Genomic DNA, 112,417 nt, shown 5'->3' on the forward strand with positions numbered 1-112,417 from the left:
GCCGTCCTTGAACTGGACGGTGCCGGTGGCGCCCGCGGGGGCGACGGTCGCGGTGAGGTCGACGGCGGTGCCGGTCTTGGCGGTGGCCGGGACGTTCAGCGTGGTGGTGGTGTCGACGATGACCGGGCCGGGGTTGGTGACGGTGATCGTGGCCAGGGGGCCTGCGCCGGCGTTGAGGGCACTCTTGTTGTCGCTGGGGATGCAGCGGGTGGGTGCCCACTGGGTGCCGCCGAAGAAGCTCGCCTTCGGCAGGAAGGTGTAGTAGTTCATGTCGTTGCCGTAGCTGGTGGCACCTCCCGCGGTGCGCACCTTGGGCGTGATCACGCCGGGCGCCCCCGCGGTCACCGTCACGTCGACAGCGGGCAGGCGGAACCAGCTGTCGCCGCCGGTGGCGTTGCCGTTGAGGTCCTTCTTCAGCTTGGGGGCTCGAATGCCGCCCTCGCTGTTGGTGCTGCTCGACGGGCCGTTCGCGATGGTCTGGTTGTTGCCGGACAGACGAATGAAGTTTCCGGCGGGGTCGGCGTTGCCCGAGTCGTTCACCCGGAGCACGCTCGGCGCGACGTTGTCGATGTTGATCCCGGTGCCCACCACGGCGGCGCTGACGAAGGTGGCGTTGGCGGGGATTGCGTAGTCGACCTTCAGACGCGAGACGTTGGTGGTGGTGGCGCCGGAGTCGCTGTCGGGGTACGAAGCGGCACCGGGCTGGATGCGGTAGGTGAACGTCTCGCCGGCTGCCACGGAGGTGGGTGCGTCGACCGTCATCGAGGTGTCGGCCATCTTGTCGACCGTGATCACTGCCTTGGCCTGGCACGAGTTCTTGAACGAAGTGGTGGTGGGCGCTGCGTTGGCCGGGCTACCGACCAGCATCATTCCGGCAACGACCGCCACGCTGGTGACCGGTACGGCAACACGCCGCACTTGGGATCTCGACATGGAAACTCCTTGCGCTCGGTCCGGGGATGGCCGTGCCGAACATCGGGGGTGGGTGAAATTCACCACACTGTGTCATCCAAAGTGAGAACTCGTTGCAGTTATCAAAAAAGGGCCGTCAAGTTACTGAACGGTAAACGCAATAGAGTAAAACGCCAGGTGGAAGCCTCAACTCTCACTTGAGGGTCAACTTTGGGGGGTTCAATCGTGACCATCTTGTGTCCTGGCATGCAGTTTTGGTCCCCTACTGAAACGTGTTCATCGGAGCGTGGGCGGACTGGATTCCTGGGTCGGGGTAGGGGGATCGGCCGATTCCGACAATTGCGCGGGGAGTATCGGAAGCGTGCGGTGCGGGCGGGGTCGACAAGGCCGCGAGGAAGCCGACGCGCGTGGGCCGCGGCGGAGGGGCGGCAACCTTCCCGCGCCTTGCCCACGACCCGGCCGGCGCGATGCGGATGTCGGTGGTCGTCGTTAGCGTCGGGACATGCGAATCAAGATGTGTGGAATCCATGTCGTCGACCCGGCCGCGGCGTTCGAGTTCTACCGCGACGTCCTGGGCTTCGAGGAGTTGATGGCGGTCCCGGAGTACAACCTGTACATCGTGCGGTCGCCGCAGGATCCCGACGGCGTGGGTCTGCTGCTCGAGCCCAGCGACAACCCGGTCGCCGAGGCGTACCGCAGGGGCGTCTACGAGCAGGGCCTGCCGATCATCGTGTTCGGCGCCCCGGACGTGCGGGCGGAGTACGAGCGCCTGTCCGCGCTGGGGGTGCGGTTCACCGGCGAGCCGACCGCGGACCAGTCCGGCACCTCGGCGGTCTTCGACGACACCTGCGGAAACCTGATCCAGATTCACCAGGACGAGTGACCGGCGCCGTCCGGCACGGCCGGCGGCACTGAACGGTCCGGGAGCGCGCGAAAGAGTCCCGGAAACAGCGAAGGCGCCATCCGAATGAATCGGATGGCGCCTTCGAGCACTGTCGGGGTGGCGGGATTTGAACCCACGACCTCTTCGTCCCGAACGAAGCGCGCTACCAAGCTGCGCCACACCCCGTGCCCTGCTCACTGCCGTTGTTTTGGCAGCCAGCGAAGTCTAGCGCACGACTGCCGAAGAACGCGAAACGCCTGTTCGGACGCCCTGTTTTGGCCCTCTGGAGGGGGATGCGACCAATGTCAGCAGGGTCGCTTCCGGGCGGCAGCAGAACCGCGCCGGGGCGTACGGGGAGGTGCCCACGCCGGCGGAGACGTGCAGGCGCGTGTGGGCACCCCACTTCGACGGACCCTTGACCCGGGACCGGTCCAGCTGGCAGTTGGTCACCAGCGCGCCGTAGAACGGCAGGCACAGCTGGCCGCCGTGGGTGTGGCCGGCGAGCACCAGGTCGTAGCCGTCGTCGGCGAACCGGTCCAGCACCCGGGGCTCGGGCGAGTGGGTGATGCCGAGCCGCAGGTTCGCCATCGGGTTCGGCCGGCCGGCGATGGTGTCGTAGCGGTCCCGCTTGAGGTGCGGGTCGTCGACGCCCGCCGTCGCGATGCGGATGCCGGCCACCTCGAGCTCGCGGCGGGTGTGTGTCACGTCCAGCCAGCCGCGCTCGGTGAACGCCGCCCGCAGGTCCTGCCACGGCAGCGGCTCGCCGTGCGTCCGCTTGTGCTCCTTGTTGAAGTACTTGAGCGGGTTCTTCGGCTTCGGTGCGAAGTAGTCGTTGCTGCCGAAGACGAACAGGCCCGGCCGGGCCAGCAGGCTGCCGAGCGACTGCACGACCGCGGGCACCGCCCGCTGGTGCGAGAGGTTGTCGCCGGTGTTCACCACCAGGTCGGGGTCGAGACGGTCCAGTTCGCGCAGCCAGTTCTGCTTGAGCTTCTGCCCGGGCATCATGTGCAGGTCGCTGATGTGCAGCACCCGCAGCGAGGGGGACCCGGGCTCGAGCACCGGCATGGTCGCCTCACGCAGGGTGAAGGCGTTCCGTTCGATCAGCGAGGCGTACCCGACGCCGAGCGCCGCGGCTCCGACCACACCGGCCGCGGTTCCGCGGAGGACGTTGCGAGGGTTGTCAAACACCACTCAAGGATACGCAGCGGGCGCAATCGACATGCGCCTCACCGCCCGAGGCGCGTAGCGTTCGGCACCATGTCCGATTCCACAGCCAGCCTGAAGAGCACCCTGCGCGCCGACCTGACGACCTCGATGAAGGCCAAGGACACGCTGCGCACCCAGACCCTGCGAATGCTGCTCGCCGCTATCCAGACCGAGGAGGTCGCGGGCAAGGAGGCACGCGAACTCACCGACGACGAGGTGCTGAAGGTACTGGCCAAGGAGTCGAAGAAGCGCGGCGAGTCCGCCGAGATCTACACCGAGAACGGTCGCGGCGAACTGGCCGCGAAGGAGCACGCCGAGGCGCGGATCATCGACGAGTACCTGCCCACCCCGCTGACCGACGCCGAGCTGGCGGACGTCGCGGACACCGCGATCGCCCAGGTCGCGGAGGAGTTGGGGGAGCGTCCCGGTATGCGTCAGATGGGTCAGGTGATGAAGGTCGCCACCGCCATCGCCGCGGGCAAGGCGGACGGCTCCCGGATCTCCAAGGCGGTCAAGGACCGCCTGTAGTCCGCCCCCGAACGCCGCCGCCCGGGTGCGGGCGGGAGTCGAGTGCTCCCGCCCGCACCCGGGCGGCTTCATGTCAGCGGCGCGGTGTCAGCGCGGCACCGGCAGGGTGATCGGGGGCAGGCCGGGCAGCTGGATCGTCGCCTGTCCGTCCGGGGCGCCGGGGCCGCCGGGAGCGCCCGGTGCCGGTGTGGGCGCCGTCTTCTTGGCGGTCCCGTCGCTCACGTAGAGCGTGATCGACGAGCCCGGGACCGCGAGCCCCGCCGGTGACGTGCTCAGCGTGGTGCCGCGCGCGCTCTCCCCGGACATGGACACGGCGTTCACCGTGAACCCGGCGGCCTGCAGGGCGCCGGTCGCCTGCGCCTGGCTCATCCCCACCACCTCGGGAACCTGCGCGTTCTGCGATCCACGCTGGTACTTCGGGTCCAGGGGCGGAAGCGACGTGGGCCCGAAGTCGTTCACGATCGGTTTCATCGCCAGGAACCAGGCCCGGGCGGGTTCGGTGCCGCCGTAGACGTTGCCCTCACTGCACTGGCGCAACGGCGAGGTGCAGATCTCGCGGGGCGTCGGCGAGTCCGCGTAGACGTACACGCTGGCCGCGAGGTTGTTGGTGAAGCCGAGGAACGCCGAGGACATGTGCGACTCGGTGGTACCGGTCTTGCCGGCCATCGGCAGCGTCCAGCCGACGGAACCGGCCGCGCCGGCGGAGGTGCCACCGGGCTTGTCGTCGTGACTCATTGCGTTCGCCAGGGTGTCCGCCAGGCCCGGGGCAACGACCTGCTCACAGGCCTGCTGGGTGACGGACACCGGCTTGCCGGTGCGGTCGACGATCGAGTCGATCGGCGTCGGCGGGCACCACTTCCCGTGCGAGGCCAGGGTCGCCGCGACATTGGACAGCTCCAGCGGGTTCACCCAGGTCGGGCCGAGGGTGAACGAGCCGAGGTTCTGCTGCTTCTGCATGTCGGCGAGGGACTGACCGTCGCCCTGCCCGGAGGTGCCGGGCTGCGCGTAGGACCGCAGGCCGAGGCGGACCGCCATGTCCACGGTCGGGGTGACGCCGGCGGCCTCGATCAGCTTGACGAAGGCGGTGTTCGGCGACTGGGCAAGCGCGTCGGTCACCGACAGCGCGGGCGGGTACTTGCCCGCGTTCTCCACGCAGTAGGTGGCCGGCGGGCAGCCCTTGGCGCCGCCGTATCCCATGCCCTTGACGTCGACCCGGCCGGGGACCTGCAGGACCGCGTCGGTGCCGAGACCCTTCTCCATCGCCGCGGCCGTGGTGAAGATCTTGAAGATCGAGCCGGCGCCGGTGCCGACGAGCGAGTACGGCTGCGGCTGGACGGTCTCGTTGATCTCGCCGTTGAGGCCGTAGTTGCGGCTGCTGCTCATCGCCAGCACCCGGTGCTGGTCCTGGCCGGGCGCGATCACGTTCATCACCTGCGCGACGCCCTCGACGGTCGGGCTGGCGGTCGCGGTCAGCGCGCTGTGCGCGGAGTTCTGCACCTTCGGGTCGAGGGTGGTCTTGATCAGGTAGCCGCCCTTCTCGACCTGCTCGCGGCTGATCCCGGCATTCGCCAGGTACTGCAGTGCGTAGTCGCAGAAGAAGCCGCGGTCGCCGGCGGCGATGCACCCGCGGGGCAGCGTCTGCGGCTCCGGCAGCACTCCGAGGGGCTCGTCCTTGGCGGCCCGGATCTCGGCGGCGCGGTCCGGGATGTTCGCGATCATGGTGTCGAGCACGGTGTTGCGGCGCTCGAGCACGCCGTCCGGGTTGGTGTACGGGTTCAGTGCGGAGCTGGACTGCACCATCCCGGCCAGCATCGCGGACTGCGTCAGGTTGAGGTCCTTCGCGTCGACCCCGAAGTAGGTGCGGGCCGCGTCCTGGATGCCGAACGACGCGTTGCCGAACGGCACCAGGTTCAGGTAGCGGGTGAGGATCTCGTCCTTGGTGAGCTTCTTGTCCAGCGTCAGCGCCATCCGGATCTCCCGGATCTTGCGCGCCGGGGTGGTCTCGATGGCGGCCCGGCGCTCGGCGTCGGTCTTCGCCACGACCAGCAGTTGGTAGTTCTTCACGTACTGCTGGTCGATGGTGGACGCGCCCTGCTGAACCTGCCCGCTGGTGGTGTTGGTGAGGAAGGCGCGCACCGTGCCCTGCCAGTCCACCCCCTGGTGGTCGGCGAACCGCCGGTCCTCGACCGACACGATCGCCAGCTTCATGTCGTTGGAGATCTTGTCGCTGGGCACCTCGAATCGGCGCTGCTCGTAGAGCCAGGCGATGGGGTTGCCGTCGACGTCGACCATGGTCGACACCGCCGGCACATCGCCTTCGATGAGTTCTGCGGACACGTTGTCGACGGCGTCCGCGGCCCGGTTCGACGCGATTCCGAACCCGCCGGCCAACGGGAACATCACGCCCGCCAGGAGCGCCCCGGCAAGGGCAGAGCATCCGGCGAGTTTCGCGACTGTCTTTGCGATTGGCACCCCGACAGAGTACGTGGCCGCGCGTGCCCGAGCCCCGAGCGCGGGTCGTGCCACCTCACGTGATGGCTGGCAAGTGTCCTGGATGCACGTCCGTACCAAAAAAGTGGGCCCAGCACCTTGCGCAAACCGTTGTACATTGCCTAAATTGGGAGGCGGTGTGATTCAGATAACACTAGATCAGGAATGTGGTGAGACTCGCTCATGATAGGGCGCGCCCACCGCATCCCAAGAGCGTCAGCGAGGGCGACGCTCGTATTGCAGGAGGGGCAGAAGATGACCGTGATCACCTCGGGAAACCGGCTGGATGTCGAAGAGGCAGAGGCTCGTATTGCGTGGGTTACGCAGGCGCGATGCCGAGCGGTCGATCCCGATCAGCTGTTCGTTCGCGGTGCCGCGCAGCGCAAGGCCGCCACGATCTGCCGACACTGCCCGGTCCTGATGCAGTGCGGCGCGGACGCCTTGGACAACCGTGTCGAGTTCGGCGTGTGGGGCGGAATGACCGAGCGCCAGCGCCGTGCGCTGCTCAAGCAGCACCTCGAGGTCGAGTCCTGGGCGGACTTCTTCGAGGCGCAGCGGCACCAGGCCCCTGTCATCTGAACGGACTAATTCTCTCGCCGCTGGCCGGGACCCCGTCAAATGGGCCCGGCCAGTGTGCTGTCCGGGTCGGCCGCGTGGAGCGCCGCGGCCGGGTCACCCGCCGTGAAGCCGAAAATCCGCAAAGTCGAATCCCGGTACTACGGCGCAGCTGACGAGCACCGCTTCGTTCCCGGCCGGGCGCGCCCGTTGCCAGTGTCGCGCCGGCATCACGAACTGGGGCGACTGTCCGGCGAGGACGTCGGCGCCGAGGACGTGTCGGTTCGGCGGGCCCGGCTCCGTCCCGTCGCCGCCCAGGTCGAGGTGCAGTGCCCCGCCGCGGTGCCAGAACCAGATCTCGTCGCTGCGCACGGAGTGCCACGCCGACTGCTCGCCGGGCATCAGCAGGAACAGGATGGCGGTGCCCGCGGAGCGGGAGTGCGGGTAGTCGGGCGGCAGGGCCCCGGCCGGGACGGTGACGTCGCTGCGCCAGGTCTCCCGGTACCAGCCGCCCTCCGGGTGTGGGGCCAGCTCCAATGCGTGTGCCCAGTCGGGCAGTGTCGCCATGGCAGTCAGCATGGCACCGCCACCGCCTTCCTGTCCGGAGGTCGGCGGCCGTCCGCGGATTCGGGGGAGTGCGACCACCCGGGCGTATGCTTGCCGATAGGCAAGTAAACCGGAGGAGGTCGCATGCCCAGGACGCTCACCGACGACGAGGTCACCAGACTCAAGGTCGCCCTGGCCCGGATCTCGCGGCTCGTCGACCGGCAGGTCTCCGGGGGTGGGCTGACCCGGACCCAGCTCTCCGTGCTCGGCACCGTGAGCAGGCTCGGCCCCCTCGGGGTCGGCGAGCTGGCGGCGACCGAGGGCCTCAACCCCACGATGCTCTCCCGCGTGATCGGCAAGCTCGAGGCGGACGGGCTGCTGGCCCGCTCACCGGATCCCGCCGACCGCCGCGCCGTGCTGGTGCAGGTCACCCCGGCCGGCGAGGAGCTGCACGAGGGGCTGCGCCGCGACAGGACCCGGCTGTTCGCCTCCGGTCTCGCCGCGCTGCCGGAGGATCAGGCCGACCGACTGCTGCTGGCATTGCCCGCGATCGAGGCGCTGGCCACGCAGATGCGGGCGCCCGCCGAGGCGGCGTCGGCGAGCGACCGCGACCGGGTGACCGCGCGGTGACCGCCCTCGCCGACATCCGGCGGGACACCTTCGCCTCACTGTCCAACCCCAACTTCCGGCTCTACTTCGGCGGCCAGGCGGTCTCGATGGTCGGCACCTGGATGCAGGCCGTCGCGCAGGCGTGGCTGGTGCTGCAGCTGACCGGTTCCGGCACCGCACTGGGGTTCGTGGTGGCCCTGCAGACGCTGCCCGTCCTGCTGTTCGGGCCGTACGGCGGCGTCGTCGCGGACCGGCTGGACAAGCGCCGGCTGATGATCGGGCTGCAGGCCATGATGGGGGCGCTGGCCCTGGTCCTGGGCCTGTTGACGGTCACCCACACGGTCACCCTCTGGCAGGTGTACCTGCTCGCGTTCCTACTCGGCATGAACAACTGCTTCGAGAATCCCGCCCGGCAGGCGTTCGTGCTCGAGATGGTCGGCCCCGCGGACCTGCGCAACGCCGTCAGCCTCAACTCGGTGCTGGTCAACGCGGCCCGTGCGGTCGGACCGGCGGTCGCCGGGATCGTGATCGCCGCCGGCGGACTCGGGATCTGCTTCCTGCTCAACGCCCTGAGCTTCGTCGCCGTCGTGGTCTCCCTGGTCCGTCTCGACGTCGCCGCGCTCTGTCCGTCCCCGCCGGTGCGGCGCAGTCCCGGGCAGCTGCGCGAGGGCCTCGGCTACGTCGGCCGCACACCGGAGCTGCTGATCCCGCTGCTGATGATGGCGCTGGTCGGTGCCCTCGCCTACGAGTTCCAGGTGGTCCTGCCGGTGCTGGCGCGGGAGACCTTCGGCGGTGGTGCCGAGGTGTACGGCTTCATGACCGCGGCGATGGGCGCCGGCGCGGTGGTCGGCGGGCTCTACGTCGCGGCCCGCGGACGGACCGGGGTGCGGGCGTTGTCGACGTCGGCGGCGGTGTTCGGGGTGCTGATCGCGGCCGCCGCCTTCGCCCCCACGCTCTGGCTCGAACTGGCCGCGTTGGCGTTCGTCGGGGCCGCCAGCGTCGGCTTCATGGCGACCGGCAACAGCACCCTGCAGCTCGGGGCGGACCCGAGCATGCGAGGTCGGGTGATGGCGCTGTGGTCCGTCGCGTTCCTCGGCTCGACCCCGATCGGCGGGCCGATCGCCGGCTTCGTCGCCGAGGAGTTCGGCGGCCGGGCCGCGCTCGCGATGGGCGCGGCGTCCTGCCTGGTCGCGGCGGGGCTCGCGTTGCTGGTCGCGCGCCGGCGGTCGGCGGCCGCGCCGGAACCCGTCCCCGGCGCGGCCTGAGCTCGCGCCCGACCTGCCGTCAGACCTGGCCGGTGAGCTGGTCGGCGACGGCCCGCAGGGCCTCGAGGTCGGACACCTCGAAGGGCAGCGACGGCACGCCGACCACCGGGACGCGCGGGTGCGCCTTGGAGAAACGGCCCAGCATCCGCAGCTCGCGCTGCGCGGTCCGGGCCCGCTCCGCGTGGATTCGCAGCACCGCGGCCGCCAGCGGGTGCTCCCCGTTCTCCTTCAGCTGGTCCGCCGCCGCCACCGCGTGATCGGCGGACAGCGAGCTGAGCGTCGGGTGTGTGCGGTTGAGCACCAGTCCGGCCAGCGGCATGCCGTCGGAGGTCAGCCGCTCGACGAAGAACGACGCCTCCCGCAGCGCATCCGGCTCCGGCGCGGCGACCACCATGAAGTGGGTGCCGTCCGCCCGCAGCAGCTCGTAGGTCCGGGCGGCCCGCTCCCGGAACCCGCCGAACATGGACTCGAAGGACTGCACGAACGCGGACGCGTCGGCCAGCATCTGGCTGCCGACGACGGTGTTCACGGCCTTGAGCGCCAGGCCCATCGCGCCGGTCACCAGGCGTCCGATGCCACGACCTGGGGCGGAGAGCATCCGGATCATCCGGCCGTCCAGGAAGGCGCCGAGCCGCTGCGGGGCGTCGAGGAAGTCCAGCGCGTTGCGCGACGGCGGGGTGTCGACCACCACCAGGTCCCACTCGTCGCTGGCGGCGAGCTGCCCCAGCTTCTCCATCGCCATGTACTCCTGCGTGCCGGAGAACGAGGTGGCCACGGTCTGGTAGAAGGGGTTCGCCAGGATCTGCTGGGCCTTCTCCGGTGTCGAGTGCTCGAGCACCATGTCGTCGAAGGTGCGCCGCATGTTCAGCATCATCGCGTGCAGCTCGCCGGTCGCGCCCGGCCCCAGCTGCACCGGCTGCGGGGTGTTGCCGAGGTCCTCGACGCCGAGCGCCTGCGCCAGCCTGCGAGCCGGGTCGATGGTCAGCACCACCACACGTCGGCCCTGCTCGGCGGCCCGTAGCGCCATCGACGCGGCGGTGGTGGTCTTGCCCACGCCGCCGGACCCGCAGCACACCACGATCCGGGAATTCGGGTCGGCGAGGATGCCGCCGACGTCGAGCGGGGCCGTCACCGGACGCCCTGTTCGGCCAGCTGCTCGGCGAGTTCGTACAGCCCGCCGAGGTCGACGCCGTCGGTCAGCGCGGTCAGGTGCAGGCGGGCGACGTCCAGCGCGTCGAGGCTCTCGGCGCTGTCGTCCTGCGCGCGCAGCGTCGACGCGTTCTCGATGGTCTCGGTGAGCAGGCCGGCGAAGTCGTCGTCGGAGAGCGTGATGCCCGCCGCGGCGAGACCGGCCCGGACCGCGTCGGCGTCGATGACGCCCGCGGCCGCGTCGGCCATCTCCTTGGTGGGCAGGTACGCGGTCGCGCTGCGGTTGACGATCACGGCGCCGATCCGCAGGTCCGCGGCCTCGAGTTCCACGACGGCGTCCGCGGTCTCCTGCACCGGGAGGGCCTCGAGCAGCGTCACCAGGTGCACCATCGTCTCGTCGGAGTGCAGCAGGCGCACCACCCCTTCCGACTGGGAGTGCACCGGCCCGCCCTTGGCCAGGTCCGCCATCGCCTTCGTCACGTCGAGGAAGCTACCGATCCGGCCGGTCGGCGGCGAGTCCACCACCACCTCGTCGTACACCCGGACGCCGGACTTGTCGGTGCGGATCACGCACTCCTTGATCTTTCCGGTGATCAGGACGTCGCGCAGGCCCGGCGCCAGCGTGGTCGCGAACTCGACGGCGCCGATCCGGCGCATCGCGCGGCCGGCGAAGCCCAGGTTGTAGAACATGTCGAGGTACTCGAGGAACGCGGTCTCGATGTCGAGTGCCAGCGCGAACACCTCGCCGCCGCCGTCGGCCGTGGCGATCTTGGTCTCCGCCGGGGGCAGCGGCGGCATGTCGAACTGCTGCGCAATGCCCTGCCGTCCTTCGACCTCGACGAGCAGTACTCGCCGCCCGCCCGCGGCCAATGCCAGAGCCAAAGCCGAAGCGACGGTTGACTTTCCGGTGCCGCCCTTGCCTGAGACAAAGTGGAGGCGGGCCTTGTCCGCCTTGGCCGGCCATTCGAATGCGGGTGTGCTCGCGGGTGCTGCCACACCCGGAGCCTATAAGTCGCGGCGCCGCGTCGTGCCGGGGCCGGTCGTCCGCGTCGGAAATCTGCGTCGGTGGACTTCGACGGCGGGGCACTAGGCTCTCCGGCATGAGTGAATTGACCACCTGGGAGTACGCGACCGTTCCGCTGCTGACCCACGCGACCAAGCAGATCCTCGACCAGTGGGGAGCCGACGGCTGGGAACTGGTGTCGGTGCTGCCCGGCCCCACCGGTGAACAGCACGTGGCGTACCTGAAGCGCCCGAAGGGCTGACCGCGATGGGACAGTGGAAGGCGCGTCTGGCCGAGCTGGGCCTCGAGCTGCCCGCCGTGGCGGCCCCCGTCGCGGCGTACGTCCCGGCGGTGCGGACCGGCGACCTCGTCTACACCTCGGGGCAGCTCCCGTTCGTGGACGGCGCACTGCCGTTGACCGGAAAGGTCGGCGGCCCCGTCGACGCGGACGAGGCGAAGGCCGCGGCCCGGACCTGCGCGCTCAACGCGCTGGCCGCGATCGACGCGCTGGTCGGACTGGACTCCGTCGTGCGGGTGGTCAAGCTCGTCGGGTTCGTCGCGTCGGTGGAGGGCTTCACCGGCCAGCCGGGCGTCATCAACGGCGCCTCCGAGCTGATGGGTGAGGTGTTCGGCGACGCGGGCGTGCACGCCCGGTCCGCGGTCGGGGTGGCCGAGCTTCCGCTCGCCGCGCCCGTCGAGGTCGAGGTCATCGTCGAGGTTCGCTGAACCGGCCGGGATCGTCCGAACACGCTGCGCGGCTGCGCCGCCCGTAAGGGGTGGCGCAGCCGCGGTTTGTAAGGTGAGCCCATGACCCCCGCACATCCGGCGTACGCGCAGCTCCGACAGGTCACCGACATCGCCGCGGTGATGTTGGAGGACAACCCCGGGATGATGACGCTCGACGGGACCAACACGTGGATCCTGCGGGCCCCGGGCCGCGAGGAATGCGTCGTGGTCGACCCCGGCGAGGCCGACGAGGAACACCTGCTCCGGGTGGCGTCGGTCGGCCCGGTGGCCCTGACACTGATCACCCACCGGCACGGGGACCACACCGGCGGCATCGACCGGTTCGTCGAGCTGACCGGCTCCCCGGTCCGGTCCGTGGACCCGAAGTTCCGCCGTCGCACCGACGCCGGCCTGCCCGACGGCGAACTCATCGAGGAGGTCGGGCTCGCGATCCGGGTGCTGCGTACGCCCGGGCACACGCTCGACTCGACGTCGTTCGTGATCGAGGGGGAGGGCTCGGTGCTCACCGGCGACACCATCCTCGGCCGCGGCACCACAGTCCTCGACTCGACGGACGGCGACCTCGGCGACTACCTGGCCTCACTGCGGTCGCTGATCGACCTCGGCACCGGCCGCACGGTGCTCCCGGGTCACGGCCCGGACCTGCCCGACCTGCAGACGGTCGCCCAGCAGTACCTCGACCATCGCGAGGACCGGCTCGACCAGGTCCGCGCCGCCCTGGAGGCGCTCGGCGCGGACGCGAGCGTGCGCAGCGTCGTCGAGCACGTGTACACCGACGTCGACGAGAAGCTGTGGCCGGTGGCCGAGCAGTCCGTCCGGGTGCAGCTGGACTATCTCCGCCGCTGACGTTGCGTTTCCGGTCCCGGTGCGCGAGCGTGGAACTCGGTGTTCCCGCGAACCGAGGAGCTCGTCGATGACCGACTACGGACGTCCGCTGCAGTTCGGCATGTTTCCCACCCCGGAGTCGGGTCGGGCGGACGAGGTCCTCGACCTGGTCGAGATGGCCGACGAGGAGGGACTGGACCTCGTCGGGATCCAGGACCACCCGTACCAGAAGGACTTCCTCGACACCTGGTCGCTGATGGCGTTCGTGCTGGCCCGGACCAGCAGCATCCGGGTGTTCCCCGACGTGGCCTGCCTGCCCCTGCGGCCCCCGGCGGTGATGGCGAAGGCGGCGGCGAGCCTGGACGTGCTGTCCGGCGGACGGTTCGAGCTCGCGCTCGGCGCCGGCGCCTTCTGGTCGGCCATCACCGCGATGGACGGGCCGGAGCGCACACCGGGGGAGGCGGCGGGGGCGTTGTCGGAGGCCGTCGACGTGATCCGGCTGATGTGGTCCGGGGAGCGGTCGGTGCGCTACGACGGCACCCACCACCGGTTGTCCGGGGTGCACCCGGGGCCGCGGCCCGCCCACGACATCGGGATCTGGCTGGGGGTGGGCGGTCCACGGATGCTCGGTGTGCTCGGCCGCAAGGCCGACGGCTGGGCGCCGTCGAACAGCTACTTCCCGCCGCCGAAGCTGCCCGACATGCACACGCGGATCGACGAGTCCGCGACGGCCGCCGGCCGCGACCCCGCCGACATCCAGCGCATCTACAACGTCTTCGGCGCCATCACCGACGGTCCCGGCGGCGGCTTCCTGGGCGGCCCGGTCGGGCAGTGGGTCGAGGAGCTGACCGGACTGGTCGTCGAGACGGGCATGGACACCTTCGTCTTCGGCGCCGAGGGGGACGACCCGCACCAGCACCGCCGGTGGGCGGTCGAGGTGGTGCCCGCGGTGCGGGAGGCGGTCGCGCGGCACCGGGCCTGAGGCCGCGACGGGCAGGGAACGACGAAGCCGCCCGCCCCCGAGGGGGACGGACGGCTCGGTCAGATCTGCGGTGGCGTCAGCGCGCGCGGCGGGCCAGACGCTCCGAGTCGGAGATCAGCACGCTCTTGCCCTCGAGACGCAGCCAGCCACGGTGCGCGAAGTCGGCGAGCGCCTTGTTCACGGTCTCGCGGGAGGCGCCCACGAGCTGGGCGATCTCTTCCTGGGTGAGGTCGTGCGTCACCCGCAGCGAGCCGGCTTCCTGGGTGCCGAAACGCTGGGCGAGCTGCAGCAGCGCCTTCGCGACCCGGCCGGGGACGTCGGTGAAGATGAGGTCCGCGAGGTTGTTGTTGGTGCGGCGCAGGCGGCGGGCCAACACGCGCAGCAGCTGCTCGGCGATCTCGGGTCGCTGGTCGATCCAGGACTTGAGGGCGTCGCGGTCCATCTGCACGGCGCGGACCTCGGTGACGGTGGTGGCCGTCGAGGTGCGGGGACCGGGGTCGAAGATGGACAGCTCGCCGAACATGTCGGACGGGCCCATGATGGTCAGCAGGTTCTCGCGACCGTCGGGGGAGCGGCGACCGAGCTTGATCTTGCCGGACACGATGATGTAGAGCCGGTCGCCGGGCTCGCCCTCGTTGAAGATCACGTGCCCACGGGGGAAGTCGACCGGCTGGAGCTGCTTGACCAGTGCGGCCACTGCCGACGGCTCGACTCCCTGGAAGATTCCGGCTCTGGCCAGGACCTCGTCCACGTGCGCTCCTTCATAGGGATCTTGATTCTGACGTCCGGGTGCCCGTCGTGAGGCTCCCGGCCGTGCTTCGGCACTTTGGCTGTGCCGACGGTTTTGTAGCTTGTCCAAGTAAGTCTAGCTGTCCGCGCTCGAACATTAGTGACCGGCGACACCCCGCGCACGTCGAATGGTCACGGATCGTCGGGCAGCGGTCAGCTGGCGCGCTGTGTGGACAGCGGCGGCTCGTCCTCCGCGTCGACGCCGCCGCGCTTGCGGCGACGGTGGAAGCGGGCCAGTGCCCGGGGCAGGCCCTCTTCGGCGAGAGTCGCCACCTCGGCATGACTTGCCTGGTCCAGGAACTCCTGGACCTCCTGCTCGCGCACCGTCAGCCGGCGTAGGCGGCATTCCACCCGCTCCATCGCCAGCGCAAACAGCATGAGCAGCACTGGGAAGAGCACCACAGCGAGACCTTGCATACCGGGAAGTAAACACGGCGAATGTCTCAGAAGCGAAACGATCGGTGAGGCCTTCTCCTACGCGTCCGTAGAGTTGTCCGGGTGTCCTCAACTGTTTCGCAGACCCCGGTTCCGCGTCGGGTCGCGTCCACCGGAAGTCGCCGTCGCGACGAGACCCAGCTCGGTCTCGTGCGCCGCGCCCGACGGATGAACCGACGGCTGGCCGAGGCGTTCCCGCACGTCTACTGCGAGCTGGACTTCGCCACGCCGCTGGAGCTGTCGGTCGCGACGATTCTGTCCGCGCAGTGCACTGACGTGCGGGTTAACCAGGTGACGCCCGCGTTGTTCGCGCGGTACCGCACCGCCGCGGACTACGCCGGGGCGGAGCGCGCGGAGCTCGAGGAATACATTCGCAGCACCGGCTTCTACCGGAACAAGACCAACTCGATCATCGGCCTCGGGCAGGCGTTGGTGGAACGTTTCGACGGTGAGGTGCCGCGCACGATGAAGGAGTTGGTGACGCTGCCGGGCTTCGGCCGCAAGACCGCCAACGTGGTCCTCGGGAACGCCTTCGATGTGCCCGGTATCACCGTGGACACCCACTTCGGCCGGCTCGTGCGGCGCTGGGAATGGACGCAGGAGGACGACCCGGTCAAGGTCGAGCACGCGGTCGGGGAACTGATCCCCCGCAAGGAGTGGACCCTGCTCTCGCACCGGGTGATCTTCCACGGGCGCCGGGTGTGCCACGCCAAGAAGCCGGCCTGCGGGGTGTGCGTGCTGGCGAAGGACTGCCCGTCGTTCGGCGTCGGCCCGACCGACCCCGAGGTGGCCGCGGCCCTGGTGAAGGGCCCCGAGACCGAACACCTGCTCGACCTGGCGGGTCGGTGAGCTGAGCGTGCACGTGTCCAATGCCGGCCGCTGGAGCCTGGCTGCCCTCGTCGTCGTCGCCGCGCTGGTCGTTGCGATCTGGCCGCGGGGCGGGCCGGACGAGTCCCTCCCGCGGGGTTACGCCGACTACGTCGGCGGTGGGGCAACCCCGTCGCTGCAGGAACGTGCCCCCGGCGACACCGACGCCGCGTTGGCCGGTCCCCGGGCGCGAGCCGCGATCGACCCGTGTCCGACGCCGGTCCCGGGCGCGGTCGCGTCGGGCCCGCTGGCCGGCATCGGCCTCGAGTGCCTCGCCGACGGCACCCGGATCGACGTCGGCGCGGCGCTGGCCGGCCGCCCCGCGCTGGTGAACCTGTGGGCCTACTGGTGCGGCCCGTGCGCCAAGGAACTGCCCGCGCTCGACGAGTACGCCCGTCGTGCGGGGGAGCAGGTCGCGGTGCTCACCGTCCACCAGGACCCCAAGGAGGGCAACGCGCTGACAGCGCTGGCCGACTACGGCGTGCACCTGCCGGGAGTGCAGGACGGCACCGGCCGGGTCGCCGCCGCGCTCGGCGCGCCCAACGTACTGCCCGTGACCGTGCTGGTCCGGGCCGACGGCACGGTGGCTGCGGTGCTGCCGCAGCCGTTCGACAACGCGGACCAGATCGCCGACGTGGTCCGAGAGAAGCTGGGTGTGACGACGTGACACTGACCGACCACCAACCGCCCGAGTGGCTGCGCCGGGTCGCCACCCTGCCGCCGTCGGACGGCAACGCCGTCAATCCGGTGCTGTTGCGCCGGACCCCCGCCGGGGTGTCGGCCCGCGACGCCGCCGTGCTGGTCCTCTTCGGCGGTTCCGCCGAGGCCGACCCGATCGCCGTCGGCGGCCTGCCCGAGGACGCCGACGTGCTGCTCACCCAGCGGGCGTCGACCCTGCGCCAGCACGGCGGACAGATCGCCTTCCCCGGCGGCGCCGCCGACCCCGGGGACAACGGACCGGTCGGCACCGCGCTGCGTGAGGCGCAGGAGGAGACCGGCCTGGAGCCGGACGGGGTGCGCACCATCGCGGTGCTGCCCGGGATCTTCGTGCCGCCGTCGGGTTTCGACGTGACCCCGGTGGTCGGGTACTGGGACCGGCCGTCGCCGGTGCGGGCGGTCGACCAGGGCGAGACCGAGCGGGTGGCGCGGGTGCCGATGCGTTCGCTGCTCGATCCGGACAACCGATTCGTCGTCAAGCACCGGCTCGGCTACCAGGGTCCGGCGTTCCTGGTCGACGACATGCTGGTGTGGGGTTTCACCGCCGGCGTCCTCGCCGGCCTTATCGCGGTCTCCGGCTGGGAGATCGACTGGGATCGCGGCGACGTCCGCGACCTCGAGGTGGCATTGGCTGAGGTCGAGGCAGGAGTGGTCGAGGTGCACGAGCGGTGACCGGATCCGCCTGGATAGACATCGCGATTCTCGCGGTCGCGGTGCTGGCCGCCAGTTCCGGCTGGCGGCAGGGCGCGGTGGCGTCCGCGCTGGCGTTCCTGGGAGTGGTCCTCGGCGCGGTCGCCGGCATCCTCATCGCACCGCACCTGCTGGTGCACGTCGACGCAGGCCGGACGCGGGTGCTGGTCGGCGTGCTGCTGATCGTCGGGATGGTGATCGTCGGCGAGGTGGCGGGCATGGTGCTCGGCCGCGCCGCCCGCGGCGTGATGCACAGCCCGGTCACCCGGTCGGTGGACAGCGTCGTCGGCGCCGGACTGCAGTGCGCGGCCGTCCTGGTCGCGGCCTGGCTGCTGGCCATCCCGCTGACGGCGTCGTCGCAGCCCGAGGTCGCGACCGCGGTACGCGGGTCCAAGGTGCTCACGCAGGTCGACGACGTCGCGCCCAACTGGATGCGGCGTCTGCCCAGCGAGTTCTCGGCGCTGCTCGACACCTCCGGCCTGCCCGACGTGATCGGCCCGTTCGGGCGCACCCCGATCGCGGTGGTGGACCCGCCGGACCCGAGCATCGCGGCGAGCCCTGTCGCGGCCCGGCTCGAGCCCAGCGTGTTGCGGATACGCGGCGTGGCGCCGAGCTGCCAGCGGGCCCTGGAGGGGTCCGGTTTCGTGGTCGCACCCGAACGGGTGATGACCAACGCGCACGTGGTCGCCGGGACGTCGCAGGTGGTGGTGGACACCTTTGACGGACCGCTCGACGCCCACGTGGTGCTCTTCGATCCGGAGGTGGACATCGCGGTGCTCGCGGTGCCCGGCCTGGACGCACCGGTGATCCCGTTCGCCCCGGAGCCTGCGCGGTCCGGGGACAGCGCGATCGTGCTGGGCTATCCCGGCGGCGGTCCGTACACCGCCAGCGCGGCCCGGGTCCGCGAGACCCTGGACCTGTCGGGACCCGACATCTACCGCACGTCCGACGTCACCCGCGAGGTCTACACGGTGCGCGGGTCGATCCGGCAGGGCAACTCCGGCGGCCCGCTCGTCGACGAGCAGGGCCGGGTGCTGGGCGTCGTGTTCGGTGCGGCGGTCGACAACAGCGACACCGGGTTCGTGCTCACCGAGGCGGAGGTGTCGCGGCAGCTCGCGCAGGCGTCCGGCGCGTCCGCCACGGTCGGCACCGGGAACTGCATCCTCTAGTTCGCGAGGTCGCACCTGGACCCCTCCACCTGCAGTCCCCAATGTCACATTGGATATCCCAGAGATACCTAATGTGACATTGGGGACGGAGGTGGGGGACTGGTGGGGTCGGTCAGCGGGTGAGGAACTCCGCCAGCTCGGCGGTCACTTCGGCGGGGCGCTCCCGGTGCGCGTAGTGACCGGCGCCGGCGACGGTGTGCAGGCGCCGACCCGGCGCCCACCGGTTGTCGTGACGCAGGGCGGCGGCGAGCACGTACGGGTCGTCCTGCCCATGGATCTGCAGGACCGGGATGGTCAACGCCTTGTTCATCGCCTTCATGAACCGGCGGCCGTCGGGACGCCACTGGCTGCGGAACGCCCAGCGCTGGTACTCCAGCGAGCAGTGCGCCGCGCCCGGGATCTGGATCGCCGTCCGGGCCCGGTCGACGACCTCCGTGAATTCGTCCGAGCGCTGCCACTGCTCGCCGGACCGTTCGCGGAGCAGGCGCTCCACCTCGGCGCCGCCGTTGCGGGTCAGTACCCGCTCCGGACGCCACGGCAGCTGGTAGCTCAGGAACGACGGCAGGAGGGCGCCGCGCTGGGCGCGGTCGCGCAGGACCGCCCGCTTGAGGGCGATCGGGTGCGGCGAGCTGACCAGGGCGATCGACCGGACCAGCCGGGGGTGCAGGACGGCGGTCGACCAGCAGACCAGGCCGCCGTCCGCGTGCCCGACCAGCGTCGCGTCGGTGTGGCCGAGGGCCCGGATCAGTCCGGCGACGTCGCCGGCGAGCGTCCAGCCGTCGTAGCCGCGGGGCGGCTTGTCGGTGTCGCCGTAGCCGCGCAGGTCCATCGCTACGGTGCGGTACCCGGCGTCGGCGAGCGCGGTCAGCTGGTGCCGCCACGACCACCAGAAGTCGGCGAAACCGTGCAGCAGCACCACCAGCGGCGCGCTGGGGTCTGCCGGGCCGGCCTCCACGGCATGGAAACGGATGCCGTTCGCGTGCACGTCGAGATGCCGCCACGGACCGTCGATGCGGGCGGTTGACGGGTCTGGGGCGGTCACGGGCGGCGTGGCGGGCTTGATGGCCGTCTAGCCGGTGGTCCGGCGGGCGTACTCGCCGGGTGTGTAGTCGCCGTGCCGGTAGCTGGACTCGGCGGCGCTGGGCAGCACCGACGCGGCTTGCCGCAGCGAGTCGATGGTCTTCGCCGGTGCCCGGAGCTTGCGCACCCGCAGGTATCCGAGTCCGGCCAGCGCCGCCGTCATCAGCAGCATCAGCAGGAAGACGATGAGGAAGGCCAGCCAGCGGACGACCCACACGTCGAGCAGTTCGGCGAGGAAGAAGAAGAAGAAGAACGCGCTGAACACGAGCACCGAGATCGCGAGGATGAAGAACAGCGAGCCCTGCAGGCCCTTCTTCACCTCGCCGGTGACCTCGGCCTTGGCCAACTCGACCTCGGCGCGGACCAGCGTGGAGACCTGTGCGGTGGCGTCCTTGACCAGGTTGCCGATGCTGGCGGTGCCCGGTGCCAGCGAGTCGACGTCGGTGAGCGGGATCGACGAGATCGAGTTCGGGACTCCGTCTCCGGTCAGCCGCTGGGTCCTGTTGCTGCCGTTGCGGTCGCTGATGCTCACGTCTCGCCCCTGTCTCGTCGTCGTTCGTCAGCCGTTGTCGGCCGGTTCGGCCTGGGTGCGGGCGTCGTGGACGCGCCCCCGGCGCAACAGTAGCGCCGACCCGATCAGTGACGCAGCCAAGGACGTCAGCAGCACCGCCGCCTTGGCCTTCTCCTGTTCGGCGCCCTCGAGTGCGAGTTCGGCCACGAGAAGGCTAACGGTGAAGCCGATCGCGCCGAGCACCGACAGGGCGAACATGTCGCGGAAGTCGAGCCCGGCCGGCTTGACGGCGATCCGCAGCCGGACCACGAGCCAGGAGACGCCGAAGATGCCGATGGTCTTGCCCAGCAGCAAGCCGAGGATGATCGCCAATGTCAGCCGGTCGGTGAACATCGTGCCGAGCACCTCTGCGTTCACCGGGACACCCGACGCGAACAGGGCGAACACGGGCACACAGAACCCGGCCGAGTACGGCTGGATGCGGTGTTCGAGTCGGGTGGCGGGGGCCTCGTCCTCGCCCGGGTCCGGTCGCACCCGGGTCAACAGGCCGAGCACCACGCCGGCCAGGGTGGCGTGGATCCCGGCCTCGTGCACGGCGTACCAGACGAACATTGCCAGCGGGACGTACAGCAGCGGCGTGGTGATCCGGCGGTGCTGCGCGAACCAGTACAGGGCCGCGCCGGCGACCGCGGCGAGCAGCCAGAGCATCGCGATGGACGCGGTGAACACGGTCGCGATGATGATGATGGCCAGCAGGTCGTCCACGACGGCGAGGCTGAGCAGGAACACCCGGGCGCCGGCCGGGATCCGGGAGCCGGTCAGGGCCAGCACACCCAGCGCGAACGCGATGTCGGTGGCGACCGGGATCGCCCAGGCCTGTTCGATTCCCGGCTCGCCCCAGCCGACTGCCAGTGCGATCAGCGCGGGGGTGACGACGCCGCCGACCGCCGCGATGATCGGGAGCATCGCCTTCTTGCGGTCGGAGAGTTCGCCGACGACCAGTTCTCGTTTGAGTTCGAGGCCCGCGACGAAGAAGAACACGGCGAGCAGCGCGTCCTGGGCCCATGTGCCGAGGCTGAGGTTGAGGTGCAGTGCGCTCGGCCCGACCTGGAAGTCGCGCAGCGAGAAGTAGGCGTCGGACCAGGCGGAGTTCGCCCAGAGCACGGCGACCGCGGCGGCGATCAGGAGGATGGACCCACCGACCGTCTCGGTCCGTAGGTAGCGGGAAAGTTCGGAACGCACTTGCGTGATCACGTGGCCGGTCTCCTGTGGTGAAGAGGGCGTGCAGGGGCTGTTTGCCGACCAGACTTCCCGGCGCTCCGGCTGGAATCTTAACGCCTTCCTGGCGTGACGGTGGCGACGGCGCGGACCTGAAAGTTCGTTCCGCTAAAGGTTCCGATAATGTATTTCCCACAGTGTGGACGGTCTTGGTCCACGCCTTAGCGGTTTTGTGCAGGAGATTCCGGATGAGTCAGGCCCCCGACGTCGTGATCGACCCGCCAGTGAAGGCGGTCGCGGAGGCCAAGGAGGTGCCGCGCAGCCGCATCGTGGTGGCCAGCACAATCGGCACCTCGATCGAGTTCTACGACTTCTACATCTATGCGACCGCGGCCGTGTCCGTGTTCCCGCATCTGTTCTTCCCCAAGGGCAACGACACCACCGCGCTGCTCGCCTCGCTGGCGACGTTCGGCCTGGCCTTCGTCGCCCGGCCGCTCGGCTCGATCGTCTTCGGACACTTCGGTGACCGTATCGGTCGCAAGGCCACCCTGGTCGGCTCGCTGCTCACCATGGGCGTCGCGACGTTCCTCATCGGCCTGTTGCCCACCTACCACCAGATCGGCATCGTCGCGCCGGCGTTGCTGGCGCTGATGCGGTTCTGCCAAGGCCTCGGGCTCGGCGGGGAGTGGTCGGGCGCCGCGCTGCTCGCCACCGAGACCGCGAAGAAGGGCAAGCGTGCCTGGGCCGCGATGTGGCCGCAGCTGGGCGCACCGATCGGGTTCTTCCTCGCCAACGGGCTGTTCCTGATCATCACGCTGTTCATGGACCACGACACCTCGAATCCCGACCTGGACGGCGCGTTCCTCAGCTGGGGCTGGCGGATCCCGTTCCTGCTCAGCGCCGTCATGGTCATGATCGGTCTCTACGTGCGTCTCAAGCTGGAGGAGACGCCGGTCTTCGCGCGGGCCGTGGCCAACGGGGAGAAGGTCAAGACCCCGCTCGCCGAGGTGTTCAAGACCAGCTGGCGCCAGCTGATCATCGGCACGTTCGTGATGCTCGCGACGTACACGCTCTTCTACATCATGACCACCTGGGTGCTCAGCCACGGCACTGGCAAGACCCCGGCACACGGCGGCACCGGGGTCGGCTTCCAGTACACCGACTTCCTGGTGCTCCAGCTGGTCGCGGTCTTCTTCTTCGCGGGCGCGATCCCGATCTCGGGCTGGCTGGCCGACCGCTACGGCCGGCGCATCACCCTGCTGGTGATCACCGGGCTGATCATGGTCTTCGGCCTCTCCTTCGGGCTGCTGCTCGACCCGGTGGGCATGGGCGAGGGCCGGATGCTGGTCTTCCTCGTCATCGGCATGGTGCTCATGGGTCTGACCTTCGGGCCGATGAGCGCGGTGCTGCCCGAGCTGTTCCCGACCAACGTCCGCTACACCGGGTCGGGCATCGCCTACAACACGGCGAGCATCCTCGGGGCGGCGGTCGCCCCGTTCATCGCCACCTGGCTGGCGACGTCGTACGGTGTCGGCTGGGTCGGCATCTACCTGCTGATCGCGGCGGCGATCACGTTCGTCGCGCTGCTGGTGATGCGCGAGACCAAGGACGCCTCCCTGGACGGCTGATGCCGGGTCAGGCGACGGCCTCGACCGGGTGCGGGTACTGCGCGGCGCGGTGCTGGAACGAGACGATGCTCGGGTTCTGGATCACCCCGTCGCGGATCTCGATGGCCCGGGAGATGGTCGTGTCGGCGTCCCAGGCGTCGGCGCCGGAGATCACCGTCCGCAGGTGCGGCAGCAGGGCCTCGCTGATCTCCCAGGTCGCGGAGTTCCACAGGTGCGACGGGCTGTGGTCGACGGCGTAGTAGTGCACGTTGTCGCCGACGACGAAGCTGGGCTGCGCGAACGTCGTCGGGCGGGCCCAGCTGAAGCCCATGCCCTCGTCGCAGGACACGTCGACGATGACGCTGCCGGGGGCGAACCCGGCGAGGTCGCCCTCGTCCAGGAAGGTCAGCGGCGCGTCGGTGTCCTGCAGGGTGCAGTTGACCACGATGTCGTTGGCGGCGAGGAAGTCCGCCAGCGGCACCGGGCCGCCGTCGGTGACGACGCAGCTGCGGGTCGGGTGGTCCGGGTCGTGCGCGACGTGGACGATCCGCGCCGAGTGGATCGGCGAGCCGACCGCGGCGGCCTTCCGGTTGGTGAGGACCTGCACCTCGTCGACGCCGAGGGCGTTGAGCGCGGTCACGGCGCCGCGGGCGGTGGCGCCGAAGCCGATGACGACCGCCCGCAGTCGACGGCCGTAGTCGCCCGTCGACCCGACGAGCTCGAGGGCGTGCAGCACCGAGCAGTACCCCGCGAGCTCGTTGTTCTTGTGGAAGACGTGCAGGCCGAAACCGCCGTCGGCGGTCCAGTGGTTCATCGCCTCGAAGGCGATCAGCGTCAGCTTCTGGTCGATCGCGAGCTGGGTGATGCCGGCGTCCTGGACGCAGTGCGGCCAGCCCCACAGGGTCTGCCCCTCACGCAGTTCGGCCAGGTCCTCGCGTTGCGGCTTGGGTAACAGCACGACGTCGCAGTCGGCAATCAGCTCGTCGCGGGAGCGGATCCCCGCGACGAGGGGCGCCAACGCGTCGTCGCTGACGCCGAACGGCGTTCCGTAGCCGCGTTCGAGGTAGAGGTGCGCACGCAGGTCGGGATCGATACGCGGGAAGTGCATCGGATGGATGGGCAGCCGTCGCTCGTTCTCCTTGTGGGAGTGCGCGAAGACGCCAAGGTCAATCATATGCAGTTGTCTCCTGAAGGTGTCGATCGCAAGTGGTTGAAAATCAACACTTTTGGTGCGTCAGCGCTTCTTTGCCTTCGCGACGATCTCGACGTCTGGCACGCCGTCGGTCTTCGACCGCTTCTCTGCGCGCTTTTCCTTCAGCGACTTGCCGGATTTTTTCGTCATGGTGTTGCGAGGTGACTTGTCCGACATGGTGGTCCCTTGATTGGGAACCTGAACGGTCCCGGGCCACCGACCCTACGCGTCATTCGGGCTTCCCGTCGCCAAGTGCCCTGGCCCGACGCCCGCCGGACCGTTCAGTCCGGCGGCTCGTGGCTCTGTTCGACGACCCACGCGGCGATCTGCGCGCGCGAGGTGAACCCGAGTTTCGACAGCACGTGCTCGACGTGCCCCTGCGCGGTGCGTTGCGAGATCACCAACTGTTCGGCGATGGCCCGGTTGGTCAGGCCGCGGGCCACCAGGTCGGCGACCTCCTGCTCACGGGGGGTCAGGTCGGCGGCAGGATGGCCCGTCGCCGGCTCGGCGGGCGGCGGCTCGTCGCCGACCGCGAACGCGACGATCTCGTCGAGTGTGAGTCCGGCGCCCTGCCGCAGCGCCGTCTCGAAGGCGCGTTGGCCGAGTGCGCTGCGGGCATGCTGCTCGCACTCGTCGTGGAAGGTCCGCAACCCCGGGATGACCACGCCCGAGTTGCCCCCGGCCTGCCACAGGACCTGCGCGCCGCCGAGCATCACCGCGGCGCGCTGGAACTGGTGCATGTCGGCCGTGATCCAGGCCAGCGTCTCGACGCAGACGGCCGAGCCGAGCGGGTCGTCCACCACGCCGCTCAGTCGTAGTCCCTGCTCGAGCAGGGGTCGCGCCCGGTCCGGATCCTGTTGCCACAGAGCAAGTCCGAGTGTGCACAGCGCGTACGAGCGGTACACCGACTCCTGATGCGGCTCGGTGATCGCGAGGACTTCCTCGGCGGCCGCGGTGGCCCGCGGGGTGTCGCCGAGCAGGGCAGAGGCCATGGAGAGCCCGAGCAGGGTGGACACGTGGCGCAGCCGGTCGTCCTCGCCCCGAACCGTGTCGAGGATCCCGTCGAGGAACCGGACGGCCCGTTCCGGATCACCGGTGTAGATCGCGAGGTGCCCGGTGGCATGCGCGACAAGGGTGTCGGCCTCGGGGTCGCCGAGGGCGGCGGCGGCCTCGCGGGCCTGTTCCACCATCGCCGCCCCGGTGACGATGTCGTCCTGGTTGCCGGCCAGGACCGCGCCCGCGCACAGCGCCTCGACCCGTTCGAGCGTAGGTGCGCCGCCCTGGGCCTCGAGGGTGCGGTCGAGCCAGCGCCGGCCCTCGCCGAGCAGGCCTCGGGAGAGCCAGAACAGGTAGGCGGCGTTGGTGATTCGCAGCCCGGCCTCGGCCTCGCCGGGCTCCGCGATGCAGTACTCGAGCGCGTCCCGGAGATTGGCCTGCTCCCGGGCCAGCCGGGCGATCCACTCCGGCTGGGCCGGACCGATCCACTCGGCCTCCGCCCGGGCGGTCAGTCGGGCGTACCAGTCGCGGTGCCTGCGGCGCAGGTCGGCTTCCTCGCCGGCCTCTGCCAGCCGCTCGAGGCCGTAGTCGCGGAGGGTCTCGAGCAGTCGGTATCGCACCACCCCGTCGGGCTGCTCGCGGATGAGGATCGACTTGTCGACGAGGGACGCGACGAGGTCGAGCAGCTCGTCCGGCGTCAGGTCCCCGGCCGCGACGCCCTCCGCGCCGTCGAGTTCGAAGCCGCGGGCGAACACGGCCAGCCGACGCCACAGCCGACGCTCGGTCTCCGTGCACAGGTCGTGGCTCCAGTCGATGCACATTCGCAGCGTCTGCTGCCTGCTCGGCGCACCGCGACTGCCCGCGTTCAGCAGCCGGTACCGGTCGTTGAGCCGGTCGAGGATCTGGTCCGCCGACAGTGCCCGCAGCCGGGCGGCGGCGAGTTCGAGTGGCAGCGGCAGCCCGTCCAGTTTGTCGCAGATCCGGGCGATCGTCGTATGGTTGTCGGCGGTGAGTTCGAATCCGGACACCGCGGTGGCGGCGCGTTCGACGAACAGCGTCACCGCCTCGTACTGCGCGAGCCCCTGCACGCTGCCGGTCCGGTCCGGGTCCGGGACCGTCATCGGCGGGACGCGCAACGTCGTCTCGCCGCCGATCAGCAGCGGCTCCCGGCTGGTGGCCAGGATGCGCAGCTCGGGGCAGGTGCGCAGCAGCGCCTCCGCGAGCTTCGCGACCGCGTCGACGAGGTGCTCGCAGTTGTCGAGGACGAGAAGGACCCGGTGGTCCCCGACCAAGTCGGTGAGCAGCCGCAGCGGGGAGGGGGCCGACTGCTCCCTCAGCCCGAGGGCCGCGGCGACGGTGTCGGGCACGAGCTCCGGGTCGGTTTGTTCGCCGAGTTCGACCAGCCACACGCCGTCGTCGAACGCGCGCTGAGACTCGGCCGCGACCCGGAGGGAGAGCCGGGTCTTGCCCACTCCGCCCATCCCGGTCAGGGTCACCAGGCGCGAGAGGGCCAGGAGCCGTCTGGCCTCGGTCACCTCGCGGCGCCGGCCGACAAAACTGGTCAGGTCCAAGGGCAGGTTGCCGACCCTGCCCCGCACGGAGGGCGCCATCGATCAGTGCCTCCAGCCTCGCGCTCCCCTGTGGTCACGGTACCCCGCGGCGGGTGCCGAGCGGTGGGAACTTGTCGCCGCACCGGCCGTCGCGGAGGACAGGCCGGGGGCTGCTCGGCCCGTCGCCGGGCGGAGACGAAGGTGCCCTCCGCGCGACTGCGCGAAGGGCACCTGTCGGTGTCGCTGCGGCGGGCTACTTGCCGCGGATGGCTTCGAACACCTTGGGGTCGACCAGGGTGGAGGTGTCGCCGAGGTCGCGGCCCTCGGCCACGTCGCGCAGCAACCGGCGCATGATCTTGCCGGAGCGGGTCTTCGGCAGCTCCGGGACGATCGTGATCTGGCGCGGCTTGGCGATCGGGCTGATGTCGGTGGAGACCTGGGCCTTGAGCTCCGCGATCAGGGTCTCGCCCGTGTTCTCCACGCCCTCGCGCAGGATGACGAAGGCGACGATGCCCTGTCCGGTGGTCTCGTCGGCGGCGCCGACCACCGCGGCCTCGGCCACGCCGTGGTGGTTGACCAGTGCCGACTCCACCTCGGAGGTGGAGATGCGGTGACCGGAGACGTTCATGACGTCGTCGACGCGGCCGAGCACCCAGAGCGCGCCGTCGTCGTCGTACTTGGCGCCGTCGCCGGCGAAGTACCAGCCCTCCTGGGCGTACCGGGACCAGTAGGTGTCCTTGAACCGCTCCATGTCGCCCCAGATGCCGCGCAGCATCGACGGCCACGGCTCGTCCATGACCAGGTAGCCGTTGCCGCCGTTGCCGAGCGGCTTGGCGTCGTCGTCGACGATCTTCGCGGAGATGCCCGGCAGCGGTGCCATCGCGGATCCCGGCTTGGTCGCGGTGATGCCCGGCAGCGGGGAGATCATGATCGCGCCCGTCTCGGTCTGCCACCAGGTGTCGACGATCGGCGCCTTGTTGCCGCCGATCACCTCACGGAACCAGCGCCAGGCCTCCGGGTTGATCGGCTCGCCGACCGAGCCGAGCAGCCGGATCGAGGACAGGTCGTGGGCGTCCGGGATCGCCCGGCCCCACTTCATGAAGGTGCGCACCAGCGTCGGTGCGGTGTAGTAGATGCTGACGCCGTACTTCTCGATGATCTCGAAGTGCCGGTGCTCGGTCGGCGAGTTCGGGGTGCCCTCGTAGACCACCTGGGTGACGCCGTTGCTGAGCGGGCCGTACACGATGTAGGTGTGCCCGGTGACCCAGCCGATGTCGGCGGTGCACCAGTACACGTCGCTCCCGGCCTTGTGGTCGAAGACGTTGTGGTGGGTGTACGAGGCCTGGGTCAGGTAGCCGCCGGAGGTGTGGATGATGCCCTTCGGCTTACCGGTGGTGCCGGAGGTGTAGAGGATGAACAGCGGGTGCTCGGCGTCGAACGGCTGCGCCTCGTGCTCGGGGGAGGCCTGCTCGACCGTCTCGTGCCACCACAGGTCACGGCCCTCGGTCCACGCGACGTCGGTCCCGGTTCGGTTGACCACCAACACGTTCCGCACCGATGCGGCGCCGTCGACGGCCTCGTCGACGGCGGTCTTGAGCGGTGCCGCCTGACCGCGGCGCCACTGGCCGTCGACGGTGACGACGAGCTTGGCCTCGGCGTCGTCGATGCGCGAACGCAGCGCCGAGGCCGAGAATCCGGCGAACACCACCGAGTGCGTCAGGCCGAGCCGGGCGCAGGCCAGCATGGTGACCACGGCCTCCGGGATCATCGGCATGTAGATGGCGACGCGGTCGCCGGCGACCAGGCCCAGTTCGGTGAAAGTGTTTGCGGCGCGGCTCACCTCGGCGAGCAGGTCGTTGTAGGTCAGGTCGCGGCTGTCGCCGGGCTCGCCCTCGAAGTGGATCGCGACGCGGTCGCCGTTGCCGGCGAGGACGTGCCGGTCGACGCAGTTGTAGGCGACGTTGATCTTGCCGTCGACGAACCACTTGGCGACGGGGGCGTCGGACCAGTCGAGGACCTGCGACCACGGCTCGTGCCAGTGCAGTCGGGCGGCCTGGTCGGCCCAGAACCCGAGTCGGTCGGCGTCGGCGGCGGCCTGCAGCTCCGGGCCCGCATTGGCTGCTGCGGCGAACTCCGCGCTCGGCGGGTAGCTCTCGGTCGCCTGCTCGGCCACGTTGGCGTCGGCGGTGCTGCTGGTCATGTCGCCCGTACCCCTTTCGGTGAGTCGTCGGCGCGCATTTGCGCTGCTGTGAGCGTAGTCACATGTGACGGGGAGCGCACCGTTGCACCCGGCTGCAACCCCCGTTGCTGCGGCAACCGGTCGAATTCACACGACCGACGGTTGGCCGACGCGACGAGTGGCCGGCGCGGTGTTGTGATGGATGGATGAGGCAACGGTTGAGCGTGGTCACCCTCGGTGTGGCCGACCCGGCGACGGCGCACTCCTTCTACGTGGACGGGCTCGGCTGGAGCCCCACGCTGTACGTGCCCGGCGAGGTGCTGTTCTTGCAGATCGGGCCCGGCGTCGTGCTGTCGCTGTGGTCGCTGGCCGAGATGGCGCGCGAGGCCGGGCCGACCCTGCCCGCCGCCGGGGAGGCGGGCAGGGCGCCGATCACCCTCGGGCACAACGTGGACAGCCCGGCGGAGGTGGACGAGGTGCTGGCGGCCGCGGACCGGGCCGGTGGGACCGTGCTCGCCGCCGGGGAACGGCGCAGCTGGGGTGGGTACAGCGGGTACTTCGCCGACCCGGACGGGTACCGGTGGGAGGTGGTGCACAACCCCGGGCTGGTGGTGCACGACGACGGCCGGGTGGAGATCGGGCCGGCGCAGTGACCCGGACCCGGCTCCTCGCGCGCGGGACCCTCACTCGCGCGCGGGACCACCGCGGTGGACGGGTAGCGTTGAGCAGCGTGAACGACCCACTGCAGCCACTGGTGGACCTGCCTGGAGTGCTCGAGGCCGCCGATCGGGCGCGCGACGCTCTCGGTGCGGTGCACCGGCACAAGTCCAATCGCCGCGGCTGGCCGACGACGGCCGCCGAGGCCGCCGTCCGCGCCGCCCGCGCGTCCGCGGCCCTGGACGGCGGAAGCACCGAGCTGCCGGGCGCGGGCGAGGCGGGCGATCCCGTCCTCACCGGCGCCCTGCGGGTGGCGCAGGCCCTGGACGGCGACGCGCTGCCGATCATGGTCGGTACCTGGCAGCGTGCCCCGCTGCAGGCGTTGGCCCGGCTGCACCTGCTGGCCGCGGCCGGGCTGGTGCCGGACGAGGCGGACCTCGGCCGACCGCGCACCGCGGCCGGGGTCGGGGAGCGGCTCGACGCGCTCGCCCAGCTGATCACCGGTGGCACCAAGGCGCCGGCGCCCGTGCTCGCCGCGGTGGTGCACGGAGAGCTGTTGTCGCTGAGTCCGTTCGGGACAGCGGACGGAGTCGTGGCCCGCGCGGCGTCCCGGCTGGTGGCGGCATCCAGTGGGTTCGACCCGCACAACCTCGGCGTCCCGGAGGTCAGTTGGCTGCGTCGGCAGCAGGCATACCGCACCGGCGCCGAGGGCTTCGCGTCAGGCACCCCGGAGGGGGTCGGCAGCTGGGTGATCCTGTGCTGCGGCGCCTTCGAGGCGGGCGCCCGCGAGGCGACCTCGATCGCGGAGGCCGCCGCGGGCTGAACGTCGCCCGCCGTCGGGGGGAGTGTTGTCGAGCCCCGTCCGCGCACCCGCGGGTATCCGATTCCGGCTGGGCCGCAACGGCATCGGCCGTCGGCCTCCGTCGGGTGTGCAGGACTGTGTGCGGGGTGGCCCCGCATGTAAAAGCGGGCGGTGCTGTCGACTCTCGTCGACCTCGCCGCCCGCTAGCACGGACTACCGGGTTACCAAGCGTGCTAGGTGGGTTGTGTGTCCGGCCTCGGCGTCGGCTCGACTACCGCAAGTTCGCCTCTGCAACTCGTGCAAGGTTCTCGCTCACGTGTGATCGAGTCTCGCAGGCCCACAACGCTTCTGCCCTTGAGTGGCTTGAGCTCCGCGTGGGTGCCTGGTGTCCGTGCTGGGAATTCCTGACCGGGAGATCGACTCTTCTCTTCCGATTCGACCTTGGCCTGTCATTCATTCCGTAACTCCTTTGTACCCTGTGGCCCGGCCCACTTCAAGGGGCAAACCGACTGGAACGACCCCAGTGTCGGGGGCCTGTCGTCAGCGCCGTCGGTGCAATACCCTGTACGTCAATGCGCCCGCGAGCAGGGCTCCCAGACTCACCGCCGCGGTGGTCGCGACGGCCGTCCCGGACGGCGTCTGGATGCGGGCGCGTAGGGGCACCGGGTTGGAGAAAGTCAGGATGGGCCAACCGTTTCCGGCCGCCTCCTTGCGCAGCGCCCGGTCGGGGTTGACGGCCGTCGGGTGCCCGACCGCGCCGAGCATGGGCAGGTCCGTCGCCGAGTCCGAGTAGGCGTAGCACCGTGCCAGGTCGTAGTTGTTCGCCTCGGCCAGCTCGCGGATGGCCTGCACCTTGCCCTCGCCGTAGCAGTAGAAGTCGAGATCGCCGGTGAACTTGCCGTCCTCGACGGCCATCCTGGTGGCGCTGTAGTGGGTTGCGCCGAGGGCCCGGGCGATCGGCGCCACCACCTCCTCGCCGGACGCGGAGACCACCACCACGTCGTGGCCGCGGAGTTTGTGATCGGCGATCAGGTCCGCCGCCTCCGCGAACACGAGTGGGTCGACGATGTCGTGCAGGGTCTCTGCGACGACGGCGCGCACCTGCTCGACATCCCAGCCGGCGCACATGTTCGTCAGGTGCGCCCGCATCCGTTCCATCTGGTCGTGGTCCGCGCCGGAGAGCATGAACAGGAAGTGTGCGTAGCTGCTCTTGAGGACGGACCGTCGGTTGATCAAACCCTGGTCGAAGAAGGGCTTGCTGAATGCGAACGTGCTCGACTTGGCGATGATGGTCTTGTCCAGATCGAAGAACGCCGCCACTGTTCCGTGCTCGGATTCCCTGCTCGCCGCTGCGGTCACGGGTCCACAATAGGACTTCCGCCGGTTCCGGGCGCGGTCGCGGAGCGGCAACCTGGTCGTCCGTCCAAGTGGGGCGACTTGCCGCCGGTCGAATTTGCGATTATGCGCGGGTCCGGGTGTAGTATCGGGTTCACCTGGACTTGATCTAGGTGTGTTCAGCCCGACCCCCCGGGGCTGAACGCCGAAGACCCCCGCCTCCTCCCCCCCTGGCGGGGGTCTTCCTCTAAATTTGCAGGCCGTCGGTGCGCGTCGCCGACGGCCCTTTCTGTTTCCGAGGCCGGGTCGCTCGGGCTCCGCGGAATCTGAAATCGGTTCGCTCGTACCGGAATTCATCCCCAGGCCCCGATCTGTCCACAATCGGTCGCGGTCGTCTTCCCACGGCGGCGTCGGCCGCGCAGGCTCGACGGCATGGACACCTCCCGACTCCCGGCCGCCCGCCCCGTACTCGCGGTGACGGACGACGCAGAGCTCTCTCTCAGCATCCGACGCGCCGCCGCGGCCGCCGACCGCGAGGTCGGTGAGCACGCCGCACCCGTGCCGCGGCAGCTGTGGGACGGTGCTCCGCAGGTGCTGTTGGACACAGCCTCCGCCGCGGCCTGTGCGGGCGCCGGGCTGCCTCGGCGCCCCCACGTCGTGGTGCTGTGCGCCGGGGAACCCGCGCTGCCGCAGTGGCGGGCCGCGGCGGCTGCCGGTGCGGAGGCGGTGCTGACCCTGCCCGAGGACGAGGCGGAGCTGGTCGCACTCCTGACCCGCAGGTCGGAGCCGGTGGCGCCGGGTGGCGCGGTGATCGCGATGATGGGCGGCCGCGGGGGTGCGGGCGCCTCGGTGCTGGCGGCCGCGACCGCACTGACAGCACCACGTCGACGGCCGGACCGCCGGGCGCTGCTGGTGGACTGCGACAGCCGCGGTGGCGGTCTCGACCTGCTGCTCGGTGTCGAGCAACGCCCGGGGCTCCGGTGGTCGGGGGTGGCCGTCGAGGGTGGCCGGGTGTCGGCCTCGGCCCTGCACGACGCCCTGCCCCGGGCCGGCGACGGGGTGGCGGTGCTCTCCTGCGGGCGGGGCGCGGCGGCCGTGGCGCCGGGACCGGCGGCGCTCGCCGCGGTGATCGAGGCGGGGCGCGGCGCTGGCGAGCTGGTGGTGTGCGACGTGCCGCGCCAGCCGGACGTCACGTCCCACGGGGCCGTCGACCTCGCGGACCTGGTGGTCGTGGTGGTGCCGGCGCAGGTGCGTGCGGCCGCGGCCGCCGAGTCGCTGGCGGCCGCGCTGCGCGATGCGCACCCGAATGTCGGTGTGGTGGTTCGTGGTCCGGCGCCGGGCGGCCTGCGGGGCCGCGACATCGCCGACCTGTTGGGTCTGCCGCTGCTCGCATCGATGCGGCCGGAGCCGGGCCTGGCCACCTCGCTCGACCGCGGCGGCCTTCGGCTGGGGCGACGGTCTCCGTTGGCCGGCGCGGCGTCCGCCGTGCTCGCCGTGCTCGACGCCGCCCCGGTTCGGGCGGCGTCGTGAGCGCGCTCGTGTCGCCGGACCTGCTGGACCGGGTGCGGTCCCGGCTCGCCCGGACGTCGGTGGCGCCGAGTCCCGCGACCGTGGCGGCGGCGATCCGGGCGGAGTCCTCCGGGGTGCTGGGCGACACCGACCTGCTCGACGCGCTCCGGGTGCTGCAGACCGAACTCACCGGTGCCGGCGTCCTCGAACCGCTGCTCGGACAACAGGACATATCAGACGTTCTGGTCACGGCGCCGGACGAGGTGTGGGTGGACCGTGGGGCGGGGCTCGAGCGGTCGACGGTCACCTTTGCCGACGAGGCCGCGGTCCGCCGGCTCGCCCAACGGCTGGCGCTGGCCGCGGGACGCCGGCTCGACGACGCGCAGCCCTGGGTGGACGGGCGGCTGCCGGGGGTGGCGGGCTCGGACTTCGGGGTGCGCCTGCACGCCGTGCTCGCGCCCGTCGCGCAGGCCGGGACCTGTCTGTCCCTCCGGGTCCTGCGACCGGCGACGCAGGGGCTCGACGCGCTCTGCGCGAGCGGCACGGTGCCGCCCGACGCGCGGGAGCTGTTGCGGCGAATTGTCGCGGGACGCCTGGCCTTCCTGGTGGTGGGCGGGACCGGCGCGGGGAAGACGACGCTGCTGGCGGCCTTGCTCGGGTCGGTGCCCGCGCACGAACGAATCCTCTGCGTCGAGGACGCTGCCGAGCTGGCCCCGGCCCACCCGCACGTGGTGCGTCTGGTCGCGCGGGCGCCGAACGTCGAGGGTGTCGGCGAGGTGACGGTGCGACAGCTGGTACGGCAGGCCCTGCGGATGCGGCCGGACCGCATCGTGGTCGGTGAGGTGCGCGGGGCCGAGGTGGTGGACCTGCTCACCGCCCTCAACACCGGTCACGACGGCGGCGCCGGCACCGTGCATGCCAACTCCCCGGAGGAGGTGCCGGCCCGGCTCGAGGCGCTCGCGGCGCTCGGGGGAATGGACCGGGCGGCCCTGCACAGCCAACTCGCCGCCGCCGTCCAGGTGGTGCTGCATGTGCACCGCTCGGCCGACGGCGGGCGGCGTCTCGCCGAGATCGGGGTGCTCGAACGTGGGGAGCGGGGCGAGGTCACGGTGGTGTCCGCCTGGTCGGCGGACCGGTCGGCGGGCCCGGCGCCGGGAGCGGAGCAGCTGGCGCGACTGCTGGCCCGGCGGGGGACGGCATGAGCGCGGCGCTGCTGGCCACCGCTGCCGCGCTGTTGCTGCTGCCGGCCAGGGCTGCCGCGGCCCGGTTGCGGCCACCGGGACCACGGCGACGGATCGTCGGGCGGGCCGGGTCGATCCGGATCGCGGGCCTCGGACTCGTCGCCGCGGCGACGCTGGTCGGGCCCGGCGCGGGGATCGCGGCCGCCATCGCGGCAGGCACCGTCGCCTGGCGCTATCGGGACCGTCGCCGGGCCCGGGAACGCGACGTCGAACTGCGTGCCCTCCTCGCCGGCCTGGATGTCACGGTAGGAGAGCTGCGGGTGGGTGCACACCCGGCGACCGCCTGTCGGGCGGCCGCCGAGGAGACGAAAGGCGCTGCGGCGGAGGCATTCCGATCCGCCTCGGCCACCGCACGGCTCGGCGGCAGCGCGGCGCACGGGCTGCGCGCGTCCGGCAGCGTGATCGAGGCGGACCTCGACCGGATGGCCGCCGCGTGGCGGGTCGCCGACCGTCATGGCATCGCGTTGGCCGAGTTGCTCGAGGCGGTCCGCTCGGACCTGTTGGGGCGCATCAGGTTCCGCGCTCGGGTGGAGTCGGGGCTAGCGGGTGCCCGGGCGACGGCGACGGTGCTGGCCGGGTTGCCGGTCCTGGGCCTGGCGCTTGGGCAGCTGATGGGCGCGGCCCCGGTGCGGGTGCTGCTGTCCGGCGGACTGGGGGCGGTGCTGCTGGTGCTCGGGACCGCGTTCGTGTGTGCGGGCCTGCTGTGGACCGACCGGATCACCGGGCGGGTGCTCGGATGAGCGCCCTGGCCGCGGGGGTGTTCGCGCTCGCGCTGGTCGCGGTGCCCGGCGCGGGCGCCGCGGCGGACCGACTCCGGCCCGCCCGGCAGGTCGGCGGGGACGGCGCCGCCCGGGCGGTCGCCCCGGCGCGCGGCGCCGACCCGATGAGCGGCGCTGCCGGGTACGACCTGCTGGCCGCGTGCCTGCGGTCTGGACTGCCCGTCGGCACAGCCGCGGCGGCGGTGGCGCCCACCAGCCCGGAACCGCTCGGCGGCGCGCTCGACTCGGCGGCGAGCCTGCTGGCGCTGGGCGCCGACCCCGAGGTCGCCTGGGCCAGGGCCGCCGCGGACCCGGACACCGAGGTGCTGGCCCGGATCGCCCGGCGGTCCGCCCGCTCGGGCGCGTCCCTCGCCGCGGCCGTGGCGGAACTCGCGGCCGAGCGGCGGGTGGCCGTCGAGGACCGCGGGGTGGCGGCCGCGGAACGGGCCGGCGTGCTGGTCAGCGGTCCGCTCGGGCTGTGCTTCCTGCCCGCCTTCCTGTGCCTGGGCATCGTTCCCGTGGTCGTCGGACTGGCGTCGCGGGTAGTGGGCGAGGGGCTGTTGTGAAGGCGGGTCGGAAACTCCGTCGCGGAGACGCCGTGACGGTCACGGAGAAGGGGGAAGTCATTGTTGACCAAGGGGATTCGAGAACTTCGCACGCGTCTGTTGCTGGCCGCGGCGGCCGAGGAGGGGATGTCGACCGCGGAGTACGCGATCGGCACGATCGCCGCGGCAGCCTTCGGCGCGGTGCTGTACGCGGTCGTCACCGGCGACTCGATCGTGACGGCGCTGACCGGCATCATCGACAAGGCGCTCAACACCGCGGTCTGAGGTGGGCCGGCGAGAACGGCGCCGGGGGAAGGGGAGAGCGGGGTGCGGTGACGGTGGAGGCGGCCCTGGCGCTCGCCTCGATCACCGTGGTGGTGGTCCTGTGCCTCGGCGCGATCCTGGCGGTGTCGGCACACGTGCGGTGTGTCGACGCCGCGCGGGAGTCCGCACGGCTGGTGGCGCGCGGCGACCGGGACGAGGCCGTCCCGGCGGCGTTACGGATGGCGCCGCGGGGCGCGCGGGTGGAACTGCGCGAGGAGAGCGGGTACGTGACGGCGACGGTCACCACGACCGTCGCGCTGCTGCCCCTGGTGCGCATCTCCGCGGATGCCGTGGCCGCGCTGGAGGAACTGGCCTCGGCGGATACGGATACCGGACCGGGGCGCGAGCCGGGCGGCGGCCGGTGACCGGCGGTCGGCGGTCGGTCGCGTCGGGCGAGCGAGGTGCGGCGACCGTCGTCGCCTGCCTGGCGATGCTGGCACTGGTCTCGGTGGCCGTCCTGGTGGTGAGCCTGGGCTCGGCGGTGTCGGCGCGGCACCGCGCCCAGTCCGCGGCGGACCTCGCCGCACTCGCGACCGCGGCGGCGCTGGGGCGGGGACAGCGGGCGGCCTGCGCGGCGGCGGACGACATCGCGGGCCGCATGCACGCGCGCGTCCGCGAGTGCCGGACCGAGGGCTGGGACGCGGTGGTGACGGTCGCGGTGACGGCGCCGCTGGTTGCCGTGGGACCGGGCGAGGCGGTGGCCGCCGCGCGGGCGGGTCCGATGGACTGACGCGCGGCCTGGGGCGCGCGATCGGGCGGTGCCACTGCCCGCGCGTCGAGCGTCCGACGGGCAACACGGGCCGATCACCGTTACCGCCGGGTACGGGCAATGGCAGGATTCGCAGCGTGACGACCACGGACCGACCCGCGACGCGCCTGCGTTCCTGGCTGCTCGCGGACATCACCGAGGAGCCGGCAGGGCACCAGGGTCCGTTCCGGTCGCCGCCGAAGGAAGAGCACAAGCACCCCTGGTGGAAGGTGATGTGCCTGACCGGAGTCGACTACTTCTCCACCCTCGGTTACCAGCCGGGTATCGCGGCGTTGGCGGCCGGCGTGCTGTCCCCGCTGGCGACGCTGGTCCTGGTGGCGTTGACGTTGCTGGGGGCGCTGCCGGTGTACCGCCGCGTCGCGGCGGAGAGTCCCCGCGGCGCGGGCTCCATCGCGATGCTGGCCCGGTTGCTGCCGCGCTGGGGCGGGAAGATCTTCGTCCTGGTGCTGCTCGGGTTCGCCGCGACCGACTTCATCATCACCATGACCCTGTCCGCGGCCGACGGCGCCGCACACCTGGTGGAGAACCCGTTTGCTCCCGAGGCCCTGCAGGGCCGGAACCTGCTGGTCACGCTCGTGCTGCTGGGCCTGCTCGCGGCCGTGTTCCTCAAGGGCTTCGCCGAGGCGATCGGGATCGCGGTGGCGCTGGTCGGGGTGTACCTGGCGCTGAACCTGGTGGTCATGGTCGCCGGGCTGTGGCACGTGGCGACCGCACCGTCGCTGGTCACGGACTGGACGTCGGCGATGACCACCCAGCACGGCAGCCCGTGGATGATGATCGCGATCTCGCTGCTGGTCTTCCCGAAGCTGGCGTTGGGCCTGTCCGGGTTCGAGACCGGCGTCGCGGTGATGCCGCAGATCAACGGGGATCCCTCCGACACCGACTCGGCGCCGCGCGGCCGCATCCGGGGTGCCCGTCACCTGCTGACCACCTCGGCCCTGATCATGAGTGCCTTCCTCGTCGTCAGCAGTTTCATCACCACGGTGCTGATCCCCGCGAACGAGTTCGAGGCCGGCGGTGCGGCGAACGGTCGTGCCCTTGCCTACCTGGCCCACGAGTACCTCGGCAACGTGTTCGGCACGGTCTACGACGTCAGCACCATCGCGATCCTGTGGTTCGCCGGGGCCTCCGCAATGGCGGGGCTGCTGAACCTCGTCCCCCGGTACCTGCCCCGGTTCGGGATGGCGCCGGACTGGGCCCGGGCGGTGCGGCCCCTGGTGCTGGTGTTCGCGGCCGTCGCATTCGGCATCACCTGGTACTTCGATGCCAGCGTCGACGCGCAGGGTGCCGCCTACGCCACCGGCGTACTGGTGCTGATCACCTCCGCCGCGGTGGCCGTCACCATCTCGGCGCATCGCCGGGGCCAGCGCCGTAAGTCGGTCGGCTTCGGTGTCGTCGCGGCGATCTTCCTCTACACCACCGTGGCGAACGTCTTCGAACGTCCCGAGGGCGTGCAGGTCGCGACGTTGTTCATCCTGGCGATCCTGTTGGTGTCCTTCGCGTCCAGGTTCCAGCGTGCCTTCGAGCTGCGGGCGGAGTCGGTCAGCTACGACGCCACCGCATGGCAATTCGTCGAGGAGGCGGCCCGGGGCACAATCCACATCGTCGCCCACGACGCGCGGGAGCGGGACTCCGCGGAGTACCGGCGCAAGGCCGCGGAACAGCGCAGGGAGAGCCACCTGCCAGAGGACCAGCCGATTCTCTTCCTGGAGGTGAACGTCCGGGACTCCTCGGAGTTCGCCACCAAGCTGCGGGTGCACGGCCGGCAACGGGACGAGCACCGGATCCTGTGGGTCAACAGTGCGGTCATCCCGAACTCGATCGCGGCGATCCTGCTCGACATCCGGGACCGGACGGGTTCGGTTCCGCACGTGTACTTCGAATGGACGGAGGGCGATCCGATCGCCAACCTGTTGCGATTCCTGTTCATCGGGCAGGGGGAGGAGGCGCCGGTGACCCGCGAGGTGCTCCGACGGGCCGAACCCGACCCGTCCCGTCGACCGCACGTCCACGTGGGGTGATGTAAGACCATGCGCGTTGACGGACAAGACATCCCGGTGCACGGCAGCCTGCTGCAGCCGCTGCGCCGGCGAACCAACGACCAGGTACGAGTGGTCGTCGCGGCGGTCTGCGTGATCGCCGTGGTGGTGGTCTCGCTGGTCACCCGCGGCCGGTGGGAGTCGGTCGAGTCGTCGGTCTCCGACCTCATCGGGGTGGCGTCCCCGGACCTGTCCAACCGGTTCTACTCGTTCTACGGTGCGGCGATCGTGGCGCTGCCGTTCGCCATCCTGGTGGGGATCGTGGTGGGTCGACGCTGGAAGCTGCTGGCCGGTTACGCCGCCGCCGCCCTGATCGCGGGGGTGGCGCTGTCCTTCACCGGGGACGGGGTCGCGGCGCCGAAGTGGCACCTGGACCTCAGTGCCCACCTGGACACCTTCCTCTCGCAGTTCCTCGACGACTCGAGGTGGATCGCGATGCTGGCCGCGGTGCTCACCGTGTGCGGGCCGTGGCTGCCGGTGCGGTGGCGCCGGCTGTGGTGGATCCTGCTCCTGGGCTTCGTGCCCATGCACCTCTTCGTCAGCGCCGTCGTCCCGGCCCGGGCGATGCTGGGGCTGACGGTCGGGTGGTTCGTCGGCGCCCTGGTGGTGCTGTTCGTCGGCACCCCGGCGCTCGAGGTCCCGGTGGATGCGGCCGTACGGGTGCTCGGCCGCCGCGGCCTGAAGGTGCGGGAGATGTCCGTGCTCAGCCCGGCAGGGCCCGGGCCGCTGGTGCTCTCGGCGTGGTGCCGCGTCGAGCAGTCCGGCGAGCGCGACGCCGGCGGCCCGGACCTGTTCGGTACCGCCGGCCGCCTCCCGGGCCGGACGGCGGTGGCCACCGACACCCCGGAGCAGGTGGTGGTGGTCGAGCTGTACGGCCAGCACCAGCGCAGCGAGGGCCTGGTCAGGCAGGTGGGACGCTGGCTCACCTTCCGCAGCTCCGAGACGCCGGCACCGTTTGCGTCACTGCGCCGTTCGGTCGAGCACCGGGCCCTGATGGCGACCGCCGCCGGGGCGCTCGGGGTGTCCTCCAGCGCGCCGACAGCGGTGGCGGCGCTGGACCGCGGCTGGATGCTCTACGCCCACACAGAGCCGTACGGGACGGTGGTCGACGGCCACGACCCCGGCGGCCTCGACGTGGTGTGGGAGGGGCTGCACCGGCTGCACAGCAGCCAGATCTCGCACGGCGACCTGCGTCCGGAGAACATCCGGACCGAGGCGGGCGGCGCACTGTTCGACGGCTTCTCGCGGTCCGAGGTCGGGGCGTCCGACTCGGCGATCCTCTCCGACGTCGCGCAACTGCTGCTCGTGACCGTCGGCCTGTTCGGGGTGGGGCCGGCGGTACGGGCGGCCATCGCGTCGGTCGGCGCCCCGAAGGTGATCGCGGCGTCCGGCCGGCTCACCCGCTCGGCGATGCCGAGCCGGATCCGTGGCGCGGTGCCCGACGCGAAGGAGCTGATGGCGGCGACCCGGCTGGAGGTCCGCACGCAGACCAATTCCGGCGAGATCAGGGCCGAACAGGTCACCCGCTTCACCCGCAACCAGCTGATCCAGTTGGTGCTGCTGATCGGCCTCGTCTACGTCGCCTACCCGTTCGTCAGCCAGGTGCCGACCTTCATCACCGAACTGCAGTCGGCGAACTGGTGGTGGGCGCTGCTGGGCCTGGTGGTCTCGGGGCTGACGTATGTCGGGGCGGCCGCGGCGCTGTGGGCGTGCGCCAGCGAGACCGTCAGCTTCCGGCACCTGACGATCATGCAGTTCGCCAACACCTTTGCCGCCACCACCACCCCGGCGGGTGTCGGCGGGCTAGCGCTGAGCGCGCGGTTCCTCCAGCACAACGGCCTCGGCGGGGTGCGGGCGACCGCGGCGGTCGCGTTGCAGCAGACCGTGCAGGTGGTCACCCACCTGGTGCTGCTGGTCGTCTTCAGCATCGCCGCCGGACGCAACGCCGACCTGTCGCACTTCATCCCGAAGGGGACGGTGCTGTACCTGATCGCCGGCCTGCTGCTCGGGGTCGTCGGAACGTTCATGGTGGTGCCGAAGCTGCGCCGCTGGCTCCGCGAGGACCTGCGTCCGCAGGTCGCGGACCTGACGGTCGAACTCCTTGACCTGGCCCGCGACCCATGGCGGTTCCTGCTCATCGTCGCCGGCTGCGCGGGCACCACTCTCGGTGCGGCGCTGGCACTGTGGGCGAGCGTCGAGGCCTTCGGCGGCGGCGCCACGTTCATCACCGTCACCATCGTCACCATGATCGGCGGCACCCTGGCGTCCGCGGCGCCGACCCCGGGCGGCGTCGGCGCCGTCGAGGCCGCGCTGATCGGTGGCCTGGCCGCGTTCGGTGTACCGGCCAGTGTCGCGGTGCCGTCGGTCCTGCTCTACCGCGTGCTCACCTGCTGGCTGCCGGTGTTCGCCGGCTGGCCGATCCTGCACTGGCTGCAGCGCAACGACCTGATCTGACCCGCTGCGGCCGCTCCCCAATGTCACATCGGGTATCCCGGGGACCCCCAATGTGACATTGGGGACCAGCGGGGCGGGTCAGCAGATCGAGTCGAGCACCGCGGACAGCAGCCGGACGGCGCCGTCCTTGTCGAGCGGGTTGTTCCCGTTGCCGCACTTGGGCGACTGCACACACGACGGGCAGCCGGCGGCGCACTCGCACGAGGCGATGGCGTCGCGGGTGGCGCGCAGCCACGGCGTCAGCTCGGCGTGACCGCGGTCGGCGAACCCGGCCCCACCCTGGTGTCCGTCGTAGACGAACACCGTCGGCAGCCCGGTGTCCGCGTGCAGCGCCGTCGAGACCCCGCCGATGTCGCCGCGGTCGCAGGTCGCCACCAGCGGCAGCAGGCCGATGGCGGCGTGCTCGGCGGCGTGCAGCGCCCCCGGGAACCGGTCCGCCGGGATCCCCGCGCGTTCCATCAGTTCCGGTGTCACCGTGTACATCACGGCCCGGGTGTGCAGTCGCTGCGGCGGCATGTCCAACTCCACGGCGTCGAGGACCTCCCCGGACGGCAGCCGGCGCAGGTACCCGACCACCTGGTGGGTCACCTCCACCTCGGTGAGCGCGACCGTGACCGGGCCGTGCTCGCTGCTGTCGAGCACGGCGGTGACCACGATGTCGGTGTTCTCTCGTGCGCTGGTGCTCCATTCGGGGGTCTCGGCGTGCACCAACGCCAACCCGTTCTCGAGGTCGAGGCTGTCCACCACGAACGACTCGCCCTGGTGCAGGTGCACCGCGCCGGGGTGCGCGGTCGCGGGGGCGCGGCCCCCGTCCACGGTGCCCAGCATCCGGCCGGACTGTGCGTCGACGATCGCCACCTGCAGGCCGATTCCACCCCGGATGTCCACGGACGCATGGGGGTTGGAGTCGGCGGTGACGAACCAGCCGTGCGCCCGGCGCCGGATCAGTCCCTGCGCGGCGAGGTCGGTGAGCACCTCCAGCGCACCCAGTTCCGCGACCTCGGCATCGCCGAGGGGCAGCTCCAGCGCGGCGCAGAGCAGCTGCGGGCCGAGGACGTACGGGTTGGACGGGTCGGTGACGGTGGCCTCGACCGGCTTGTCGAGCAGGGCGGCGGGATGGTGCACCAGGTAGGTGTCGAGCGGGTCGTCACGGGCCACCAGCACCACCAGCGAGCCCTGGCCGCGGCGGCCGGACCGTCCGGCCTGCTGCCAGAACGACGCCACCGTGCCGGGGAACCCGGCCACCACCACGGCGTCGAGTCCGGCGATGTCCACCCCGAGTTCGAGCGCGTTGGTGGTGGCCGCGCCGAGCAGGGTGCCGTCGGCCAGCGCCGCCTCGAGTTCGCGGCGGTCCTCGGCCAGGTAGCCGGCCCGGTATGCGGCCACCCGCTCGGCGAGCTCCGGGTCTACCTGCGCCAGCAGCGCTCTGGTGTTCATCGCGGTCAGTTCGGCGCCGCGCCGGGAACGGACGAAGGTGAGGGTGCGGGCCCCCTCGATCATCAGGTCCGCCATGATCCGGGCGGCCTCGGTGCCCGCCGCACGCCGCACCGGCGCGCCGTTCTCGCCGGTCACCTCCGCGAGCAGCGGGGGCTCCCACAGGGCGACGGTCCGCGGCCCGTGCGGCGACCCGTCCGTGACGACCTGCTCGCAGGGGGCGCCGATCAGCCGGGCTGCGGCGGACCCGGGGTCGGCGGTGGTGGCGCTGGCCAGGATGAACACCGGGTCGGCGGCGTAGCGGCGGCAGATACGCCGAAGCCGGCGCAGCACCAGTGCCACGTTGGAGCCGAAAACTCCACGGTAGGAGTGACATTCGTCGACCACCACGTAGCGGAGGTTCCGGAAGAAGTGGGCCCAGCGCTGGTGCGCGCGCAGCATCCCGATGTGCAGCATGTCCGGGTTGGTGAACACCCAGCGGGAGTTGGCGCGCACCCACTGCCGGACCTCGGCGGGGGTGTCCCCGTCGAAGGCGTTGGGGTAGATGTCTGCCAGTGACTCCGCGGCGTCGCACAGTCCGGATGCGGACCGGATCTGGTCCGCACCAAGCGCTTTGGTGGGGGAGAGGTAGAGGGCGGTGGCGCGCGGATCCGCGGCGAGGGCGGTGAGGATCGGCAGCTGGTAGGCCAGCGACTTGCCCGACGCGGTCCCGGTGGCCACGACCACGTGCGAGCCGGCCGCGGCGCGCGACGCGGCGTCGGCCTGGTGGGTCCACGGCAGCTCGATTCCGCTCGCGCGCAGCGCGCCGACCACGTCCGGGTCCGCCCACGACGGCCACTGCGCGTACTGGGAGTCGCGGGCGGGCAGGTCGGCGACGTGGGTCAGCGGGTGCTCCCCGCCGGGGGTGCCGGCGAGCACTCGGTCGAGCAGCGTGCGCCCGAAGTTGCCCGCTGCGGGGACCGGTGAGCTCACTGGGTACTCCGAGTTCGTTCGTCGACGCGGCCACACCTGTACGGACCTGGGGTTTTTTATGCTACTGGTGCGGCGGAAGCGCATTCGCGCGAGGTGGACGGAAACTGTCGGCCGCGTAGTTTGTCCGCCGTTACCAGTTAGTAGTCAAAATCAAGATCATTTCTTTATGTGATTTAGGCTGTCGCACTCGCGAGAAGCGTGGTTGACTGTCGATCGGTCGCAGCTTCTGTGTTCGTGTACGCGCTCGCAGGATCGATGTTGCGAGCGCCGTCTCGATGCTTTTCCTCGGGGGGATATCAGCCTGCGGAAGTCACCGGTACTGCGGTCGGAACCGGCCCGGCAGGCAGTGAGCGCCGTCTGCCGCATCCGGTGTTAGAAAGAGAAGGAATAGCATGGCACAGGGCACTGTGAAGTGGTTCAACGCGGAAAAGGGCTTCGGCTTCATCGCCCCCGAGGACGGCTCCGCTGACGTCTTCGTCCACTACTCCGAGATCCAGGGCAGCGGCTTCCGCACCCTCGAGGAGAACCAGCGCGTGGAGTTCGAGGTCGGCCAGGGCACCAAGGGTCCCCAGGCGACCGGCGTTCGCGCGGTCTGATTCGTCAGTACCTCAACACGGATCGAACTCGTCCCCCGTCGCCGGAAGGCGGCGGGGGACGAGTCCTTTCCGGGGGCAATCCAGGGCAACGCTTCGGCCAATCCCGCATCTCTTTGACCAATCCGAAAACGTCTGACCATTTTCGTTGCGGCAAAGGGGAATTAGCTTCGATGTCAGGACTACTGTCTGATTCTGTGAACCAGTTGTCCTTCTTCTCTGCCGACACGGACGCGCCCGACGTGCGCGACCTCGGCGGACTGCTGGCCGCGCAGGGGCAGGCGGCCGCGGCGGCGGACCGGGCCAGGGTGTCGGTGGTCGTCGACGCGCAGTGGCGCGCCGAGGCGATCGCGGAACTGATCGAGGAGGCCGGACTGGCCGCCGAGCTGACCCGATCCGACGAGGGGAGCCCGCTGGTGCGGACGGCCTCGGTCCCGGAGCTCCTCGCGCTGGCGACCGACTGGACCAAGGGCGCGGTCAAGGCGGTGCCGGCGGGATGGATCCCCGGGCCACGGGCGCTGCGGGCGTGGACGCTGGCCGCCGGGCACACCGAGGCGGACGGCGAGCGCTTCGTGCTGGGACTGGACCCGCACGCCCCAGACACCCACGCGGTGCTCGCCCAGTCCCTGATGCGGGCCGGCATCGCACCCACTCTGATGGGCACCCGTGGCGGGCACCCGGGACTGCGGGTGGTGGGGCACCGTCGGCTGCAACGGCTGGTCGAGAACGTCGGGCAGCCGCCTGACCGGCCGGAGGCGCGCGGCGCGTGGCCGCGGGTGTAGAAAGTCGACACGGGATTGATCTGCAAGGATGGGGCACGCGGTGTGTCACTGTTAGTACTTGACACGTGATCGCCCATTCGAGTCGAGGAAGGTGCAGGCAGCAAGGTGGCAGCTCGGGATAAGGACACGGCGGGGGACTCCTCGACCGGCCAGACGCGCCGTCTCGTGATCGTCGAGTCGCCGACCAAGGCCCGCAAGATCGCCCCGTATCTGGGCAAGGACTACGTCGTCGAGGCGTCGGTGGGACACATCCGTGACCTGCCGCGCGGCGCCGCGGACGTGCCGGCGAAGTACAAGGGCGAGCCCTGGGCGCGGCTGGGCGTCAACGTCGACCAGGACTTCGAGCCGCTCTACGTGGTGAGCCCCGACAAGAAGTCGAAGGTCGCCGAGCTCAAGAGCCTGCTCAAGGACGCCGACGAACTCTTCCTCGCCACTGACCCCGACCGCGAGGGCGAGGCCATCGCCTGGCACCTGCTCGAGACGCTCAAGCCGAAGATCCCGGTGCGCCGGATGGTCTTCCACGAGATCACCAAGCCCGCCATCCTGGCCGCCGCCGAGGACACCCGCGAGCTCGACCAGGACCTGGTCGACGCGCAGGAGACCCGCCGCATCCTCGACCGCCTCTACGGCTACGAGGTCAGCCCGGTGCTGTGGAAGAAGGTCATGCCCCGGCTGTCGGCCGGCCGCGTGCAGTCGGTGGCCACCCGCGTCATCGTGCAGCGCGAACGCGAGCGGATGGCGTTCCGGTCCGCGGAGTACTGGGACATCTCCGCGACCCTCGACGCCGGCGCCGAGGCCAGCCCCCGCAGCTTCGGGGCCCGGCTGGTCAGCGTCGACGGCGCGCGGGTCGCGTCCGGCCGCGACTTCGGCGCGGACGGCGCGCTCAAGTCCACCGGCGTCACCGTGCTGGACGAGGCCAAGGCCCGTCGGCTCGCCGACGCGCTGCACGGCGTCGACCTGACGGTCTCGTCCGCCGAGGACAAGCCGTACACCCGCAAGCCGTACCCGCCGTTCATGACCTCGACGCTGCAGCAGGAGGCGGCCCGCAAGCTGCGGTTCTCCTCCGAGCGCACCATGCGCACCGCGCAGCGGCTGTACGAGAACGGCCACATCACCTACATGCGTACCGACTCGACGACGCTGTCGTCGTCGGCGATCGACGCTGCCCGGGCCCAGGCCACCGAGCTCTACGGCGCCGAGTACGTGAGCCCCTCGCCGCGTCAGTACACCCGCAAGGTGAAGAACGCGCAGGAGGCACACGAGGCGATCCGCCCCGCCGGCGACGTCTTCGCGACCCCGGGACAGCTGCACAGCCAGCTCGGCACCGACGAGTTCAAGCTCTACGAGCTGATCTGGCAGCGCACCGTCGCCTCGCAGATGCAGGACGCGCGCGGCACCACGCTGACGCTGCGCATCACCGGCACCGCGGGAACCGGGGAGGAGGCCACCTTCTCGGCGTCCGGTCGGACCATCACGTTCGCGGGCTTCCTCAAGGCGTACGTGGAGAGCGTGGACGAGGAGGCCGGCGGCCAGTCCGACGACGCCGAGTCCCGGCTGCCGGTGCTGGTCGCGGGGCAGGCCGTCACGGCCACCAAGCTGGACCCGGACGGCCACACCACCAACCCACCCGCCCGTTACACCGAGGCCAGCCTGATCAAGACGCTCGAGGAACTCGGCATCGGCCGGCCGTCCACGTACGCGTCGATCATCAAGACCATCCTGGACCGCGGCTACGTATACAAGCGCGGCAGCGCGCTGGTGCCGGCGTGGGTGGCGTTCGCGGTGATCGGTCTGCTGGAGGCGCACTTCGGTCGGCTGGTGGACTTCGACTTCACAGCAGGCATGGAGGACGACCTCGACGAGATCGCCGGTGGACGCGAACAGCGCGGAAACTGGTTGTCCGGCTTCTACTTCGGCGGTGAGCACGGCGCCGAGGGTTCGGTGGCCCGCTCCGGCGGTCTGAAGAAGATGGTCGGCACGAACCTCGAGGACATCGACGCTCGCGAGGTCAACTCGATCCGGCTCTTCGACGACTCCGAGGGCCGTGAGGTGCACGTGCGGGTGGGCCGGTTCGGGCCGTATCTCGAGCGCATGGTTGTCAATCCCGATGACCCCGAAGGTGATCCGATCTCGCAGCGGGCGAACCTGCCCGACGACCTGCCGCCGGACGAGCTCACCCCGGAGTACGCGGAGAAGCTGTTCGCCACCCCGCAGGACGGTCGCAAGCTCGGCGTGGATCCGCTGACCGGGCACGAGATCGTCGCCAAGGAAGGGCGTTTCGGTCCCTACGTGACCGAGATCCTGCCGGAGCCGGAACCCGAGCCGGAGCCGGACATCGTCCCGGTGCCGGTCGCGGAGACCGCCGACGCGGGTGAGGGCACGGTCAAGACCAAGGCCCCCGCCAAGAAGGCGCCCGCGAAGAAGGCCGCGAAGAAGGCGGACGGACCCAAGCCGCGTACGGGTTCGCTGCTCAAGACCATGGACGTCGCGACGGTGACGCTCGAGGACGCGCTGCGACTGCTCTCGCTGCCGCGCGTGGTGGGCGTCGACCCGGAGTCGAAGGAAGAGATCACCGCGCAGAACGGCCGTTACGGGCCGTACCTGAAGAAGGGCACCGACTCCCGTTCGCTCGCGAACGAGGAGCAGATGTTCACGGTGACCCTCGACGAGGCGCTGAAGATCTACGCCGAGCCGAAGCGTCGTGGCCGGCAGGCCGCGGCCACCCCGCCGCTGCGTGAGCTCGGCAACGACTCGGCGACCGACAAGCCGATGGTGATCAAGGACGGCCGCTTCGGCCCGTACGTCACCGACGGCGAGACGAACGCCAGCCTGCGCAAGGGCGACGAGGTGGAGTCGATCACCGACGAGCGGGCGTCCGAGCTGCTCGCGGACCGCCGGGCCCGTGGGCCGGCGCCGAAGAAGGCCACCAAGAAGGCCGCCGCGAAGAAGGCACCGGCCAAGAAGGTCGCCGCCAAGAAGGCGCCGGCGAAGAAGGCCGCGGCGAAGAAGACCGCCGCGACCAAGACGACAGCCGCCGCGACCAAGACGGCCGCCAAGAAGACGGCGGCCAAGAAGGCACCGGCGAAGAAGTCGACCACGACGGAGTCCTGACCGCGCGCGGGTCGGGCTCGGTCGGTGGCGACCGATAGGCTCGCGGCGTGGCAGGAGTATTCGACAGGCTGGTCGGTCAGGGGCACGTCGAGACGGAGTTGACGGGCGCCGCGACGGCGGCACGCGGCGGCGCGCAGTCCGCGGGTTCGCTGATGACGCACTCGTGGCTGTTCACCGGACCGCCCGGCTCGGGCCGATCGGTGGCGGCGCTGTGCTTCGCCGCCGCGCTGCAGTGCACCGACGCCGGCGTCCCGGGCTGTGGGCAATGCCACGCCTGCACCACCACCATGGCGGGCACCCACGCCGACGTGCGCCGGGTGGTCCCGGAGGGGCTGAGCATCAGCGTCGCGGAGATGCGGGCCATCGTGCGCACCGCCGCCCGCCGCCCCAGCACCGGCTACTGGCAGGTGGTGGTGATCGAGGACGCGGACCGGCTCACCGAGGGTGCGGCGAACGCGCTGCTCAAGGTCGTCGAGGAGCCGCCGGAGCGGACGGTGTTCCTGCTGTGCGCGCCGTCGGTGGACCCGCAGGACATCTCCGTGACGCTGCGCTCGCGGTGCCGGCACGTGGCGCTGGTGACGCCGTCGGTCGACGCGATCGCCGGGGTGCTGCGCGAGCGGGACGGACTGGACCCGGAGACCGCGCGGCTGGCGGCCTCGATCAGCGGGGGACACGTGGGCCGGGCCAGACGGCTGGCCACCGACTCGGAGGCCCGTGCTCGGCGGGACCAGGCCCTGGGCCTGGCGTCCGCGGCCACCCGGCCCGGCACCGCCTACGCGGCGGCCGACGAGCTGGTGCGGGCCGCCGAGGCCGAGGCCAAGGAGATGAGCGCGTCGAGGGACGAGCGGGAGACCGAGGAACTGCGCACCGCACTGGGTGCGGGCGGCACCGGCAAGGGCGCCGCCGGCGCGCTGCGGGGCTCGGCGGGGGCGCTCAAGGACCTCGAACGGCGGCAGAAGTCGCGGGCGACGCGGACCGGACGCGACAGCCTGGACCGCGCGCTGATCGACCTGGCCGGGCTCTACCGGGACGCGCTGGCCGTCTCGCTCGGCTCGGACGCGCAGCCGAACCACCCGGACAAGGCGGACCAGGTGCGGAAGATGGCGGCCGCGGGGAGCCCGGAGGCGCTGCTGCGCTGCATCGAGGCCGTGCTGGACTGCCGGGAAGCGCTCGCCGTCAACGTCAAGCCCAGGTTCGCGGTGGCCGCCATGGTGGCCCGGTTGGGCGCGGCGCTGAACTGAGCAAGCCTGGCCGAAGGGGCCGGGGTGGGGGTCAATTTTCGTATCCGGGGCCGATGCCGCTAGACTCCTGCTGGTTCGATCGCAAGGTCGGACACGCCGCCTTAGCTCAGTCGGTAGAGCATTTCACTCGTAATGAAAAGGTCGACGGTTCGATTCCGTCAGGCGGCTCCGCAGAAAGCCCCTCACCTGGAACATCAGGTGAGGGGCTTTCTCGTGCTCGGTTGTTCGCCCCGGTGCTCGGGGCTCGACGAGCGGCTAGTCCGTGAAGGCGTCCTTGACGTTGTCGCCGGCCTTCAGCCTGGATTTCGCCTGGTCGGCCTTGCCCTCGTTCTCCCAGCTTCTTGTCGTCCGTGGCGCCGCCCACGGCTTCCTTCGCCTTACCGGCGATGTCGTCCGCTGCGAGCTTGGCCTTGTCTACGAATCCCATGCCCACTCCTAGAGGTGTCGCACTTCGAATCTTTCAACTGGCCTCACCCAACGCGCGGGGCTTCCGACGGCAACTCCGCGAGCCGCGCCGGGGGAGTCGACGCCCCCGGAACATCCGGATCACTTCAAGACCGGCCCTTCCGGTCCTCCCCGGCGAGGGCGAGACTGTTGGGGGCGGCATTTCCGCCGTCGAACGTATAAAACGAGAGAGCAGGCGAGCCGCACCTGGCTCACGCGGCATTCGGCTGCGGATGAGGGGTCGACGATGATCACTTCACACGGTGCGCGGCGCCCGGCCAGGCTGTTGACACAGGCCGCGCTCGTCGGACTGCTTGCGGTGGTGCCGATTACCACCGCCGCGGCGCCGGCCTTCGCGGCGGACCGAGGGGACGGCTTCGACCACAGCCCGCCCGGCTACGGACCGCAGTACGACTACAACCGGCCGTACCTGTTCCCCGACGAGGGCACGGGCAACGGGCCGGACAGCCTGCCCCCGGAGACGACCTGCCCGTACCCGGAGCGCAGCCCCGGGTGGTGGCAGAACTGCGCCCCGTCGGACGGCTACTGAGCGACGGCGGGTGGCGCGCCCCGGGCAGGTGTCCACGACAGGGGGTGCTGTGGACAACTTCTCCGGGGCCGCATTGTGATCACCTCCGACACCGCGTGCTCACCGGCCGGCAATGTCGTGTTTGCAAAACTATCCACAGTGTGGGTAAGTGCATCAATGCAGGTCAGGTAAGTATCGTCCGCGAGTTCGGCAAACCATCCACAGGTTGCCCACAGCGCGGAGGGTGATGTGCATAGGGTTGTCCACAGCTGTGGGCAAGTGTGTTACCGGGTGATCCGGTCCAGGATCACCGAGTGGACGTGGTGTGCCTTGTCCAGGCCTCGGAAGTCGGCCTCGAAGGTGTCCGGTCCCGCGGTCACCGCGATGCTGCTGGACGAGAAGAACTGCCCGGCCCAGGACTTGTTGCTCAGGAACGACACCGACCGCACGTTCCCGTAGGGAATGGACGTGATCGCGGTCCGCTTGCCGACGAAGCTCTTGTCCTGGATCACCACCCGAAGGTTCGTCAGGCCGATGAATCCGGTGCCCGCGCCGATGCAGTCGTACACCGCGATCACCGTCTCGCCGTCGAGCAGTCCCTGCTGGACCTGCTTGAGCTGTTCGGACTTGTCGTAAATCGGTTCGGTCATGGGTGTTCTCCTACTCCTGGTTCGCGGCCGCGGGTGTCGGGGTCGAGCGTCCGGAGGGGGCCTGCCCCTTCGGACTATTGTCATCTCACCCTGTTTGCAGCCGATTCCGGCGGAATGGAAGTGATCCGATGGTGGTGTCGCAGCACGGGCCGCGGGTGCGACGGGTCCGGGCCCCGCTCGCCGCCGCGTCCGGGGCGGCGGCGGCCGCGACGCTGTTGTGCCTGCGCGACCCGCACCGGCCCGGCGCCTACGGCGTCTGCCCGTTCCACGCACTGACCGGACTGTGGTGCCCGGCCTGCGGGGGTCTGCGGGCGAGCGCCGACCTCGTGCACGGCGAGGTTGCGGCCTCGCTGTCGAGCAACCTGTTCGTCCTGCCGCTGGCCGTGGTGGCGGTCGTGGCATGGTGGGGATGGGCGCGTCGTCGTTGGAACGGGGTCGAGGGTGCGGGCTTAGTGTCGGGACGGCCCGCCACGGTCGCGGTGCTTGCGGTGCTCGCCGTGTTCACGGTGCTGCGAAACACCCCGTGGGGTGCGGCGCTCGCGCCGACCTGACCGCGCCGACCGGCCCGGCAGTCGAATCTCGGAGGTGGCTCGATGGCACTGCAGATCTTCTCGGTGATCGTCCTCGTCGGTGCGTTGGTAGCGCTGATCCCGTTGGCACGACGGGCGTTCGGCAAGCAGGACGAGAACGACGACTGAGCGTCGAACGATCGGGACTCGACAGCGCCGCGCGGCGGGGCCATGCTCAACTATGAGCGATTCGCTGAAGGCTCGGGTGCGCGAGAAGATGCTCCGCCAGATCACCGAGGACACGGGGTACGCGTCGGGTGGTGCGGAGGAGGACGATCCGCGACTGGTCTCGCTGGACGACGACCTCAACGCGCTGGACGGGGCGTCCGAGGGCGACCCGGTGATCGAGGAACTCGCGGCCAAGTACTGGGTGCCCTGACCCGGGTCGTCGACCGGCCGAGGCGGCCTTCCTTCCCGGCCAGGGTCGGGCTGCCGAAAACCATACTCACCTGCGGCTACGGCGGCTTCGGAGCGTATAAATACATCTTGTGTCTAAGTTGCATTCTGCTGCCGAGCAGGTCTACCGCGAGGTCAAGGAGCGGATCCTGTCCGCCGGGCTGCCTGGCGGCGAGCTGATCAGCGAGGGCGAGATCGCCGCCGAGATGGGCACCTCCCGAACCCCCGTGCGCGAGGCATTCCTGAGGCTCGAGGCGGAGGGCTGGATGCGGCTCTACCCCAAGCGCGGGGCGCTGGTGGTGCCGGTCGCGGACGGCGAAGCCGAGCACGTGGTCTCCGCGCGCCGCCTGGTCGAGGCCGACGCGGTCCGGGCCGTCGCCGCGGCGCCCGCCGCGCGCGCCGAACTGGTCCGGCGGTTGCGCGCCGGCCTCGACGAGCAGCGGGCCGTCGCCGCGGCCGGCGACGTCGCCGAGTTCAGCGGGCTCGACGCCGATTTCCACCGGCTGATCGTGCAGGCCGGCGGGAACCCGCTGCTCGACACCTTCTACGCGGGCCTGCGTGAGCGCCAGCGCCGGATGACCGCACGCTCCCTGGCCCGCGACCCGCTGCAGCTGGCGTCGATCATCGACGACCACGCGCGGCTGGTGGAGCTGATCGACGCCGGTGCGGCCGAGCAGTTCGAGACCGCCGTCGGCGAGCACATGCGCCGGGTGCACGGCCTGCCCCGGGGCGGCGACCGATGAGCGTTCAGGTCCAGGAAAGCTGGGACACAGCCACTTCCGGCCGGCGGTGGATCCCGCCGTGGATGCTGGTGGCGGCGGCCATGTTCGCGGTCGCCTGGGGCGGCAACCAGTTCACCCCGCTGCTTGTGATGTACCGGCTCGACCACGGCTTCTCTCCGGTGGTGGTGGACGCCTTCCTGTTCGCGTACGTCTTCGGCATCGTGCCCGCACTCCTGGTCGGTGGCCCGCTCTCGGACCGGCTCGGCAGACGGGCGCTGATGCTGCCCGCGCCGTTCGTCGCCGCGGCGGGCTCGCTGGTGCTGGCCGTCGGGGCCGACAGCACCCTGCTGCTGGTCGTCGGGCGCATCCTCAGCGGCATCGGACTCGGCCTCGGCATGGCGGTGGGCGGCAGCTGGCTCAAGGAGCTGTCGAGCGGCCGGTGGGAGACGACGGCCGGTGGCGGCTCCGGTGCGCGCCGGGCCGCGATGAGCCTGACCGCCGGGTTCGCGGTCGGCGCCGGCCTGGCCGGGGTGCTCGCACAGTGGGCGCCGTGGCCGAGTGCCCTGGCGTACGTGCTGCACATCGTGCTTGCCCTCGCCGCGGGCGTCGCGTTGCTGTGGGCGCCGGAGAGCCGTCCGGCGACCCCGCCCGCCGACCGGGCACCGTTGGCCCAGGACCTCAAGATCCCGGCCGCCGCGCACCGCCGGTTCTGGTTCGTCATCGCACCGGTCGCGCCGTGGGTGTTCGGCGCGGCCAGCTGCGCGTACGCGGTGATGCCGTCGCTGATGGCCGAGCACACCGGGGGCCGGCCGGTCGCGTTCTCGTCGCTGCTGTGCGTGGTCGCGCTGGCGTGTGGGTTCGCGATCCAGGCGCTGGGCCGGCGCATCGACACCCCGTCGAGCGCCCGCGCCGTGCTGGTCGCGCTGGGGATCCTGGTGCTGGGCATGGCGGTCGGAGCCGTCGCGGCGGACCGGCTGACGGTGCCGCTGGCGCTGCTCGCCGCGGCGGTGCTCGGCAGCGGCTACGGCATGGCACTGGTCGCGGGGCTGCAGGAGATCCAGCGGATCGCCCGGCCCGACGACCTGGCCGGGCTGACGGCGGTCTTCTACTCGCTGACCTACATCGGGTTCGCGGTGCCCGCGGCGATGGCCCTGGCGGCGGCGCAGTGGCCGGAAACCTTCAGCTACCCGATGCTGTTCGGCGTCGGCGCGGTGGTCGCGGCGTCGAGCCTGGTGCTGGTGGCGGCAAAGTCCCGCGCGCATCTCCCCGGAGCCCGGGGAGATGCGCGCGCGAATCGTGCGAAGGTACCGAATTGACCTGCCTGGGGCAGAAGGCCTAGTCGACCAGCTTGTCCTTCAGGGCGTCGATGGTCTCCTCGCTCAGGCCGAGGCCCTCGGTGAGGTACTTGTCGAAGGTGCCGTAGGTCTCGGTGATCTGGTCGAGCCCGGCCTGGAGGAAGCTCTGGTCGACGCCGAGCACCGGGGTCAGGTTGGCGGCGGCCTGCGGGCCGAGGGCACCGGTGATCTGGGCCAGCGTCCGCTGGTTGGTCGCCTCGAGATAGGTGTTGCTGAGCAGGTAGTCGTCCATGACGGTCTGCACGGGGACCCCGGCGATCGACTGCAGCAGCATCGCGGTCCAGCCGGTGCGGTCCTTGCCCGAGGTGCAGTGGAAGAGCTGCGCGCCGTCGCCGGCGGCGATGTCCGTCAGTACCGGACCGGCCGAAGGGATCGACGGACGGTGGTCGAACCCGGCGTGCGCCGGGCGCGTCAGGGGGCGACGTCACCGACCCCGGTGAACCCGTAGCGCTGATGGGGTCCGATGACTGCCACCTCGAACAGGCCCACCCCGGTGCGGGACACGCCGTCCTCGGTGACAGTGAACCGGGCCAGGTTGTCCACCGGGCACAGCATCTTCTTCCACGGCTCGATCTCCGAGACCTTCTCCCGCTGTCCCTGGACCACCAGTTCGCCCTGCCACATCCCGTGGCGCCAGTCCTGCTCGAGGCCGTAGCCGGTGCCAACGCCGATGTAGTTCGGCAGAACCGGTTCGCAGGTGACGGAGAGGGTGTGGTCGGGCTCGCCGGGTGCGCCCGGACGTCGGAAGTGCAGAGTTCCGGCGGCGACCTCACGGGTACCCGAAACGAAGGTCAGTTCGTGGTCGGGGCGGCCCAGCCACTCCGGTGCCCGGTTGCGGTCCGACCAGACCCGGGTCGCGTCCTCGACCATCCGGCGACCCTGCTGGTCCTCCTGGATGACCGTGACGATGGTGTAGTCGCCGAACTGCATGATCGAGTAGATCCAGAAGAAGTTCTGGCTCCCGGTCAGCGCCGGATCCGCTTTGCGCCCAGGCGGTTCCGCCTCGCCGACCGGCCGTACACCCCAGGATCTGTCGCGGTTGCCGCGCCAGGTGTCCGGGGTGACGGGCATGACCTCGCCATCGACGGTGAGGGAGCCGGACCAGGTGCCGGTCTGCACGAACCGTTGGGTGTCGAACGTGACTCGCTCGAGTTGGCGCTGGAACTGCCTGGTCTCGAGGTTGGCCGGACCGTCGGACTCGAAGACGAGGTCGAAGCTCAGGTCGGGCGCCTCGGGGCTCGGGGCCAGCATTACTCGCAGGCGGTGCAGGCCCTCGAGGACCTCGATCCGCAGGGGTCCGACAGACAGGTCCATACGGTCGTCGCCCAGCGCGCGGGACGCCCGGAAGACGATGTGGTCGTCGCCGCGGCGAAGCACCGCAAAGCCGTCGCACACACCGAGATTGGGGTACTGGCCGAGGCCGATGATGAGGAACAGCGGCTCGTTGTCGCCGTCGACGCCGGCGTGGCAGTTGAAGTAGTAGCGGTCGTAGAAGTTCCGGTCGGACGTGCCGACGTGCCGGATTGTCTCGGCGATCTGGTGCACCGGGTAGTCGTCGAGCGGGGACAGGGTCATTCGGTACCTTTCGATGTGGTCGACGCCCAGTAGGTGCCATCGAGCATGGCCTCGAGCGTCATCTTGTGCAGGATCATCTCGTCCGGGTTCTCCGGCAGTTCGGCCTGGCCGAAGGCCACGGCGCGACTCTGCACACGGAACATGATCACTGCGTGCCGCAGTGCGGCGTAGAGGGTGTAGAAGTCCAGGTCCGCCGGCCGATGGCCGGTCAGCTCCAGGTAGGCGTCCGCCACGTCGTCACGGCGAAGGAAGTCGGGCATTCCGGGGAGGCCGGCCATTGCAGCGAGATCCTCGAAGAACCTGTGCTGGAAGATCATCCAGCCGAGGTCGAGCTCGCGCGGTCCGAGGGTGGCCATTTCCCAGTCGAGGACGGCAGCGGGCTCGAAGTCCCGGTACATGATGTTGCCGATCCGGGCGTCGCCCCAGCAGAGCGCCGCCGGAGCGGCGTCGTTGGGCACGTTCGCATCGATCCAGTCGAATCCCCGCTCGATCAGCGGGGACCGCGGTCCGTCGGCGGTCACCCACTCGTAATAGCGCCGCTGCCCGGCGACGTGTGCGCGCAGTGCCGCCGTCCCGGTCGGTTCTGCGCCGGCGCCGGCCAGGGTTGGGCAGACCCGGTGCGGATCGGCCATGGAATGCAGTTCTGCGAGCACCCGGACCGAGGCCTGCTGGAGTCGAGATCGGTCCTCGGCCGAGGCCTCGGACAGCCAGGATCCGAAGGTGTAGGGCATGACGTCGGGGGGGACGACCCCGTCAAGTCGCTCCATCACGAAGAACTCGCCGCCGAGCGCGTCGGGTGTGTTCTCGGACCAGTACACGCGGGGGATGGGCACCGACGTGTGGGTGGCAACGGCGCGCATGACCTGGAACTGCTGGTCCAGGTCGTAGGACGGGAAGATCGGCACAGCGCTGGCCCGGGGGGCGATCCGGGCGACCAGGCGGTGTTCGGACCGGCGCCCGTCCTCGGTCCAGGTCGCATCGAACAGCACGGTCTCGTTGGACATGCCGTTCGCAGCCGGAACCTCGACCGCGGTCACCGCGGGGTCCGCGCTCGGCTCCAGCACGGTTGCGAGCCAGCGTTCGAGGCTCGACCGCATCACCGCGGGGTCGTTGCGGGATTCGCCCGGGCGGGCGAATTCGGCGTAGTCGGGATCTTCGACTACTTTCTCAGGGGTCATCACCACTCCTCGCGGTTCGGTGGCGCCGATGCGCCCGCGCCAGTAGTCGATACACTTTGTATCGACTAAAGACGTGACAGAATGTAACGGCCATCACATTGAGACGCAAGGGGTTTGCAGAAGAATGTCGAAGGAATCCGAGGCTCAGCATCGGCTCGGGCCGCTGCGAAACCCGGCGATCGACGCGGCGGTGCTGGAGGCCACCAGGCAGCTCCTTGTGGAAAAGGGGTATGCCGGGACCTCCATCGACGCCATCGCCACCCGCGCGGGGGTCGGCCGCCCGACGATCTATCGGCGTTGGCCGTCGAAGGCTCACATCGTCAATGAGGCGGTCTACCCGGTGCTCGACACGGAGCAGGGCGCCGACATCGACACCGAACTCGGGAACGAGGGCTCGATGGGCGACCAGGTCCGAGCGCTGGTCCAGGGTGCGGTCAGGCTCTTCGCCGCCCCGGCCACTCGCGCCGCCGCCCCCGGACTGATGAGCGAACTGCGGTCCGACGGGGCGTTGCGGGACGTCCTGTTGGTGCGCCAGCTCGCCGGGGTCCGCGCCGAGCTGGAGCGCCGCCTCGTATCGGCAAGCGCGCGAGGGGAGATCCGAGACGGGATCGATGTCGACGTGCTTCTCGACATTCTCGGCGGCGCCGCCATCTTCGCGATGTCCGTCCGTGACGTCGACGACCCGGCCCCCGTCGCGGAGGCGTTGGCCGACATCGTGCTGCACGGGATCCTCCCCGAGGCGCAGGCGAGCTCGTGACCCGTGGTGCCTGACCTGCCTACGGCAGGATCTTGTTCCAGAGCCAGGCGTCCCACAGCGGTCGCAGCGGTGCGTCGGTGAAATGCGCTGCCAGGTCGGTGAATTCCTCGGTGGTCACGTTCGAGTGCCGGTACCGGGCGGTCCACTGCCGGAGCAGGTCGAAGAACGGCCCGTCGCCGAGGGCCTGGCGCAGCGCGTGCAGGGTCAGGGCGCCACGCTTGTACACCCGGTCGTCGAACATCAGGTCCGGTCCCGGGTCGCCGAGCAGCAGGTCCTGCGGCAGCAGGCCCAGGTTCAGGTGGGCCTGGGTGGCGATCTCCTGCGCGGACGGACCGCCCGAGTTCTCCGACCACAGCCACTCGGCGTAACACGCGAAACCCTCGTGCAGCCAGATGTCGCGCCACGACCGCAGCGTCAGGCTGTTGCCGAACCACTGGTGCGCCAACTCGTGCGCTACCAGCCGCTCGGAGCCGCGCCGACCGTCGCAGTGGTTGGCGCCGAACACCGAGATGCCTTGCGCTTCAACGGGAATTTCCAGATCGTCGTCGGTGACGAGCACCGTGTAGTCCGCGAACGGGTACGGACCGAACAGCCGGACGAAGGTGTCCATCATCTCCGGCTGCCGGGCGAAGTCGTGCTCGAACCGGGTCCGCAGCCGCTGTGGCAGCACCGCGTGCATGGGCGTCGCGACCTGGTCCGACGGCACCCGCCGCCGCTCGTACGGCCCGATCTGGACGGTGGTGAGGTAGGTGGCCATCGGCTCGCTCTGCTCGTACACCCAGGTGGTGTGGCTGGCCCGGGTCTGCTTGCGCAGCAGGGTGCCGTTCGCCAGCGCGTAGTAGGGCGAGTCGGTGGTGATCGAGATCTGGTAGCTGGCCTTGGAACTGGGGTGGTCGTCGCACGGGAACCACGACGCGGCGCCGTTCGGCTGACTGGCCACGATCGCGCCCTCGGTCAGTTCCTCCCAGCCCACCTCACCCCAGATGCTGCGGATCGGGCTGGGGGTGCCCGCGTACTGCACGGTCACCGACAACGCCCCGCCGGCCGGGATCTTCTGCGCCGGTGTGAGAGTCAGCTTGCCGTGCTGATGGGTGTACTTGGCCGGGCGTGCGCCGTTGACCGTCACCTTGGACACCGTCAGCGCGGGGGAGAGGTCGAACGCGAACTTCGCCCGCACCTCGGTGGCGTTCGCGGTGATCGACGCCTTGCCCGCCAACCGGTTGCTGGGCACCTTGTAGGTCAGCTCCAGTTCGTACCGCGAGACGCGGTAGCCGCGGTTGCCGTTCTGCGGCAGGTACGCGTCGACTGGTTCCTCGTAGAATTTGCCGGCACCGCCGGCGGCGAACTTTCCCGGCTTCATCATCAGGACACGCTCCACGGGCCGATGGGGTTCCCCTGCCATCGAGTGCCCGGCGGCACGGTGTCGCCCCGCATCACCAGCGACGCGGGCCCGACGGTTGCGCCGTCGCCGATGCCGGACGCGGGCAGCGCGACGCAGTGCGGCCCCAGGGTGGCGCCGTTGCCGAGGGTGACGGTGTCCATGGACATGATCCGATCATGGAACAGGTGGGTCTGCACGACGCACCCGCGCTCGACGGTCGCGCCGTCGCCCAGCGTCACCAGATCCGCCTCCGGCAGCCAGTAGGACTCGCACCAGACGCCGCGGCCGATGCGCGCGCCCATGCCACGCAGCCACACGTTCAGCACCGCGGTCCCGGTGGCGGCCCGCGCGAACCAGGGCGCGGCGACGGTCTCGACGAACGCGTCGGAGACTTCGTTGCGCCACACGAACGAACTCCACAGCGGATGCTCGACCTTGCCGATCCGGCCGACGACCAGCCACTTCGCGGCCACCGACACCGCGCCGGCGACCGCACCCGCAACCAGCAGCACCAGCCCGCTGAGCAGCGCCGCGACCGCGAACCCGGCCGCACCAGCCAGCGCCTGCAGGGCGAACAGCACGCCGAGGCCGATGCCGAAGGTGACCGTCACCGGGATCAACCGGCAGGTCTCGACCACCGCCCGCGCGATCTTGAGCCGCATCGGCGGCGCGAACGTGCGGGCCGCGTCGGAGGTGTCGACGGCCCGGCGCAGCCGCACCGGCGGGCTGCCGAGCCACGACGAACCGGACTTCGCCTTGCTCGGCGCGGCGGACAGCACCGCGACCAGACCGTTCTTCGGGACGCGGCGGCCCGGCCCGGCCATCCCGGAGTTGCCCAGGAACGCCCGCTTGCCGACCTTCGCCTCCTGGATGTGCAGCCAGCCACCGCCGAGTTCGTACGACGCGATCATCGTGTCGTCGGCGAGGAAGGCGCCGTCGGCGACGGTGGTGAACTTCGGCAGCAGCAGCACCGTCGACGCCTCCACGTTCTTGCCGACCTTTGCGCCGAGCAGTCGCAGCCAGCCGGGGGTCAGCAGGCTCGCGTACAGCGGGAACAGGAAGGTGCGCGCGGAGTCCAGCAGCCGTTCGGTGGCCCAGACCTGCCAGCCGACCCGGCTGCGCACCGGGTGGTAGCCCTCGCGCAGGCCGATGCCGAGCGCGCGGACCGCCGCGAGCGTCACCGCGGCGAAGACGAACAGGGCGAGCAGCGTCGCCGCGGGCAGCCAGGCCAGCGCCCGCACCATCGCGTCGCCGAGGTCGGCGGCGTCGTGCACGCCCCATCCGACCAGCACGATGCCGGCGGCCAGCGCCAGGATCGGCAGGCCGGAGATCAGCAGGGAGGTGGCGCCGTAGACGGGCACCCACCGGGTGCCGCGGGGTGGGCGCTGCTCCGGCCACGGGTGTGTCGCCTTGCCGACCTTGACGGCGGGGGAGCCGGCCCAGCTCTGCCCGGCCTTGACCCGGCCGAACACCGCGGAACCGGGCGCGACCTCCGCGTTCTTGCCGATCCGGGTGCCCGGCAGGAGGGTGGAACGGGCGCCGACGGCCGCGCCGTCGCCGATCCGGATCGCGCCGATGTGCACCACGTCGCCGTCGATCCAGTGCCCGGACAGGTCCACCTCCGGCTCCACCGAACAGCCCTCGCCCAGCTCGAGCATGCCCGTGACCGGCGGCAGGGTGTGCAGGTCGACGCCGCGGCCGATCTTGGCCCCCAGTGCCCGCGCGTAGTAGATCATCCACGGGGCGCCGGACAGGTTCGCGGCGCCGCTGGCCTCGGTGAGCCGGTGCGCCACCCACAGCCGCAGGTGCTCGCGCCCGCCGCGGGGGTAGGTGCCGGGTTTCAGGCCCCGCAGCAGCAGCCGGGACCCGGCGACGGAGATGGCCATCCGACCGACCGGGCTGATGAACAGCGCGAAGGCGACCAGCACCCACCACCAGGACGCCGTCGGCGCCCACGGCACATCGACGAACCAGGCCAGCACGTTGTTCACCAGCGCCAGCCACGTCACCCACTGCAGCCCGGTCAGCGTGGTGAGCGGAACGGTCAGCGCCACCTGCGCCCACTGGGTGGACCGCGGGGTCGGCGCGACGATCCGGGGCTCGGCCGCGACGGTGGGGGCCAGCTCGTCGAGGTAGTCGGCCAGCGAACCGAGCCGGGGGTGGTCGTAGAGCTGGGCGACGGTGACCTCGGGGAACCGCTCCCGCAGCGCCGTCACCAGCTGCGCGGCCGCCAGCGAGCCGCCGCCGCTGTTGAAGAAGTCGTCGTCGCGACCGGTGATCTGCGCGCCGAGGATCGACGCCCACAGCCCCGCCACCCAGGCGGCGGTGCCGTCGAGTCCCGCGGCGGTCGCGGCGTCCTCGGGTCCGGCGCCGGGCAGCGGCCAGGGCAGGGCGGCCCGGTCCACCTTCCCGGACGTGCGGGTGGGCAGCTCGTCGAGCAGCGCCAACCGGGGCACCAGCGCGGCCGGCAGCTGCTCGGCGAGCAGGGTGCGGGCGGCCGCCACGTCGAAGTCGGGGTCGGTGCTGGCCAGGTAGCCGACCAGGATCGAGTGCCCGGCGGCGGTCTTGCGGACCGCCGCGGCCGCGCCGCTGACGCCCGGCAGGTTCTGCAGCGCGTTGTCCACCTCGCCGAGCTCGATGCGTCTGCCGCCGAGCTTGACCTGGTCGTCGGCGCGGCCCTGGAACAGCAGCCCCTCGGGGTCCAGTCGGACCAGGTCACCGCTGCGGTAGGCGCGGTCCCACCCGAGCGAGGGCATCGGCGCGTACTTCTCGGCGTCCTTGGCGGGGTCGAGGTACCGGGCCAGCCCGACGCCGCCGATCACCAGCTCGCCGACCTCGCCGACCGCAACCGGGACGGAGTCGGCGTCCACCACGGCCAGGTCCCAGCCGTCGAGCGGCAGCCCGATGCGGACCGGGCCGACGCCGTCCATCGGCGCGGCGCAGGCGACCACGGTGGCCTCGGTGGGGCCGTAGGTGTTCCACACCTCGCGGCCCTCGACGGCGAGGCGTTCGGCCAGTTCCGGCGGGCAGGCCTCGCCGCCGAAGATCAGCAGCCGTACCGCCTCGAGCGCCTCGGCGGGCCACAGCGCGGCGAGGGTCGGGACGGTGGAGACGATGCTGACGTCGCGGGAGACCAGCCACGGGCCGAGGTCCATGCCGCTGCGGACCAGCGCGCGGGGAGCGGGGACCAGGCAGGCGCCGTGCCGCCAGGCCAGCCACATCTCCTCGCAGGAGGCGTCGAAGGCGACGGACAGACCGGCCAGCACCCGGTCACCGGGGCCGATCGGCTCCTGCTGCAGGAACATCCGGGCCTCGGCGTCGACGAACGCGGCGGCGCTGCGGTGGCTGACGGCGACGCCCTTGGGGGTGCCGGTGGAGCCCGAGGTGAAGATGATCCAGGCGTCGTCGCCGAGGGTCGGCGGGCGCGGCGTGGCGGGGACCTCGCGGCTCGGCGCGGTGCCCGGCAGCGGCCGGCCCCCGGTGAGGACCGCGGTCACCTGGGCCTCGCCGAACACCAGTTCGGCCCGCTCCTCGGGGTCGTCGGCGTCCACCGGCACGTAGGCCGCGCCGGCCGCGAGCACGGACAGGATCGCAAGGTAGAGGTCGCGGGAGCCGGACGGCATCCGGATACCCACCCGGTCGCCGCCGCCGACCCCGGCCTCGCCGAGTCGCCGTGCGCCCTCCCAGATCTCGTCGAGCAGTTCGGCGTAGCTCAGCGTGACGTGACCGTCGTCGATGGCGGGTGCGTCCGGGAACGTCTCGGCGGTCGCGGTGACGATATCGACGAGGGTGCGCGGTGCGGGCGCCGACGACGAACGCAGGAAGGTCGGAGGGATCAGCTCGGATCGGTCCGTCTGTGACTGGAGTTGCAAACCCGGGGGTCCTTCTCTTAAGTCGGCTGGCTGTCGCTTCGTTATCCCATGGCAAGTTGTCGAGTTGGTGAACAGGTCTCAGCTGCGGGCGCGGAACGACTCGGCTACCGCGCCGCGGCATGTGTGCAGATTACGCCGGTGATTGCCCGGGTCGGCGGTGCCAGATCCGACGGCGGGGCCCGTCGTCCGGTGACCGAGAGCCGCTACTCGGCGGCGGTGGAAGCGCGCGGGGTCGAGGCGGTGGCCCCGGGATGGACGGCGGTGGCCCGCAGGGCGAGGAATTCGGCCTCGTAGGCGGCGCAGGCGGAGCGCAGCGCGGGACCCGACCAGGTCGACGGCAGCAGCTCGGGCGGCAGTGCCGGATCGCGCAGTAGGTGGCGGATGCTCGCCGCGGTGACGGTGAAGCGATCCACGCGCCGACTTGCCTCGCCGAACAGGGCGAGGAGTTCCTCGGCGGCCCTGGCCCAGCCGTCCAGGTCCCACAGGTCGCGGGCCAGGCCCTGCGGGTCCTCGTTCGGCCGACCGGTGAACCTGCGGATCTGACTGTCCAGGTGCGGCGGCCACTCCTGGCTGAGGTTCGCCGGACGCATCCACACGCCCTCGCGGACCTCGCCGAGGCGCTGCAGGTCGAGGTCGGCTCGAAGGGCGGCGCGGTCTGCGGCGCTCCGGCCGGTGGTGGTGATCACGGCGATGTCCCAGTCGCCTTGCCACGGAAGAAGTTTCGGTGCAATCGCTTCGTCCTGGCGGCGCTGACGGTCCAGCAGTCGGCGGCTGAGTCGGTAGGTGTGGTCGGCGCGCTCGAGGTCGCCCGCGGCGACCATGCGGGTCAGTGCCACCCGCAGCGCGGACTCGGAGATGTCGAACATCTCGACCGCCCGGACGAGGTCGCGCACGGCAAGCGCCGGGGGGTGCAGGCTCAGCAGGACGCTGAGCACCACCGAGCGTGCGGTGAGCCGTCGAAGTGTGAGCTGTCCGCTGTCGCTCGCCCCCGCCTCGGTCATGGCGTTCCCTCCCGCTGCCGCCGCGGCAGGTTCTCGAATCGTCGCATTTGTCCAGGTCTCCGTCGGTTCGGGTGTTGCGCGGCGCCCGTATCCGGCAGAACAACGGTATACGGCCGCAATCTGAATTACGCATCTACAACAGCGAGGCGAGTGGCGATCTGTGAGCTTCGTTACACTGTAAAAGTTAACCGCTAATCCACGCCTAGTGTTTCGCGGTACTGTCCGTCCTCGCAGGTTGGCGCCCGAATCGTGGGTTGTTCCGGCTTCGGCGAGCGGGCTGTCCGTTCGTCGACAGGGGAGAGACGTTGACCGTGAAGGTGGCAAAGGCCGCGTTGGTGACCGCAGTCGGGGTACTGCTGGCGCTGCCGCTCGCACCCCCGGCCGCGGCCGTCACCCCGGACGGAGGGAGCCTCGGCGCGCAATGGACCGAGACCACCGACGGCCCGCAGCAGTACCCCGGCGTGCACACCGAGTGGGATGTGCCGATCACCATGAGCGACGGGGTGGTGCTCAAGGCCAATGTGTACCGGCCGGCGGACGCGTCCGGACGGGCCGTGGACACGAAGACGCCGGTCGTCGTCAACATAACCCCGTACACGAAGCTGGTCTCGGCGGTCGCGAACGCGGCGCTCTCGGTCCCGCAGCTCGGCGAGCCGATCATGGACTTCGCCCGGAGCCTGAACCTGTCGGGTACCCCGGTCAGTGGTCTCGCCGACCTGATCAAGACGGCCTCCGGCGGCGGACTGCGGACGTTCAGCGTCGACCCCAAACTGATCCAGAGCGGCTACACCCAGGTGGTCGTCGACGTTCGCGGGACCGGTTTCTCGCAGGGAACCTGGCAGGTCTTCCAGTCCCGGGAGCAGCAGGACACTCTCGAGACCATCGACTGGGCGTCGAAGCAGCAGTGGTCGGACGGCAAGGTCGGCATGAACGGGGTGTCCTACTCCGCGATCAACCAGGTGCAGGCAGCGAGCAAGCGTCCGGCCGCGCTGAAGGCCATCGTCCCGATCGAGCCCGGCGGCGACATCCTGCGTGACGTGGTCGCGCCGGGTGGCGGCATCGGCATCGGCTTCATGCCGGTGTGGCTGGCCGCGGTCAACGGGACGAAGTGGCTTCCGGACGTGCAGTCGCTCCTCAACGGGACCTTCGACTGGAAATGGTTGGCGGACCGGCAGTCCGACCCGCTCACCTTCGTGCCGCTGCTGCTCAACGCCCTCACCGTGCCGAGTGTCGACGCCGTCACGCCGGATCTGAAAACGCTTCTCGCGGAAGGCAGCTCGTTGCGCCGCGACCTGGCCTCGAGTCCGGAGAACATCACCGCCCCGACGATGGTCTACGGCGGGTGGCACGACATCTTCGCCAACAGCGAGCCGAAGATCTACAACGCCATCCCGCTGCCACCCGGCCAGAAGCAGCTGATCATGGGCGACACCTACCACCTGAGCTTCGGCTCCGCGTTCGGTGAGCCAGGCAACCCGCCGCGGCTCGACGTGCTGCAGCGCGCCTGGTTCGACCGCTGGCTCAAGGGCATCGACAACGGGATCGACAGCTACGGCCCGGCCACCCTCTACCAGCAGGGCGGCGGCTGGACCAGCACCGACCAGTTCCCGCGGTCGGGCATGACGCATCAGCGGATGTACCTCGACGCGCGGTCGAGCGGCACCGCGAACGGCAGCGTCCACGACGGCAGCCTGGTGGCCACCAAGCCCGCCGACGGCGCGACACTGACGGTCGCGCCGGGCCTGGCGACGCTTTGCTCACGGGACTCCGCGCAGCAGACGATCGGCATCACGGCGGTACTCGACGCCTGCGGCAAGGACTCGAGGTTCAGTCAGCAGAACGCGCTCAGCTTCACCAGCGAGCCGGTCACCGTCCGGACGGAGATCTCCGGCTCGGTGAACGTGCACCTGAACACCGTGCTCGACGCCACCGACGGCTACTGGGCCGCCACCCTCAACGACGTTGCGCCGGACGGGACTTCGACGGTGCTCACCAGCGGACAGCTCACGTCGTCGCTGCGTGCGATCGACGACGCGAAGAGCGGGAAGGCGGCGAACGGAGACTTCACGGATCCGTTCTACCGGCTGACTCTGGACAGCCGGCAGCCCGTGGTTCCCGGGCAGCCGCTCGCATTGGACGTGGGTCTGACCGCCACCGATGCGGTGCTGGCCCCCGGCCACCGGCTCAGGGTCGACGTGTACGCCGCCAACTTCCCCAAGGGTTTGTTGCTTCGGCCGCTGCTCGACGAGAGCGGCCTGGAGTCGCAGCGTTTGGTGCTGGATCCGAACGCGCCCAGCTTCGTCAACGTCCCGGTCGGCACGCCGATCCGCTGAGGTCGATGAGTTTGCGCGCGCCGGCGGGTCTACCTCGGTGGAAGCTGTCGTAGGTAGGCGGTCGACAGGCTGGGAGGAGATCCGATGTTGGACCAGGAGTTCACGGCGGTACTGCAGAAGAGCCCGAACAAGGGCGGTTGGACGTACGTGGTGTGGCCGCAGTCGGTGGAGTTCTTCGGTACCCGGGGCCTGGTGAAGGTCAGCGGCACCGTCGACGGTCACCCGTTCCGCAGTTCGTTCATGGCTATGGGCGACGGCACGCACAAGCTGCCGGTCAAGACGGAGGTCCGCCGGGCCATCGGCAAGGAGGCCGGGGCGACGGTGACGGTTCGGCTGACCGAGCGGATCGTGGAGGACTGAGGTCGAGCGAGAAGGTTTGTCCCCGACGCGGGCTGGGTTCTGTCATCGGTTAGTGTCGAAACAGTGCAGACCGGTTGTGGCCGAGTGTGTCTCGACCACAACCGGTCCGGTTGTGGTGGGTGCAGGTCATCGCTTGGTGACGTACCGGGTCTGTGCCTGCGGGTCAGACTCCAGGGATCGCGCGCCGGTTGTGGGCCGGCCTCGGTCTTCGCAACGGGTCCACCCAGGCGGGTGGGGTGAACCTGGGGGTCCCCCCTGCACGAAGTGCTTGGGGGCGGGAACCCGTCCGATTCGATCTGCACGGACCAGTGGTTCCTGTGGATGATGGTGTGGTGCTTCTTGCAGAGCAGCACCAGGTTCGACAGGGCGGTCGGGCCGCCCTTGGACCAATGCCAAATATGGTGGGCGTCGGTCCAGGCGGCGGGGCGTCCGCAGCCGGGGAAGGCGCAGCCGCAGTCCCGCGCCACCAACGCTTTCCGCAGTTTCGGGGAGATGACGCGGGTGGTGCGGCCGACGTCGAGGGGGTTGCCGCCCCGGTCGACGAAGATCGGGGTGACCTGGGCGTCGCAGGAGATGCGGGCGGCGACGGCCGCGGAGATCGGTCCGGCCCAGGGCATGGTGGCGTGGCGGCGTCGGCGGTAGTGCCGCGGTGGCCTGACATCCGCGCAGCCGCCGCGGCGTTCGCCGCCAACTGGGCCGGTTGCGTTGTCGGAGTGGTAGTCCCAGTCGTTCCCGGACCAGGCCCCGGTCGCGGATGTCGGCGCCGTCGCGGCGACCGCGTCTCTCAAGGCGCCGACGTCGATGGTGACGGTGACGTGGGGCCGTTCCCCACCTTCCATCGGTCCGCGTGCGTTGTCGAGGTGTCCGCGGATGATGTGTTCGAGGGCGTCGGCGCGGCGCTTGGCGGCGGTGCGGGGGTCGCGGATCGGGTGCCCGTCGTCGTCGGTGCTCGGGTGCGGCTTGCACAAACCTGACAACGCGGTTTGGAGGGCTTCGCCGGTCTCGGCGTCGAAGCTGCCTGTCACGTGCACCCGCCCGCCGAGGGTGGCGCTGGCGAAGAACTCGTTGAGTTCCGGGTTCTCGCCGTCGGGTGGCACGGTCCCGTCGAGTTGCAGGAGCAACTCCAACGCGCGGGCTCGCCGTCGCAGGACGGTGACGTTCTCGAGGCGGGCGGTGATGAGGAGGTAGGCCTGGCAGTCGTCGGGTCGTGCGCTTTCGGGGTCGGGGCGCTCCCAGTCGGTCTCTATGGACGCGACCGGCTGGTCGACGGTGAGTCTTTCGAGTCTGGCGAGGAAGTTGACGATCACCTGCACGTGCCCGAGTTCGATCCGGCCGGCGTCCAGTGCGGCGGCCATATGCGGGTGCAGGGGCAGTTCGCGGCCGAGCCGGACGATCCTGCCCGCGTGGCCGGCGGTCATGTGGGTGGCGTCGGCGAGCCAGGAGGCGGTGTCCGCGGCACCGAGGTGGTTCGCGAGGCACCGCTGGTCGGCCTCGTGGACCAACCGGACGCGGAGGGCTTCGAGTTCGAGGATCTTTTCCGACAGTTCCGGGACCGCCGACGCGAGCTCGGTTTCGTCGAGTCGCCATGCCTCGACCCCGGCGGGGTCGGTGAGCATGGCGTCGAGTTTCATACATTGAATTCTACTCGCACGCACATTCGATAACAACGATGTTTCGCCTGGTGAAAGGCCTTCGGCCTGTGAGTGCTCTTTCTTGCTCTGGCAACCAAAAGTGCGCACGAGACGGGTGTGCACCTACGGCGCGACCCTCGTGGAAGTCTCTGTCGAGGATGTCCGGCCGTGCTTCCAGCGCCACTTCGGAGACCTCCGAGGCCGCCTGCGGCCATGGCGGACGCCCGGCGCTGGGCAGGGCCAGGGTCGGGGCGCCGGAGGTGCCTCAGCCCAACGCCTCCAGCGCCTCGTCGATCGGGGTGTCCCCGTTGTTGAACCCGATGAACCTGCCCGCGGTGCCCGGCCGCAACAACGCCGCGGCGGCCACCCGCGCGACGTCCTCGCGGGTCACGCTTCGCGCGTCGAGGTCCGGACCCGTCTCGATCCGGCCGGTAGCCGGGTCGAGGGTCAGAGCGCTGGGTCCGAGGATGGTCCAGGACAGGTCGGTGCCGCGCAGGTACTCGTCGGCGGCCGCCTTGGCCTCCGCGTAGGCGAAGAACGAGTTGTCCGACGGGACACCGTGATCCACCCGCGCACCGAGGTACGAGATCATGACGTACCGGTCGACGCCAGCCCGGGCGGCGGCGTCCATCGAGCGGATCGCGGCGTCCCGGTCGACGGCAAGGGTGCGGTCCGGGTTGCCACCGCCCGCCCCGGCCGACCACACGACCGCGTCATGGCCCCGGAGGACCTCGGCGATCGCCTCCGTGTCGAGGTGCTCCACGTCGGCAACGACGGCCCCTGCGCCGATGGCCTCGACATCGGCGACCTGCGCCGGATCTCGGATGGCCGCGGTCACCTGGTCGCCCCGGCCGGTGAGGATCCGTGCCAGGTGCAGGGCGATCTTGCCGTGTCCGCCGATGATCACGATCCGTGCCATGCCGCGTCCTTGTCGTCGCTGCCGGCGGTCCGGCAGGTGTCCGGGGGTGGGCCTCCAGTGCAGCACAGTGGCGGCCGCCGCGCCCGGCTCGGCGAGGATCCGCGCCCCGGCCAGGCTCAGCTCAGCTCAGCGCGCTCCCCGCGACCCACTGGTCCCACGGCACGCCCCAGTCGCCGTTCTGCCACACGTCGAGCGGCTCACCGCCGGTGTTGCGGATCTCCACTACGTCGCCGGGCTGGGAGAAGTTGTAGAACCACTGCGCGTTCGCCGGGTTGAGGTTCAGGCAGCCGTGTGAGGTGTTGGTGTTGCCCTGCGCCCAGACGCTGCTCTCCAGCTCGTGCAGGTAGATGCCGTCGTTGCTGATCCGGGTGGCCCAGTTGATGGTTTCCTTGTAGCCGAGCCGCGAGTTGATCGGCAGGCCGTAGGTGGAGGAGTCCATGATCACCGGGTTGGCCTTGTCCAGCACGGTGTAGGTGCCGGGCTGCGTCCAGAAGTGGAGCGTGGTGTTGCCGATGGTCTCGGTGCCGCCCCGGCCCATCGAGGTCGGCATCTCGCGGACCACCTGGCCGTTCTCGTACACCGTGACGATCTTGGTGTTGTCGTCCGCGATCGAGACGTGCGAGTCGCCGATCCGGAACGAGACCTTGTCGTCCTCCTGGCCGTAGAGGCCGTTGCCTAGCTGCGCACCGTAGATGTCTGCGTTCACCGTGACCTGGGTGCCCGGCGCGAAGTACTGCTGCGGCCGCCAGTGCACGTTCTGGTCGTCGAGCCAGTACCAGGAACCTTTTACCGGGGGAGTGGTGGTGACGGTCAGCGACTTCTCGGCCGTGACGCGGTCGCCGATCGGTTCGTCGAAGTGCACCACCGTGACCATGCCGACGCCGTAGGTGCCGCCGTCGCGGATCTCGGCGCCGCCGGTGGTGCGCAGGTACGCCTTGGTCTGGTTGCCGGGGTCGAGTGTGGTGACGGTGCTGTTCTTCGAGGTGGGGACGCCGTTCGCGTCCGCGGCCGCCACGTCGAGGGTGTAGGTCTTGCCGTAGCCGAGCGGCTCGCTCGGCTTCCACGACGTGCCGTCCGGTGTGGTGATGCCGGGAATGACCTTGCCGTCGGGATTGGTCAGCGTCACCGAGGTGAGAGTGCCCTGGGCGACGTCGACGCGGACCGGGCTGAGCGGGCTGACCGGGTCGCCGTCATCGGCGGGGGTGATCGAGACGACGGCGGCGCTGACGGTGGCGGTCGGCGAGGCGTTGGCGTCGCCGTTGTCGTCGGCGGAGATGGTGCACCCGGCGGCGAGGGTCGTCGCCAGGGCGATGCACGCCGCGCCGATCGATCGCCGCAGTGACTGCGTGAGCAAGATTCCTCCTGAGCTGCTCGGGCGGTCAGGGCGGCCGCCCGGTGCGTACGGTGCCTGGCACCGATGCGTACAACGATATCGGCGCCCGTCCCCTCGCGCGTTTCCTGAGGCGAGGGTGAGAGTGGAGACACAGAAGCCGAACTGCCCCGAGGCTCCGCCCGAGAGTGGTCAGGCGGGGCCCGCCGCCGAGACGAGGGTGCCGACGCCGAGCGCCGCCAGGATCCCGGCGCTGGCGGACTCGAGTCGGGCCGACACCCGAGGCCGTCGCAGCAGGGTGACCAGCCGCGAGGCCGCAACCGCGAAGCCGCCCATCACCAGTAGCGCGACGACGGCCTCGACCGCGCCGAGGGTCATGGCCGCGCCGAAGGTCACGTGCCCGAGGAACTGGGGGACCACCGCCAGGTAGAACAGGCCGACCTTCGGGTTCAGGGCGCAGGACAGCACTCCGGCGCCGAACGCCGAACCCGTGGACACGGCCACCGGCTCCGCCGGCCCGCCGCCCACGGCCCGACGGCGGAGCAGCGCCCGCACCCCGAGGTAGACCAGGTACAGCCCGCCCGCGATCTTCAGCGCCCGGTACGCGGTCGCGGACTGCTCGAGCAGCGCCGCGAGTCCGAGAGCGACCACGGCCGCCCACACCAGGGAGCCGACGGCGACGCCCGCCGCCGCGGCGAGGCCCGGGCGGGTGCCGCCGACGCTGTAACGCAGCACCAGGAACGAGTCCGGCCCGGGCATGATCGACAGGAGCAGGCAGACGCCCGCGAAGCTGAGCAGGGTGGCGGCGGTCATGGCGAGAAGGAAAGCGCATCCGCAGACCCGTACTCAAACGGGTTTCTCCGCAGCGGGCGCCCTGGTTTCGGAGCGCCTACGAAAAACCTTGCTGTGCAGATGTTTTCGGTTCCGTCGAAGTTGGCCGCCGGCGGGTGGGGTGGGCGAGGTCACGAGGGTGGGGTTGACAGGACGGCGGACGGGCTGCAATTCTCTGGTCAGGTCATGAGTGCCAGCAGATAGCCCCGGCTTGCTGGCCGGCAACCCTCCGCCGCGGTGGGGTGCCCCGGGTGACGACCTGGCTGTAGTCCAATACCGGACACGGCAAGCGCGGACTCGATGCACACCCCGCGACATCTAGGTACGGCCGACTCGTTCGGTCCGGCCGGTACGTCGCCTTCGCTGCACGCGAGTCCCTGAACCAGAGGGAAGCTTCAATGACTGCCGTACTCGACCCCACCTGTGCCGACACCGCCGACACCGCTGCCGCTACCTGTGCAGCCACCGCCACGCGGATCGACGCCCCGTTCGCCGAGGTCTCCGGCGCCGGACTGTCCGTCCCGCTCGCCGACGGCAGCACCTGCACGTACGCCAACTTCGACTATGCCGCCAGCGCGCCCGCCCTCGCGCAGGTCACCGCCCGGGTCCAGGACCTGCTGCCGTACTACGCCAGCGTGCACCGCGGCGCCGGCTACGCCTCGCAGGTCTGCACCGCCAGCTACGAGGGCGCCCGTGACGTGGTCGCCGAGTTCGTCGGTGCGCGATCCGACGACGTGGTGGTCTTCACCCGCAACACCACCGACTCGTTGAACCTGCTGGCCGGCTGCGTGCCCGGCGACACCGTGGTCCTCGACATCGAGCATCACGCAAACCTCTTGCCCTGGAAGCGAAACGGCGCCCGCGTCGTGGAAGCTGCGGACACCGTCGAGGAGACGATCCGCCGGATCGTCGCCGAGCTGTGCGCCAAGCCGGCCGCGCTGCTCGCGATCACCGGGGCGTCCAACGTGACCGGTGAGGTGCTGCCGATCGCCCGCCTGGCGCAGGTCGCCCACGAGTGCGGGGCCCGGATCCTTGTCGACGGGGCCCAGCTGCTGCCGCACCGCCGCGTGGACCTGGTCGCGCTCGGGGTCGACTACCTCGCCTTCTCCGGCCACAAGCTGTACGCGCCCTTCGGTGCCGGTGTGCTGGTCGGGCGGGCGGACTGGCTCGACGCCGCGGAGCCGTACCTGGCCGGCGGCGGCGCCACCCGCGACGTCTCCTCCGACAGTGTCGAGTGGGCGGCCGCGCCGCAGCGTCACGAGGCGGGTACCCCCAACGTGCTCGGGGTTGCCGCGCTGGCGGCGGCCTGCGAGGCGCTCGCGGGCCTCGACGCGGAGCAGGCCCAGGCCCACGAGCGGGCGCTGTGTGAGCGACTGGTCGACGGTCTGAGTGCCGTCGAGGGCGTGGAGCTGCTTCGAATCTGGTCCGACGCACCGGATTCCGTCGGAATCGTCACCTTCACCGTCGACGGCTGCGAGCCGCGCGAGGTCGCGTCATACCTGGCGGACCTGCACGGAATCGGCGTCCGGGACGGCCGGTTCTGCGCGCACCCGCTGCTGGCCCGACTGGGCCGCCGCGAGGGCGCGGTGCGGGCCAGCCTGGGCCTGGGCAGCCACTCCGCGGACGTGGACCGACTGGTGGCGGCGGTGCGTGAGTTCGTTGCCGCCCGCCGCGACGGCGTGACCGGGTAGCATCGCGTCATGGCATCCGTGACGACAGTGACGACCAGGGCGCGTGACGCCCGGTGGCGCCGTCGGCACGTGGATCTGTGCCGTACCGCGTCGGGCATGTGTCGGAGCTGAGTTCCCCACTCGCTCTGCTCATCCCACGCACACCCTAGGACTGCCATGTCTGTTCTTTCGTCTGCCCGTACCCGCCGCCTGCACGTCGCGGTGGAGTTGTCCGGCGCCGGTCACCACCCGGCTGCCGCGGTCCACACCGAGTTCCGGGTCCCGTTGGGGCTCACCGACTTCTGGGTCGACCTCACCGAATCGGCGGCGCCCGAACCGCCTCTGGACCTGCTCTCCGAGCCGGCCAACGTGGCGCGGGTGCGGGCCCACGACCTACGCGAGGCGCAGCAGCGCCGCGAGCGCATCCGAACCGAGGCGGCCGGCGAGGGCCGGGACTCGGACGCGGTGACCGTCCTGCTGGACGTGGAAGTACTGCTCGCCGATGATCATCGCAGTGCGCGAAGGGAACTGGCTCAACTGGACGCGGGCGCGCCGCGGGTGCCCGACAGCATCTCCTACGTGGGCACCGCGGCCGGTCTCGCCGGACTGATCGCGGACCTTGCCGCCGCCGGCGTGGCGGACGGTGTCACCCTGCTGCCGCTGGTGCTGCCCAGGGTGCTCGACCGGGTGGTGGACGACGTGCTGCCGATCCTGCACGACCGCGGGTTGGCCCGACCGTCGCCCCTCCTGGGCGAGGTGCTCGCGCCCTTCGGGTTCACCTCGGGGACAAGGGCACTCGCGTCCTGACCCGACGCTCGACGCGACTCACTCGTCGAGCGGCGTGGGCCGGTGGTAACGGCCGTCGTGGTAGAGCAGCGGCGACGCGGCGGCCTCTGCGTCGTCCTCGTCGTGCACCCGGGTGACCAGGCCGATCACCAGGGTGTGGTCGCCGGCGGGGATCAGCTGGTGGACGGTGGTGCGCAACCAGATCGGGGTCCCGTGCAGCACCGGTTCGCCGGACTCGAGGCGGTTCCACAGCGACACGTCGCGGAACCGCTCCTCCGCGCTGCGGGAGAACCGCTGCGCGAGGTGCCGCTGGTGCTCGCCGAGCAGGTGGATGACCAGCGAGCCCGCCCCGCGCAGGGCGTCGATGCTCGACGAGGTGTCCGCGATGTTGAACGACACCAGCGGCGGGTCGAGAGACAGCGACGCGAACGACGTCGCGGTGAACCCCACCGGACCCGAGCCGGCGTCGAGGGTGACGATGACGACGCCGGCGGGGTGCCGCCGCATCGCGGCCCGGTACTGCTCGCCGGTGATGCCGTCGGTCACCGGCTCACTCCATGTCGATCGTGAGCGCCGCGGTGATCCGGGTGAGCTCGCGGAACGTCGTCCGGAACACTGTGTCCGGGGTGCCGGCCGCCACCCACACCTCCGCGTAGCGGTCCAGCGCGGTGTCGACGTAGGTGGGCAGGTTGGTCGGGTGCCCGACCGGTGCGACGCCGCCGAGTGGCTGGCCCGTGAGCTGGCGCACCGCGCTGGCGGGTGCCCGGGTCAGCGTCCCCTCGAGCAGCTTGCCGGTGCGCTCGACGTCCACCTGGTGGTCGCCGGCGACGATCAGCAGCACCGGCTCGTCGTCGAGAAGGAACACCAGTGACTTCGCTATCGCGCCCACCGGCACGCCGAGCGCCGCCGCCGCGTCCTGCGCGGTGCGCGTGGGCTCGTCCTGGGTGACGATCACGCCGTGGTGGCCGCGCGCGATGAGGGTCTTCGCCACGTGGGCCGCATTCGGGTGCAGGTACCTGGCCATGATTCAGGGTAGGGCGAAAACGGACCCGCCACATCCCTTGTCGGCGCAGCGGCGTGTCAGCGCCTTCCGCGGGTGCGCCAGACGGTCATGCCGACCAGCGCGGCGGTGCCGGCCACCGCGTAGATCGCGAGGGTGAGGGCGGGCTGGCCCACCCCGGTGCCCGCGAAGTAGACGATGCTGCGCACGCCCTCGGTGCCTGCCCCCGGGGTGATCCAGCGCCCGATCGCCGCGTAGAAGCTGGGCAGCACGTTGGACCCGAAGGCGCCGCCGGCGCTGGGGTTGCCGAGCACCACGAAGATCAGGATCGCCAGTGGCACCGCGAGGATGCCGACGACCGCGCGCAGGCCCATGGTGAACATGCCGGTGGCGAACACGACGCCGGTCCCGAGCAGGGCCAGCGGCAGCAGGTGCCCGCTGAAGGTGCCCAGTACGTTCGTGGTGACGAAGGCGCCGAGGAACCCCGAGACCAACGCGTACCCGGCCATCACGGCGGTGTGGACCCAGGCCTCGCGCCGCGTCCGGGGAGCGCCGATGAGCAGCCCGATCGCGGCCGCCAGCAGGTAGCCGCCGACCACCCAGCCGATGGACAGGTAGAAGCCCGAGAGCCCGCGGTTGTCGTGCAAGCCGACCGGCACCTCGTCCCGGACCACGAAGGCGCGGTGCTCGGCGGCGTCGACCTTGGTGAAGACGCTCTCGAGCGCGGTGGCGGCGGAGCTGCCCGCGCCGCTGGCCGTGATCAGCGTGTCGGTGCCGGTGGGGCTGACCACGTAGGCGCCCATGATCTCGCGGTCGTCGATGAGATTGCGGACCTCGTAGGTGTTCGCGGCGACGCGGGCCTCGACGGGACGCGAGTCGATCGCGTTGAGCCGGTCGGCGACCTGCTGGTCCATGCCCTCGGGGAGCCCGGCCTCGGCGACCACGGCGATCGGGATGTCGTGCGGTGTCGGCTGGTGAAAGGCCGCGACGTAGCTGGTGATGAAGCCGATCTGCAGCAGCAGGACCCCGACGACCAGCGCGACCATGATCTGCCGGGTGCTGTAGCGGTCGGTCGGACTGGTCGACCGGTGCCGCTCGGCGCCCGTGTCCGCGTCGCCGGTGCCCGCGGGGCTGGTGGCGGCGTGGCTGATGGGCAGGGTCCCGGTGGGCGGGGTCCCGGTGTCGGTGCTCGTCATGCGGTGCTTCCTCGCTGTCACGTGCTGCTTGCCGATACTCTCGGTATTGAATACCGTAAGTATCGTGAACGAGGTGAGTCAAGAGAGGGCTGCGTCACCGTCGGGTCCGGCGACGCGTCCGGGCCGAGACGTGGTGCGTCGACGGCTGCTCGACGCGGCGGCGGACGAGTTCGCCGAGCGCGGATTCGTGGCCGCCCGGCTCGCGGAGATCGCGCACCGGGCCGGCTTCACCAAGGGCGCGGTGTACTCCAACTTCGAGTCCAAGCAGGATCTCTTCGCGGAGCTGTTCGCCGAGCGCTCCCTCGAACTCGCGGGCCGGGTGCTGGCCGAGATCGCCGGGCTCAGCGCCACCGATGCCGCGGGCCGGGGCGGCGAGACGATCAGTTCGTGGCTGGTCGGCGATCCCGGTTGGGCCCTGCTGGTGCTCGAGTTCGGGGTCCAGGCGGGCCGTGAGCCCCAGCTCGCCGAGGCCTACCTGCACGAACGCCGCCGGCTGCGGGGTCAGATCGAGGAACTGATCGCCGAGCGTGCGGCCGAGTGGGGGGTGGCCGAGCGGGTCGATGCCCGCAACACCGCGATCACGCTGATGGCGCTGATCTCCGGGCTGATGCTCGAGCACGCCGTGGATCCGGAGCAGGTGGATCGCGCTGCGGTGCAGGCCGCGGTCTCCGGGCTGTTCGCCAACGCCCTGCGGCGAGGCTGACGCGCCGGGTCAGTACCCGTACCCGCCCTCCGGTCCCAGCATCCGTTCGATCCGGATCCGGTTGATCTTCGCCAGTTCGCCGGCCATGGTCTTGCGTTCGGCCTCGGGGGAGTTGGACAGCCGCACGGTGAGGTCGTCGAGCAGGGCCGTGGCGTCGCGGCCCGCGGCGCACCACAGGTAGGGGTAGCCGAAGCGGCTCTCGTAGCGGCCGCTCGCGGCCACCACCGCGGCCATTGTCGCCTCGTCGGGCGCCCACACCGCGCACTGCTCGAGGCTCGACGCGGTGGTGTGGACGCGCCGGGCCACCCCGGGGTGGCAGTCCAGGGCGTGGTCGAGGTCGGCGTCGGACAGCGCGAACAACTCCGAGTCGGCCCGGGTGAGCAGGTCGGCATACGAGCGGTAGGGTCGGCCGTCGGCCAGGTGCCCGGACCAGGCGAGCGAGCAGCAGCACTCGAACAAGGCGTGCACCGCGCGCCCTCGCGGCAGCGCGTTGAAGCGGTCGAGGCCGATTCCCTGATGCATCAACATGTGCACCTTCACCGCCTTGATCCGGAGGGTCGTTCGCGAGGCTCGCCACCTGTGCCCCGTGCCGACTCGCCGGGAGGCGTGGTGCTCGCGAAACCCATGCTTGTGTACGGGGAAGCCGTTGGAAAGGTTCCGGACCCGATTTTTCGCAGCCTTAACATGCGAGATCCGGGTTGTTACTCTCGAGTAATGACCGAACAGACCTGGAACGCCTTCACCGTCGAACGCAAGGATCACGTCGCGCAGGTGACGCTGATCGGCCCGGGCAAGGGCAATGCGCAGGGTCCCGACTTCTGGCGCGAGCTGCCGTTGATCTTCGCCGAGCTGGACGCCGATCCCGAGGTGCGGGCGGTGGTCCTCGCCGGAGCGGGCAAGCACTTCTCCTTCGGCCTCGACCTCGCGGCAATGGCACCGATGATGGCCCCGGTGCTCGGCGACAAGGCGCAGGCGGCCCCGCGCACCGCCTTCCACGAGGACATCAAGAACATGCAGCGCTCGATCAACGCCGTGGCGGACTGCCGCAAGCCGGTCGTCGCGGCCATCCAGGGCTGGTGCATCGGTGGCGCCCTCGATCTCGTGACTGCCGCCGACATCCGCTACGCGAGCGCGGATGCGAAGTTCAGCATTCGCGAGGTCAAGGTCGCGATCGTCGCCGACATGGGCACCCTCGCCCGGCTGCCCGCGATCATCGGCGACGGCCACCTGCGTGAGCTGGCGCTGACCGGCAAGGACATCGACGCGGCGCGGGCCGAGAAGATCGGCCTCGTCAACGACGTGTACGCGGACGCGGGTGCGGTCCTCGCCGCCGCGCACGCGACCGCCGCCGAGATCGCCGCGAACCCGCCGCTGGTGGTGCACGGCATCAAGGACGTCCTGGACCACGGCCGCTCGGCCGCCGTCGACGACAGCCTGCGGTACGTCGCGGTGTGGAATGCGGCCTTCCTCGCGTCCGAGGACATCGGCGAGGCGATGGCCGCGGTGTTCCAGAAGCGCACCCCGGAGTTCAAGGGTCGGTGATTTCGGTTCGGTGACCTGAGGTCCCGCGTGAACCGAAGGGCCGGTGCGGCTCTCACCTCTGCCGGTGGTCGTCGCGGCCACCGGCAGAGCGCTGTTCAAGGCCGGGTAATCGGATTCCCGACACTTGCACGGCCGCCGCGGCCGGGAACATACTTGCAACTTCCCGCTACTTGAATGCCGCAAGCAAGAAGGTCCGATGACGCCGGAAGAACTCGATCCCCTCGCTGACGAGATCGGCAACTACCTGGTCCGGCTCTCGCGCGTACGGGACCGCACGATCGCCCATGCCAAGGCCTCCGTCGGGATCGACCCGGCGGCCTATGCCTGCCTGTTCCGGCTGCTCAGCGACGGACCCATGCGCTCCGGTGCGCTGGCGGACGTGATGTACACCGACCCGTCGACGGTGAGCAGGCAGGTGGCCCAGTTGGTGGGCCGAGGGCTCGTGGAACGTCAGCCCGACCCGACGGACGGGCGCGCGAGCGTCCTCGCGGTCACCGACGCCGGGCGCGCTGCCGCCGGCCGGATCCGCGCGGACCGCAACGAGCGTCTCGGCCGACTGCTCGAGGACTGGCCCGTCGACGACCTGCGTGACTTCGCCCGGCTGATGGACCGGTTCGTCTCGGACTACGAACGTATGAGGCCGGTGTTCGTGGCCGGCCTGGCGAAGCCGACGGAACAACTCGGCGGGGCCACGGGCGTACGGAGCGGCCGATGACCACCCGCGACACCTCGTCCGAGGTCGCCGACATCGCGCCCGGATCCGAGACGACCGGAGTCTTCACCCACCGCCAGATCCTGACGATCCTCAGCGGCCTGATGCTCGGCATGTTCCTCGCCGCGCTGGACCAGACCATCGTCTCCACCTCGATCCGCACCATCGCCGACGACCTCGACGGCTACGCGCTGCAGGCCTGGGTCACCACGGCGTACCTGATCACCGCGACCCTGGCGACCCCGCTGTACGGCAAGTTGTCCGACATGTACGGCCGCAAACCGTTCTTCATGGCCGCGATCATCATCTTCGTGCTGGGTTCGCTGCTGTGCACGCTGGCCCAGTCGATGTACATGCTCGCCGCCTTCCGCGCCTTCCAGGGTCTCGGTGCCGGCGGCCTGATGTCCCTGGCGCTGGCCATTCTCGGGGACATCGTCGGCCCCCGTGAGCGTGCCAAGTACCAGGGCTACTTCCTCGCCGTGTTCGGTACCTCGAGCGTGCTCGGTCCGGTGCTCGGCGGCCTGCTCAGCGGTCAGGACACCATCCTCGGAATCGACGGCTGGCGTTGGGTTTTCCTGGTGAACGTGCCCATCGGCATCGTCGCGTTCGCGGTGGTGTTCAAGGTGCTGAACCTGCCCAAGGTCCGCCGGCCCGACGTGCGGATCGACTTCTGGGGCGCGCTGGTTCTGGCGGTCGGCATCGTCCCGCTGCTGGTGGTTGCCGAGCAGGGGCGTGAATGGGGTTGGAGCAGCACCCGTTCGGTTTCCTGCTACGTGATCGGCGGGGTCGGGGTGATCGCCTTCGTGTTCGTCGAGAAGCGGATGCGCGACGCGGCGCTGATCCCGCTGCGCATGTTCCGGAACTCGACTTTTGCGATGGGCGTGGTCATCTCGGTGGTGGTGGGCGCGGCCATGTTCGGCGGCATCTCGCTGATCCCGCAGTACCTGCAGGTGGTCCGCGGCGCCAGCCCCACGATGGCGGGAATCCAGATGCTGCCGATGGTGGTCGGCATGATGTCGGCCTCCATCATGTCCGGGCAGCTGATCGCGAAGACCGGGCGATACCGGGTCTTCCCGGTGGTCGGAGCGGTGCTGCTCACGCTCGGCGTCTTCCTCATGCACTACGTCGAGGCGGACACCTCGCTGGCCATCGTCATGTGCTTCATGTTCATCACCGGATTCGGCCTCGGCAATCTGATGCAGCCGCTGACGCTCGCGATCCAGAACGCGCTGCCCCCACAGGACATGGGTGTCTCCACCGCCGCGGCGACGTTCTTCCGGCAGATCGGCGGCACCCTCGGCGTCGCGGTCTTCCTGTCCATCCTGTTCGCGCAGCTGACGCCGAACATCTCCGACCAGTTGCGCACGGCGGCCCAGGACCCCGCCTACCAGCAGGCCGTGGTCGCGGGCCTGCACAGCTCCAACCCGGCCGACGTCGCGCTGGCGACGGGGCTGGTCAACCACGACGTGTCGGCGGCGGGCGCGGTGCTCAGGGACAGCTCGATCGTCCAGCAGCTCAGCCCGGAGCTGGCGGAGCCGTTCAAGGTCGGCTTCGCGGACTCGATGTCGACGGTGTTCCTGGCTGTCACCGCGATCGCGCTGCTGGGCCTGGTGCTGGTGCTGTTCTGGAAGGAGGTGCCGCTGCGGGTCGGCGGCGGCCTCGCGGCGTCGGCGGCGGCGCAGCGGGAGCAGGAGGCGTCGGCGGACTAGGGTGTGCCTTTTCGTCGGGCAGGGCATGATTGTCGGATGCAGGTGACAATTCACTCGGAGTTGGTGGGTCCGCTGTCGTTGGACACTGATTCCGGATTTGCCGACGCGGTCACCATTCGAACTCCGAACGGTGCTGTGCCTGTGTGGCTGGGCATCTTCGAGGGCGTTTCTCAGAACGGCAAGCTTCTGGGTGAGACGGGTGGCCTCATCGACGCGTTCCCCGAGTTGGTGGGCAAGGCGAGGAAGCTCCTTGTGGAAGATCTCGGCACCGGGACGCAGGTCGCCCAGTTCGTGGAGTTTCATTCGGACGAGCTCGACCTTCCGGAAGTCCGAAAAGTGCACGAGGAGTATCGAAATCAGCGCGCCACGGCGGAAGCGCTGGTGGCTCTCTTGGACCCGAAGGCATTTGTCTTGTCGGTGGGTGAAGGTGGTGGCCTGGAGAGCTGGATCGATTTCACGCTGTCGCCGGATGTTTCCGACCAGCTCCTGGTCGTTCGCTTCGATTCGGACCGACACGCGACGAGGATCTCGTGGGAAAGCTGAGGGATCGAACTCGCGTCAACGCACAACCAGGTCGGGAGACACGCCCTCAGACGCGCCGCATCACCGAGACCACCTTGCCCAGCACCACGGCCTCGTCGCCGTCGATGACGTCGTAGGCGGGGTTGCGCGGCTCGAGGTAGACATGCCCGCTCCGGCGTCGGAACACCTTCACCGTGGCCTCGCCGTCGATCATCGCGGCGACGATCTCGCCCGAATGTGCCTCGTGCTGCTGGCGTACCACCACGATGTCCCCGTCGCAGATCGAGGCGTCGACCATCGAATCGCCGCGCACGCGCAGTCCGAACACGGTGCCGGACCCGACCAGCTCGCGCGGCAGGGTCATCACGTCCCCGGCGTGCTCCTCGGCGAGGATGGGGCTGCCGGCGGCGATGTCGCCGACCACGGGCACGGCCACCGAGTTCCCGCCCGACTGCCGTGGCTCGGAGGCCCGCAGGAACGGGCGCACGTCGACCGGCCGTGACATCCCCTCGCCCCGCCGCAGAAAGCCCTTCTCCTCCAGGCTCTTCAGGTGTCTCGACACCGACGACGACGACCGTAGGCCAACCACGTCCCCGATCTGCCGGGTGTTCGGCGGATACCCGTGCGCGACCACCCAGTCCAGGATCGTGGCGAGAATCTGCTGCTGGCGGGGCGGCAGTGTCGAGGTGTCGAGGTGGTCGAGGTCGTCGTATCCGGTCACTCGGCGAATGGTAGTGGTGGCCAGCGACAGTCGGCATGCCCCCTCCGCGCCGGGGTCGGGCGACAGGGCGGAATGCACTGCGGCCCAGTCACGTCCGGGTTCGGTGCCCCTCGGCGTGAAAACAAGTGTGGGGTTCCGCCCGGCTGCCGGACGAAACCCCACACGTTGACTTCAGACGAAGCGGCTCAGTGGCCGCCGTTGTCCTTCAGACGCTTGAACGAGGCCTCGATCTCGGCCTCCGCCTCGGCGCGCCCGACCCAGTCGGCGCCGGTGACGTGCTTGTTGGGCTCGAGGTCCTTGTAGTGGACGAAGAAGTGCTTGATCGCGTCCAGCTCGAACTGCGAGATGTCGCTCAGGTCCTGGATGTGGTCCCAGCGGGTGTCGCCGGCCGGCACGCACAGCACCTTGTCGTCTCCGCCGGCCTCGTCGACCATCTTGAACATGGCGACCGGGCGGGCCTCGACGATGACGCCGGGGAAGACCGACTCGGGGAGCAGGACCATCGCGTCGAGCGGGTCGCCGTCCTCACCGAGGGTGTTCTCGATGAAGCCGTAGTCGGCGGGGTATCCCATCGCGGTGTAGAGGTAGCGGTCCAGCTTCACACGGCCGGTCTCGTGGTCGACCTCGTACTTGTTGCGCTGACCCTTGGGGATCTCGATGGTGACGTCGAACTCCACGCCGCTTCCTCGCTTTGTCTCGGTGGATGATGCCGGGTCAGGGTAACCGGTCGACGATACTGTGGAACAACGGAACGACCAGTGGAGTGCCGCGGGGGCGGACCACGACGAAATCGGAGGGGTGTTGGCGAAGGCAGGCGCGAAGGACCGCAAGATGGGGTCCCTGGCCGCGCAACGGCGCAAACGGGTTCGGATTCTGCTGATCGCGGTGCTGGTCGCGGCGCTCGGCGCCACGGGCACAGTGCTCGCCGTCACCCGCCCCGACCTCGGTCTTTCGGCGGACGCGACGACCACCGCGACCAACCCGGCGCCGCCGCCGGTGCTGCCGACGCCACAGGTCGCCCCGGTGCCCGACGACGCACCGATGCCGACGCCGGCCGGGCTGGCCGCCGCGCTGGCCCCCGGTCTGGCCAACCCGGATCTCGGGACGTTCACCGGGGTGGTCTCCGACGCCGCGACAGGGGCGGTGCTCTGGAGCCAGGGCCCCGACGCCCCCATGGTCCCGGCGTCGACCACCAAGGTGCTCACCGCGACCGCGGCGCTGCTCGCGCTCGGCCCCGAGCACCGCGTCGCCACCCGGGTGGTGCGCGGCGAGACGCCGGGCCAGATCGTGCTGGTCGGCGGCGGTGACCCGACGATGACCGCCCAACCGGCCGGCCAGCCCGGCTTCTACCCGGGTGCCGCCCGCCTCGACGACCTGGCCGCCCAGGTCCGCAACTCCGGCGTGGTGGTGGACAGCGTCGTCGTCGACAACGGCGCCTACGCGGGCCCGGCGCTGGCGCAGGGCTGGTTCCCCGCCGACGTCGGCGCCGGCTACATCGCGCCGATGGAGCCGGTGATGCTGGACGGCGGACGCCTGCGCCCGCTCGAGGACGAGTCCCCGCGCAGCGCCACCCCCGCCCTCGACACCGGTCGGCTGCTGGCCGCCGCGCTGGGCGCCGACCCGGCCGCCGTCACCGTCGGTACCGCACCGTCCGGCGCCGCCCCGCTCGCGTCGGTGGAATCGGCGCCGCTGCGGGACCGGCTCGGACAGATGATGGGGCACTCGGACAACGTGCTCGCCGAGGCCGTCGGCCGCGAGATCGCGATGAAGGCGGGCATGGAGCCGTCGTTCGGCGGAGCGGTCGCCGCCATCTCCCAGACCCTCGTCGCCGGCGGATTCGACGTCGGCGGGCTGACCCTGCACGACGCGAGCGGGCTGTCCGTCGACGATCGGATCCCGGCCCGGTTGCTGGACCGCGCGCTGACTGCGGCGGCAGGCGACTCCGCCCCGAAGCTGCGGCCGCTGCTGGACTACCTGCCCGTCGCCGGTGCCACTGGCACCCTCTCGGACCGGTACGCCTCCGGCGACCGCAACGGCGCCGGCTGGGTGCGCGCCAAGACCGGCACGCTGTCGGCCGCGAGCGCGCTCGCCGGGTACGTCACCGACGTCGGCAACCGGGTGCTCACCTTCTCGCTGATGTCCAACGACCGTCCGCCGCAGGTCAGCCGCCCGGCCCTCGACGCGCTCGCCTCGACGCTGCGCTCTTGTGGGTGTCAGTGACGTTGCTGCCGATGACCCAGGACGGTTCGGATGCGCCCGGTGGGCTCGCCGGGGCGGTCGACTGGGATGTCGCAGCATGGGCCGGGGTTCGGCTGTCCCGACCAGGCCCACGCACCAGCCGGTACTCCGCGGAGGCCGTCGTCGCGGAACTGTCGGAGGCGTCGGTGCGCGCCGAGGGACCGGTCCGGGAGGTCACCGGGCTCGCCGACGGGCTGCCCGTGCCGCAGGCCCGGGTGGTGGACCGCGCCGGCTGGATCCGGGCCGCCGCCGACTCGATGGCCAATCTCACGGGTGACGCCGACCGGCCGACCACCGGCGGGGGACTGCTCGCCGGCCGGCCGGCCGGGCTGCAGGCGGGAGCAATGCTGGCGTTCCTGTCCTCGGCGATCCTCGGCCAGTACGACCCGTTCACCGGCGAGCACGGCACACTGCTGCTGGTGGCGCCGAACGTGGTGTCCGTCGAGCGCACGCTGCGGGTGGTGCCGAGCGACTTCCGGCTGTGGGTGTGCCTGCACGAGGTCACCCACCGGGTGCAGTTCTCGTCCGCGCCGTGGATCGCGGACTACATGCGCGAGAGCGTCGCGACCCTGGGGGCCGCGGGCGACGAACCGATCGCCGACCTGATCGGCCGGCTCGTCGAGGAACTGCGCAGGCGTCGCGGCGGCGTCGAGCAGGCGCCCGAGGAACGCGGCCTGCTCGGGCTGCTGCGCGCGACCCAGTCGGAGTCGCAGCGCGTGGCATTGGACCGGCTGCTGATTCTCGGCACCCTGCTCGAGGGGCACGCCGACCACGTGATGGACGCGGTCGGGCCGGCGGTGGTCCCAACGGTGGCGCAGATCCGGGACGCCTTCGACAAGCGCCGGGCGCGGCAGAGCAACCCGCTGCAGCGGCTGGTCCGGGCGCTGCTCGGGATGGACGCGAAGATGGCGCAGTACGTGCGCGGCAAGGCCTTCGTCGACGCCGTCGTCGGCCGGGTCGGGATGAGCGAGTTCAACGCCGTCTGGACCGGGCCCGACACGCTGCCCCGGGTCGACGAGATCGACGACCACGAGAAGTGGATCGCCCGGGTGCTGGGATGAGCCGGGCGGAGCCCGCGGAACCGGGTGGCCGCCTGCCCGAAGGCCCGGCGCTGCTCGAGGTGCGGCACGCGGTCCGCCGCTGGCGGGACGAGTACGGCGGCGACGCCGGCGTCGCGGTCGGGCTCTCCGGCGGTGGCGACTCGCTGGCGCTGACCGCGGCCGCCGTCGCGGAGGCGGGGCCGGTGCATGCGCTCGTCGTCGACCACCGGCTGCAGGACGGCTCCGGCGAGGTGGCCGCGCGGGCAGCCGAGCGCGCTCTGGCGTTGGGCTGCGCGTCGGCCCGGGTGCTGGCGGTGCGGGTGCAGGGCGCGGGCGGCCTGGAGGCGGCCGCGCGGCGGGCGCGCTACGAGGCACTCGACGACGCGCGTGGCGCCCGCCCCGTACTGCTCGGGCACACCCTCGACGACCAGGCGGAGACGGTGCTGCTCGGTCTCTCCCGCGGGTCCGGTCCGCGCTCGCTGGCCGGTATGCGCGCCGACGACCCGCCGTGGGGGCGGCCGCTGCTGCGGGTGCGTCGCGCCGTGACCGCCCGCGCCTGCGTCGAGCTGGGTCTGCAGCCCTATCAGGACCCCCACAATTCGAGCCCCGAGTTCACCCGGGTCCGGCTGCGCTCCGAGGCGCTGCCGCTGCTCGAGCAGATTCTCGGCGGCGGTGTCGCGCCCGCCCTGGCACGCACCGCCGACCAGCTACGCGAGGACGGTGAAGTGCTCGACGGGCTCGCGGCGGAACTGCTGGCGTCGGCCGAACGGGTCGACGACGGGACCAGGGTGCTCGACGTCGAAGCCCTCGCCGATGCGCATCCCGCGGTGCGACGCCGGGCGCTGCGGGCCTGGCTGCTCGGGCAGGGTGCGCGGGCCCTGACGGACCGGCAGCTGCGGACGGCCGACGACCTGGTCGGGCACTGGCGCGGGCAGGGCGGGGTGGCAGTCGGCGGCGGTCGACCGGGCGCGAGGTTGGTGCTCTCGCGGCGACGTGGCAGGCTGTCGGTCGGGCTCGTCAGCGACCAACAAATCAGCGACCAACAAAGGGGTTAGCGCCGTGTACGAAGGCGACATCGCATCGGTCTTGATTTCCGAGGAAGAGATCCGCGAGAAGACGGCCGAGCTGGCCGCGATCATCGCGGAGCGCTACCCGGTCGACGCGCCGGAGGGTGACCTGCTCTTGGTGGGCGTGCTCAAGGGCGCCGTCTTCTTCATGACCGACCTGGCCCGGGCCCTGCCGATCCCCACCCAGATGGAGTTCATGGCGGTGAGCTCCTACGGCTCGTCAACCTCCTCCTCGGGCGTGGTGCGGATCCTCAAGGACCTCGACAAGGACATCGCCGGCCGGAACGTGCTGATCGTCGAGGACATCATCGACTCCGGACTGACGCTGTCCTGGCTGATGCGCAACCTGTCGACCCGCAACCCGGCCTCGCTCGAGGTGGTCACGCTGCTGCGCAAGCCCGACGCGGTCAAGGCCGACGTCCCGGTCGCCAACGTGGGCTTCGACATCCCCAACGAGTTCGTCGTCGGCTACGGCCTCGACTACGCCGAGCGCTACCGCGACCTGCCCTACATCGGCACCCTCGAGCCCACCGTCTACGGCGGCTGAGGACCCACCCGCGATGACGGGCCCGGACTTCACCGCCGCGTCCATCGCCGCCCGCGTGCGGGCCGGTGAGCTCACCCCGCTCGACGCCGTCGACGACGCGCTGGGCCGGATCGCCGCCCGCGACCCGCGGTTCCGGGCCTTCGTCACCGTGCGCGCCGAGCAGGCCCGTGCCGAGGCGGCCGCGCTGGCCGGCCGCGCCGATCTCGCGTCGCTGCCGCTGGCGGGCGTACCGATCGCCGTCAAGGACAACGTCGCGGTCACCGGTCACCCGGAGGGCGACGGCTCCGCGGCCACCTCGAGGGTTCCCAAGACCGAGGATCACGTCGTGGTGGCGCGGCTGCGGGCCGCGGGCGCGGTGGTCGTCGGCATCACCGCCGTCCCCGAACTGTGCGTGTGGGGCGCCACCGACACCCCCGACGCGATCACCCGGAACCCGTGGAACCCGGAGCGGACGCCTGGCGGCTCGTCCGGCGGGTCGGCCGCGGCCGTTGCCGCGGGCATGGTGCCGGTTGCGCACGGCAACGACGGCATGGGCTCGATCCGTATCCCGGCCGCGGACTGCGGGCTGTTCGGAATCAAGCCCGGACGCGGGCTGGTGCCCGCCGAGCTGGGCGTGAACTCCTGGTTCGGCATGTCGGAGAACGGCCCACTGACGACCACGGTCGAGGACGCGGCGCTGTTGCTCTCGGTGATGGCCGGGCGGCCCGAACTCGCGGAGATCGCCGACCCCGGCGCCCTGAGGATCGGGGTGTCGGTGGCCTCGCCGCTGCGGGTGATGCGGGTGGACCCGCACTGGCGGGCCGCGGCCGAGGGCGCCGCCGCGGTGCTCGGCGGGGCCGGTCACCACGTTGCGACCGCGCGGTTGCCGTATCCGGTGAACCCGCTGCCGCTGTTTGCGCGCTGGACCGCGGGCACCGCGGCGGACGCGAAGTCGCTGGACCCCGCGCTGTTGCAGCCGCGGACCCGACGGCACGCGGCGCTCGGCCGGGTGTTGGCGGGCCGGGTCACCGCGGGCCCGGTGGATCGACTGGTGTCGGCGCTCGAGAGTTACTTCACCGAGCACGACGTGGTGATCACCCCGACCCTCGCGGCCGCGCCGATCCCGGCGTTGCGGTGGAGCGAGAAGTCCTGGCTGTCGAACGTGGTGGCCAACATCCGGTACGCGCCGTTCCCGTCGTTGTGGAACCTGGTCGGCTGGCCCGCGGCCAGTGTCCCGGTAGGCATCCACCCGGAGTCGGGCACGCCGCTCGGGGTGCAGATCGCCGCGCCGCCCGGGGGCGAGGCACGGATCCTGGCCGTCGCCGCGCAGTTCGAGCAACTGCGGCCCTGGACGCGGGTCGCGTCGGTGTGACTGCCGGCGGGTCGCGTCGGTGTGACTGGACGCGGTGACTACGCGGGTCGGTCCGCGGAATCGTGCGAGACCACCCGCTCGAGCGCGCGCAGGTCCTGTTCGAGCATCCGGAACAGCCAGTAGGCGGCCAGGAACGCGAAGATCGCGCCGACGCACAGGAACCGGACCGCGTCGATCACCTGGGGAATCTGCTCGGGCGAGAGGAAGGTCACCCCGGCGACCGCGACCAGCGGCACCGAGGCTGCGACCGCCAGGTAGCGGGTGCTGCGCCGGTCCAGGCCGCGGAGCTTGCGTGCGTCGTCGCTGCTGGTGATGCCCAACGGCAGCAGCACCGGGTAGAGACATCGGACCGCGTAGAACGTCACGAAGAAGAACGGGTAGGCAACCGCGATCGCCCCGCACACCGCCAGCGAGGCGATGAAGTGCACATACACGTGGGACGGGATGCCGCCCGCCCCGAGCTGCAGCGCGATCGGGTAGGCGAGGCCCGCGACGGACCACAGCCCGAACACCACCAGCACCACCCGGTCCCCGAGCAGCAGCGTGTCGGTACGTGCCCGGGCGAGGGTCCGCGCGTCGTAGGTCCGGCCCCGGCGCAGACCCCGGGGCACCGTGAGGGGGTAGCGGCACATGTACAGCAGCAGGATCGCCCCGAGCGGAAACGTGATCGCGTTGATGACGGTCTGGATCTGCTCGAAGCTCTGCTGCACGTCAGGGGAGAGCGTGTTGATGATCAGCGACTTGTTGTGGTGGTAGTTGTACAGCCCCGCCGCCGCATTGGGCACCGCGATGGCCAGCACCAGGATCGGGATTGCCCAGCGCCGCATCCGGATCCGTCCGCTGCCCGGCGGTGGGTCGACGAGGTCGCGGGCATGCGCGTCCAGGCAGAGTTCGAGCTGCTGGGCGAGTTCGGCGCCGGTCGGCCATCGGCGGGCGGGGTCCGGCTCCAGGCAGGTGAGCAGCACCCGGCGCAGGGTCGCAGGACAGTCCGGGGGCAGCTGGTCGAGCGCGGTGAGTGCTACGCCGCGCGTGCGCGTCGCGAGCATCCGGTCCAGGTCGGTGTCGGTGGCCGCGTCGTCCGTGAACGGGCGACGGCCGGTGAGCAGCTCCCACAGCATGACGCCGAGCGCGTACAGGTCGCTGCGAGTGTCGAGGTCGGCCGCCGTGGTCGCGGACGACGGCTGGCAGGCACGCAACTGCTCGGGCGACATGTAGGCGAGCGAGCCGCCGAAGTAGGCCACCGGGCTCGCCCCGGAAACCTGCTCGCTGAAGCTGATGTTGAAGTCCGCGAGCTTGGGCGCGCCCTCGGCAGTGAGTAGGACGTTGGCGGGCTTGATGTCGCGGTGCAGCACACCGTGTCGCCCGGCGTAGTCGAGCGCGTCGGCCAGCCGCCTGCCCAGCCACGCGACGGTCTCCGGCCAGGACAGCCGGGAGATCTCGTCCCGGACGCTCGAGTCGGTGGGTCGGAGCCCGCCTTTCGCGTCGAGCACGGCGTCGATCTCGTCGAGCAGCAGCTGCCCGCTGCGGGCGGCTGCCGGGGTGTCACGGACCCGGCGGAGCACGCCGAGCAGGGTGCCGCCGGGTATGTACTGCATGTACAGCAGCTTCAGCTCGAGGTCCTGCGCCACCCGTTGGTCGAAGACCCGGACGATGTAGTCGTGGTCGAGCTGGGCGAGGGTCTGCGGCTCGGTGCCGTGGTCGCGGGAGATCTTCACCGCGACCATCCGCTGCATGGAGCGTTGGCGGGCCAGGAACACCCGGGCGAACGCGCCGCGGCCCAGCGCCATCAGCAGGTCGAAGTCGTCGACGTGCTGGCCGGAGTCCAGGTCGTCGAGGGTGGGGGGGCCGGCGTCCGGACGGGTGGCGGCCAGCGACGTCCGGGTGCGGCCGCCGGGCGCGGTGGCTTCGAGTGCGGTGGTCTCGGCCGCCGTGCTTTCGAGGGCCGTGCTTTCGAGGGCAGTGGCTTCGAATGCGGTGGTCGGCGGTCCGGGAGGTTCCAGTGCCGTCCGCTCGGGCGCATCGCGCTCTGGCGACGGGTTCGCCGCGACCGTCGCCTCGGGCGGTGGTCGGGTCGGACGGTCCGTCATGGCCCCGCCCGCCGATCCTGACGCCCGCTCCGTGGACATCGTCCGAAGTGCACGGAGCTAAGCGTATCGCCGTCAGAACGGCCAGGCGGGAAGCTCGGGCAGGCCGTCCCGGGTCGGCCGGCCGATCAGCCAGGCCAGCAACTCGGCCCGCGGCAGGTCCGGCGGTGTCACGTCGGGGGCGGCGACGGCGAGTTCGGGCAGCTGCGACTCGAGCGTCGACTCGACGAACGACACCGGCCAGTCCCGGCATGAGTAGCCGAGACCGAGGTCGAGGTGATGGATCTCGAGCTCGTGCCAGCGCAGCAGCGGGATGTCCCGGGCGGTGACGGGCTTGCGCCAGTTCACCGGGGTGTCGAGCAGTTCCGGGCCGATTCCGCGCAGGGAGTCGAGCAGCCGTCGACCAGCGAAGCGGAAATCCGCGGCGAGCAGGGCCACGGGCCGGTCGGCGCCCTCCTCGATGGCGGCCGCGCGGGCCTCGCGGCCGCCGGGGTACATCTCGCGTGGGGTGCCGTCGAGCACGCCCGCCGCGAACCGGTTAAGTGCGTCCGCGTTCCGGGCCAGGTGTGAGACGAGGTGCCCGCGGGTCCAGCCGGGCAGCAGCGACGCCGCCCGGGCCTGTGCGTCGGTGAGTGAGGCGAGGGTCGACTCCACCCGCCGCTGCGACTCGTCGAGCTCGGTCAGGGCCTCGTCGTGCGCCATCGTCATGCCGGGAGCGTAACTGCGCACCGCCGGGTGCGAGCTGTGGAACCATCGCGGTGTCCCGCTCGTTCTACTGTTCGGGACCGGTGCCGATGCCGGCCCGTGCCGAGAGTGCTACCGGGCATTGCCCGAGGTTCTCGCGGTAACCTTGATTGTCCGGTTTGCAGCCGGAACCCGGCGTACCACGCTTGCCCGAAGCTGGAAGGCTCGACCGGAACTGGAAAGGAACAGGCCCGCAGCGGCTGAACCTGTATGAACCGCAAGACTGTGTTTCGAAACCTGGGGATCGTCGCCGCCATCCTGCTGATCATCTATGCGTTCAGCTACTTCGGCAATGACACCCGCGGGTACACCAACGTCGACACCTCGGTCGCGATTGCCCAGCTCCAGGGCAAGAACGTCACCGACGCGCAGATCGACGACCGTGAACAACAGGTCCGGTTGACCCTGAAGAAGGGCAACGAGGCGACCAGCGACGCCACCCAGATCATCGCCAAGTACCCGAGCGCCGCGTCCGAGCAGATCTTCACCGAGGTCCAGAAGGCCGGGATGGAGAAGTACGACACGAAGGTGAGCCAGGAGAGTTGGCTCACCTCGCTCCTGCTGTTCGTGCTGCCGATGGTGATCCTGCTGGGCCTGTTCGTCTTCGTGATGGGCCGCATGCAGGGCGGTGGCAAGGGCGGCGTGATGGGCTTCGGCAAGTCGAAGGCCAAGCAGCTCTCCAAGGACATGCCCAAGACGACGTTCGCGGACGTCGCGGGCGCGGACGAGGCCGTCGAAGAGCTGTACGAGATCAAGGACTTCCTGCAGAACCCGGCGCGGTACCAGGCACTCGGCGCGAAGATCCCGAAGGGCGTGCTGCTCTACGGCCCGCCCGGCACCGGTAAGACGCTGCTGGCCAGGGCCGTCGCAGGCGAGGCCGGGGTGCCGTTCTTCACCATCTCCGGTTCGGACTTCGTCGAGATGTTCGTCGGTGTCGGCGCCTCCCGCGTGCGCGACCTGTTCGAGCAGGCCAAGCAGAACAGCCCCTGCATCATCTTCGTCGACGAGATCGACGCGGTCGGCCGCCAGCGCGGCGCCGGCCTCGGCGGCGGTCACGACGAGCGTGAGCAGACCCTCAACCAGTTGCTCGTCGAGATGGACGGCTTCGGTGACCGCACCGGCATCATCCTGATCGCCGCGACCAACCGCCCCGACATCTTGGACCCGGCGCTGCTGCGTCCGGGCCGGTTCGACCGCCAGATCCCCGTCGGCAACCCGGACCTGGCCGGCCGCCGCGCGATCCTCAAGGTGCACTCGCAGGGCAAGCCGCTGGACCAGCACGCCGACCTCGAGGGCCTGGCCAAGCGGACCGTCGGCATGTCCGGCGCGGACCTCGCGAACGTCATCAACGAGGCCGCGTTGCTCACCGCCCGCGAGAACGGCACCGTGATCACGGAGGCCGCACTCGAGGAGTCGGTCGACCGCGTGATCGGCGGCCCGCGCCGCAAGAGCCGGATCATCAGCGAACACGAGAAGAAGATCACCGCCTACCACGAGGGCGGGCACACCCTGGCCGCGTGGGCGATGCCGGACATCGAGCCGATCTACAAGGTCACGATCCTGGCCCGCGGTCGTACCGGTGGCCACGCGATGACCGTCCCCGAGGACGACAAGGGTCTGATGACCCGCTCGGAGATGATCGCCCGGCTGGTGATGGCGATGGGCGGGCGCGCCGCGGAGGAACTCGTCTTCCACGAGCCGACCACCGGCGCCTCCTCGGACATCGACCAGGCCACCAAGATCGCCCGGGCGATGGTGACCGAGTACGGCATGAGCGCCAAGCTCGGCGCGGTCCGCTACGGGCAGGAGCAGGGAGACCCGTTCCTCGGCCGCTCGATGGGCGTGAGCTCGGAGTACTCGCACGAGGTGGCCCGCGAGATCGACGAGGAGGTGCGCAACCTCATCGAGGCCGCGCACACCGAGGCGTGGTCGATCCTGAACGAGTACCGCGACGTGCTCGACATCCTCGCGACCGAACTGCTCGAGCGGGAGACCCTGACGCGCAAGGATCTCGAGCAGATCTTCACCAGCGTCGAGAAGCGTCCCCGGATCACCGCGTTCAACGACTTCGGTGGCCGGACCCCGTCGGACAAGCCGCCGGTGAAGACGCCGCGAGAGCTGGCGATCGAGCGCGGCGAGCCGTTGCCGGACGAGCCCGCGCGTCAGCCCACGTTCAGCAAGCGGACCTCGGCTCCGGCCGCGGTTCCGGCGACCGCGCCTGCGCCGCAGAACGGATACCCGGTGCCGGCCACGAACAACGGCGGCTTCCAGGCGTTCGGGGATCCGAACCGGCCGCAGCCGCAGGGTTCGGTGCCGGACTACGGCGCGCCCGCCGGCTGGTCGGCGCCCGGCTGGCCGCCGCGTGACCCGAACGAGGGGCAGCACGCGCGTCCGGCGGAGTACCCGTACGGCCAGTACCCGCAGGGCGGTCAGGCCCAGCAGTACCCGCCGCAGGGTGAGTACCCGCAGGGCGGCTACTCGCAGGGCGAGTACCCCCAGGGCCAGTATCCCCAGCAGGGATACCCGCAGTGGAACCCGCCGCCGCAGCCGCCGTTGGAGACCCAGCCGCGCCCGGAGCCGCAACCCAAGTCCGGTACCAAGGACACGGCGACCGAGCGCTGGGAAGGCCCGAACGGGCAGCAGTAGGTCCCGGAGCACTAGGCTGTTCCACTGGTCTGTGTCTCAGGGACGCTAACGGTGGACATCGGTCCGAGAGGTGGAGGTGCGGTCGGGTGTCGGTCAATCAACTCGGTGGTGCGAATTCCCATGGGGGAAGCAACGAGTCGCACGAGCTGACGGCGTTGGCGTCGGGGCGGGTGTTCGACCAGCCGCGTGCAGAGGCGGCGGTACGAGAGCTGCTCCTGGCGGTCGGTGAGGACCCCGATCGGCCGGGGCTGCTCGACACCCCGTCACGGGTGGCGCGGGCGTACCGGGAGGTCTTCGCCGGCCTGTACACGGATCCGGACTCGGTGCTCAACACGACCTTCGACGAGGGTCACCAGGAACTGGTGCTGGTCCGTGACATCCCGATGTACTCGACGTGCGAGCACCACCTGGTCTCGTTCCACGGAGTCGCGCACGTCGGCTACATCCCCGGCACCACCGGCCGCGTGACGGGCCTGTCGAAGCTGGCCCGCCTCGTGGACCTGTACGCGAAGCGTCCGCAGGTGCAGGAGCGGCTGACAAGTCAGATCGCGGACGCGATGATGCGCAAGCTCGATCCGCGCGGCGTCATCGTCGTGGTCGAGGCCGAGCACCTGTGCATGGCGATGCGGGGCATCCGCAAGCCCGGCGCCAGCACCACCACCTCGGCCGTACGCGGCCTGCTCCAGTCCAGTGCCGCCTCGCGCTCCGAGGCCTTGGACCTGATCCTGCGCAAGTGACCGTGCTGCCGACACCGGGCCGCTGCGTGGTGATGGGCGTGCTGAACGTCACCCGGGACTCCTTCTCGGACGGCGGCCGGTTCCTGGACCTCGACGCGGCCGTCGAGCACGGTCTTGAACTGCGCCGTCTCGGCGTGGACATCGTCGACGTCGGCGGCGAGTCGACACGCCCCGGCGCACAGCGGGTCGACGCGGCGGTAGAGGCGGAACGTGTCGCGCCGGTGATCGCGGCGCTCGCCGCGGAGGGCATCCCGGTCAGCGTCGACACGATGCGCGCCTCGGTCGCCCACGCCGCCATCGAGGCGGGCGCCGGCGTGGTCAACGACGTCTCCGGTGGACGCGCGGACCCCGCGATGGCCTCGGTGGTGGCGGACGCCGGGCTGCCGTGGATTCTCATGCACTGGCGGTCGGCGGGGGAGTACGTCCACGCAGGCGGTGTCGAGCACTACGGCGACGTGGTCGAGGAGGTCGCCACGGAACTGCTCGTCGCGGTCGACGCCGCGGTGCGCGCCGGAGTGGACCCGTCCCGGCTGCTCCTCGACCCCGGACTCGGTTTCGCGAAGACCGCTGAGCACAACTGGGCGCTGCTCGGGGCGCTGCCGCGGCTCAACGCGCTCGGTTTCCCGGTGCTGATCGGCGCCTCGCGCAAGCGGTTCCTCGGCTCGCTGCTCGCGGACGCCGACGGCGACCGTCCACCGGCGGGCCGGGAGGTGGCCACGGCGGTGGTCTCGGCGCTGGCGGCGCGCGGCGGCGCCTGGGGCGTGCGGGTTCACGACGTGCGGGGTTCCCGCGACGCGATTGCGGTGGCCCAGGCCTGGGCCGCGGCGGAGGGGGTGGCCGATGTCTGATCGAATTGAACTGCGCGGGTTGAAGATTCGCGGCAATCACGGGGTTTTCGAGCACGAGAAGCGGGACGGGCAGGACTTCTACATCGACATCACGGTGTGGCTGGACCTGGCGCCGGCCGCAGCTTCGGACGATCTCGCCGACACCCTGAACTACGGCGAGTTGGCGGAGACCGCCGCCGCCATCGTCGCGGGACCGCCGCGCGACCTCATCGAGACGGTCGCGGCCGAGATTGCCGAGGCGGTGCTGCGCGACGACCGGGTGAGCGCGGTCGAGGTCACCGTGCACAAGCCGTCGGCGCCGATCCCGCTGACCTTCGCGGACGTGGCCGTGGTCGCCCGACGCTCCCGCAAGGGCGCGGGCGGTCGAGGGGGGCTGCAGGGATGAGCCGGGCGGTGCTGTCGATCGGGTCCAACATGGGAGACCCGTTGGCGCACCTGCAGTCGGTGGTCGATGCCCTCGGCGAGCGGGCGGTCGCGGTGTCGAGCGTCTACGCGACCGCGCCGTGGGGTGGGGTCGAGCAGCAGAACTTCCTCAATGCGACGGTGATCGCCCAGGACCCCGAGCTGGACTGCTGGGGCTGGCTGCGACTGGGCCGTCGACTGGAGGCGGAGGCGGACCGCGTGCGCGAGCAGCGCTGGGGACCGCGCAGCCTGGACGTGGACGTCGTGGACTGCGACGGCGTGGTCAGTTCCGACCCGGAGCTGACCCTGCCGCACCCGCGTGCCCACGAGCGGGCGTTCGTGCTGGCCCCGTGGCTCGAGGTGGATCCCGATGCGGCGCTGGTGGTGGACGGCGTCGTGACGTCGGCGCGGGCGCTGCTGGAGCGGCTGGACCCGGCCGAGCGCGACGGCGTACGCCGGACCGACCTCCGGTTGGCGCCGAGATGACGAGCGCCACCCGAGTTCGGGACCTGCTGGCGTTGGCCCTGTTCGCCGCGATTGCCACCTGGTTGCTGGCCGGTGCGTTCTACGGTTCGCTGCCCCCGGTCCCGGTCTTCGCGGGCGCCTCGCTGTACCCGGTCGCGGCGATCGAGGTGGTGCTGGCGCTGGTGATCCGGTCCCGCGTCAACAACCACCGCGTCGGCCCGGGGCCGCGTCAGTTGCACCCGATCGCCGCCGCCCGTGCGGTCGCGCTGGCGAAGGCGTCCGCGCTGGTGGGTGCGGGCAGCGCCGGCGTGTGGCTGGGACTGTTGCTGTACCTGCTGCCGCAGCGCTCCACTGTCGACGCCGCGGCGAGCGACACGACGGGGGTCGTGGTGGGTCTGGTGGCCGGAGCGGTCCTGGTGGCGGCCGCGCTGTGGCTCGAGCACTGCTGTCGGACCCCGGACGAACCGCCGGACGAGCCGGCCGTCTGACCGGGCCGCCGAGGGCGGTCGACTCTCACGATGTGAGAGCGTCGGCCGGGGCGGCTATCCTCGGCTGCATGACGGTTACTGGTCGCGCGACGTCGCTCCGGCGGAACAAACGCAGCACGAGCCAGATGATCGTGGCCGCTCTGGTGGCGCTGGCGGTGGTTGCCAGTCTGTTCCTGATCTTCAGCAACAGCGTGCAGTTGCTGAGAGTTGGCCTGGTCATCGCGCTTTGGGCCGCGACGCTCGGTGCGATCGCGATGACGAAGTACCGCCGGGAGTCGGCCGCGGACAAGGCGAAGGTCCGGGATCTGCAGAAGGTCTACGAGTTGCAGCTCGAGCGCGAGATCAGCGCCCGGCGTGAGTACGAGCTGGGTGTCGAGGCGAGGGTGCGCGGCGAGGCGGTCCTGGACACCTCGGAGATCGCGGCGCTGCGCGCGGAACTGGCGGCGCTGCGCGGCAATCTCGAGATCCTCTTCGAGGGGAAGATGCCCGCCGACCGCACTGCGCTCACCGCCGAGGCTCGACGGATGCGTGAGCTCGGCAGTGGTGTTGGCACCCCGGCCTCGTCCCAGCCCCACCAGCAGCAGCCGCAGCAGCCGCAGCAGGCGACGGGCTACCGCCGGACCCTCGAGCCCGATCCGGAGTACCCCGGGACCACCGTCACCCCGACCTTCACTCCCGACCCTGCGTACGCCGGGTCCGGCCGGGGCCAGACCTTCGCCACGCCGTTCGACGAGCCGGTCACCGCCGAGGTGGCGTTGGTGCCGGAGGAGCAGCCGGCCGCGCCCGAGCAGCCGCGCCCGGCCACGCCCACCGCCGCCGCGAAGCCCGAGCCGGTCGTGACGCCCGCGCCGACCCCAGTGGCGAAGCCGGTGCCCGAGCCGGCTGAGTCAACGCCGGAGCGGGAGCCGGAGCCCGAGCTCGAGCCGTCGGCGATCACCGGCCGCCGGTCGCGTCGGCGGGCAGAGCCCGAGCCTGATCCCGAGCCCGGCGCGCACTCCACGGGTGGGCTCACCGTCGCCGAGATCATGGCGAACATGAAGACCGCGGACGCCGCCGACGAGCCGCGCCCGGGTCGCCGCCGCCGCGACTGAGCCCGCGAAGCGACCTGTATCCCGGGAGCGGAGCCCGCGAAGCGACCTATATCACTGCCCCGCACCGTGGCGTCCGTCACCGACCGGCGGCTATCCTCGCTGTGAACGTCCGGTACCCGCCCTGCGGGACTGGAACGAACGAGAGGAACAACGGTGACCTCATTCGAGATCACTCGAGATGGGTCTTTTCGCGATCCGGCGCCCGCACGACTGACGGTAGGAATCGTCTCGGCGGGACGCGTGGGAACCGCGATCGGTGCCGCACTCGAGCGAGTCGGCCACGTGGTGGCTGCCTGTACCGCCGTGTCGGACGCATCGGTCCGCCGTGCCCGTCGCAGCCTGCCCGACTCCGAAATCCTGCCCGCGACCGACGTCGCCGGCCGCTGCGAACTGCTGATCCTGGCCGTGCCGGACGATCAGCTCGCGGACCTGGTGGCCGGCCTGGCGGCCACCGGATCGGTCCGCCGCGGAACCCTGGTCGCGCACACCTCAGGGGCCAACGGCATCGGCGTACTCGCGCCGCTCACCGCGATCGGCGCGGTACCGCTGGCGATCCATCCCGCGATGACCTTCACCGGACACGACGAGGACGTTGCCCGGATGTCGTCGGCGTGTTTCGGCATCACCGCGGCCGACGAGATCGGCTACGCGATCGCCCAGTCACTGGTCCTCGAGATCGGCGGGGAGCCGGTGCGGGTCCGCGACGAGGTCCGGCCGCTGTACCACGCGGCCCTCGCGCACGGTAGTAATCACCTGGTCACGCTCGTCTCGGACGCGGTGGCCGCGCTCCGCGTCGCCCTCTCCGGCGGCGAGCTGCTCGGCCAGCAGCTGGTGGACGACGACCCCAACGGCGTGGCCGAGCGGGTGCTCGCGCCGCTGCTGTCCGCTGCCCTCGACAACGCGCTGCGCCGCGGCCCGTCCGCGCTGACCGGCCCGGTGGCGCGCGGCGACGTCGATGCGGTGACCACCCACCTGCGGGTGCTTCGCGAGGTGGACCCGCAGCTGGCGGAGGGGTACCGCGCCATGTCGCTGCGCTCGGCGCAGCTCGCCGGCGCCAAGCCTGAACTCATCGAGATCCTGGAGGACAATTCGTGAACGGCTACGCGCGCGGTGAACTGACCGTGCATCACGACCCCGCCGCACTGACCAAGGTGTCGAAGGCGCTGCGTGGTGTCGGGCGGCAGGTCGCGCTGGTGCCCACCATGGGTGCACTGCACGCCGGGCACCTCGAGATCGTCCGGCAGGCCAAGCTGCGCGGCGCGGTGGTGATCGTCTCGATCTTCGTCAACCCGCTGCAGTTCGGTGCGGGCGAGGACCTGGACGCGTACCCGCGCACCCTGGACCGTGACATCGAACTGCTACGCGCCGAGGGCGTGGAACTGGTGTTCGCGCCGTCCGCCGCCGACATGTACCCGGCCGGCCCGCGCACCGTGATCCACCCCGGTCCGCTTGGCGCCGAACTCGAGGGTGCCAGCCGGCCGACGCACTTCGCGGGGATGCTGACCGTGGTCGCCAAGCTGCTGCAGATCGCCGTGCCGAACACGGCGTACTTCGGCGAGAAGGACTACCAGCAGCTCACCCTGATCCGGCAGATGGTCCGCGACCTGAACTTCGACGTCGAGATCTACGGTGTGCCGACCGTCCGGGAGCAGGACGGTCTCGCCCTGTCCTCGCGCAACCGGTACCTCGACGAGGACCAGCGGGCCGTGGCGACCGCGCTGTCGGCCGCGCTGGTGGCCGGCGCACATGCGGCGGCCGGCGGTGCGGAGGCCATCCTGGCCACCGCGCGCGGCGTGCTCGAGGCGACCCCGGAACTCGAGGTCGACTACCTGGAGGTCCGCGGTGTGGACCTCGGGCCGGCGCCGGAACGCGGCGACGGCAGGCTGCTCGTCGCGGCCCGGCTCGGCAACACCCGTCTGATCGACAATGTCGGCGTCGCCGTCGGCACCGGATTCCTGGAGCGGGACGTGGACACCCGCACCACCTCGCCCACCGACCTGATTTCCAGCTAGACCGGGAGGACAGCACATGTTTCGCACCATGATGAAGTCGAAGATCCACCGCGCCACCGTCACCCACGCGGACCTGCACTACGTCGGGTCCGTCACCGTGGACCAGGACCTGATGGACGCCGCGGACCTGCTCGAGGGCGAGCAGGTGTGCATCGTCGACATCGACAACGGCGCCCGGCTCGAGACCTACGTCATCGCCGGCGAGCGCGGCACCGGCGTGATCGGGATCAACGGTGCCGCAGCGCATCTGGTCAAGCCTGGCGACCTGGTCATCCTGATTGCCTACGGCGTGATGAACGAGCAGGAATGCCGTGACTACGCGCCGCGGGTGGTCTTCGTCGACGCCGACAACCGGCAGGTCGAGCTCGGCAGCGACCCGGCACACGCCCCCGAGGGATCCGGACTGATCACCCCCCGGATGCTGTCCACGCTCGAGAACAACCCGGCGCTGGTGTAGCCGTGCTGCTGACCGTCGACGTCCGCAACACCAATATCGCGCTCGGGTTGTTCACCGGAAGCGGTGAGCACTCGAAGTTGTTGCAGGACTGGCGGATGCGTACCGATCCGCGGGTCACCGCGGACGAGCTGGCCTGGATGCTGCGGGGGCTCCTCGGCGCCCACGTCGAGCAGGTCACCGGCGTGTCCGCGCTGTCGACGGTGCCGTCGGTGCTGCGTGAGTTGCGGGTGATGCTGACCCGCTACTGGGCGCACGTCCCGCACGTGGTGGTCGAGCCGGGGGTGCGCACCGGGGTGCCGCTGCTGGTCGACAACCCGAAGGAGGTCGGCGCAGACCGGATCGTGAACAGCCTTGCTGTGCACCATCTCTACGGTGGTCCGTGCATCGTCGTGGACTTCGGCGTGTCCACCTGCGTGGACGTGGTGTCTGCAAAGGGTGAGTTCCTCGGCGGTGTCATCGCGCCGGGACTCGAGGTCTCCACGGACGCGCTGGCATCGCAGTCGGCGGCGCTGCGCAAGGTGGAACTGGTGCGTCCGCGGTCGGTGGTCGGCAAGAACACCGTCGAGTGCATGCAGTCCGGGGCGATCTTCGGGTTCGCCGGCCTGGTCGACGGGTTGGTGCGCCGGGTGCGGGCCGAACTGCCGGCCTTCGCGGGTGACGACGTCACAGTCATTGCGACCGGGGACAGTGCGCCGTTGGTGATGCCGGAGTCGGAGACAATCGCACACCTCGAACGCGACCTCGCCCTGGAGGGGCTGCGAATCGTCTACGAGCGCAACCAGGCTCGCAACGCGGCCCGGCGGCCGCCGGTCGCCTGAGCGCCGAGGTCCCGGAGTGCAGGGGTTCCGGGATCGGGGATTCTGTGCCACACTGGTCGGCGTGAATTACCGCATGGTCGCCCAGGAGTGTTGTCGAGGCTGAACGCAGCCCCGATCAATTCCCCATTCCTGGAGTCTCTGCCATGCATTCCACATCTGTGGTCTCTTCTCTGAACCCATTTTCTTCGAACCCCCGGTCCTCGCGGAACCCGGTCGCCCTGTCGGCTGACCGCTCCGTCTCGCCCAGCCGGCTCCGGCCCGCCGACCTGCTGCGCATCAGCGACCAGGGTGCGCAGGACGTGCTCGACGGCCGCTTCGCGCACCTGCTTCCCGGCGGCTGGCCCACTGCCGAGCGCTGGTCCACCCGACTGCACGCGGACGACGACGTCGACGTGTGGCTGATCAGCTGGGTGCCCGGCAGTGCCACCGAACTCCACGACCATGCGGGCTCGCTGGGCGCGCTCACCGTGCTCAGTGGGGCCCTCGCCGAATATCGCTGGGGCGGAACCGAACTGAAGTACCGGACCCTCGAAGCGGGGGACCAGGCGTCCTTCCCGCTGGGGTGGGTGCACGACGTGGTGCAGGCGCCGGGAACGGCCTCGGGCCCGGACCAGCCGACGCTCAGCGTGCACGCCTACTCGCCGCCGCTGTCCGCGATGTCCTTCTACGAGGTGACCGATCACGGCAGCCTCCGTCGCACCCGCACCGAGCTCACCGACGTCCCGGAAGGACTGACGGCATGACCATCGACGAGATGCTCGAGACGGCCCGCAACACCTACCGGCGGCTGACGGTGTTCGAACTCGAGGCGGCGGTCGCCCGGGGGGCGATCGTGGTGGACATTCGCCCGCAGGCGCAGCGGCAGCGCGAGGGCACCCTGCCCGGCGCGCTCGCCATCGAGCGGAACGTCCTCGAGTGGCGGCTCGACCCGACCAGCGACGCGCGTCTCGCCGCTGCCGTCGACCACGACGTGGAGTGGATCGTGGTGTGCTCGGAGGGGTACACCTCCAGCCTGGCCGCGGCGGCACTGCAGGAGCTCGGTCTGCACCGCGCGACGGACCTTGTCGGCGGCTACCAGGCGATGCGCTCGGCGGGTCTGCTCGGCGCCCTGATGCGGGCCCGGCACGTCGTTCGTGAGGGCGAGGCGGTCGTCGCGCACTGAGGGGCACTAGTCTGGTCATCCGTGAGTGATGTTATGACCGAGCCCGCCGACGACACCCCCGAGCAGCTGCGGATCCGCCGCGAGAAGCGGGACCGGATCCTCGCGCAGGGGCAGCAGGCCTACCCCGTCTCGGTTCCGCGCACGCACAGCCTCGCCGAGGTCCGCGCGCAGCACCCGGACCTCGAGCCCGACACCGCCACCGGCGTCGAGGTCGGCGTGGTCGGCCGCGTGATCTTCCTCCGTAACACCGGCAAGCTCTGCTTCGCGACCCTGCAGGAGGGCGACGGCACCCAGCTGCAGGCCATGATCAGCCTGGCCGGCGTCGGCGAGGACGCGCTCGCCGCGTGGAAGTCCGACGTGGACCTGGGTGACTTCGTGTTCGTCCACGGCGAGGTCATCAGTTCGCGCCGCGGTGAGCTCAGCGTGATGGCCGACGTCTGGCAGATCGCGTCGAAGTCGCTGCGCCCGCTGCCGGTCGCCCACAAGGAGATGAACGAGGAGTCCCGGGTCCGCCAGCGCTACGCGGACCTGATCGTGCGCCCCGAGGCCCGCGACATGGCGCGCAAGCGTGTTGCCGTGGTCCGCGAGCTGCGCAATGCACTCGAGCGTCGCGGCTTCCTCGAGGTCGAGACCCCGATGCTGCAGACGGTGGCAGGTGGCGCCGCGGCCCGGCCGTTCGTCACGCATTCGAACGCACTCGACATCGACCTGTACCTCCGGATCGCGCCGGAGCTGTTCCTCAAGCGCTGCGTCGTCGGTGGCATCGAGAAGGTGTTCGAGATCAACCGGAACTTCCGCAACGAGGGCATCGACTCGACGCACTCGCCGGAGTTCGCCATGCTCGAGACCTACGAGGCGTACGGCACCTACGACGACTCGGCGAAGATGACCCGGGAACTGATCCAGGAGGTCGCGCAGGCGGCCTTCGGCACCCAGGTGGTCACCCTCCACAACGGCGAGGAGTACGACCTCAGCGGCGAGTGGAAGACGATGGAGATGTACCCGTCGCTGTCCGCCGCGATCGGCGTCGAGGTCACCCCGGCGACCACCGTCGACGAGCTGCTTGCGCTGGCCGCGAAGGTCGGTCTCGAGGTGCCCAAGGACAAGGGCTACGGCCACGGCAAGCTCGTCGAGGAGCTGTGGGAGCACCAGTGCGGCGATCAGCTGCACGAGCCCACCTTCGTTCGGAATTTCCCGGTCGAGACCTCGCCGCTGACCCGCCAGCACCGCAGCGAGCCCGGCGTGACGGAGAAGTGGGACCTGTACATCCGTGGCTTCGAGCTCGCCACCGGCTACTCGGAGCTGGTGGACCCGGTCATCCAGCGGGAGCGTTTCGTAGACCAGGCGCGGCTGGCGTCGGAGGGCGACGACGAGGCGATGGCCCTCGACGAGGAGTTCCTGGCCGCAATGGAGCAGGGCATGCCGCCGACCACCGGAACCGGAATGGGTATCGACCGCCTGCTCATGGCGCTCACCGGGCTGGGAATCAGGGAAACAATCTTGTTCCCAATTGTCCGGCCGACCTCGCGCTGATCCCTTTAATTGCTATTCCCCGGTTATTTCTCGGTCATGAACGCGGCCGAAACAGGAGTACACTCGGCGAAAGTCGCGATCGCGGCGAGGAATAGCACATTTAATGGAAGGGAACTCGACCCATGGCGAAGAAGGTCACCGTCACCCTGATCGACGATGTTGATCAGGAAGCGGCCGCCGATGAAACAGTCGAGTTCGCGCTCGACGGCGTCATGTACGAGATCGACCTGTCGTCGGAGAATGCGTCGAAGTTGCGCGAGCAGTTCGATGTCTGGGTTTCCCATGCGCGCAAGTCGACCGGGCGTCGTCGCGTGAAGTCTTCGGCGCCTGCCGGAAAGTCCCGAGTGGCCGTCGACCGGGAGCAGAGCGCTGCGATCCGCGACTGGGCTCGGCGCAATGGACGCCCGGTGTCCGCACGCGGACGCATCTCGGCGGAAATCATCGACGCATACAACAAAGCAAACTGACGCCCCACCAGATTTCACCCGTCGTTTCGCCCGTCCCGAGGTTTATCGGCTGTTGGCCTCGCGGGCGGCGAAACGACGAGGAACCGGGGGCGCAGTGCGCTGGGTAACTGTGATCGTGACATGGATTTCGGCGACAGTTTTATTACTCGGCACAGGAACTGCGGGCGCGGCGCCATTGCCGGTGCCGTACCAGTTCTTGGCGGGTGTCCCGCTCGAACTCGGTAATCCCGGCGGCTCCGCTCCCGGATCCAATGACTGGTCGTGCCGGCCCTCCGCCGCGCACCCCGAACCGGTGGTGCTGGTGCACGGCACCGGCGGCAACAAGCAGACCAACTGGGCCACTTATGCGCCATTGCTCGCGAACGAGGGGTACTGCGTTTACGCACTGACCTACGGCGCGTACGACGACCTGCCCTGGCCGTTGAGTGCACTTGGTGCATTCCGGCCGATGGACGAGAGCGCGCAGCAGCTCGCGGACTTCGTGGACCGGGTGCCGGCGTCCACGGGGCGAAGAAGGTGAACCTGGTCGGCCATTCCCAGGGCACGCTGATGCCCACCTACTGGCTGAAGAACCTCGGCGGCGCGGACAAGGTGGACAAGTACGTCTCACTCGTGCTGCTCTGGCACGGGTTCGTGCCGCCGGTGGTGGGCTGACATGCGGTTCGCGGCCCTGGCTGCGCCGGCCGTCGCGGCGCTGGTCTGCGCGTCACCGGCGGCGGCCGCGCCGGTGACGCCGTACCCGGTGCCGTACCACCTGTTCGTCGAGGACGGCCGCGACGACCCCGCGGGATCGGCCGCCGGGTCCAACGACTTCTCGTGCCGGCCGACGGCCGCGCATCCCGAGCCCGTGGTGCTGGTGCACGGGCTCGCGGCCAGCAGGTTGAACAACTGGACCACTGTCTCGCCGTTGCTCGCCAACGAGGGCCACTGCGTGTTCGCGTTGACCTACGGCGCGGTGTCCGTGGGCGGTCTCGGGTCGGACGAGCAGCCGATGAACACGGTCGGGGGGCTGGCGCGGATGGAGGACAGCGCGCAGGAACTGTCCGCGTTCGTTGACCGGGTGCGGGCGGAGACGGGTGCCGATGCCGTGAACATCGTGACGGCGTCCGAGGGCTCGGTGGTCGCGGGTCACTACGTGAAGTTCCTCGGCGGCGCGGACCGGGTCCGCGCGCTCGTCTCCCTCGGACCGGCCTGGAACGGGACGCTCACGTCGTTCCAGGGCGACGCCAAACGCCGGCTGGCCGAGTTGGGGGCCGGTGAGGACCTCGCGAACGTGTACCCGGTCTGCAAGGCCTGCCCGCAGCTGGCGACGGGCTCCGACTTTCTGGTCAGGTTGCGTGCCGGCGGCGTGTATGCGCCGAACGTGCAGTACACGAACATCATGACCCGCTACGACCAGGTGATCCTGCCGTTCACCAACGGTTACGAGGCAGGGCCCAACGCGACCAACATCGTCGTTCAGGACGGCTGCGAGCAGGATTTTGCGGACCACATCGGACTGGCGGCCGATCCGCGGGCGACCGGGTACGTGCTGGGCGCTCTCGATCCGGCGCACCCGCGACCGGTGCCGTGCGAGGCGGTACTGCCGCTCGTCGGGTGATCTCCGTGGCCGATCCGGGGGAGTCGCCACGTTGTTCGCTGCGGGCGTAGCGTCCAAGGGAAACGAAACGCCTGGCTGTGGCGTTGAGACCGGTAAGCACGCATGCAGACCCGCCAAAGACGGGACGGAGCAGCGCAGGCCGTGCTGCCGGGCCATTAGAGTAGGGGTGCGGCTCGTGGATCCCGCTGAGGGATCTACCCATAAGGAACGTGAGGGAGAGCGATGTTCGAGAGGTTCACCGACCGCGCGCGGCGCGTTGTTGTCCTGGCCCAAGAAGAGGCCCGGATGCTCAACCACAACTACATCGGCACCGAGCACATCCTGCTCGGCCTCATCCACGAGGGCGAGGGCGTGGCGGCGAAGTCGCTCGAGTCGTTGGGCATCTCCCTCGAGGGCGTGCGCAGCCAGGTGGAAGAGATCATCGGTCAGGGCCAGCAGGCCCCGTCCGGTCACATCCCCTTCACCCCGCGCGCCAAGAAGGTGCTGGAGCTGAGCCTGCGCGAGGCGCTGCAGCTCGGCCACAACTACATCGGCACCGAGCACATCCTGCTCGGCCTGATCCGCGAGGGCGAGGGCGTCGCCGCCCAGGTCCTCGTGAAGCTCGGCGCCGACCTGAACCGGGTCCGCCAGCAGGTCATCCAGCTGCTGTCCGGCTACCAGGGCAAGGAGCCGTCCGAGGCCGGCACCAGCCGCGGTGAGGCGGGTACCCCGTCCACCTCGTTGGTGCTCGACCAGTTCGGCCGCAACCTGACCCAGGCCGCGCTCGAGGGCAAGCTCGACCCGGTCATCGGCCGTTCGAAAGAAATCGAGCGGGTCATGCAGGTGCTCAGCCGCCGCACCAAGAACAACCCGGTGCTCATCGGCGAGCCCGGCGTCGGCAAGACCGCCGTCGCCGAGGGTCTCGCACAGGCCATCGTCAACGGCGAGGTCCCCGAGACGCTCAAGGACAAGCAGCTCTACACCCTCGACCTGGGTTCCCTGGTCGCGGGCAGCCGCTACCGCGGTGACTTCGAGGAGCGCCTGAAGAAGGTGCTCAAGGAGATCAACACCCGCGGCGACATCATCCTGTTCATCGACGAGCTGCACACGCTGGTCGGTGCGGGCGCGGCCGAGGGCGCCATCGACGCGGCCTCGATCCTCAAGCCGAAGCTGGCCCGTGGCGAGCTGCAGACCATCGGTGCGACCACCCTCGACGAGTACCGCAAGTACATCGAGAAGGACGCCGCCCTCGAGCGCCGCTTCCAGCCGGTGCAGGTCGGCGAGCCGACGGTCGAGCACACCATCGAGATCCTCAAGGGTCTGCGCGACCGCTACGAGGCGCATCACCGCGTCTCGATCACCGACGGCGCGTTGGTTGCCGCGGCCACGCTGGCCGACCGGTACATCAACGACCGGTTCCTGCCGGACAAGGCGATCGACCTGATCGACGAGGCGGGCGCCCGGATGCGCATCCGCCGGATGACCGCGCCGCCGGACCTGCGCGAGTTCGACGACAAGATCGCCGACGCGCGTCGGGAGAAGGAGTCCGCGATCGACGCGCAGGACTTCGAGAAGGCCGCGAACCTGCGGGACAAGGAGAAGACCCTCGTCGCGCAGCGGGCCGAGCGGGAGAAGCAGTGGCGCTCCGGTGACCTGGACGTCATCGCCGAGGTCGACGACGAGCAGATCGCCGAGGTCCTGGGCAACTGGACCGGCATCCCGGTCTTCAAGCTCACGGAGGAGGAGACCACCCGTCTGCTCCGCATGGAGGACGAGCTGCACAAGCGGATCATCGGCCAGGAGGACGCTGTCAAGGCGGTCTCCAAGGCGATCCGCCGCACCCGCGCCGGCCTGAAGGACCCGAAGCGTCCCTCCGGTTCGTTCATCTTCGCGGGCCCGTCCGGCGTCGGTAAGACCGAGCTGGCGAAGACGCTCGCGAACTTCCTGTTCGGCGACGACGACGCGCTCATCCAGATCGACATGGGCGAGTTCCACGACCGCTTCACCGCGTCGCGGCTGTTCGGTGCGCCTCCCGGCTACGTGGGCTACGAAGAGGGCGGCCAGCTGACGGAGAAGGTCCGTCGCAAGCCGTTCAGCGTGGTGCTGTTCGACGAGATCGAGAAGGCACACCAGGAGATCTACAACACCCTCCTGCAGGTGCTCGAGGACGGCCGTCTCACCGACGGTCAGGGTCGCACGGTCGACTTCAAGAACACCGTGCTGATCTTCACCTCGAACCTGGGCACCTCCGACATCTCGAAGGCAGTCGGACTGGGCTTCACCTCGGGAACGGGCAACGAGTCGAACTACGAGCGGATGAAGCTCAAGGTTCACGACGAGCTCAAGAAGCACTTCCGGCCCGAGTTCCTCAACCGCATCGACGACATCATCGTCTTCCACCAGCTGACCAAGGATCAGATCATCCAGATGGTGGACCTGATGATCGGCCGCGTCGAGAAGCAGCTGAAGAACAAGGACATGGAGATCGAGCTGACCGAGCAGGCCAAGTCGCTGCTCGCCAAGCGCGGCTTCGATCCGGTCCTGGGTGCGCGACCGCTGCGTCGCACCATCCAGCGCGAGATCGAGGACCAGCTCTCGGAGAAGATCCTCTTCAACGAGCTGGGCCCCGGCCAGATCGTGCTCGTCGACGTCGAGAACTGGAACGGCGAGGGTGCCGGCGAGGACGCGAAGTTCACGTTCACCGGAAGCCCGAAGCCGGTCGCGGTTCCGGACTCGCTGCCGGTGGACATGGCGAAGGCCGGCGACGCGCCGACGGAGACCGGTCCGACCGAGTAGGTTTTCCGCACGACACCCCGCAGGGCGGGCGTTCCGAAGGGAACGCCCGCCCTGCGGCGTTGCGGTACCTGGTGTTGCGGTTCGCGAACGGTTCGCCCGGCGGGCTACTGCCGGGCGAACCGTTCGCGAACCGCCCGCATCCGGGCCTCGAGTTCCTCCGGGGTCATGACGCCGCGGTCCAGCAGTGCATGCGCGGTGACCAGCGCGGACCGGGCCCGGACCGGGAACTGGTGGTAGATGGTCTCGCCCAGTTCGTCCTCGGCCTCGCGTCGCTCGAGGTTGTCGAGCGACCCATGCCACGACAGGCACTCGCAGGTCGCCTGCATGCTCGATTCCCACGGCGCGCGCTTGCCGTCCAGTTCGGGTAGTGTCCGCTCGCGTCGCGCCCTCGCGGGGAGCGTTGCCAGCAGCACGTCGTAACCCTGGTTGTGCAGGCCCGCCGCGTCGTCGCCGTGCGCGCTCATCGTCCGCCTCCCACCGGCTGCGGCGCCGACGGTGGCGCGGTGGCGGTCCAGCCCACCTGTGGCAGCGCCACCCCGATCATCGTGTCGCGGGTGACGATCGCCGCAAGTTGCTCCTCGCTCCACCCCTCGGTGCCGGCCGGGCGCATCGGCATGACCATGAAGCGGGACTTCTGGTTCGAGTCGTGCACCCGCACCTCCACGTCCGGCGGCATGTGCAGGCCGAACTCGGCGAGCACCTCGCGTGGCCAGCGGACCAGCCGGCGGCGGTAGTTGGGCGTGCGGTACCAGTCCGGCGACATCCCGAGGACCGGCCGTGGGTAGCAGGAGCACAGCGTGCACACGATCACGTTGTGCACCTTCGGGGTGTTCTCCAGGACGTAGAAGTAGGTGTAGTCGCTCGGGGTCCCCGACCCGGTGGGGTCGCGCCAGTCGATGCCGACCTCCTTGCAGGTCTCGGTGCCGTCGGCGAGCAACCGCGCCTTGAACTCGGGGTCCGTCCAGGCCTTGGCCACCAGCCGGGATCCGCCTGCCGGCCCGACCTGCGATGCCCACTCGGAGAATCTGCGGTGGTCCTCGGCCGAGAACAGTCCCTTCTCGATGGCCAGTTCCCGGATCGCGGTCTCGAGAACCTCGAACTCGCTGACCTCGTCGGAATCCTGGATCGGCGCGTGCGCGTCGTGTGTGTGGTCCCCACCCGTCTGACTCACTTCGTCTCCTCCTCTGCCGGGGCCAGCCACCGCTCCGAGCACTCGGTCTCGAGGGTGTCGACGTCGAATCCGGTGTACTGCGGCCACAGGTCACGCTGCCGGAACCGGACCACGTAGAACGGTTCGGTCCTGCCGTCCTCGCGGCCCCACGCCTCGTCCTCCGGGATCACCCACTCGGGGCGGTGCTCGACCACCACGCCGGTGTGTCCTCGGGTGAACGCCTGGGTTCGGGTGTGGAACAGCGAGGTCGCCTCGCGCACGGTGACCCGGTCACCGATCTGGTACTTCGTCATTTCGGCGCCTCCGTCCGGGCCCGTACCTCGTCGAGCTTCGCGGACAGCTCGTCGGGGGTGATCAGGCCCTTGTCGACCAGTGTCTTCGCGGCGACCGTGGCCCAGCGGGCGTAGTACGGCAACCCGAAGTACAGGGTGGCGCCGAGGTCGTTCTCGGCCCGCCTGCGCTCCTCGGAGTTCCACACGCCCCGCCACCCGAGGCATTCGCAGGTGACGTAGGTGTTCATCTCCCACGCCTCCTCGGACTTCTCCAGGTACGGGGTGGGGATGTCGGGCTGGCCGCCGACGTCGTGGAGGACGTGCCGCAGCGCCGCGTACAGGTCGTTCGATATCTCGTACGGTGAGTCGAGCCGTTGGCGGCTGACGGGTGCGATGCCCGCGACCCGGTTGTGCAGGCTGTCGAAATCTGTCGGTGAACTCATCGAGGTCTCCGTTTGCTCGTGAGAGCTGTTGCCCACCAGCGAGTTCTGGATCGGACGAACCTGGCCCGCTGGCTGGTGTCGCCGCGCTACGGCGTCAGTGGCACGGCAGGCCTAGCAGGTGACGGCCGTCGTGCATGAGCTCGTGCAGGTACATGCCCGAGCGGGAAATCGCGCCCTGGTCGAAGCCGACCAGGTACAGGGTGAGTAGTGCGAGCAGGACGACGCCCACGACTACGAGAAGGGCACCGGCGGACTCCGCCGCGCGGCTCGGCAGGTCGACTGTGGTCATGCTTCCTCCAGCGGCGCCGGTTGGTGGCGGCGCCGGTATTCGCGGCGGCGGTCCGGTCCGATCGGCCCAGTGCTTTCGGCGTCAATACCTCAGGCGTCAATACCAGAGGCACCAATACTTCTCGGCGGCGGTCCCGGACTGTCGGGATCACGCCGCGGAGCGCCGGTGGAGTGTGCCGTCGTGTGATTCGGCGACCCAATCACGATGTCACAACAAACCTGAGGCTACACCCCTCGCGGGAGGCGAATCTCGCCTTTGGGCGCGCGTGGGGGAGCGAATTGGTGTCCACTGATAGGCGTGTCCTCCACCCCGGTCGACAGCCGGCCGCCCCTCGACGACCGGCCGGGGCGCGCCCGTGTCGTGCTGCTGTCACTGATACTCGTTGCCGCGGTTGCCAATCTGAACCTGGCCGTCGCGAACGTCGCCCTGCCGGACATCGGCCGGGACTTCGACGCCAGCCAGACACAGCTGAACCTGATCGCGGTCGGCTACTCGGTCGGGCTGGCCGCCTCGGTGCTGTACCTCGGCGCGCTCGGCGACCGCTACGGGCGCAAGCGACTGCTGGTGCTGGGCACGGTGCTCTCGATCCCGGCGTGCCTGATCGCCGGCGCGGCACCGAACTTCGAGGTGCTGTTTGCTGCCCGGCTGCTCGGCGGACTGTCCGCGGGGCTCTCCTTTCCCACCACCCTCGCGCTGATCACGGCCCTGTGGTCGGGCGCGGCGCGCACCCGGGCCATCGCGCTGTGGTCGGCGATAGGCGGCGGCATCTCCGCGCTCGGCCCGCTGGTGTCGGGCCTGCTGCTCGAGCGCTACGACTGGGGCGCTGTGTTCTACGTGACGCTCCCGCTCGCCGTGGTCGCCCTCGGCATGGCACTGAGGTACGTACCCGCGCATGTCAACGAGTCCACCGCGGCCGTCGACCACCTGGGCGGGATGGTGTCCGTGGTGCTGGTGGCAGCGTTGGTGCTCGGTATCAACTTCGCGCCGGTGGACGGGATGGGGGCGACCGCGCTCGGGCTGCTGGCGATCGCATCGGCCGCCGGTGTGGTGTTCGTGGTCAGGCAGCAGCGCGCCCCGAATCCGCTCTTCGACCTCGAGGTCGCGCGCCGGCGGATCTTCTGGGTGGCCGCGGTCGCGGGGATCGTCGTGTTCGGCACCCTGATGGGCGTCATGTACATCGGACAGCAGTTCATGCAGAACGTGCTGGGCTACTCGACGCTCGCCGCCGGTTCGGCCGCCCTGCCCGCCGCGGCGGTCATGGTGCTGGTGGCACCGCAGTCCGCACGGTTGATCGAGGCGCACGGCTGCCGCGTCACGCTGCTGCTCGGTTACGCGGCCATCGTGTCGGGCCTGATGGTCGCGCTGCTGCTGTGGAAGGAGGACGCGCAGTACTGGAAGATCGGGCTCGGCTACACGCTCCTCGGCGTGGGCGTCGGCCTCGCGGGCACCCCGGCCTCGCGCTCGCTCACCGGCTCGGTCCCGGTTCGACGCGCCGGAATGGCGTCGGGAACGGCAGACCTGCAGCGCGACCTCGGTGGCGCGATCATGCAGTCGGTGCTCGGCGCGCTGCTCACTGCCGGCTACACCGCCTCGTTCGCCGCGACGATCGCCGCCTCGCCGCAGTCCGACGAGGTCAGTGACCAGGTGAAGTCCACGCTCGAGAAGTCGTTCTCGGGCGCGGCCGACATCGCGGAGCGGTACCCGCAGTACGCGGACCAGATCCTGGCCGCCGCGCGGACGGCCTTCCTGGACGGCGACACCAAGGCGTACGTGGCGGCGGTCCTGATCGTGCTGGCCGGCGCGGCCTTGGTTTTCTTCGTCTTTCCCAAGCGCGACGAGGAGCGGCAGTTGCTGGCGCACTACCACCGGGTCGACAACGTGGCGGTGTCCGTCGGCGACGACGGGTGAACGAGGAATGACACGCGAACCGGACGGCGCCCGCCCCGCGAGAACGTCGGCCCCATACCGGTGGCCCGGCACCACGATCCGGGACAGACTGTCCCTGCAGGT

Annotated in this window: 107 protein-coding genes, 2 tRNA genes, 3 pseudogenes and 1 riboswitch; of the genes and pseudogenes, 70 read left to right on the forward strand and 42 right to left on the reverse strand. The window is 70.6% G+C overall.

The window, feature by feature from the left end; all coding sequences use genetic code 11:
• A pseudogene (locus tag RT2_RS14110) lies at positions 1–933 on the reverse strand (Ig-like domain repeat protein); the annotation flags it as partial.
• 481 nt (positions 934–1,414) lie between these two features.
• Between RT2_RS14110 and RT2_RS14115 the strand changes: the two are divergent.
• Positions 1,415–1,795: a VOC family protein gene (locus tag RT2_RS14115; RefSeq protein WP_072845431.1), complete on the forward strand. Its 381-nt coding sequence runs from the start codon at positions 1,415–1,417 to the stop codon at positions 1,793–1,795.
• Between the two features lie 112 nt (positions 1,796–1,907).
• Here the strand turns inward: RT2_RS14115 and RT2_RS14120 are convergent.
• Together RT2_RS14120 and RT2_RS14125 are read right to left on the reverse strand one after the other, a co-directional pair.
• Positions 1,908–1,981, reverse strand: a tRNA-Pro gene (locus tag RT2_RS14120).
• A 39-nt stretch (positions 1,982–2,020) separates the two neighbouring features.
• On the reverse strand, positions 2,021–2,983 hold the full coding sequence (locus RT2_RS14125) for a metallophosphoesterase (RefSeq protein ID WP_072845539.1): 963 nt from the start codon (positions 2,981–2,983) through the stop codon (positions 2,021–2,023).
• 69 nt (positions 2,984–3,052) lie between these two features.
• Between RT2_RS14125 and RT2_RS14130 the strand changes: the two genes are divergently transcribed.
• Entirely contained in the window at positions 3,053–3,529 is a 477-nt protein-coding gene (locus tag RT2_RS14130) for a GatB/YqeY domain-containing protein (protein ID WP_072845432.1), read from the forward strand.
• An 87-nt stretch (positions 3,530–3,616) separates the two neighbouring features.
• Here RT2_RS14130 and RT2_RS14135 read toward each other — a convergent pair whose 3' ends face one another.
• A complete protein-coding gene (locus RT2_RS14135) occupies positions 3,617–6,001 on the reverse strand; it encodes a penicillin-binding protein (RefSeq protein WP_281244389.1) in 2,385 nt (794 codons plus the stop codon).
• A gap of 273 nt (positions 6,002–6,274) precedes the next feature.
• On the opposite strand from RT2_RS14135, the gene RT2_RS14140 reads away from it, so the two are divergent.
• Entirely contained in the window at positions 6,275–6,598 is a 324-nt protein-coding gene (locus RT2_RS14140; RefSeq protein ID WP_072845541.1) for a WhiB family transcriptional regulator, read from the forward strand.
• Positions 6,599–6,691: 93 nt separating this feature from the next.
• Here the strand turns inward: RT2_RS14140 and RT2_RS14145 are convergent, their stop codons facing one another.
• Positions 6,692–7,141 carry a cupin domain-containing protein gene (locus RT2_RS14145; protein ID WP_072845542.1) on the reverse strand — a complete coding sequence of 150 codons (450 nt, stop codon included), beginning with the start codon at positions 7,139–7,141 and terminating at the stop codon, positions 6,692–6,694.
• Positions 7,142–7,264: 123 nt separating this feature from the next.
• Here RT2_RS14145 and RT2_RS14150 point away from each other — a divergent pair, with 123 nt between their 5' ends.
• Complete coding sequence (locus tag RT2_RS14150; protein ID WP_072845433.1) at positions 7,265–7,750, forward strand: MarR family winged helix-turn-helix transcriptional regulator; 486 nt, start codon at positions 7,265–7,267, stop codon at positions 7,748–7,750.
• On the forward strand, positions 7,747–8,994 hold the full coding sequence (locus RT2_RS14155; RefSeq protein ID WP_072845434.1) for an MFS transporter: 1,248 nt from the start codon (positions 7,747–7,749) through the stop codon (positions 8,992–8,994). Before RT2_RS14150 ends, RT2_RS14155 begins: the two co-directional genes overlap by 4 nt.
• 19 nt (positions 8,995–9,013) lie before the next feature.
• Here the strand turns inward: RT2_RS14155 and bagB are convergent, their stop codons facing one another.
• The gene (gene bagB / locus RT2_RS14160; RefSeq protein ID WP_072845435.1) at positions 9,014–10,126 is read right to left on the reverse strand and encodes an ATPase BagB; all 1,113 of its coding nucleotides are present in this window, start codon (positions 10,124–10,126) and stop codon (positions 9,014–9,016) included.
• Positions 10,123–11,139 carry an ATPase BagA gene (bagA, locus tag RT2_RS14165; RefSeq protein WP_072845436.1) on the reverse strand — a complete coding sequence of 339 codons (1,017 nt, stop codon included), beginning with the start codon at positions 11,137–11,139 and terminating at the stop codon, positions 10,123–10,125. Before bagA ends, bagB begins: the two co-directional genes overlap by 4 nt.
• 104 nt (positions 11,140–11,243) lie before the next feature.
• Between bagA and sp36 the strand changes: the two genes are divergently transcribed.
• The 4 genes from sp36 (at position 11,244) to RT2_RS14180 (ending at position 13,700) form a co-directional block, all read left to right on the forward strand.
• Complete coding sequence (sp36, locus tag RT2_RS25485; RefSeq protein WP_092775768.1) at positions 11,244–11,408, forward strand: Sp36 family protein; 165 nt, start codon at positions 11,244–11,246, stop codon at positions 11,406–11,408.
• Between the two features lie 5 nt (positions 11,409–11,413).
• A complete protein-coding gene (locus tag RT2_RS14170; RefSeq protein ID WP_072845437.1) occupies positions 11,414–11,872 on the forward strand; it encodes a RidA family protein in 459 nt (152 codons plus the stop codon).
• Between the two features lie 81 nt (positions 11,873–11,953).
• Positions 11,954–12,739, forward strand: coding sequence for an MBL fold metallo-hydrolase (locus tag RT2_RS14175; RefSeq protein ID WP_072845438.1), 786 nt, complete (start codon positions 11,954–11,956; stop codon positions 12,737–12,739).
• Positions 12,740–12,806: 67 nt separating this feature from the next.
• The gene (locus RT2_RS14180) at positions 12,807–13,700 is read left to right on the forward strand and encodes an LLM class flavin-dependent oxidoreductase (RefSeq protein ID WP_072845439.1); all 894 of its coding nucleotides are present in this window, start codon (positions 12,807–12,809) and stop codon (positions 13,698–13,700) included.
• Positions 13,701–13,776: 76 nt separating this feature from the next.
• Here RT2_RS14180 and RT2_RS14185 read toward each other — a convergent pair whose 3' ends face one another.
• Together RT2_RS14185 and RT2_RS14190 are read right to left on the reverse strand one after the other, a co-directional pair.
• Positions 13,777–14,451, reverse strand: coding sequence for a Crp/Fnr family transcriptional regulator (locus tag RT2_RS14185; RefSeq protein ID WP_072845440.1), 675 nt, complete (start codon positions 14,449–14,451; stop codon positions 13,777–13,779).
• Positions 14,452–14,642: 191 nt separating this feature from the next.
• Positions 14,643–14,906 (reverse strand): hypothetical protein, encoded by a 264-nt coding sequence (locus RT2_RS14190; protein WP_072845441.1) that lies wholly within the window; start codon positions 14,904–14,906, stop codon positions 14,643–14,645.
• Positions 14,907–15,092: 186 nt separating this feature from the next.
• On the opposite strand from RT2_RS14190, the gene nth reads away from it, so the two are divergent.
• Genes nth through marP form a run of 4 tightly spaced genes read left to right on the forward strand, consistent with a single transcriptional unit; the run spans position 15,093 to position 18,367 of the window.
• Entirely contained in the window at positions 15,093–15,773 is a 681-nt protein-coding gene (gene nth, locus RT2_RS14195) for an endonuclease III (protein ID WP_092775770.1), read from the forward strand.
• Positions 15,774–15,780: 7 nt separating this feature from the next.
• A complete protein-coding gene (locus RT2_RS14200; protein ID WP_072845443.1) occupies positions 15,781–16,458 on the forward strand; it encodes a TlpA family protein disulfide reductase in 678 nt (225 codons plus the stop codon).
• Entirely contained in the window at positions 16,455–17,180 is a 726-nt protein-coding gene (locus tag RT2_RS14205) for an NUDIX hydrolase (RefSeq protein ID WP_072845444.1), read from the forward strand. The genes RT2_RS14200 and RT2_RS14205 overlap by 4 nt, the downstream gene beginning before the upstream one ends.
• Entirely contained in the window at positions 17,177–18,367 is a 1,191-nt protein-coding gene (gene marP, locus RT2_RS14210; RefSeq protein WP_072845445.1) for an acid resistance serine protease MarP, read from the forward strand. Before RT2_RS14205 ends, marP begins: the two co-directional genes overlap by 4 nt.
• 112 nt (positions 18,368–18,479) lie before the next feature.
• Here marP and RT2_RS14215 read toward each other — a convergent pair whose 3' ends face one another.
• The 3 genes from RT2_RS14215 to nhaA are packed head-to-tail and all read right to left on the reverse strand — an operon-like array spanning position 18,480 to position 21,209.
• Positions 18,480–19,409, reverse strand: coding sequence for an alpha/beta fold hydrolase (locus tag RT2_RS14215; RefSeq protein WP_072845446.1), 930 nt, complete (start codon positions 19,407–19,409; stop codon positions 18,480–18,482).
• A gap of 27 nt (positions 19,410–19,436) precedes the next feature.
• The gene (locus RT2_RS14220; protein WP_072845543.1) at positions 19,437–19,973 is read right to left on the reverse strand and encodes a phage holin family protein; all 537 of its coding nucleotides are present in this window, start codon (positions 19,971–19,973) and stop codon (positions 19,437–19,439) included.
• Positions 19,974–20,006: 33 nt separating this feature from the next.
• Positions 20,007–21,209, reverse strand: coding sequence for a Na+/H+ antiporter NhaA (gene nhaA, locus RT2_RS14225; RefSeq protein WP_072845544.1), 1,203 nt, complete (start codon positions 21,207–21,209; stop codon positions 20,007–20,009).
• 215 nt (positions 21,210–21,424) lie between these two features.
• Between nhaA and RT2_RS14230 the strand changes: the two genes are divergently transcribed.
• On the forward strand, positions 21,425–22,804 hold the full coding sequence (locus RT2_RS14230) for an MFS transporter (protein ID WP_245709108.1): 1,380 nt from the start codon (positions 21,425–21,427) through the stop codon (positions 22,802–22,804).
• A gap of 7 nt (positions 22,805–22,811) precedes the next feature.
• Here RT2_RS14230 and RT2_RS14235 read toward each other — a convergent pair whose 3' ends face one another.
• The 4 genes from RT2_RS14235 to acs form a co-directional block, all read right to left on the reverse strand.
• On the reverse strand, positions 22,812–23,957 hold the full coding sequence (locus tag RT2_RS14235) for a N(5)-(carboxyethyl)ornithine synthase (RefSeq protein WP_072845447.1): 1,146 nt from the start codon (positions 23,955–23,957) through the stop codon (positions 22,812–22,814).
• Positions 23,958–24,017: 60 nt separating this feature from the next.
• Positions 24,018–24,152: a hypothetical protein gene (locus RT2_RS26450; protein WP_255312539.1), complete on the reverse strand. Its 135-nt coding sequence runs from the start codon at positions 24,150–24,152 to the stop codon at positions 24,018–24,020.
• A 104-nt stretch (positions 24,153–24,256) separates the two neighbouring features.
• A complete protein-coding gene (locus tag RT2_RS14240) occupies positions 24,257–26,581 on the reverse strand; it encodes an ATP-binding protein (RefSeq protein WP_072845448.1) in 2,325 nt (774 codons plus the stop codon).
• Positions 26,582–26,774: 193 nt separating this feature from the next.
• Positions 26,775–28,721, reverse strand: coding sequence for an acetate--CoA ligase (gene acs, locus RT2_RS14245; protein ID WP_072845449.1), 1,947 nt, complete (start codon positions 28,719–28,721; stop codon positions 26,775–26,777).
• A 185-nt stretch (positions 28,722–28,906) separates the two neighbouring features.
• Here acs and RT2_RS14250 point away from each other — a divergent pair, with 185 nt between their 5' ends.
• Positions 28,907–29,353: a VOC family protein gene (locus tag RT2_RS14250; RefSeq protein ID WP_072845450.1), complete on the forward strand. Its 447-nt coding sequence runs from the start codon at positions 28,907–28,909 to the stop codon at positions 29,351–29,353.
• Positions 29,354–29,430: 77 nt separating this feature from the next.
• Positions 29,431–30,180: a Fic family protein gene (locus RT2_RS14255; protein WP_072845451.1), complete on the forward strand. Its 750-nt coding sequence runs from the start codon at positions 29,431–29,433 to the stop codon at positions 30,178–30,180.
• 519 nt (positions 30,181–30,699) lie between these two features.
• On the opposite strand, the gene RT2_RS14260 is transcribed toward RT2_RS14255, so the two are convergent.
• Entirely contained in the window at positions 30,700–31,518 is an 819-nt protein-coding gene (locus tag RT2_RS14260) for an HAD-IB family hydrolase (RefSeq protein ID WP_072845452.1), read from the reverse strand.
• A gap of 408 nt (positions 31,519–31,926) precedes the next feature.
• On the opposite strand from RT2_RS14260, the gene ssd reads away from it, so the two are divergent.
• The 9 genes from ssd (at position 31,927) to RT2_RS14305 (ending at position 41,133) form a co-directional block, all read left to right on the forward strand.
• Positions 31,927–33,024 (forward strand): septum site-determining protein Ssd, encoded by a 1,098-nt coding sequence (gene ssd, locus RT2_RS14265; RefSeq protein ID WP_072845453.1) that lies wholly within the window; start codon positions 31,927–31,929, stop codon positions 33,022–33,024.
• A complete protein-coding gene (locus RT2_RS14270; protein WP_072845454.1) occupies positions 33,021–34,205 on the forward strand; it encodes a TadA family conjugal transfer-associated ATPase in 1,185 nt (394 codons plus the stop codon). Before ssd ends, RT2_RS14270 begins: the two co-directional genes overlap by 4 nt.
• Entirely contained in the window at positions 34,202–34,984 is a 783-nt protein-coding gene (locus tag RT2_RS14275; RefSeq protein WP_072845455.1) for a type II secretion system F family protein, read from the forward strand. The genes RT2_RS14270 and RT2_RS14275 overlap by 4 nt, the downstream gene beginning before the upstream one ends.
• Complete coding sequence (locus RT2_RS14280) at positions 34,981–35,568, forward strand: type II secretion system F family protein (RefSeq protein ID WP_072845456.1); 588 nt, start codon at positions 34,981–34,983, stop codon at positions 35,566–35,568. The genes RT2_RS14275 and RT2_RS14280 overlap by 4 nt, the downstream gene beginning before the upstream one ends.
• A 60-nt stretch (positions 35,569–35,628) precedes the next feature.
• Entirely contained in the window at positions 35,629–35,832 is a 204-nt protein-coding gene (locus RT2_RS14285) for a DUF4244 domain-containing protein (RefSeq protein WP_072845457.1), read from the forward strand.
• A gap of 47 nt (positions 35,833–35,879) precedes the next feature.
• Entirely contained in the window at positions 35,880–36,236 is a 357-nt protein-coding gene (locus RT2_RS14290; protein WP_245709109.1) for a TadE family type IV pilus minor pilin, read from the forward strand.
• The gene (locus RT2_RS14295) at positions 36,233–36,601 is read left to right on the forward strand and encodes an Rv3654c family TadE-like protein (protein ID WP_072845458.1); all 369 of its coding nucleotides are present in this window, start codon (positions 36,233–36,235) and stop codon (positions 36,599–36,601) included. Before RT2_RS14290 ends, RT2_RS14295 begins: the two co-directional genes overlap by 4 nt.
• 251 nt (positions 36,602–36,852) lie before the next feature.
• Positions 36,853–38,661: an APC family permease gene (locus RT2_RS14300; protein WP_245709135.1), complete on the forward strand. Its 1,809-nt coding sequence runs from the start codon at positions 36,853–36,855 to the stop codon at positions 38,659–38,661.
• A 9-nt stretch (positions 38,662–38,670) separates the two neighbouring features.
• Complete coding sequence (locus RT2_RS14305) at positions 38,671–41,133, forward strand: lysylphosphatidylglycerol synthase transmembrane domain-containing protein (protein ID WP_072845460.1); 2,463 nt, start codon at positions 38,671–38,673, stop codon at positions 41,131–41,133.
• Positions 41,134–41,211: 78 nt separating this feature from the next.
• On the opposite strand, the gene RT2_RS14310 is transcribed toward RT2_RS14305, so the two are convergent.
• Complete coding sequence (locus tag RT2_RS14310; protein ID WP_083577380.1) at positions 41,212–43,623, reverse strand: DEAD/DEAH box helicase; 2,412 nt, start codon at positions 43,621–43,623, stop codon at positions 41,212–41,214.
• Between the two features lie 308 nt (positions 43,624–43,931).
• Here RT2_RS14310 and RT2_RS14315 point away from each other — a divergent pair, with 308 nt between their 5' ends.
• The 6 genes from RT2_RS14315 (at position 43,932) to RT2_RS14340 (ending at position 50,260) form a co-directional block, all read left to right on the forward strand.
• Positions 43,932–44,135 (forward strand): cold-shock protein, encoded by a 204-nt coding sequence (locus RT2_RS14315; RefSeq protein WP_005248460.1) that lies wholly within the window; start codon positions 43,932–43,934, stop codon positions 44,133–44,135.
• Between the two features lie 194 nt (positions 44,136–44,329).
• On the forward strand, positions 44,330–44,914 hold the full coding sequence (locus RT2_RS14320; RefSeq protein WP_072845462.1) for a hypothetical protein: 585 nt from the start codon (positions 44,330–44,332) through the stop codon (positions 44,912–44,914).
• A gap of 105 nt (positions 44,915–45,019) precedes the next feature.
• Positions 45,020–48,025 carry a type I DNA topoisomerase gene (gene topA, locus RT2_RS14325; protein WP_072845463.1) on the forward strand — a complete coding sequence of 1,002 codons (3,006 nt, stop codon included), beginning with the start codon at positions 45,020–45,022 and terminating at the stop codon, positions 48,023–48,025.
• 47 nt (positions 48,026–48,072) lie between these two features.
• Entirely contained in the window at positions 48,073–49,266 is a 1,194-nt protein-coding gene (locus tag RT2_RS14330; protein WP_072845464.1) for a DNA polymerase III subunit delta', read from the forward strand.
• A 95-nt stretch (positions 49,267–49,361) separates the two neighbouring features.
• A tRNA-Thr gene (locus RT2_RS14335) sits at positions 49,362–49,434 on the forward strand.
• A gap of 523 nt (positions 49,435–49,957) precedes the next feature.
• The gene (locus RT2_RS14340) at positions 49,958–50,260 is read left to right on the forward strand and encodes a hypothetical protein (protein WP_072845465.1); all 303 of its coding nucleotides are present in this window, start codon (positions 49,958–49,960) and stop codon (positions 50,258–50,260) included.
• 263 nt (positions 50,261–50,523) lie between these two features.
• Here the strand turns inward: RT2_RS14340 and RT2_RS14345 are convergent, their stop codons facing one another.
• Positions 50,524–50,889: a PH domain-containing protein gene (locus RT2_RS14345; RefSeq protein ID WP_072845466.1), complete on the reverse strand. Its 366-nt coding sequence runs from the start codon at positions 50,887–50,889 to the stop codon at positions 50,524–50,526.
• Between the two features lie 128 nt (positions 50,890–51,017).
• Between RT2_RS14345 and RT2_RS14350 the strand changes: the two genes are divergently transcribed.
• The 4 genes from RT2_RS14350 (at position 51,018) to RT2_RS14365 (ending at position 53,892) form a co-directional block, all read left to right on the forward strand.
• Positions 51,018–51,440: a DUF2752 domain-containing protein gene (locus RT2_RS14350; protein WP_072845467.1), complete on the forward strand. Its 423-nt coding sequence runs from the start codon at positions 51,018–51,020 to the stop codon at positions 51,438–51,440.
• 199 nt (positions 51,441–51,639) lie between these two features.
• Positions 51,640–51,837, forward strand: coding sequence for a hypothetical protein (locus RT2_RS14355; RefSeq protein ID WP_072845468.1), 198 nt, complete (start codon positions 51,640–51,642; stop codon positions 51,835–51,837).
• Between the two features lie 109 nt (positions 51,838–51,946).
• Positions 51,947–52,597 carry a GntR family transcriptional regulator gene (locus tag RT2_RS14360; protein WP_072845469.1) on the forward strand — a complete coding sequence of 217 codons (651 nt, stop codon included), beginning with the start codon at positions 51,947–51,949 and terminating at the stop codon, positions 52,595–52,597.
• 62 nt (positions 52,598–52,659) lie between these two features.
• Positions 52,660–53,892: an MFS transporter gene (locus RT2_RS14365; RefSeq protein ID WP_245709136.1), complete on the forward strand. Its 1,233-nt coding sequence runs from the start codon at positions 52,660–52,662 to the stop codon at positions 53,890–53,892.
• A 19-nt stretch (positions 53,893–53,911) separates the two neighbouring features.
• On the opposite strand, the gene RT2_RS14370 is transcribed toward RT2_RS14365, so the two are convergent.
• The 3 genes from RT2_RS14370 to RT2_RS14380 are packed head-to-tail and all read right to left on the reverse strand — an operon-like array spanning position 53,912 to position 56,684.
• On the reverse strand, positions 53,912–54,346 hold the full coding sequence (locus tag RT2_RS14370; protein WP_083577381.1) for a tyrosine-protein phosphatase: 435 nt from the start codon (positions 54,344–54,346) through the stop codon (positions 53,912–53,914).
• Entirely contained in the window at positions 54,343–55,506 is a 1,164-nt protein-coding gene (locus tag RT2_RS14375; RefSeq protein WP_072845471.1) for an Rv3169 family protein, read from the reverse strand. Before RT2_RS14375 ends, RT2_RS14370 begins: the two co-directional genes overlap by 4 nt.
• Complete coding sequence (locus tag RT2_RS14380; RefSeq protein ID WP_072845547.1) at positions 55,503–56,684, reverse strand: phosphotransferase family protein; 1,182 nt, start codon at positions 56,682–56,684, stop codon at positions 55,503–55,505. The genes RT2_RS14375 and RT2_RS14380 overlap by 4 nt, the downstream gene beginning before the upstream one ends.
• Positions 56,685–56,808: 124 nt before the next feature.
• On the opposite strand from RT2_RS14380, the gene RT2_RS14385 reads away from it, so the two are divergent.
• Positions 56,809–57,441, forward strand: coding sequence for a TetR/AcrR family transcriptional regulator (locus tag RT2_RS14385; RefSeq protein WP_072845472.1), 633 nt, complete (start codon positions 56,809–56,811; stop codon positions 57,439–57,441).
• A 19-nt stretch (positions 57,442–57,460) separates the two neighbouring features.
• Here RT2_RS14385 and RT2_RS14390 read toward each other — a convergent pair whose 3' ends face one another.
• From RT2_RS14390 to RT2_RS14400, 3 genes are all read right to left on the reverse strand, one after another.
• Positions 57,461–58,801: a M1 family metallopeptidase gene (locus tag RT2_RS14390; protein WP_072845548.1), complete on the reverse strand. Its 1,341-nt coding sequence runs from the start codon at positions 58,799–58,801 to the stop codon at positions 57,461–57,463.
• Positions 58,802–58,803: 2 nt separating this feature from the next.
• Entirely contained in the window at positions 58,804–62,694 is a 3,891-nt protein-coding gene (locus RT2_RS14395) for a Pls/PosA family non-ribosomal peptide synthetase (RefSeq protein ID WP_072845473.1), read from the reverse strand.
• 203 nt (positions 62,695–62,897) lie between these two features.
• Complete coding sequence (locus tag RT2_RS14400; RefSeq protein WP_072845474.1) at positions 62,898–63,695, reverse strand: PaaX family transcriptional regulator C-terminal domain-containing protein; 798 nt, start codon at positions 63,693–63,695, stop codon at positions 62,898–62,900.
• Between the two features lie 311 nt (positions 63,696–64,006).
• Between RT2_RS14400 and RT2_RS14405 the strand changes: the two genes are divergently transcribed.
• Both RT2_RS14405 and RT2_RS26460 read left to right on the forward strand, forming a co-directional pair.
• A complete protein-coding gene (locus tag RT2_RS14405; protein WP_083577382.1) occupies positions 64,007–66,028 on the forward strand; it encodes a CocE/NonD family hydrolase in 2,022 nt (673 codons plus the stop codon).
• A gap of 84 nt (positions 66,029–66,112) precedes the next feature.
• Positions 66,113–66,388 (forward strand): DUF1905 domain-containing protein, encoded by a 276-nt coding sequence (locus RT2_RS26460; protein WP_072845476.1) that lies wholly within the window; start codon positions 66,113–66,115, stop codon positions 66,386–66,388.
• 329 nt (positions 66,389–66,717) lie between these two features.
• Here RT2_RS26460 and RT2_RS14415 read toward each other — a convergent pair.
• The 4 genes and pseudogenes from RT2_RS14415 to RT2_RS14430 all read right to left on the reverse strand — a co-directional run.
• A pseudogene (locus RT2_RS14415) lies at positions 66,718–68,019 on the reverse strand (HNH endonuclease signature motif containing protein); the annotation flags it as partial.
• A gap of 265 nt (positions 68,020–68,284) precedes the next feature.
• A complete protein-coding gene (locus tag RT2_RS14420; RefSeq protein ID WP_072845477.1) occupies positions 68,285–68,938 on the reverse strand; it encodes an NAD(P)H-binding protein in 654 nt (217 codons plus the stop codon).
• Between the two features lie 121 nt (positions 68,939–69,059).
• Positions 69,060–70,292 carry a L,D-transpeptidase gene (locus tag RT2_RS14425; RefSeq protein ID WP_072845478.1) on the reverse strand — a complete coding sequence of 411 codons (1,233 nt, stop codon included), beginning with the start codon at positions 70,290–70,292 and terminating at the stop codon, positions 69,060–69,062.
• Positions 70,293–70,460: 168 nt separating this feature from the next.
• Positions 70,461–71,081, reverse strand: coding sequence for a LysE family translocator (locus RT2_RS14430; RefSeq protein ID WP_072845479.1), 621 nt, complete (start codon positions 71,079–71,081; stop codon positions 70,461–70,463).
• Between the two features lie 200 nt (positions 71,082–71,281).
• A riboswitch (SAM riboswitch) is annotated at positions 71,282–71,397 on the forward strand.
• Positions 71,398–71,497: 100 nt separating this feature from the next.
• Between RT2_RS14430 and RT2_RS14435 the strand changes: the two genes are divergently transcribed.
• From RT2_RS14435 to RT2_RS14440, 3 genes are read left to right on the forward strand one after another with little or no spacing between them, the layout of a single operon-like run.
• Positions 71,498–72,790: an aminotransferase class V-fold PLP-dependent enzyme gene (locus tag RT2_RS14435; RefSeq protein ID WP_083577384.1), complete on the forward strand. Its 1,293-nt coding sequence runs from the start codon at positions 71,498–71,500 to the stop codon at positions 72,788–72,790.
• A gap of 9 nt (positions 72,791–72,799) precedes the next feature.
• Positions 72,800–72,901 (forward strand): putative leader peptide, encoded by a 102-nt coding sequence (locus tag RT2_RS26845; RefSeq protein ID WP_371851169.1) that lies wholly within the window; start codon positions 72,800–72,802, stop codon positions 72,899–72,901.
• 45 nt (positions 72,902–72,946) lie between these two features.
• A complete protein-coding gene (locus RT2_RS14440; RefSeq protein WP_072845480.1) occupies positions 72,947–73,576 on the forward strand; it encodes a hypothetical protein in 630 nt (209 codons plus the stop codon).
• An 18-nt stretch (positions 73,577–73,594) separates the two neighbouring features.
• On the opposite strand, the gene RT2_RS14445 is transcribed toward RT2_RS14440, so the two are convergent.
• Genes RT2_RS14445 through RT2_RS14455 form a run of 3 tightly spaced genes read right to left on the reverse strand, consistent with a single transcriptional unit; the run spans position 73,595 to position 75,601 of the window.
• The gene (locus tag RT2_RS14445) at positions 73,595–74,062 is read right to left on the reverse strand and encodes a flavin reductase family protein (RefSeq protein ID WP_083577391.1); all 468 of its coding nucleotides are present in this window, start codon (positions 74,060–74,062) and stop codon (positions 73,595–73,597) included.
• 43 nt (positions 74,063–74,105) lie between these two features.
• Positions 74,106–74,579 (reverse strand): YbaK/EbsC family protein, encoded by a 474-nt coding sequence (locus RT2_RS14450; RefSeq protein WP_072845482.1) that lies wholly within the window; start codon positions 74,577–74,579, stop codon positions 74,106–74,108.
• A 56-nt stretch (positions 74,580–74,635) separates the two neighbouring features.
• A complete protein-coding gene (locus RT2_RS14455) occupies positions 74,636–75,601 on the reverse strand; it encodes an ABC transporter permease (protein ID WP_072845550.1) in 966 nt (321 codons plus the stop codon).
• A 283-nt stretch (positions 75,602–75,884) separates the two neighbouring features.
• On the opposite strand from RT2_RS14455, the gene RT2_RS14460 reads away from it, so the two are divergent.
• Complete coding sequence (locus tag RT2_RS14460; RefSeq protein WP_072845552.1) at positions 75,885–76,454, forward strand: TetR/AcrR family transcriptional regulator; 570 nt, start codon at positions 75,885–75,887, stop codon at positions 76,452–76,454.
• Between the two features lie 9 nt (positions 76,455–76,463).
• Here RT2_RS14460 and RT2_RS14465 read toward each other — a convergent pair whose 3' ends face one another.
• Positions 76,464–76,976, reverse strand: a complete 513-nt coding sequence (locus RT2_RS14465; RefSeq protein ID WP_245709110.1) for a 2-oxo-4-hydroxy-4-carboxy-5-ureidoimidazoline decarboxylase — start codon at positions 76,974–76,976, stop codon at positions 76,464–76,466.
• A gap of 192 nt (positions 76,977–77,168) precedes the next feature.
• Between RT2_RS14465 and RT2_RS14470 the strand changes: the two genes are divergently transcribed.
• From RT2_RS14470 to RT2_RS14485, 4 genes are all read left to right on the forward strand, one after another.
• Positions 77,169–77,996 (forward strand): crotonase/enoyl-CoA hydratase family protein, encoded by an 828-nt coding sequence (locus tag RT2_RS14470; protein WP_072845483.1) that lies wholly within the window; start codon positions 77,169–77,171, stop codon positions 77,994–77,996.
• A gap of 196 nt (positions 77,997–78,192) precedes the next feature.
• Positions 78,193–78,711: a MarR family winged helix-turn-helix transcriptional regulator gene (locus RT2_RS14475; protein WP_072845484.1), complete on the forward strand. Its 519-nt coding sequence runs from the start codon at positions 78,193–78,195 to the stop codon at positions 78,709–78,711.
• Positions 78,708–80,417 (forward strand): MDR family MFS transporter, encoded by a 1,710-nt coding sequence (locus RT2_RS14480; protein ID WP_072845485.1) that lies wholly within the window; start codon positions 78,708–78,710, stop codon positions 80,415–80,417. Before RT2_RS14475 ends, RT2_RS14480 begins: the two co-directional genes overlap by 4 nt.
• A 36-nt stretch (positions 80,418–80,453) precedes the next feature.
• Positions 80,454–80,960, forward strand: a complete 507-nt coding sequence (locus RT2_RS14485; protein ID WP_083577385.1) for a DUF2004 domain-containing protein — start codon at positions 80,454–80,456, stop codon at positions 80,958–80,960.
• A 46-nt stretch (positions 80,961–81,006) separates the two neighbouring features.
• Here the strand turns inward: RT2_RS14485 and lexA are convergent, their stop codons facing one another.
• Positions 81,007–81,660: a transcriptional repressor LexA gene (gene lexA / locus RT2_RS14490; protein ID WP_072845487.1), complete on the reverse strand. Its 654-nt coding sequence runs from the start codon at positions 81,658–81,660 to the stop codon at positions 81,007–81,009.
• Between the two features lie 185 nt (positions 81,661–81,845).
• Positions 81,846–82,337: an inorganic diphosphatase gene (locus RT2_RS14495; RefSeq protein WP_072845488.1), complete on the reverse strand. Its 492-nt coding sequence runs from the start codon at positions 82,335–82,337 to the stop codon at positions 81,846–81,848.
• 154 nt (positions 82,338–82,491) lie between these two features.
• Between RT2_RS14495 and dacB the strand changes: the two genes are divergently transcribed.
• The 5 genes from dacB to RT2_RS14520 are packed head-to-tail and all read left to right on the forward strand — an operon-like array spanning position 82,492 to position 87,903.
• A complete protein-coding gene (dacB, locus tag RT2_RS14500; RefSeq protein WP_072845553.1) occupies positions 82,492–83,880 on the forward strand; it encodes a D-alanyl-D-alanine carboxypeptidase/D-alanyl-D-alanine endopeptidase in 1,389 nt (462 codons plus the stop codon).
• An 11-nt stretch (positions 83,881–83,891) separates the two neighbouring features.
• Positions 83,892–84,959, forward strand: a complete 1,068-nt coding sequence (locus tag RT2_RS14505; RefSeq protein WP_072845554.1) for an Rv3626c family coenzyme F420 biosynthesis-associated protein — start codon at positions 83,892–83,894, stop codon at positions 84,957–84,959.
• Positions 84,956–85,993: a tRNA lysidine(34) synthetase TilS gene (gene tilS / locus RT2_RS14510; RefSeq protein WP_072845489.1), complete on the forward strand. Its 1,038-nt coding sequence runs from the start codon at positions 84,956–84,958 to the stop codon at positions 85,991–85,993. The genes RT2_RS14505 and tilS overlap by 4 nt, the downstream gene beginning before the upstream one ends.
• 4 nt (positions 85,994–85,997) lie before the next feature.
• Positions 85,998–86,552 (forward strand): hypoxanthine phosphoribosyltransferase, encoded by a 555-nt coding sequence (gene hpt / locus RT2_RS14515; RefSeq protein WP_072845490.1) that lies wholly within the window; start codon positions 85,998–86,000, stop codon positions 86,550–86,552.
• 13 nt (positions 86,553–86,565) lie between these two features.
• Positions 86,566–87,903, forward strand: coding sequence for an amidase (locus RT2_RS14520; protein ID WP_072845491.1), 1,338 nt, complete (start codon positions 86,566–86,568; stop codon positions 87,901–87,903).
• A gap of 38 nt (positions 87,904–87,941) precedes the next feature.
• Here the strand turns inward: RT2_RS14520 and RT2_RS14525 are convergent, their stop codons facing one another.
• Together RT2_RS14525 and RT2_RS14530 are read right to left on the reverse strand one after the other, a co-directional pair.
• Complete coding sequence (locus tag RT2_RS14525) at positions 87,942–89,990, reverse strand: serine/threonine-protein kinase (protein ID WP_083577386.1); 2,049 nt, start codon at positions 89,988–89,990, stop codon at positions 87,942–87,944.
• Between the two features lie 72 nt (positions 89,991–90,062).
• Complete coding sequence (locus tag RT2_RS14530) at positions 90,063–90,695, reverse strand: maleylpyruvate isomerase family mycothiol-dependent enzyme (RefSeq protein ID WP_072845492.1); 633 nt, start codon at positions 90,693–90,695, stop codon at positions 90,063–90,065.
• Positions 90,696–90,941: 246 nt separating this feature from the next.
• On the opposite strand from RT2_RS14530, the gene ftsH reads away from it, so the two are divergent.
• The 18 genes and pseudogenes from ftsH (at position 90,942) to RT2_RS14620 (ending at position 108,232) form a co-directional block, all read left to right on the forward strand.
• Positions 90,942–93,377, forward strand: coding sequence for an ATP-dependent zinc metalloprotease FtsH (gene ftsH / locus RT2_RS14535; protein ID WP_072845493.1), 2,436 nt, complete (start codon positions 90,942–90,944; stop codon positions 93,375–93,377).
• 86 nt (positions 93,378–93,463) lie between these two features.
• Positions 93,464–94,114, forward strand: a complete 651-nt coding sequence (gene folE, locus RT2_RS14540) for a GTP cyclohydrolase I FolE (RefSeq protein ID WP_083577387.1) — start codon at positions 93,464–93,466, stop codon at positions 94,112–94,114.
• Positions 94,115–94,146: 32 nt separating this feature from the next.
• Complete coding sequence (gene folP, locus RT2_RS14545) at positions 94,147–94,962, forward strand: dihydropteroate synthase (protein ID WP_072845557.1); 816 nt, start codon at positions 94,147–94,149, stop codon at positions 94,960–94,962.
• Positions 94,955–95,347 carry a dihydroneopterin aldolase gene (gene folB / locus RT2_RS14550; protein ID WP_072845494.1) on the forward strand — a complete coding sequence of 131 codons (393 nt, stop codon included), beginning with the start codon at positions 94,955–94,957 and terminating at the stop codon, positions 95,345–95,347. The genes folP and folB overlap by 8 nt, the downstream gene beginning before the upstream one ends.
• Positions 95,344–95,850, forward strand: a complete 507-nt coding sequence (gene folK / locus RT2_RS14555) for a 2-amino-4-hydroxy-6-hydroxymethyldihydropteridine diphosphokinase (RefSeq protein ID WP_072845495.1) — start codon at positions 95,344–95,346, stop codon at positions 95,848–95,850. The genes folB and folK overlap by 4 nt, the downstream gene beginning before the upstream one ends.
• A complete protein-coding gene (locus RT2_RS14560; RefSeq protein WP_072845496.1) occupies positions 95,847–96,317 on the forward strand; it encodes a DUF3180 domain-containing protein in 471 nt (156 codons plus the stop codon). The genes folK and RT2_RS14560 overlap by 4 nt, the downstream gene beginning before the upstream one ends.
• A gap of 68 nt (positions 96,318–96,385) precedes the next feature.
• The gene (locus tag RT2_RS14565; protein WP_217635568.1) at positions 96,386–97,408 is read left to right on the forward strand and encodes a DUF6779 domain-containing protein; all 1,023 of its coding nucleotides are present in this window, start codon (positions 96,386–96,388) and stop codon (positions 97,406–97,408) included.
• A 153-nt stretch (positions 97,409–97,561) separates the two neighbouring features.
• Positions 97,562–98,503 carry a Rossmann-like and DUF2520 domain-containing protein gene (locus tag RT2_RS14570; protein WP_072845498.1) on the forward strand — a complete coding sequence of 314 codons (942 nt, stop codon included), beginning with the start codon at positions 97,562–97,564 and terminating at the stop codon, positions 98,501–98,503.
• A complete protein-coding gene (gene panC, locus RT2_RS14575) occupies positions 98,500–99,420 on the forward strand; it encodes a pantoate--beta-alanine ligase (protein WP_072845499.1) in 921 nt (306 codons plus the stop codon). Before RT2_RS14570 ends, panC begins: the two co-directional genes overlap by 4 nt.
• Before the next feature lie 16 nt (positions 99,421–99,436).
• The gene (gene panD / locus RT2_RS14580; RefSeq protein ID WP_072845500.1) at positions 99,437–99,877 is read left to right on the forward strand and encodes an aspartate 1-decarboxylase; all 441 of its coding nucleotides are present in this window, start codon (positions 99,437–99,439) and stop codon (positions 99,875–99,877) included.
• Positions 99,878–99,879: 2 nt separating this feature from the next.
• The gene (locus tag RT2_RS14585) at positions 99,880–100,695 is read left to right on the forward strand and encodes a type III pantothenate kinase (protein WP_072845501.1); all 816 of its coding nucleotides are present in this window, start codon (positions 99,880–99,882) and stop codon (positions 100,693–100,695) included.
• A 143-nt stretch (positions 100,696–100,838) separates the two neighbouring features.
• Complete coding sequence (locus RT2_RS14590) at positions 100,839–101,438, forward strand: cysteine dioxygenase (RefSeq protein WP_083577388.1); 600 nt, start codon at positions 100,839–100,841, stop codon at positions 101,436–101,438.
• Positions 101,435–101,857: a rhodanese-like domain-containing protein gene (locus RT2_RS14595; RefSeq protein WP_072845502.1), complete on the forward strand. Its 423-nt coding sequence runs from the start codon at positions 101,435–101,437 to the stop codon at positions 101,855–101,857. Before RT2_RS14590 ends, RT2_RS14595 begins: the two co-directional genes overlap by 4 nt.
• 33 nt (positions 101,858–101,890) lie before the next feature.
• Complete coding sequence (gene lysS, locus RT2_RS14600) at positions 101,891–103,390, forward strand: lysine--tRNA ligase (protein WP_371851170.1); 1,500 nt, start codon at positions 101,891–101,893, stop codon at positions 103,388–103,390.
• A gap of 122 nt (positions 103,391–103,512) precedes the next feature.
• The gene (locus RT2_RS14605; RefSeq protein ID WP_072845504.1) at positions 103,513–103,857 is read left to right on the forward strand and encodes a histone-like nucleoid-structuring protein Lsr2; all 345 of its coding nucleotides are present in this window, start codon (positions 103,513–103,515) and stop codon (positions 103,855–103,857) included.
• Positions 103,858–103,966: 109 nt separating this feature from the next.
• Positions 103,967–104,487: pseudogene (locus RT2_RS14610) on the forward strand (esterase/lipase family protein); the annotation flags it as partial.
• 25 nt (positions 104,488–104,512) lie between these two features.
• Positions 104,513–105,457, forward strand: a complete 945-nt coding sequence (locus RT2_RS14615) for an esterase/lipase family protein (RefSeq protein ID WP_072845506.1) — start codon at positions 104,513–104,515, stop codon at positions 105,455–105,457.
• Positions 105,458–105,679: 222 nt separating this feature from the next.
• Positions 105,680–108,232, forward strand: coding sequence for an ATP-dependent Clp protease ATP-binding subunit (locus tag RT2_RS14620; RefSeq protein ID WP_072845507.1), 2,553 nt, complete (start codon positions 105,680–105,682; stop codon positions 108,230–108,232).
• A gap of 104 nt (positions 108,233–108,336) precedes the next feature.
• Here RT2_RS14620 and RT2_RS14625 read toward each other — a convergent pair whose 3' ends face one another.
• The 5 genes from RT2_RS14625 to RT2_RS14645 form a co-directional block, all read right to left on the reverse strand.
• Entirely contained in the window at positions 108,337–108,696 is a 360-nt protein-coding gene (locus RT2_RS14625) for a ScnB (RefSeq protein WP_072845508.1), read from the reverse strand.
• Positions 108,693–109,403 (reverse strand): thiocyanate hydrolase subunit gamma, encoded by a 711-nt coding sequence (gene scnC / locus RT2_RS14630; RefSeq protein WP_072845509.1) that lies wholly within the window; start codon positions 109,401–109,403, stop codon positions 108,693–108,695. The genes RT2_RS14625 and scnC overlap by 4 nt, the downstream gene beginning before the upstream one ends.
• A complete protein-coding gene (locus RT2_RS26850) occupies positions 109,400–109,696 on the reverse strand; it encodes an SH3-like domain-containing protein (protein WP_342742028.1) in 297 nt (98 codons plus the stop codon). The genes scnC and RT2_RS26850 overlap by 4 nt, the downstream gene beginning before the upstream one ends.
• A complete protein-coding gene (locus RT2_RS26855; protein ID WP_072845559.1) occupies positions 109,693–110,118 on the reverse strand; it encodes an SH3-like domain-containing protein in 426 nt (141 codons plus the stop codon). The genes RT2_RS26850 and RT2_RS26855 overlap by 4 nt, the downstream gene beginning before the upstream one ends.
• A gap of 94 nt (positions 110,119–110,212) precedes the next feature.
• Positions 110,213–110,407: a CbtB domain-containing protein gene (locus RT2_RS14645; protein ID WP_072845510.1), complete on the reverse strand. Its 195-nt coding sequence runs from the start codon at positions 110,405–110,407 to the stop codon at positions 110,213–110,215.
• A gap of 297 nt (positions 110,408–110,704) precedes the next feature.
• On the opposite strand from RT2_RS14645, the gene RT2_RS14650 reads away from it, so the two are divergent.
• Entirely contained in the window at positions 110,705–112,315 is a 1,611-nt protein-coding gene (locus tag RT2_RS14650; RefSeq protein ID WP_072845511.1) for an MFS transporter, read from the forward strand.
• Positions 112,316–112,417 lie beyond the last annotated feature (102 nt).

It is taken from the genome of Rhodococcus tukisamuensis NBRC 100609 (assembly GCF_001894985.1).
In the GTDB taxonomy this organism is placed as follows: domain Bacteria; phylum Actinomycetota; class Actinomycetes; order Mycobacteriales; family Mycobacteriaceae; genus Rhodococcus_G; species Rhodococcus_G tukisamuensis.

Coding starts and splice junctions, on each gene's coding strand:
- RT2_RS26845 (WP_371851169.1), top strand. CDS start 72,800: ATGGCATCCGTGACGACAGTGACGACCAGGGCGCGTGACGCCCGGTGG.
- RT2_RS14240 (WP_072845448.1), bottom strand. CDS start 26,581: ATGGCGCCCTCCGTGCGGGGCAGGGTCGGCAACCTGCCCTTGGACCTG.
- RT2_RS14250 (WP_072845450.1), top strand. CDS start 28,907: ATGAGGCAACGGTTGAGCGTGGTCACCCTCGGTGTGGCCGACCCGGCG.
- RT2_RS14450 (WP_072845482.1), bottom strand. CDS start 74,579: ATGGCCAGGTACCTGCACCCGAATGCGGCCCACGTGGCGAAGACCCTC.
- sp36 (WP_092775768.1), top strand. CDS start 11,244: ATGAGTGAATTGACCACCTGGGAGTACGCGACCGTTCCGCTGCTGACC.
- RT2_RS14130 (WP_072845432.1), top strand. CDS start 3,053: ATGTCCGATTCCACAGCCAGCCTGAAGAGCACCCTGCGCGCCGACCTG.
- RT2_RS14420 (WP_072845477.1), bottom strand. CDS start 68,938: ATGGCACGGATCGTGATCATCGGCGGACACGGCAAGATCGCCCTGCAC.
- RT2_RS14590 (WP_083577388.1), top strand. CDS start 100,839: ATGCATTCCACATCTGTGGTCTCTTCTCTGAACCCATTTTCTTCGAAC.
- RT2_RS14620 (WP_072845507.1), top strand. CDS start 105,680: ATGTTCGAGAGGTTCACCGACCGCGCGCGGCGCGTTGTTGTCCTGGCC.
- RT2_RS14645 (WP_072845510.1), bottom strand. CDS start 110,407: ATGACCACAGTCGACCTGCCGAGCCGCGCGGCGGAGTCCGCCGGTGCC.
- RT2_RS14560 (WP_072845496.1), top strand. CDS start 95,847: ATGACGAGCGCCACCCGAGTTCGGGACCTGCTGGCGTTGGCCCTGTTC.
- RT2_RS14440 (WP_072845480.1), top strand. CDS start 72,947: ATGTCTGTTCTTTCGTCTGCCCGTACCCGCCGCCTGCACGTCGCGGTG.
- RT2_RS26460 (WP_072845476.1), top strand. CDS start 66,113: ATGTTGGACCAGGAGTTCACGGCGGTACTGCAGAAGAGCCCGAACAAG.
- lysS (WP_371851170.1), top strand. CDS start 101,891: ATGACCGAGCCCGCCGACGACACCCCCGAGCAGCTGCGGATCCGCCGC.
- RT2_RS14445 (WP_083577391.1), bottom strand. CDS start 74,062: ATGCGGCGGCACCCCGCCGGCGTCGTCATCGTCACCCTCGACGCCGGC.
- acs (WP_072845449.1), bottom strand. CDS start 28,721: ATGACCAGCAGCACCGCCGACGCCAACGTGGCCGAGCAGGCGACCGAG.
- RT2_RS14565 (WP_217635568.1), top strand. CDS start 96,386: ATGACGGTTACTGGTCGCGCGACGTCGCTCCGGCGGAACAAACGCAGC.
- RT2_RS14455 (WP_072845550.1), bottom strand. CDS start 75,601: ATGGTCGCGCTGGTCGTCGGGGTCCTGCTGCTGCAGATCGGCTTCATC.
- RT2_RS14305 (WP_072845460.1), top strand. CDS start 38,671: ATGCGCGTTGACGGACAAGACATCCCGGTGCACGGCAGCCTGCTGCAG.
- RT2_RS14365 (WP_245709136.1), top strand. CDS start 52,660: ATGCTGGTGGCGGCGGCCATGTTCGCGGTCGCCTGGGGCGGCAACCAG.
- RT2_RS14430 (WP_072845479.1), bottom strand. CDS start 71,081: ATGACCGCCGCCACCCTGCTCAGCTTCGCGGGCGTCTGCCTGCTCCTG.
- RT2_RS14480 (WP_072845485.1), top strand. CDS start 78,708: ATGACCACCCGCGACACCTCGTCCGAGGTCGCCGACATCGCGCCCGGA.
- RT2_RS14605 (WP_072845504.1), top strand. CDS start 103,513: ATGGCGAAGAAGGTCACCGTCACCCTGATCGACGATGTTGATCAGGAA.
- RT2_RS14300 (WP_245709135.1), top strand. CDS start 36,853: ATGTGCCTGACCGGAGTCGACTACTTCTCCACCCTCGGTTACCAGCCG.
- RT2_RS14485 (WP_083577385.1), top strand. CDS start 80,454: ATGCAGGTGACAATTCACTCGGAGTTGGTGGGTCCGCTGTCGTTGGAC.
- dacB (WP_072845553.1), top strand. CDS start 82,492: ATGGGGTCCCTGGCCGCGCAACGGCGCAAACGGGTTCGGATTCTGCTG.
- RT2_RS14175 (WP_072845438.1), top strand. CDS start 11,954: ATGACCCCCGCACATCCGGCGTACGCGCAGCTCCGACAGGTCACCGAC.
- RT2_RS14525 (WP_083577386.1), bottom strand. CDS start 89,990: ATGACGGACCGTCCGACCCGACCACCGCCCGAGGCGACGGTCGCGGCG.
- folB (WP_072845494.1), top strand. CDS start 94,955: ATGTCTGATCGAATTGAACTGCGCGGGTTGAAGATTCGCGGCAATCAC.
- RT2_RS26855 (WP_072845559.1), bottom strand. CDS start 110,118: ATGAGTTCACCGACAGATTTCGACAGCCTGCACAACCGGGTCGCGGGC.
- RT2_RS26850 (WP_342742028.1), bottom strand. CDS start 109,696: ATGACGAAGTACCAGATCGGTGACCGGGTCACCGTGCGCGAGGCGACC.
- RT2_RS14345 (WP_072845466.1), bottom strand. CDS start 50,889: ATGACCGAACCGATTTACGACAAGTCCGAACAGCTCAAGCAGGTCCAG.
- RT2_RS14625 (WP_072845508.1), bottom strand. CDS start 108,696: ATGAGCGCGCACGGCGACGACGCGGCGGGCCTGCACAACCAGGGTTAC.
- RT2_RS14505 (WP_072845554.1), top strand. CDS start 83,892: ATGACCCAGGACGGTTCGGATGCGCCCGGTGGGCTCGCCGGGGCGGTC.
- RT2_RS14400 (WP_072845474.1), bottom strand. CDS start 63,695: ATGACCGAGGCGGGGGCGAGCGACAGCGGACAGCTCACACTTCGACGG.
- ftsH (WP_072845493.1), top strand. CDS start 90,942: ATGAACCGCAAGACTGTGTTTCGAAACCTGGGGATCGTCGCCGCCATC.
- RT2_RS14235 (WP_072845447.1), bottom strand. CDS start 23,957: ATGATTGACCTTGGCGTCTTCGCGCACTCCCACAAGGAGAACGAGCGA.
- RT2_RS14530 (WP_072845492.1), bottom strand. CDS start 90,695: ATGACGATGGCGCACGACGAGGCCCTGACCGAGCTCGACGAGTCGCAG.
- RT2_RS14280 (WP_072845456.1), top strand. CDS start 34,981: ATGAGCGCCCTGGCCGCGGGGGTGTTCGCGCTCGCGCTGGTCGCGGTG.
- RT2_RS14180 (WP_072845439.1), top strand. CDS start 12,807: ATGACCGACTACGGACGTCCGCTGCAGTTCGGCATGTTTCCCACCCCG.
- RT2_RS14385 (WP_072845472.1), top strand. CDS start 56,809: ATGTCGAAGGAATCCGAGGCTCAGCATCGGCTCGGGCCGCTGCGAAAC.
- RT2_RS14595 (WP_072845502.1), top strand. CDS start 101,435: ATGACCATCGACGAGATGCTCGAGACGGCCCGCAACACCTACCGGCGG.
- RT2_RS14230 (WP_245709108.1), top strand. CDS start 21,425: ATGAGTCAGGCCCCCGACGTCGTGATCGACCCGCCAGTGAAGGCGGTC.
- RT2_RS26450 (WP_255312539.1), bottom strand. CDS start 24,152: ATGTCGGACAAGTCACCTCGCAACACCATGACGAAAAAATCCGGCAAG.
- RT2_RS14475 (WP_072845484.1), top strand. CDS start 78,193: ATGACGCCGGAAGAACTCGATCCCCTCGCTGACGAGATCGGCAACTAC.
- RT2_RS14275 (WP_072845455.1), top strand. CDS start 34,202: ATGAGCGCGGCGCTGCTGGCCACCGCTGCCGCGCTGTTGCTGCTGCCG.
- RT2_RS14465 (WP_245709110.1), bottom strand. CDS start 76,976: ATGCATCAGGGAATCGGCCTCGACCGCTTCAACGCGCTGCCGCGAGGG.
- RT2_RS14375 (WP_072845471.1), bottom strand. CDS start 55,506: ATGACCCTGTCCCCGCTCGACGACTACCCGGTGCACCAGATCGCCGAG.
- ssd (WP_072845453.1), top strand. CDS start 31,927: ATGGACACCTCCCGACTCCCGGCCGCCCGCCCCGTACTCGCGGTGACG.
- RT2_RS14380 (WP_072845547.1), bottom strand. CDS start 56,684: ATGACCCCTGAGAAAGTAGTCGAAGATCCCGACTACGCCGAATTCGCC.
- RT2_RS14140 (WP_072845541.1), top strand. CDS start 6,275: ATGACCGTGATCACCTCGGGAAACCGGCTGGATGTCGAAGAGGCAGAG.
- RT2_RS14355 (WP_072845468.1), top strand. CDS start 51,640: ATGAGCGATTCGCTGAAGGCTCGGGTGCGCGAGAAGATGCTCCGCCAG.
- RT2_RS14145 (WP_072845542.1), bottom strand. CDS start 7,141: ATGGCGACACTGCCCGACTGGGCACACGCATTGGAGCTGGCCCCACAC.
- RT2_RS14115 (WP_072845431.1), top strand. CDS start 1,415: ATGCGAATCAAGATGTGTGGAATCCATGTCGTCGACCCGGCCGCGGCG.
- RT2_RS14520 (WP_072845491.1), top strand. CDS start 86,566: ATGACGGGCCCGGACTTCACCGCCGCGTCCATCGCCGCCCGCGTGCGG.
- RT2_RS14315 (WP_005248460.1), top strand. CDS start 43,932: ATGGCACAGGGCACTGTGAAGTGGTTCAACGCGGAAAAGGGCTTCGGC.
- RT2_RS14615 (WP_072845506.1), top strand. CDS start 104,513: ATGCGGTTCGCGGCCCTGGCTGCGCCGGCCGTCGCGGCGCTGGTCTGC.
- folP (WP_072845557.1), top strand. CDS start 94,147: ATGGGCGTGCTGAACGTCACCCGGGACTCCTTCTCGGACGGCGGCCGG.
- RT2_RS14150 (WP_072845433.1), top strand. CDS start 7,265: ATGCCCAGGACGCTCACCGACGACGAGGTCACCAGACTCAAGGTCGCC.
- RT2_RS14310 (WP_083577380.1), bottom strand. CDS start 43,623: ATGCGCTTCCGCCGCACCAGTAGCATAAAAAACCCCAGGTCCGTACAG.
- RT2_RS14350 (WP_072845467.1), top strand. CDS start 51,018: ATGGTGGTGTCGCAGCACGGGCCGCGGGTGCGACGGGTCCGGGCCCCG.
- RT2_RS14170 (WP_072845437.1), top strand. CDS start 11,414: ATGGGACAGTGGAAGGCGCGTCTGGCCGAGCTGGGCCTCGAGCTGCCC.
- nth (WP_092775770.1), top strand. CDS start 15,093: ATGAACCGACGGCTGGCCGAGGCGTTCCCGCACGTCTACTGCGAGCTG.
- tilS (WP_072845489.1), top strand. CDS start 84,956: ATGAGCCGGGCGGAGCCCGCGGAACCGGGTGGCCGCCTGCCCGAAGGC.
- RT2_RS14470 (WP_072845483.1), top strand. CDS start 77,169: ATGACCGAACAGACCTGGAACGCCTTCACCGTCGAACGCAAGGATCAC.
- RT2_RS14190 (WP_072845441.1), bottom strand. CDS start 14,906: ATGCAAGGTCTCGCTGTGGTGCTCTTCCCAGTGCTGCTCATGCTGTTT.
- RT2_RS14435 (WP_083577384.1), top strand. CDS start 71,498: ATGACTGCCGTACTCGACCCCACCTGTGCCGACACCGCCGACACCGCT.
- RT2_RS14390 (WP_072845548.1), bottom strand. CDS start 58,801: ATGAAGCCGGGAAAGTTCGCCGCCGGCGGTGCCGGCAAATTCTACGAG.
- RT2_RS14340 (WP_072845465.1), top strand. CDS start 49,958: ATGATCACTTCACACGGTGCGCGGCGCCCGGCCAGGCTGTTGACACAG.
- folK (WP_072845495.1), top strand. CDS start 95,344: ATGAGCCGGGCGGTGCTGTCGATCGGGTCCAACATGGGAGACCCGTTG.
- panD (WP_072845500.1), top strand. CDS start 99,437: ATGTTTCGCACCATGATGAAGTCGAAGATCCACCGCGCCACCGTCACC.